The following is a 115343-nucleotide window of genomic DNA, read 5'->3' as shown; positions in this document are numbered from 1 at the left end:
GGTGGTGCTTATATACCACTCGATCCTAAATATCCCCAAGAACGTTTAGCGTTCATGCTAGAAGACAGTCAAGCTCAAATATTGCTGACTCAAACAAATTTGGTTCGAGGTTTTAAAAACTCTAAATTTAATACCATTTATTTGAATAGATATTGGCAGTTTTTAGAACAACAAAATCCAGAAAATCTGCTTACTGAAGTAACATCAAATAACTTAGCTTATATTATTTATACTTCTGGTTCTACAGGTAAACCCAAAGGCGTTACGATTGAACATTGTAGTTGCATTGCTTTGTTACACTGGGCAAGACAAGTATTTAGTAATGATGAACTTGCAGGAGTATTAGCCTCAACTTCTATTTGCTTCGATTTATCGGTATTTGAAATATTTGTGCCTTTAAGTTGGGGTGGAAAGGTAATTTTGGTAGAGAACGCTTTGCATCTACCTAATTCGCCTGCTGCTACAGAAGTAAGCTTAGTAAATACAGTTCCGAGTATCATCAGCGAATTATTGCGAATTAATGGTTTACCTGCTTCAGTACGCACTGTTAATCTAGCTGGTGAACCACTCCAACATCAACTTGTGCAACAGATTTACCAAAATAATGCAATTCAAAGAGTTTTCAACCTTTATGGGCCTTCTGAAGATACAACTTATTCCACATTTAGTTTAGTCAAGAAACAAGATAAGATTGTTACTATCGGTCGCCCGATTAACAATACACAAATTTATCTACTTGATGCCAATTTACAACCAGTGCCAATTGGGGTAAAAGGGGAAATTTATCTTGGTGGTGCTGGGTTAAGTAGAGGCTATTTCAACAGACTAGAAGTCACTAACAAACATTTCATTCCTAACCCTTTTGATAACGGAGTTAATACAGGTTTATATAAGACTGGGGATTTAGCTCGGTATTTACCAGATGGTAATTTAGAATATTTGGGACGCATTGATTATCAAGTTAAAATTCGCGGTTTTCGGATTGAATTAGGCGAAATTGAAAAGGTATTAATCGAACATTCAGCAGTAAGGGAAGTTGTAGTTTTAGCATTAGAAAAGCAACTCGTAGCTTATCTTGTTCCTAAAGATGGGAAGAAACCCAGTACTCATGAACTGCAAAATTATTTAAAAAGCACTTTACCTGATTACATGGTTCCGGGTTTATTCGTGCTACTAGATGCTATGCCATTGTTGCCAAATGGTAAAGTTAATCGTAGTGCTTTGCCAGTTCCTACAGATTTGCGTCCAACAATAGAAGTTAGTTACAAAGCTCCGAGTTCAGAAATCGAAAGAGCGATCGCAATTATTTGGCAAGAAGTATTAAAATTAGAAAAAGTAGGTATAAATGATAATTTCTTTGACCTGGGTGGTCATTCTTTGCTGATGGTTCAGATAAAGCAAAAGCTAGATGCAGCATTGAATAAGGAATTATCTATTATTGAGTTATTTCAGAATCCAACTATTCAATCTTTAGCAAAATATTTAACTCAAGATTCAGAGAAAGATTCGCGTTGGCAAGGGATGCGCGAACGTACTCAAAAACAAAAAAATGCTGTCAAAAGGAAACAAGAGTTTTTGAGTAATTCTATGAAAAATAATAGGAAATAGAAAAGCATGGCTAGTACAGAAACACAAGATTCAATAGAAAAAATCGCCATCATTGGTATGGCTGGGCGATTTCCAGGGGCAAAAAATATAGAAGAATTTTGGCAGAATTTAAAAGATGGTGTCGAGTCAATTTCTGTCTTTTCAGAGGAAGAGTTAATCGCTGCTGGAGTAGAGCCAGCTTTACTAAATGAATCCAATTATGTCAAAGCTGGTGGTGTGTTAGAAAATATTGATTTATTTGATGCTGCGTTTTTTGAACTTAACCCTAAAGAAGCTGAAATTACAAACCCCCAACACCGTTTATTTTTAGAATCTGCTTGGGAAGCTTTAGAAAATGCTGGTTATGACAGCCAAAAGTGTAACAATCGCATTGGAGTTTATGCTGGAGCGAGTCTGAGTAATTATTGTTCTTTTGATTTGAATAGCGATCGCGTAGGTTCAGCAACATCCTATCAAACATTGATTGGTAACGATAAAGATTTTCTGAGTACTCGTGTATCTTACAAATTAAATCTAAAAGGGCCGAGTATTACAGTTCAAACTGCTTGTTCTAGTTCATTAGTTGCAGTTTCTTTAGCTTGTCAAAGTTTGCTGAATTATCAATGTGATATGGCCTTGGCGGGAGGGGTTTCAATTCATACACCCCAAAAAACAGGTTATATAGCTCAAGAAGGCGGAACTTTATCGCCTGATGGACATTGTTATGCGTTTGATGCGAGAGCGAAAGGCACAGTTATTGGTAATGGGGTAGGAGTTGTTGTCCTGAAACGGCTTCAGGATGCGATCGCCGATGGTGATTTCATTTATGCAACTATCTTAGGCTCGGCAATTAATAACGATGGTTCTGGTAAAGTTGGTTACACAGCGCCTAGTGTAGATGGTCAAGCTGAAGCGATCGCTGAAGCAATGATGCTGGCTGATGTGGAGCCGGAAACAATTAGTTATATTGAAACTCACGGTACGGGTACAGCTTTAGGCGATCCGATTGAAATTGCTGCACTGTCGCAAGTTTTTCGTAGCACTACGGATAAAAAAGGTTTTTGTGCGATCGGTTCAGTCAAAACTAACATCGGTCACTTAGATGCAGCAGCAGGAGTGACTGGACTGATTAAAACAGCTTTAGCCCTCAAACATAAGTTAATCCCACCCAGCTTAAATTTTGAGCAACCCAATCCCCAAATTGACTTTACCAATAGTCCGTTTTACGTCAATACTAAGTTGAGTGAATGGCAAACAGGCGCAAATCCTCGCCGTGCTGGTGTCAGTTCCTTGGGTATGGGAGGAACTAATGCTCATGTAATTCTTGAAGAAATAGAGCAGAGGAGCAGTGGTTCGACTTCGCTCACCAACCAGGGAGCAAGGGAGCAGGGGAGAAATTATCAGTTGTTAGTGCTTTCAGCTAAAACTGATTCAGCTTTAGAAACTGCAACCAAAAATCTTGCTCAATATCTCACACAGCATCCTGATTTGAAGTTGGCAGATGTAGCTTATACACTACAAGTAGGGCGTAAAGAATTCAACTATCGTCGCATCCTTGTATGTGAAGATATCGAAGATGCCATCAAAACCTTGAATCAGCAAGATATTCAAAGAGTTCTGACACATTACCAAGAACCATGTCAGCAATCTATCGCCTTCATGTTTCCGGGACAGGGTGCGCAATATCCAAACATGGGCAAAGAGCTTTATGACACTGAAGCAATATTTCGTGAACAAGTTGATCGCTGTTGTGAAATATTAAAATTCCACTTGGGTTTAGATTTAAGAACGCTTATTTATCCCCAAGATTGTGAAGTCGCAGCCGAAAAACTTAAACAGACTCATATTGCTCAACCAGCATTGTTTGTCATTGAATATGCGTTAGCTCAGTTATGGATGTCTTGGGGTGTGCATCCACAAGCTGCGATCGGTCATAGCATTGGGGAATATGTAGCAGCTTGTTTAGCTGGCGTATTCTCTTTAGAAGATGCCTTGACGTTAGTCGCTGCTAGAGGACGGTTGATGCAGCAAATGCCTGCTGGTTCTATGCTGGCTGTTTCCTTACCTCAAGAACAAGTTCAAGCTTTATTAAATGAAGAATTATCTATAGCTGCTAGTAATGCACCATCTACTTGTGTGGTTGCGGGTAGTCATGATGCTATTAATACTTTTCAAGAAAAGCTGTTAGAAAAAGGCATAAATTGCCGTCGTCTCCATGTTTCCCATGCTTTTCATTCTCCGATGATGGAATCTATATTAGAACCATTTCGGCAAGAAGTGACTAAAGTTAAACTCCATCCGCCAAAGATGCCTTTTATTAGCAATGTTACAGGCACTTGGATGACAAATCAACAAGCAATAGATCCTAATTATTGGGTAAAACATTTACGTCAAACTGTTTACTTTTCAACGGGTATTTATGAGTTAATCAAACAAGAAAATCGCATTTTATTGGAGGTTGGCACAGGTCGAACATTATCTACTTTTGCTAAACAGCATTCAACAGCTAATGTAATAGTTTCCTCATTACCTCATCCGCAAGAAAAGCAGTCAGATGTTAACTTTTTACTCAATAGTTTAGGTCGTCTTTGGCTATCAGGAATCTCAATAAATTGGTCGGTATTTTCTGGCAAAGAACGCCATCAGCGTATTCCTTTACCAACTTATCCCTTTGAGCGTCAACGTTATTGGATTGAACGACAAAAGCATCTTAGTGTTACTCCAATCACACAGGGTAAAAAGCCGGATATTGCCGATTGGTTTTATATACCTTTGTGGCAGCAATCTTTACCTCCAAAGAAATTGGTATCTCAAAACTCTTGTACTATAATATTTATTGATGAGTGTGGTTTAGGTGAAGAACTAGTAAAAAGACTTCAGGTTGATAGTCAGTATGTAATCATAGTCAAACTTGGATCAGAGTTTACTAAACTGAATGAGTATACTTATAGTCTGAATCCCAAAAAATGCGATGATTATGATGCCTTATTTAATGAATTGAGCGTCCAAAATAAGACCCCAAAAACAATAGTTCATTTATGGAGCTTGACTTCTGGTGGTTATATTAATTTAGGGCTTGAAGGAGTTGATCAAGCTCAAGAAAAAGGGTTTTATAGTTTGCTATTTATAGCTCGATCAATTGGCAGACAAGGTATTACAGATAAACTGCAAATTACGGTTATTTCTAATCACATACATTCAGTGATTGGAGAAGAAGTACTATGTCCAGAGAAAGCGACTATACTTGCGGCTATCAAAATAATTCCCCAAGAATATCTCAACATTAGCTGTCGTCATATTGATGTTGTGCTTTCCAAGGATGTTAATTGCTCAGAGGAAAAACTGATAGATCAGTTGCAAAACGAACTACAAGCACAATCCTCCGATATAGCGATCGCCTATCGGGGAAATCATCGCTGGGTGCGAACCTTTAAGCCTGTCCGATTAGAAGCAACACCCGGAGGAACATCACGATTAAGACAAGAAGGAGTGTATTTAATCACAGGTGGACTCGGAGGTATTGGGCTGACTCTAGCATCATATTTGGCGATGACGATTCGAGCCAAACTAGTTCTGATAGGACGTTCAGCTTTTCCTGTCAGAGAAGAATGGCAACAGTGGCTAGCTACTCACGATGAGCAAGATGATACAAGCCGCAAGATTCGGAAAATACAGGAACTAGAAGAACTAGGCGCAGAAATTTTGGTTAAGAGTGCTGATGTGGCTGACTTCCAACAGATGCAAGAAGCGATCGCACAGATTCAGCAACGGTTTGGCAACATCAATGGTGTAATCCATTGTGCTGGAGTTCCTGATTATGCTGGTGTGATTTCTCGGAGAACGCGAGAGATGACAGAAAGCATTATGGCTCCTAAAGTCAAAGGTACACTAGTACTGGATAGCCTTTTGCAGGATGTTCAATTAGACTTTTTTATTCTTTGTTCATCTCTTAGTTCTATCCTTTATCGCAAGAAATTTAGTGAAGTTGGCTATTGTGCTGCTAATGAATTTCTTGATGCTTTTGCTGATTACAAAACAAATCAAGCTCGGACATTCACAGCCTCTATTAACTGGAGTGATTGGCAGGATATTGGTATGTCAATGGAGGCAGTGAAACGCTTCCTTAGTGAACAGAATATTTCTGACGCTCAATCCCTATTAATAGATGCATTATCACCTTCAGAAGGGATAGAAGTTTTTCGGCATATTGTTAACAGTTCATTCCCTCAAATTGCGGTATCAACTCAAGATTTAACCACCTTAATAAAACGAGATAGTCATTTTAATGTCCAAGCTTTCTTGGAATCTTTAGACAAAAATAAGCTTTCAACATCGCTACATCCACGCCCTCAACTGAGTAATGCTTATTTTCCTCCTCGTAATCACATAGAACAAGAGATTGCTAATCTCTGGCAAGAAGTACTCGGTGTTGATCGAGTTGGCATTCATGACAATTTTTTTGAGTTAGGTGGAGATTCGTTAAGTGGAGTAACTTTGATTAATAAATTCCCCAAAAAATTTCATAAAAGCATCCCAGTCTCAGCATTATTTGCAGCGCCAACTGTGGCGGAATTAGCTGAATACTGCCAAAAAGAATCCTCAATAATTCTTAATGAAAAAAGCTATTTAGCAACAAGTAATCGCGAACAAGGAGTACTATGAAAACTATCGAGCAGTTTTTATCTGAAATTGAACGTTTGGACGTAAAACTTTGGGTAGAAGGAGAGCAGTTACACTATAACGCCCCCAAAGGTACAATTACATCAACTCTACTAACTCAAATAAAAGAGCGTAAAGCAGAAATTTTACAAGTATTAAATCAAGATGATGTAATTCAAGCTGTACCACGAAATCAGCAGTTACCCTTATCTTTTGCTCAACAAAGACTCTGGCTTGTAGAACAATTACAACCTGATAGTTTTACATATAACGAACCCGTTGCTTTGCACTTACTTGGTTATCTCAATATAGAAGTGCTAGAAAAAAGCATCAATGAAATTGTGCGCCGTCATGAAATTTTACGTACCACATTCACCGCAATAGATGGTCAACCTCTACAGGTAATTACTCCAAGTTTCAACGTTAAAGTATTAGTAGTAGATTTCAGTAATTTACCAGCAATTGAGCGAGAATATAAAGCGCAAAAATTTGCCCAGCAAGAAGCTGAGTTGCCTTTTTATCTAACAAAATTACCATTAATTAGAGTCACAGTTCTACAGCTTGGTAAGCAAGAAAATATATTATTGCTTACAGTACATCATATTGTTTGGGATGGCTGGTCTATAGGAGTATTAATTCGAGAATTAAGTACCCTGTATAGTGCATTTTATAATGGTCAACATTCACCATTACCAGAACTAACAATCCAGTATGCCGACTTTGCTGTTTGGCAGAGAAATTGGTTGCAAGGAAAAGTTTTGGCAGAAAAATTAGCTTATTGGCAAGAAAGAGTTGGCAATAATTTACCAGTGCTGCAATTACCTACAGTGCGTCCACGCACAGAAGTTAAAACTAATCGTGGTGCTAGTCAATCTTTTGTGATTCCCTCTCACTTAGCAGAAGCGATTCAAGCATTAAGTCATCAAGAATGTGTTAGCTTTTTTATGACTTTATTAGCAGCTTTTCAGGTATTATTGTTGCAATATACCAAACAAGAAGATATTGTTATTGGTACAGATATTGCTAATCGTAACCGGGCAGAGACGGAATCATTAATTGGATTTTTTATGAATCTGTTAGTGTTACGTACAGATTTAAGTGGTAACCCTAGTTTTCGAGAATTACTAGCACGAGTACGTCAAATTACTTTAGAAGCTTATGCTCATCCAGATTTACCTTTTGAGGAATTAGTTAAAGCCTTACAACCTGAACGTAGTTTGAGTAATACATCACCATTATTTCAGGTTTTATTTGTTCTGCAAAATACTCCTATGCCCTCTTTAGATTTACCAGGATTGACATTAAAAGAGTGGTTTTGGAGAAACGACACAGCCCGGTTTGAACTTGCAGTATTTTTAACCAAAACTCCTGAAGGAATTACTAGCACTTGGCGGTATAATAGCGAACTTTTTACAGAAAGTGCCGTTGCTCGCATGGCAAGCCATTTTGAGACTTTACTAAACAGTATCGTTAAACAACCTAATGCCCGAATTAATAGTTTAGAAATATTGACTGAATCTGAAAAGAGACAACAAGCTATGCAAAACAGCAAACGCAAGGCTTTTAATCGAGAAAAATTTATTAAAATTGCTCCTACAAGTATCAATTTATCATCTACAAATTTAGTTACAACCACCTATTTGCAAGAGGGTAATACCTTTCCTTTAGTAATTCAACCTTTGGCGGATGATGTTGATTTAGTAGATTGGGCTAAGAGTAACCGTGAATTGATAGAAAATGAATTATTAAAGCATGGTGCTATATTATTTAGAGGATTTCAAACTAATACAGTCACAGAGTTTGAAACTTTTGCTGGCGCAGTTTGTCCAAATTTATTTGGTGACTATGGCGATTTACCCCGCACTGGTGAAGGTAACAAAGTATATGGTTCTACTCCCTACCCAGCCGACAAAGCCATACTTTTTCATAACGAAAGTTCTCACTTGCATTGCTGGCCTCTAAAAATCTGGTTTTTCTGCGTTCAACCTGCACAACAAGGCGGAGAGACACCAATTATCGACTGTCGCAAAGCTTATCAAATTCTCCCTGCCAAATTCCGAGAAAAACTTGCCCAAAAACAATTCATGTACGTTCGTAACTATACGAATAATCTAGATGTGAGTTGGCAAGATTTTTTCCACACTTCCGATAAAAGCGTAGTTGAAGATTACTGTCGCCAAGCTGGAATTAGCTTTGAATGGTATGGAGACGATAGTTTAATCACTCGCCAAGTTCGTCCAGCATTAGCAGTACATCCTAAAACTGGTGAATCGGTATTTTTCAATCAAATTCAATTGCATCACATCGCTTATTTGGATGTAAAAACTAGAGAATCTTTATTATCTTTATTTGATGAGAAACAATTACCACGTAATGTTTATTACGGTGATGGTACGCTTATTGAAGATGATGTGATTGCAGAAATTAATCATGTATATAAACAGTCTCAAACTAGCTTTACGTGGCTAAAAGGAGACATTCTCATGTTAGATAATATGTTATGCGCTCATGGACGCTCTCCTTATATCGGAAAACGCAAAATTGTAGTAGCGATGGGAGAAATGATCCACGGTAATAATGTTGCAAAGCTAAAAGAGGAAGAAGGAAGTATATGCTAACTGAAACTATTAATGGTTTTCGACTTTCTCCCCAGCAAAAGTGGCTTTGGTTATTGCAACAAGAAAGCAGTGCTTATGTTGCTCAAACTGCTATTCTGCTAGCAGGTAATTTAAACAAAGAAGCTTTAAAATCTGCTTTACAGCAAGTTATATCGCGTCATGAAATATTACGCAGCAGTTTTTGTAAAGTAGTAGGCTTGAAACTGCCAATCATGGTGGTAGAAGATAGATGTATTTTTTCCTGGCAAGAAATAGATTTATGTAATTCAGAAGCAAATGCAATTGATTTGGCTTGTCAAGATGAAATTAAAAAGCCTTTTAATCTAGAGCAAGCACCACTTTTAAGAGCATCTTTATTAAAACTGTCGATAACTAAACATATTTTAGTGATTACTTTACCAGCATTATGTGCTGATAGCGAAACACTAAAGAACTTGTTTAGGGAAATTAGCGACTTTTATGGTAATGATTCAGACACAGAAGTTGTGCAGTATGCTCAGTTTTCTGAATGGCAAAATCAATTATTAATCGAACCAGAAGCAGAAAACTTTAAAGATTATTGGCTTCAGCAAAATTTTTCGGCTGTCTCTCAACTACAGCTTCCTTGTCAAAATAAAAGCCAAAATCAAGGAGAATTTTCGCCAGAATTTTGGGAATTTATAATTGATGACAACATTATTAAAACAGACTATTCTCTAGATGAGCTATTGTTTTCATGCTGGCAGATTTTACTGTGGCGACTAATTAAGCAATCAGAAATTATAGTTGGTTGTATTTGTAATGGTAGAGAATATGAAGAATTACAAGACACTTTTGGCTTAATTGCTAAATATCTCCCGATTGCTAATCGCCTTACACCAGATTTAAGCTTTGAGGAAGTTATAAAGCAGGTTAGACAAGCTACCCAAAATGCTAATGAATGGCAAGAATATTTTGTTTTTGAAGAAATAGATAGCTTGTCTGACAGATTACCAATATTATTTGAATTTACAGATTTGCCTGAGAAACGTTACTTAAATGATGTAGAGTTTTCAGTCTATAAACATTACGCCTGTGTTGATAAATTCAATATCAAGCTTTCTGGTTTTGTTAAGGATGACTGTGTAAATCTGAGAATTGATTATAATAATAACTTGTTTACATCTGGAGCGATCGCTCTTTTGTCCGAGCAATTCCAAACTTTAGTCGCCAGTGCGATCGCAAATCCAAATTCACCAATTAATCAGCTAGAAATTATCTCTGAGAATCAGTTACAGCAACTACTAATTGATTTCAATCAAACACAAGCTAATTATCTGCAAGATAAGTGCATTCATCAACTATTTGCAGAACAAACATCTAAGACACCAGACAATATCGCAGTAGTATTTGAAAATGAACAACTGACTTATAATGAACTTAACAATCGAGCCAATAAATTAGCTAATTACATTCAACAGTTAGGAGTTAAACCTGATGTATTGATAGGGATTTGTTTAGAAAAATCACATCTATCAATAATTGCTATTTTGGCAGTTCTCAAAGCTGGTGGTGCATACTTGCCTTTAGAACCAAATATTCCAGGCGAACGCTTGGGTTTAATGTTGCAAGATGCCCAAGTACAAGTTTTGTTGACTCAAGAAACATTACTTTCTAGTTTGCCTGAACATACAGCGCAAGTAGTCTGTTTAGATAGTTGGGAAGCTATTCAAACCAGTTGCGAAAATCCTCTTAGCAGTGTCACCTGTGAAAATTTGGCTTATGTTATCTATACCTCTGGTTCAACAGGAACACCAAAAGGTGTTGCAGTTGAACATCGCCAACTATGCAACTATCTCCACGGCATTTTAGAAAAATTAGATTTACCCGATGCTGCGAGTTTTGCAACTGTCTCTACCTTTGCGGCTGACTTGGGTAATACTGTCATTTTTTCAGCTTTGTGTACAGGTGGATGTCTGCACATTATCTCTCAAGAACGCGCTACTAATACCGTAGCGTTAGCTGAATATTGTCGCCGCCATCCTATCGACTGTCTCAAAATTGTTCCTTCTCATTTGAATGCACTGTTAACTACTGCTAACCCTGAAGAAATATTGCCATCTCAATTACTGATTCTGGGAGGTGAAGCCGCTACCTGGGATTTGGTAACACAAGTTCGGCATTTAAAACCAAATTGTCAGATTTTGAATCACTATGGCCCGACAGAAGCTACTATTGGAGTGCTGACATATAAAGTCGAACAGGAAGCCACTCAATCAAAAACAGTACCTCTCGGTCGTCCCATTGCTAACACCCAAATTTACCTACTTGATGAACATCTGCAACCTGTTCCCATATATGTACCGGGGGAACTGTATATTGGTGGTGCAAACTTAGCGCGGGGATACCTCAACCGTCCTGAGTTGACTAAGGAAAGGTTTATTCCTCATCCTTTTAGTGAGGCTGAAGAAAGTCGCTTGTATAAAACTGGTGATTTAGCCCGCTACTTGCCTGATGGTAACATTGAATTTTTAGGACGTTGCGATCGCCAAGTAAAAATTCATGGTTTCCGCATCGAACTAGAAGAAGTCGAAGCTATCTTGCGCCAAAATCCAGCTATTAGGCAAGCTGTAGCCACTGTGCGCGAGGAACGCTTAGTTGCTTATGTGGTTTCCCAGCCTACCTCTACTAGCGACTTGCGGCAGTTTATGCAGGAAAGGTTACCTGAGTACATGGTTCCTACTGCCTTTGTCATCCTCAATGCCATTCCCCTGAATGCCAACGGCAAAGTAGACTATCAAGCATTACCCGCGCTAGAACTTGCAGTAGAATTAGAAAAAACATATATTGCACCACGCACACCACAAGAAGAACTCTTAGCAAAAATTTGGGCTGAAATTCTCGGTTTACAGCAAGTAGGCATCGACGATAACTTTTTTGAGTTAGGCGGCGATTCTATTCTCAGTATTCAGGTAATATCCAAAGCGAATCAAGCAGGTTTGCAACTGACTCCCAAGCAATTGTTTGAACATCAGACAATCGCAGAGTTAGCAGCAGTCGCTCAAACAACGGATTCTATTAAGACAGAAACAGGCTTAGTTACTGGAGAAGTACCCCTTACCCCGATACAACACTGGTTTTTTGCCCAAAATTTACCTAATCCTCACCACTGGAATCAGTCAGTATTGCTAGAGGTAAGGCAGAATCTAGATTTTGAGATATTAGAACAAGTAATAAAGCGGTTACTACAACATCATGATGCGCTGAGGTTGCGTTTTCAACAAACAGAAAATGGTTGGCAACAAGTTAATGCTGCACCTGACGAGATAGTACCAGTTACCAGACTGGATTTATCAGACAAACCAGACGCAGAACAAGAAAAAGCCATTGTATCTATTGCTACTGAGTTACAAGCCAGCCTCAACCTCTCTAACGGCCCTTTAATACGGGTTGCTTATTTTGACCAAGGTAACGATAAACTAGCTAGGCTGTTAATTATCATTCACCACTTAGTAATTGATGGTGTCTCTTGGCGAATTTTATTAGAAGACTTGCAGACAGCTTACCAGCAACTTAGCCAAGGTGAGGAAATACAGCTACCTGCAAAAACCACAGCCTTCAAGCAATGGGCAGAAAAGTTAAATGAATATGCTCACACTCCAGAGTTACAATCGGAACTCGAATACTGGGAAAATCAAACCCAGAAATCAGCTATTCACCTGCCAACAGATGCTCAAGATGCAAATACAGTAGCATCTGCAAGAACTGTATCAATTTCTCTCAGCAGCACAGAAACACAAGCCCTGTTACAAGAAGTACCAAAGGCTTATCAAACCCAAGTCAATGATGTCTTGCTGACAGCCTTAGTTCAGGCTTGCGCCCAGTGGACAGGAGATAATTCACTGTTACTCACCCTCGAAGGTCACGGACGGGAAGACATTTTCCCCGATGTCAACTTATCGCGCACAGTCGGCTGGTTGACTGCCCAGTTCCCAGTTCTGTTGAGTTTAGGCAATGCTTTCTCGCCAGGAGATGCCTTAAAAACTATTAAAGAGCAGTTACGTAATATTCCGCAAAATGGCATAAGTTATAGTGTTTTGAAATACCTAAGCCAAAATAGTAGCCTCCAAGCTACACCCCAAACTCATTTGAAATTCAACTATTTAGGGCAATTTGACCAAGTATTACCTGATACTTCTATTTTTAAACTTGCAGCCCAAACAACTGGCCCCAACCGTAGCTTGCAAGGAAACCGCAGCCATTTACTAGAAATTGACGGGATGGTGACTGGTGGACAGTTGCGATTGGATTGGACATATAGCCAGAACATTCATCACCCCACCACTATTGAACGCTTGGCTGAAAGTTTTATACAAGAACTGCGCCGCTTAATTGCCCATTGCCAATCACAAGAAGCGGGAGGATATACACCTTCAGATTTCCCAGAAGCAGAACTCAGCCAACCCGAACTTGACAAGCTGCTTGCCAAAATTAGCCAAATGAGTAGGTAGAAATTATGAAAGTAGAGAACATCGAAGATATATATAAACTCTCACCTACACAGCAGGGATTGCTTTTTCATACGCTCTACGCACCTGAATCGGGTGTATATTGCGATCGCTACAACATCACCCTCAAAGGTAATCTCAATACTTTGGCTTTTGAGCAAGCTTGGCAGCAATTAGCAAAAAGGCACGCAGTTTTGCGTTCTTCTTTCCACTGGGAAGATATAGATGAACCGATGCAAGTGGTGCATCGACAAATAGAACTACCTCTTGAACAACAAGACTGGCGGGGGATAAATTCAGTACAACAGCAGCAACAACTACAGTCATTTTTGCAAACAGAACAAAAGCGCGGCTTTGAACTTTCGCACCCGCCTTTAATGCGGTTAGTGTTGATTCAGATGGCTGATGATGTTTACCAATTCGTCTGGAGTAACCATCATATACTCTGGGATGGTTGGTCGCGGGTTGTGCTGTTCACAGAATTTATGGAAATTTATCAAGCATTATGCACTAATCAAAATCCATATTTAAAACCTGCATTTCCCTATCGTAAATATATTACTTGGTTGCGCCAGCAAGATTTCTTTCAAGCAGAAAATTTTTGGCGAAATGCCCTCAAAGGATTTACTGCACCGACACCCTTGGTAGTAGATAATTTTGTCGCCAACACATCAAGCAGTCAGGAATACGATGAGCAAAAAATTGAGTTATCGGTAGCAGCTACAGAAAAACTAAAATCTTTTGCACGCCAATATCAAATTACTCTCAATACTTTAGTACAAGGAGCTTGGGCTTTACTTCTGAGCCGATATTCTGGTGAAGATGATGTTGTTTTTGGGGCTAATACTTCTGGCCGTCCAGTGAGTTTACCAGGAGTAGAGTCAGCAGTTGGGTTATTCGTAAATACCTTACCTGTGCGCGTGCGGGTGAATGGAGATGAATCTATTATTTCTTGGTTGAAAAACCTGCAAGCTGAACAAGCCCAAGCACGGCAATATGAGTATACTCCCTTAGTACAAATTCAGGGATGGAGCGAAATACCTAAAGGCATACCTTTATTTCAGAGTTTCATTGCTTTTGAAAACTATCCTCTAGATTCTTCCTTACTTCAAGGAAAGGAAAACTTAGAGATTGGTGGGTTTAGCGTTGTTAATCGCACTAATTATCCTCTCAGCCTGATTGTCGCGCCTTTAGAGCAATTACAACTTCAGATTAACAGCGATACCTACGGCACGTCTGACGGCGATCGCACTCGTTTCGATGCTGCTACCATTACTAGAATGCTAGGACATTTGCAAACTTTGCTTGAGGGTATAGTTGCAAATCCAGAGCAGCAGTTAAAGGATGTACCGTTGTTAACGCACACTGAGCGACACCAATGCTTAGTAGAGTGGAATAATACCCAAACTGAATATCCCTCAAATCTTTGCATACATCAGCTATTTGAAGCTCATGTAGAGAAAAAACCTAATGCGATCGCACTCACATTTGCTGAACAACACCTAACTTACCATGAGCTAAATTGCCGTGCCAACCAACTGGCGCACTACCTCCGGAAATTCGGAGTCGGGCCAGAGGTACTGGTGGGCATTTGCGTTGAGCGTTCCTTAGAAATGGCGATCGCACTATTAGGTATACTCAAAGCTGGTGGTGCTTATGTGCCGATAGATCCAACTTATCCTCAGTCACGGCAAGCTTTCATGCTGCAAGATGCCCAAATTCGGGTATTAATTAGCCAAGAAGATGTGGTCACAAAATTACCAGAACATCAAGCTCAGGTCATCTGCTTAGACTCCGACTGGATAACTATTTCCCAAGAAAGTACCAAAAATCCTGATAATAGGAATCTAACACCAGAAAACTTAGCATATATCATTTACACCTCTGGCTCTACAGGTCAGCCAAAGGGTGTATTGGTACCTCATGCTAATGTTGTTCGTCTTTTAGAAGCAACTCAATCATGGTTCCATTTCAACGAACATGATGTCTGGACGCTTTTCCACTCTTATGCTTTCGACTTCTCAGTTTGGGAACTCTGGGGCGCGCTCTGTTATGGCGGGCGAGTGGTAGTAGTTTCTTATTTAGTAAGCCGCACACCGCAAACTTTCTGTGACTTGTTGTGTCAAGAGCAGGTAACGATTCTTAACCAAACACCATCAGCTTTCCGCCAATTGATGCAGCAGGAAGAATTATCTGACAAGACCTTTGCTGATAACCTGCGCTTGGTAATCTTTGGTGGAGAAGCACTTGATATCCAAAGTTTAGCACCTTGGTTTGAGCGTCACGGAGATGATTCTCCCCAGTTGGTGAATATGTATGGTATTACCGAAACAACTGTACACGTTACCTATCGTCCTCTAACTGTTGCAGATTTGAAAACAGCAAATGGTAGTGTTATAGGTCGTCCGATACCAGATTTGCAAGTATATATTCTAGATAAGCACAATTCGCTACTGCCGATTGGAGTACCTGGTGAGATGTGTGTTGGTGGTGCTGGTTTAGCTAGAGGTTATCTCAACCGTCTTGAATTAACCAACCAAAAGTTTATTCCCGACCCCTTTAGCAACAAGCCAGGCGCAAGACTTTATAAATCAGGTGATTTAGCTCGCTACTTACCTAATGGAGAACTAGAATACTTAGGACGTATCGACCATCAAGTAAAAATCCGAGGTTTTCGCATTGAGTTAGGAGAAATTGAGGCACTACTGAGACAACACCCAACTGTGCGGGAAACTGTAATTCTAGTCCGAGAGGATCAACCTGATGATAAACAGTTAGTAGCTTACATTGTTGCCAAATCTGAGCAAGTCCCAACCACCAGTGAATTGCGAAACTGGCTCAAAGTGCAACTGCCAGATTATATGCTGCCATCGGCATTTGTTCTGTTAGAGGCACTGCCTTTAACATCTAACGGTAAAGTTGATCGTCAGGCATTACCTACACCCAATACAGCCAGACCGGAATTAGACGAAGCTTATGTAGCCCCTTCCACGCCTGAAGAAAAGGTACTCGTAGACGTTTGGGTACAAGTCCTTGGAGTTGAACAGGTTGGCATTCACGATAACTTCTTTGCTTTAGGAGGAGATTCCATCCGTAGTATCCAGGTATTGAGCAAAGCTAAAGAGCGTGGGTTGAGCCTTTTCCTACAGCAGATATTTCAACATCAAACTATACATGAACTAGCTCAAGAGCTGACAACGGCAAAAGTCAGCAGTGCGATCGCCGAACAAGTCCAACCATTTAGCTTAATATGCCAAGAGGATGTGTGTAAGTTACCCCAGGATTTAGAGGATGCTTACCCCCTGACTATGCTTCAGGCCGGAATGCTGTTTCACAGTCAGTATAGTGCGAACACCAAAGCTTATCACAACGTCTCTAGCATTCATATCAGAGCTTCCCTCGACCTTGATAAACTAAATACCGCCGTACAACATCTGGCAACTCGCCATCCGCTGCTGCGTACTTCCTTTGATTTGAGTAATTTTAGCGAACCGTTGCAGTTAGTCCATAAAACTGTTTCTGTTCCTTGCCAATTAGAGGATCTGTGCCACCTGTCTGCTGCTGAACAAGAAGAAATACTAGCTTGTTGGTTTGAAGCTGAGAAAAACAACAAATTTGACTGCACAATTGCCCCACTTTTGCGCTTTCAAATCCATCGGCGCAGTGAAGAAACATTTCAGTTTAGCTTTACCGAACACCATGCCATTCTCGATGGCTGGAGTGTAGCTTCGATGCTGACTGAGTTGTTTGAACACTACTTCTTCCTGTTGGGTAAAGAAATTTCGCCAATTGCGCCACCACCAGCCAACGCATTCCGTAACTTTGTAGCTTTGCAAAAACAAGCTCTCCATTCTGAGGAATGCCAACGTTATTGGATGCAAAAGCTCCATGACTGCCCTCAGACAACTATACCTCGCCAACCTGTTTCCCAAAGGTCTGCTGACGAAACTTCAGAAGTTCGTGTTGTGCAAGTACCCATTAACTCTGAGGTTTCGGAACGGCTGAAGAAACTAGCTCAGTCTGCTAAAGTTCCACTCAAGAGCGTGCTTTTTGCTGCACACCTGAGAGTGATTAACAAGCTGTGTCGTGAGTCAGAAGTGGTAACGCTAGTTTCATCTAATGGACGACCAGAAACAAGTGATGGTACTCGCTGCCTTGGGCTTTTCCTCAATCCTTTACCATTTCGGATGCAACTTCCTCAAGGTACTTGGATGGATTTGATATCCCAAGTTTTTCAATCAGAGCAGGAATTATTACCCTTCAGATGGTATCCAATGGCTCAGATTCAAAAAGATTTAGGTGGGAAACGTCGTTTTGAAACTTGTTTTAATTTCACTCATTTCCATGTTTATCAGCGTATTGGCACATTAGGTGATTTAGAAGTATTAGATACTCAGGGATTTAACATTACAGACTTTGTTATCTTAGCTGAGTTCAGACTAAATGTAATTTCCTCTCAAGTCGAGCTTTCATTGTGTGGTAACACTTCTGAATTATCTAACCAGCAAATAGAGGAAATTGCCAATGAGTACGCTCATACTCTGACAACACTAGCTCAATTACCAAATGAAGAATACGAAATTTTTGCTGGCGGTAACAATCTAAAATTTAATAATGACAAACAAATCAAAGAGTTTGAAAAGTCAAGTATTCAAAAGTTGAAACTTGCTAAACGCAGAGCATTTTAGAGCTTCTAAGCGGGAAGATTAAACAATGAAACAAGAAAATACTCCAGTCCCTAGCCTGAAAAAATTAGGAAGCATATCACGTAAAACTTTCAAGATATCTCAAGGTACACTCATTGAGACAAAGCAACTATTACCAGAAAGCTGCATTCCTTTAGTTGTGAAACCTACTATAGCTGGCGTAAATTTATTAGAATGGGCTGCCAGCAACAAGGAGTTGATTGAATCATTGTTGTTGAAGCATAGAGCTTTACTTTTCCGCAATTTTAATATAAATACAACAGCTTTGTTCAATGAGTTTGTTAAATTAACCTCCAGTGGCGAGTTGTTAGAATACCGCGATCGCTCTTCACCACGTCATGAAGTTGGTGATAAAATCTACACATCAACAGATTACCCTGCCGAGCAAAGTATTTTCTTACATAATGAGGGTACTTATTGGTTAACTTGGCCATTAAAAATATACTTTGGCTGTTTAATTGCAGCACAGCAAGGCGGGGAAACACCAATTGCAGACTGTCGTAATATTTTTGGGCGCATTCATCCCCAAATTCGGGAAAAGTTTATCGAAAAAAAGGTATTATATGTTCGTAACTATAATGATGGTTTTGGGCTAACTTGGCAGACTGTTTTTCAAACTAGAGATAAAGCTGTAGTAGAAGAATATTGCCGGAGAAACAGTATTGAATTTGAATGGAAAACAGGCGAACGTTTACGGACTCGTCAAATACGTCAAGCTGTAGTACAACATCCAAAAACTGGGGAATTCATTTGGTTTAATCATGCTACTTTCTTCCATATTTCTACTCTTGAACATACATTTATAGATGCTTTATTAGCAGAGTTTAAAGAAGAAGATTTACCCAACAATACATATTATGGTGATGGCTTACCCATTGAACCAGAAGTTTTAGAAGAATTACGCGCAGTCTATCAGCAAGAAACGGTTTTATTTCCTTGGCAAGCAGGAGATTTATTGATGTTAGATAATATGTCAATTGCTCATGGTCGTTCGCCATTCGTCGGTTCACGTAAAGTTGTAGTAGGAATGGCTGATCCATTCACTAATCCAAATATAAAAATCTCCAAATATTCGTAAACATCTCCCTTTCTTTTCTCTGCGTTACGGGCAGTTTGCTCAAGTCGGGAAACCCGCCCACGCAACTGCCCTCCTCTGTGTCTGGTGCGGTTATTTACAAAAAATCCCAACAATTACTTATCAGGAATAAATTCAGAGTTATGCAAATACTCAACAATACATCACCAATAGAAAATGTCGCCGGTTATCGAATGTCACCACAGCAAGAGCATTTATGGAGATTAAAGTCTGTTACTCAAGATAATACTTATATTGCTCAGTGTGCTGTTGCTATCGATGGCGAACTGGATATGGAGATTCTTAAGAAGTCTCTACAGGATGTTGTTAATCAACATGAAATACTCCGCACAAATTTTCAGTGTTTACCAGGAATGACAATGCCATTACAGGTAATAGCTGATAACCAGAATATTTCAATTAATTATCATGATGGTAGTGATTTTGATGCTGAAGACAAAGATAAGCAAATAGACTTATTTTTGAATCAGCATAAATCTCATAATTCCAATTTTACCCAAATAGATTTAATTAAATTTGTAGCTAATCAGCATATATTGCTTGTAAGTTTACCAGCGATGATTGCTGATGCGATTGGTATTCGTAATTTGGTACATGAAGTTAGCCGCTTTTATGCAACCAATATAAATAATCAACAATTATCTGATGAAGTGTTGCAATATGCAGATATTGCTGAATGGCAACATGAATTACTAACAGCAGAAGATGCTAATTTAGGTAAAGCTTACTGGAAACAACAAGAGCTTCCTTTTGATAAAAAAGTTGCTGAAGACGTTGTAATTTTTGAACCAAAAACTTTTAGACTGGAACTTTGTAAAAATTTTTTAGTTGATATTGAGAATATATTGCCAAAACAAACTGATTATTTGGCTGATTTTTTATTAACTTGCTGGCAAATTGTATTATGGCGAAATCTCGATCATTCTGACCTAGTTGTCGGTAAATTATATGATGGACGGAAGTATGAAGAGTTACAATCAGCTATTGGTTTATTTGCTAGATATTTACCGATCGCATCTCATTTACAACCGGATTTATCATTTAAGAAAATATGGCAACAAGTTCAAGAATCGGTTCGTCAAGCTCATCAATGGCAAGATTACTTTTCTTGGCAAGAGTATAGCAAGAATTGGGCTATTGATTTCTTCCCATACTGTTTTGAATTTACAGAGCAAGCACAGCAAGCATCTGCCGATACCGTAACATTTAATCTCTACAAAGAGTATGCTTGTATTGATAGGTTCAAACTTAAACTATCTTGTATTCTTCAAGAAGATGATTTAGTTGTTGATTTGTATTATGATGCTAAGTTATTTCCCTTAGAAGATATTCAACGTTTAGCAGCGCAATTTCAGAAACTATTATCTAGTGTTATTTGTAATCCCGATACGGCGATTAGCGAATTAGAAAATTTAGGCGATCGCGAGCTTCAACAACTACTATTTGAGTTTAACAATACCCAAGTTGATTACAATAGCTCTCAATTAATTAATCAGCTTTTTGAGGCGCAAGCAGAAAGCGTACCAGATAATATTTCTGTGGTATTTAACAATCAGCAATTAACCTACCGTGAATTAAATGAACGTGCTAATCAGCTAGCTCATTACCTACAAAAATTAGGTGTGAAGCCAGAAGTATTAGTAGGAATTTGTGTAGAGCGTTCTTTATCAATGACTATTGGTATTCTTGCTATTCTTAAAGCAGGTGGGGCTTATGTACCGTTAGATCCAAGCTATCCATCAGAACGCTTACAATTTATCCTGCAAGATACCCAAACGCCAGTATTATTAACTCAGCAATCTTTGCTGCAAGATTTACCAGAAACTCAAGCAAGAATTATTTGCTTAGATACTGATTGGGAAATTATTGCATCTGAGAACCAAGATAATCCTGCTGTGGCGATGACATCTGCCAATTTAGCTTATATTATCTATACTTCTGGCTCTACAGGTAAACCTAAAGGTGTACAAATCACTCATCAAAATTTAGTCAACTCCACACAGGCGCGGCTTAATTACTATCAAGAACCTATTGGTAGTTTCTTATTACTTTCCTCCTTTGCTTTTGATAGTTCTGTCGCTGGGATTTTCTGGACACTATGCTCTGGGGGAACTTTGGTATTTCCCCAAGTCTGTGGAGAGCAAAATATATCATATTTGCTCAATTTAATTCGCCAAAATCAGGTAACTCATTTATTAGGTTTACCTTCCTTATATAACGTCCTTTTAGAGCAAGCAAACCAACAAGAATTAGTTTCATTACGTAGTGCGATCGTTGCAGGTGAATCTTGTTCAGCAGAATTAGTGATTCGTCATTTAGAAAAACTTCCCCAAGCAGCTTTATTTAACGAATATGGTCCCACAGAAGCCACAGTTTGGAGTACTGTTTATCATTGCTGTTCGCCAGAAATAGGAAAGTCAGTATCTATTGGTCGCCCAATTGCAAACGCACAAATTTACTTACTTGACCGAAATTTACATCCTGTTCCTTTGGGTGTGGCTGGGGAAGTATATATTGGTGGCGATGGTTTAGCTAGAGGTTATTTGAACCGTCCTGATTTAACAGCCGAAAGTTTTATTAGCAATCCTTTTGAGGAAGTAGAAGGAAGTCGTCTATACAAAACTGGTGATTTAGCCCGCTATTTACCAGACGGAAACATAGAATTTCTTGGTCGTATTGATCAGCAAGTAAAAATTCGTGGTTTCCGGATAGAATTAGGGGAAATTGAAACTGCATTAGCCCAACATCCCAGCATTCGGGCAAATGTAGTTATAGCTAGAGAAGAAAATTCTGGTCAAAAACGGTTAGTGGTTTATATTGTTCCCCAACCGGGACAAATAGCTGCTAGTTTCAATGATTTGCGTCATTTTTTGGCAGAAAAACTACTAGAATATATGGTACCATCTGCTTTTGTACGTATCAGCAATATACCTCGTCTTCCTAATGGTAAGATTGACCTCAAAGCATTACCAAGTCCAGAAATATCTAGAACTTTTGTAGCTCCTCGCACGGCTGTAGAGAAAATATTAGCTGATATTTGGGCGCAAGTTTTACGCCTAGAACAAGTTGGGATTCAAGATAACTTTTTTGAATTAGGCGGCGATTCTATTATCAGTATTCAAATTGTGGCTAAAGCTAATCAAGCAGGTTTAAAATTAACTCCTAAGCAAATTTTTGACCGTCCTACAATTGCCGAGTTAGCAACGGTAGTTAGTGCTAATGAAAGCATCCATACACCACAATATCTAATAACTGGTGAAGTACCACTGACACCGATTCAATATTGGTTTTTCGCACAAAATCAACCAGAGCCACATCATTGGAATCAATCTTTATTGTTAGAAATAAATACAAAAAAAGATTTCTATTTGTGGCAGCAAGTGATACAATGTTTATTTGAAAACCATGATGTATTTCGTCTGCGTTTTCATCATCAAAAATCTGGTTGGGAACAAATTATTTCTGCTGATAAAGAAACAGCGATATTTACACCCATAAATTTATCAGCGTTACCAGAAATTGAGCAAAAAACAGCCATTGAAAAAACAGCCGCAGAACTTCAAGCTAGCCTGAATTTATCAGACGGGCCGTTAGTTAAATTTGCTTTATTTGACTTAGGCGCACAAGCAAATAGCCGCCTATTAATTATCATCCACCACTTAGCTATAGATGGTATTTCTTGGCGAATTTTACTAGAAGATTTGCAAACAGCATATCAGCAGATGAGTCAGGGTGAGACGATAGTTTTACCAAATAAAACTACTTCATTTCAACAGTGGGCTTATCGTTTGCAGGAATATGCTCAATCTCCAACCCTCAAGCAAGAGTTAAATTACTGGTTGACGCAACTAGAAAAACCCATCTCGCCCTTACCTGTAGACTATACGTCAGGGACAAATACGCTGCTAGATGCTCGTACTGTTACAGTTTCCCTTAGTCAGCAAGAAACCCAAGCTTTACTACAGGATGTGCATCAGGCTTATCACACCCAAATTAACGATGTATTGCTGACAGGACTTGTACAAGCATTTGCAGAGTGGACGGGAGAAAATTCGCTGCTGCTGGAACTGGAAGGACACGGACGAGAGGACATTTTCGCAGATGTGAATTTGTCGCGGACTGTGGGTTGGTTTACTACCCATTTTCCGGTGCTGCTGAATTTAGGAACTGTGGAAAATTTGGGTAATGCTTTGAAGGCTGTAAAAGAGCAACTGCGTGCTATCCCTGATCGCGGTCTTGGTTATGGTGTACTGCGTTACCTCAGCGATGAGGGTGAAAAACTCCAAGGCTTACCCCAAGCTGAGGTTCTGTTTAATTATTTAGGGCAAACAGACCAAGTAATGACGCAGTCTTCACTGTTTGCGCCTGCAAAAGAATCTACTGGTTCAGCCCGTAGCCTGCGGGGTAGTCGAGTTTATTTATTAGAAGTTGTAGCAATTGTGACTGACGGACAACTGCAAGTGAATTGGACTTACAGCGAAGCCATACATCAGCAAGCCACAGTAGAAAAATTGGCGAATAGTTTTATTCAAGCATTGCGATCGCTCATTGCTCATTGCCAATCTCCTGAAGCTGTTGGTTTCACCCCTTCAGACTTCCCCCAAGCCAAGTTGAATCAACAAGACTTGGATAAATTCTTGGCAAAATTCAACCAAAAAGCTTAGGAGACAAGTCAATGAATACAGCCAATATCGAAAATATCTACGAACTTTCCCCCATTCAGCAGGGTATTCTCTTTCACAACTTGTATGAATCGGAATCTGGAGCTTATTTTGTGCAGGTAAGCTATGGCTTACGGGGAATGCTCAATATTGAGGCTTTTGAACGGGCTTGGGAAAGAGTCGTGGCGCACCACTCACCTTTGCGTACTAGTTTCCATTGGGAAGGACTTGACAAACCGCTACAAGTTGTAAATAAAAAAGTCCAATTACCTCTAGAAAAACTAGATTGGCGGGGAATGAATCCCGAAGAACAGCAAGAGAAATTTCAGGCTTTTTTGTTGAGCGATCGCCAATTGGGTTTTAATTTATCTGATGAATCTCTATTGCGTCTGACTTTGATTCGTTTGGATAACCAGCATTACCACTTTGTTTGGAGTTCCCACCACATTATTCTTGATGGCTGGTCAGGGGCGTTAGTATTCAAAGATTTTGCGTTACTTTACGAAGCATTTTGTCGGGGTGAAGAAATCACCTTACCATTCGTTGGTCGCTTCGCTGATTATATTGCTTGGTTGCAACAACAAGATTTATCTCAAGCGGAGGCTTTTTGGCGACAAGCATTACAAGGATTTACAGCACCCACTTCTTTAACTAATCTCGAAGTTCACAGTTTATCGGTTCAACCAGAAAAATATCTTGAACAAAGTTTCAAACTCTCCCCTGCAACGACAACATCTCTAAAATCTTGGGCAAAACAGCATCAACTGACTCTAAACACCATAGTTCAGGGGGCTTGGGCTTTGCTTCTTAGCCGCTACAGTGGTGAGAATGAAGTAGTGTATGGTGTAACAGTTTCCGGTCGTCCAGTAGATCTACCAGCAGCTGAGTCAATGGTAGGAATATTCATTAACACCTTACCTTTACGGGTGAAATTGGATGCAGAAATGTCGTTACTTTCTTGGCTAGGAAAGTTACAGCATCAATTATTAGAAATCCGGCAATATGAATATACTCCACTGGTAGAAATTCAAGGTTGGAGTGAAATACCACGAGGTTTATCCTTATTTGAAAGCATCGTGGTGTTTGAAAATTATCCGGTAGATCAAGCGTTATCAGATTGGCGAAAAAATTTAGAAATCGAGACTCTCAGCGCCGTTGACCATACAAATTATCCCCTAACTATTAGCGTTATTCCTGGGTCTGAGTTGGAAATTAGAATTGCTGGGGATAGCACTCGTTTTGATACCGCTACCATTACGCGAATGCTAGGCCATTTCCAGACATTACTGGAAGGAATAGCCGCTAATCCAGAGGTGCGCCTTCACGAACTACCAATTTTAACCGCAGCCGAGAAACATCAATTACTCATAGAGTGGAATCAAACCCAGCTAGAGTTTCCTCAGCAATGCATACATCAATTATTTGAGGCACAGGTAGAGAAAACACCAGATGCAGTAGCTGTAGTATTTTCCCAACAAAGCCTTACCTATGAACAACTAAATCAGCGCGCGAATCAGTTAGCACGATACTTGCAACAATTAGGTGTGGGTGCAGAAGTATTAGTAGGTATTGGTATAGAACGCAGCCTCGAAATAGCGATCGCAGTTTTGGGTGTGCTCAAAGCTGGTGGTGCTTATGTCCCGTTAGATCCAGACCAACCTGCACAGCGTCTAACTTACATGGTGCAAGATGCAGATTGTCAAGTACTAATCACTCAAAAGCATTTGGTAGATGCACTTCCAGCTTACAAAGGTCAGGTAGTTTGTCTAGATGCAGATTGGGCGTTAATTTCTCAAGAATCAGAGTTAAATCTACCTAGCAACACAGTTACACCCGAAAACTTAGCATATCTCATATACACCTCTGGTTCTACTGGTCAGGCAAAGGGTGTGCTGGTTAAGCATAGCAGCCTTGTCAATGCCTATTACGGCTGGGAACAAGCTTATCAACTGCGAACTCTAACTTGTCACCTGCAAATGGCTAATTTCTGCTTCGATGTTTTTGCTGGCGATTTCATCCGGGCTTTATGTTCTGGTGCCAAATTAGTGATTTGTCCGCGTGAATTTCTACTAGAACCTGCGAAATTATATGCTTTGATGTGCCAGCAAAAAGTTGACTGCGCTGAATTTGTGCCAGTGGTTTTAAATAACCTGATACAGTATTTAGAAAAGAGCCAACAGAGCTTAGATTTTATGCAACTTCTCATCTGTGGTTCTGATAGTTGGTATGGCTCAGAATACAAAAAAATTAAATCATTTCTCGGTCAACAAACACGATTAATTAACTCTTTTGGTTTAACTGAAACCACAATTGATAATTCCTACTACGAAAGTTCTCGCCAAGAGTTATCAACAGAGCAGTTAGTACCCATTGGCAGACCTTTTATCAATAATCAACTTTACATTTTAGATTCATATTTACAACCAGTACCTATCGGGGTTAGCGGGGAACTTTATATTGGCGGTGCAAGTTTAGCGAGAGGTTATCACAACCGCCCAGAATTAACTACCGAAAAATTTATCACTAATAAATTTAGTAATCAGCCAGACGCATATCTATACACAACTGGTGATTTAGCCAAATATTTACCTGATGGAAATATTGCCTTTATTGGTCGAGCAGATAATCAAGTTAAAATTCGGGGATTTCGGATTGAACTTGGAGAAATTGAAGCAGTACTGAGCCAAAATTCGGTTGTATCAAAAGCAGTAGTAATTGCTAGGGAAGATGAACCGAGAAACAAAAAATTGGTAGCTTATGTAGTGCAAAAACCATCAATTACTTCTTTAGAAAGTACACAAATACGTGATTTTGTCAAACAAAAACTGCCGCAGTATATGATTCCTTCGGCTTTCGTTATACTGCCACAATTACCACTTTTACCCAATGGTAAAGTAGACAGGAAATCGCTACCCAAACCTGACGCAGCTATAACCACTTTTCAAGATGCCTTTGTACCACCTCGTAACGCTATTGAAGAAGTATTAGCAGGAATCTGGGCTAACATTCTCCGTGTTAAACAAGTTGGCATTCACGACAACTTTTTTGACTTAGGAGGACACTCTTTGTTAGCAACTCAAGTTATCTCTCGCATTCGGGAAACTTTTAAATTAGACTTACCTCTGCGTTGTTTATTTGAGTTCCCCACAATAGCGGAATTATCCCCAAGACTTATTGTCTACGAAGCTAAACCAGGAATGACGGCAAAGATAGCACAAATCGTCAAACAGCTAGAGGGTATGTCTGCTGAAGAAGCAAAACAAGCACTTGAAAACAGGAAAGCAGCTAAACCAGTGAGGGTATGATGGACGCAGAAAAGCTAGAACTACTTGCTTATTTATTGGAAGAGGAAGGAATTGCTTCTCCCGAAATACCAACGATTGCTCCAAGAAAAAGTTCGGAGAATTTGCCTTTATCTTTTGCACAACAACGTTTGTGGTTTCTTAATCAATTAGAACCAGACAACCCTTTTTATAACATTTCTGCTGTCTTACGCTTGCAGGGTTTACTTAATATCACTGCACTGGAACAAAGTTTTAACAAAATCATCCAACGTCACGAGATTTTACGAACCACATTTCATATTGTCAATGGCGAAGCAATTCAGGTAATTAATCCTCAACAAAAGCTGACTATTAAGTTAATTGACCTAACAGCCTTACCATTAAAAAATAGAGAAATCGAGGCACAACAGTTAGCAAATCAGGAAGCTGGGCAACCTTTTGATTTAACAACTGGGCCATTAGTCAGAAGTACCTTGCTACGTCTAGATAAAGCAGAACACATTTTACTGTTTACCATGCATCACATTGTCAGTGATGGTTGGTCAACAGACATATTGGTGCGGGAAGTTGCAACCCTTTACGAAAGTTACTGTAATGGCAATCCTTCTCTACTACCAGAATTGCCCATTCAGTATGCTGACTATGCTGTTTGGCAGCGACAATGGTTGCAAGGTGAAGTGCTGACAACTCATATAGACTACTGGAAACAGCAATTAGGAAACAACCTGCCAGTTTTAGAGTTACCCATCAACCGATCGCGATCGCATATTCAAAGTTATCGAGGCTTAATACAATCTTTTTATTTACCGCAGAATGTGACTGTTGCCCTCAAAACTTTGAGTCAGCAGGAAGGCTGCACCTTGTTTATGACTCTGTTAGCAGCCTTCAAAGTTCTGCTATATCGCTATACGGGTACTGGGGATATTGTAGTTGGTTCACCAATTGCTAACCGCGATCGCTCTCAAATAGAAGGGTTAATTGGCTTTTTTGTCAATACATTAGTATTGCGGACTAACTTATCAGATAATCCCACTTTTCGAGAACTGCTAGGGAAGGTTCGGGAAGTCACATTAGGAGCCTACGACCACCAAGATTTACCGTTCGATTTGTTGGTGGAAGAACTGAAGCCCCAGCGTGACTTAAGCCATACACCACTGTTCCAAGTTATGTTTGTTCTCCAGAATGCGCCCATGTCGGCTGTGGAGTTATCAGGCTTAACCTTACAAGCTTTACAAACTGAATCTACCACCGCCAAGTTTGATTTAACTTTATTGATGGAGGAAACAGAGTCAGGAATCAGAGGTGCATTAGAATACAATACTGATTTATTTGATGCTGCTACTATTGCCCGGATGGCAGAGCATTTACAGACGTTACTTGTAAGTATTGTTGCTAATCCTGAACAACAAATAGCACAACTGCCTTTACTAACAGCAAATGAGCAGCATCAGTTGTTGATTTGGAATCACACTCAGGCAGAATATTCCTTAAATAGGTGTATTCATGAGTTATTCGAGGAACAGGTAGAGAAAACACCTTATGCAGTCGCAGTAGTTTTTGCAGAGCGACAATTAACTTATCAAGAGTTAAATACCAAAGCCAATCAACTCGCCCACTATTTGCAAAAGTTAGGTCTGAGTCCAGATACTTTAGTCGGTATTTTTGTTGAACGTTCTCTAGAAATGCTTGTAGGACTGTTAGGTATTCTCAAAGCGGGTGGGGCTTATGTACCTCTTGACCCCGCTTATCCGTCTGAACGCTTGGCATTTATGCTGGCTGATGCAGGTGTATCAGTGTTACTAACTCAAAAAAACCTACAGGATGGACTACCGCAAACAGACGCGCACATAGTCTGCTTAGACCAAGATTGGGAGACTATAGCCAAAAACAGCAACGACAACCCAAACACCACAGTTCAACCGGAAAACTTAGCGTATGTGATTTACACATCCGGTTCCACAGGACAACCCAAAGGTGTGATGATTCCTCACCGCGCCATCTGCAATCATATGCTGTGGATGCAATCGGAATTTCCCCTCACCGCCTCAGATAGGGTGTTGCAAAAAACACCGTTTAGCTTTGATGCTTCGGTTTGGGAATTCTATGCACCTTTGTTAGCAGGTGGACAGTTGATTGTAGCTCAACCCGGTGGACATCAAGATAATGCTTATCTTCTAGACTTGATTGCACAACAACAAGTCAGCATTGTGCAATTTGTCCCCTCACAGTTGCGATCGCTCTTAGCAGAACAAAAAATATACAATTGTCACAGCTTACGCCGAGTATTTTGTGGTGGGGAAGCATTAGCAAGTGATTTGCAAGCAAGCTTTTTCAGGATTTTGCCCAATGTTGAACTATGTAATTTATACGGCCCAACGGAGGCAACAATTGACACAAGCTATTGGCGATGTCAGCCGGAAGAGGAACAAAGAATAGTACCGATAGGAAAAGCGATCGCAAATGCTCAAATATATTTGTTAGACTTTTACCTTCAACCTGTCCCTATCGGTGTACCTGGTGAAATCTACATCGGTGGTGCAGGTTTAGCGCGGGGTTATCTCAACCGCCCCGATTTGACAGCTGAAAAATTTATTTCAAATCCCTTTCTTTCTGACACAAAGTTATATAAATCAGGTGATTTAGCTCGTTATCGTCCAGATGGGACTCTAGAATTTATTGAACGTATTGATGGACAAGTAAAGTTAAGAGGTTTCCGGATTGAACTAGGAGAAATAGAAACCCAATTAACCCAGCATTTACAAGTCAAACAAGCTGTAGTTTTAGTTCGGGAAGATGTACCCGGAGAAAAACGCTTAGTGACTTATATTGTTCCCAGTCAGGAACAGTCACCTACAGTCAGTGAACTGCGGAGTTTCTTGAAAAACAATCTCCCTGACTATATGGTGCCATCAGTTTTTATCACTTTAAATACCCTCCCATTCTTACCAAATGGCAAGTTAGACCGAAAAGCACTACCAGCACCAGATACCGCTAGACCTGATTTAGAAGCTATTTTTGCTACACCACGCACTCCTGTTGAAGAAACCCTCGTGCAAATTTGGTCTGAAGTTTTGCGGCTAGAAAATGTAGGTATTAACGACAACTTTTTTGAGTTAGGTGGAGATTCTATCCTCAGTTTACAAGCGATCGCTAAAGCTAATCAAGCTGGTTTACAACTCACTCCTAAGCAGATATTTGAATATCAAACCATTGGCGATTTAGCATTAGTAGCAGGTACAAGTAAAAAAAATGCCGATGAGCAAGGGATTGTTACAGGTTCGCTGAATCTCACTCCGATTCAACATTGGTTTTTTGAACAGGAATTACTTGATTCTCATCATTGGAATCAGGCAGTAATGTTGGAATTAGATTCGAGTTGCAATCCTATATTATTAAAGCAGGTTGTACAGCAATTACTTATTCATCACGATGCTTTGCGTTTGCGGTTTGTGCAAACTGAATTCGGTTGGCAACCAAGCATTAATGAACCTGAAGAAAATATACCTTTTGCTATCATTGATTTATCAAATTTACCTGAGCCTGAACAAAGAAAAGCAATAGAGGCAAAAGCTAATGCACTTCAAGCCAGCCTCAAATTATCTCAATTAGTGCAAGTTGCTTTATTTAGACTGGGAGAGAATCAACCTTATAGACTATTGATTATTATTCATCATCTAGCAGTTGATGGAGTTTCTTGGCGAATATTACTAGAAGATTTGCAAACAGTTTACCAACAAATTATTCAAGGTAAAAGACATCAATTTCCAGCTAAAACAACTTCGATAAAACATTGGGCTGAAAAACTTCAAAAATATGCTAATTTGGACAATGTTAATTCAGAAATTAATTATTGGTTGAGCCAGCCTTATCAAAATATTTCTCCTTTACCTGTTGACTTTCCCAATGGAGAAAATACTGTTGCTTCAGCTTGTACAGTTTCCGTCAGTCTCTCCCAAACAGAAACAACATCTTTATTAAATGAAGTACCAACAGTTTATCAAACTCAAATCAATGATATTTTGCTAACGGCTCTTGTGCAAACTTTTAAACAATGGACTGGTAACAGTTCACTTTTGATAAATTTAGAAGGTCACGGACGAGAGGACATTTTAGAAAACGTTGATTTATCCCGTACTGTTGGTTGGTTTACTACTATCTTTCCAGTGATATTGGATATCACAGCAGCTTTTAACCCAGGAGAAGCATTAAAGACAGTTAAAGAACAACTACGTAGTATTCCCCATAAAGGAATCAACTATGGCGTACTACGTTATCTCAGTGAAAAATCAATTGCGGAAAAACTGAAAGCTTTACCCCAACCAGAGGTGACATTTAACTACTTAGGTCAATTTGACCAAGTGATTTCTGAAACCTCAATGTTTCGACCTGCGACGGAATCAACGGGAACAACCCAAAGTCTGAGAGGTAAGCGTCACTGTTTGCTAGAGGTGAATGGGTTGATTGTTGGGGGAAAGTTGCGCCTGGATTGGACTTACAGCAAAGCCTTACATCAACCAGCAACAGTGGAAAAACTGGCTCAAGGATTTATTGAAGCATTGCGATCGCTCATTGTCCACTGTCAGTCTCCCCACGCTGGCGGGTTTACTCCTTCTGATTTTCCGCAGATGCAGTTTAGTCAACAAGAATTAGATGAATTAATGGCTGAAATATAGCTTTTCTCAACGCAGAGTCACGCAAAGGTAACGCGGAGTTACGCAGAGTTTTTTAAGAGAATTTGTGAAGAAGAAGGTAACTGTTCATGAATAAAAAGAATATTGAAAATATTTATCCGCTTTCACCTACGCAGCAGGGTATACTCTTTCATACTCTCCGCGCCCCAGAATCGGGAGTTTATGTTGTTCAGAGTTGTTATACATTTAGCAAAAATATTAATATTGCGGCTTTTAAACAAGCTTGGCAACAAGTTATCAACCAGCATCCTATTTTACGCACTTCTTTCTACTGGAAGCAGTACAAAGAGCCGTTTCAGGTAGTAAATAGAAGTTTGCAGTTACCTTGGAAACAGTACGACTGGCGAGAATTCTCTGTATTGGAACAGCAAGCAAGGCTAGAAGAATTTTTACAAACAGACCGTCAGCAAGAGTTTAATATTTCTCAATCACCTCTGATGCGCTTGACTCTTATACAGGTAGGTAAAGAAACTTATCATTTTATTTGGAGCAGCCACCACCTAATTTTAGATGGTTGGTCTGGGGCTATAGTACTTCAGCAAGTATTCCAAGCTTACGAAGCACTATGTGAGGAGCAAGTTGTATCATTATTACGATGTCGTCCTTATGCAGACTATATTACTTGGCTACAACAGCAAGACTTATCAAAAGCCGAAGCATTTTGGCGCAAAGTTCTGCAAGGTTTTACTGCACCTACACAGTTGCGGGTAAATAGTTTTGCAAGTGGCGCAACCGGATATGATGAGCAGTCAATCAAGCTATCACCAGCTACAACCGTCGCGCTGCAATCTTTAGCACGACAGCACAAGTTAACTTTAAATACTGTAGTACAGGGAGCCTGGGCTATACTCCTCAGCCGTTACAGTGGTGAACAAGATGTAGTTTTTGGAGCTACTTCTGCCGGTCGTCCACCTGCATTAGTTGGTTCAGAATCAATGGTGGGACTGTTTATCAACACTTTACCGGTGCGGGTGCAGGTTGCTGGAGATGAGTTGCTGATTTCTTGGCTGCAAAAACTTCAGGCGCAACAAGTAGAGGCGCAACAGTATGAATATAGTCCCTTGGTACAAGTGCAAGGATGGAGTGAAGTTCCCAGAGATTTGCCTTTGTTCGAGAGTATTTTGGTGTTTGAAAACTACCCTGTAGACGCTTCTTTAAAAGCATGGGCTACAGAAATGCAGATGCATAGTGTGCAGTCTGTAGAATCTACAAACTATCCCATCACAATTAAAGCAGGGGTAGGTAAAGAATTATCTTTAGAGATTGTGAGCGATCGCTCTTGCTTTGATACAGCCATTATCACCCGAATGTTGGGTCATTTGCAAACATTATTGGAGGGTATGGTTGCCAATCCTCAACAATCTCTCTCTTCATTACCTTTATTGACAGCGGCCGAAATCCACCAACAATTAATAGAATGGAATAATACGCAAACAGACTATCCCAAAGATAAGTGCATCCATCAATTATTTGAAGAACAGGTAGAAAAAACACCAGATGCTATTGCGCTAGTGTTTGCAGAACAGCAATTAAGCTATCAAGAACTAAATCAGCGTGCTAATCAGTTAGCGCATTATCTACAAAAACTAAATATTAAGGCAGAAGTTCCAGTTGCTATTTGCTTGGAACGTTCCTTAGAAATGGTAATTGCTATACTAGGCATCCTTAAAGCTGGCGGTGCTTATGTACCAATAGATCCAACATATCCTTCAGAACGTTTAGCTTGGATGCTGGAAGATATACAAACACCAGTCTTATTAACTCAAAACAAACTAGTAACAAAATTACCCCAATTCACACCTAAAGTCGTTTGCTTGGATCAAGAGGAAGAAACTCTTAGCCAAGAGATTAATATTAATCTGGTCACTGAAATTACTCCTCAAAATCTAGCCTATGTAATGTATACTTCCGGTTCAACCGGAACACCTAAAGGTGTGAGCGTCATTCATCAAGGTGTCGTCAGGCTAGTAAAAGAAACAAATTACGCTAACTTGAATGCACAAGAAGTTTTCTTGCAAGCTGCGCCAATTTCCTTCGATGCATCTACTTTTGAAATTTGGGCTTGCTTATTAAATGGTGGAAAGTTAGTGTTATTTCCTGGTGAAACTACAACTTTGTTGACAGAGTTAGGAAAAGTGCTGCAACAATATCAGGTTTCAACATTATGGCTGACTGCTAGTTTGTTTCACCTAATGGTAGATGAACGACTGGAGGATTTGAAGCAAGTAAAACAACTTTTAGCTGGTGGTGATGTTTTATCTGTTACCCATGTCCAGAAGTTTTTACAAGAGTGCCAAGACTGTCAGCTAATTAACGGTTATGGCCCAACAGAAAATACGACATTTACCTGTTGCTATCCTATTACTGCTGATAGCCAGATAAAAAATTCTGTTCCTATTGGTCGTCCTATTGCCAATACCCAAACTTATATATTAGATAGTAATTTGCAACTCGTTCCTGTTGGTGTTCCAGGTGAATTATATATTGCTGGTGATGGTTTAGCACGGAATTACTATAACCGTCCAGATTTAAAATCTAGCAAATTTATACCTAATGCTTACAGTGAAAACACCAGTTCATATATGTATAGAACAGGAGATTTAGTCCGCTATTCGGAAGACGGCAATATTGAATTTTTGGGACGCATTGATCAACAAGTAAAAATTAGAGGCTTTCGTATTGAGCTAGGAGAAATTGAAGCGGTTATTTGTCAACATCCTGCTGTGCGACAAGCAATTGTAAATGTACAACAAGATAATAATGGTAATAAGCTTTTAGTAACCTATTTTGTTCCAGAACCAGAATCAACAATTACAGTCAGTGACTTGCGTTGCTTTTTACAAAATAAGCTACCTGAATATATGTTGCCTACGGGATTTGTGGCATTAAAAACATTACCACTAACTAACAATGGCAAAGTTAACCGTAAGCTCTTACCAGTATTTGAACAGACTTATGCAGAGCGAGAAAAAGTTTATGTAGCACCACGCAATACACAAGAAGAACAACTAACACAAATTTGGGAAGAAGTTCTTGGTTTAGAAAGAATAGGAATATATGATGACTTCTTTGAATTGGGTGGACATTCCTTAATAATTATGCAGTTATTTGCTCGTATCCGCCAACTTTTTCAAATAGATTTACCTATAAAAACTCTATTCACAGCGTCTACTGTGGCAGCTTTGAGCGAAAGATTAAAAAGTGCAAATATTGCTCATCCTACCTTAGATTTAAAAGCCGAGGCTGTGCTTGATTCAGCAATCAATTGTGAGGGTAAACAGATTGAGGAGATAACTAATCCTGCTTGTATATTCTTGACTGGTGCAACAGGTTTTTTAGGTGCTTTTTTACTAGATGAACTTCTCCAACAAACTCAAGCAGATATTTATTGCTTGGTTCGTGCTGCTAACGCCGAGGAAGGAAAGCAAAAACTTCGCCACACTCTTGAATCATATTTAATTTGGCATGAATCTCAAAGTTCAAGAATTATCCCAGTTTTAGGAGATTTATCTCAACCACTTTTAGGACTTTCTGAAGTGCAATTCACCGCGCTAGCCAGGAAACTTGATGTTATCTATCACAATGGCGCATGGGTACATCATGCTTCGCCATATTCCATACTCAAGGCGGCAAATGTACTAGGAACGCAGGAAGTTTTAAGATTAGCTAGCGAAATAAAAATTAAGCCTGTACATTTCATTTCTACTATTAGTGTTTTTTCTGCACCTATGGGTACTGGAGTAAAGTTAGTCAGCGAAGAATCTAACCTAGATGATTATCCAATACCAGAAGGTGGTTATGCTCAAAGTAAATGGGTAGCGGAAAAGTTAGTCACCATTGCACGCGATCGCGGCTTACCAGTCTCCATTTACAGACCAGGAAGGATATCTGGACATAGCAAAACAGCTGCATTTAATCCCAATGATTTTTTCTACAGATTACTGATAGGATGTGTACAACTGGGAAGTGTTCCCGAACGAGATTTTTTTGATAGTTTAGCACCTGTAGATTATGTTAGCAAAGCTATTGTTTATTTATCTAGGCAAAAAGAATCTTTAGGCAAAGCTTTTCATGTGCTAAATCCAGAACGTCTTAACTTAAAAATATTGTTCAATTTAGTTCGCTCTTTTGGTTATCCACTGCAACAAATATTTGAGGAGCAATGGCAATTAGAACTCATAAAAATTGCTGAAAATTTACCCAATCATCCTTTATATCCTTTAATCCCATTATTTACTCTGAAAAAGAGTAGTGAATCTGCATCAATACCTGAAAATTATGACCTTGTAGTACTTGAATTTGATTGTAGCAATACAAAACAAGGACTCCTCGATACTTTTATCGTTTGTCCAACAACAGATGAAAAGCTACTTACCACATATTTCTCTCACCTAATTCGTAATAATTTTATCTCTGCCCCAAAAGCAACTGAAATATATGCAAAAAACAATTTCTAACTTACAGTCATCTGTATCTCAAACTAATAGGGCACCAGAGGAATTGCAGCAAGATTATTTACAGCAATTCATCACCGACTACAATGAACATACCAAAACATCTAAAAAATTTACACAAAACTATCGTTTTACCTTAGCTGATAGCCGAGTTCCCACAGGGTTTAACTTAGCATTAAAAGAAATTTGTTATCCCATTGTTGCTAAAAAATCTTTCGGTTCAAAAATTTGGGATGTTGATGGTAATGAATATGTAGATGTAACAATGGGGTTTGGCATAAATCTGTTTGGTCATAACCCATCTTTTGTAAAAATAGCATTACTGGAACAGCTAGAACAAGGTATTCATCTTGGACCTCAAACAGAATTAGCTGGCGAAGTGGCTGAGTTAATTGCTGAAATGACTGGAATGGAGCGAGTTGCTTTTAGTAATACAGGTACAGAAGCAGTAATGGCAGCTATTCGGATAGCTAGAGCCGCCACAAAACGCAACAAAATAGCTATATTCTCTGGTTCATATCATGGTCATTCTGATAATACTTTAGTTGATGCTAAAGAAATAAATGGCAGTTTACAAATACTCCCAACAGCTTCAGGTGTTCCGCCTAGCATTGCGGAAGATGTATTGGTTTTGGATTATGGCAGTCCTCAATCATTAGAATTAATAGAGGCTTATAAACATGAATTAGCAGCTGTTTTAGTTGAACCTGTACAAACTAGCCGTCTAGATTTACAACCAAAAGAATTTCTTCATAAACTTAGGCAATTAACAACAGAATTAGATATTGCTTTAATTTTTGATGAAATGGTAACAGGTTTCCGTATTCATCCAGGTGGCGCACAAGCATGGTTTGGTGTTGCAGCAGATATAGCCACTTATGGAAAAATTGTTGGTGGTGGTTTGCCTATAGGTGTCATCGCTGGTAAGGCTGCCTATATGGATAAAATTGATGGGGGAATGTGGAACTATGGAGATGATTCCTTTCCTCAAGTAGAAACAACATTGTTTGCCGGGACACATTGTAAACATCCTTTATCTTTAGCTGCTGCAAAAGCTGTGTTGAAGTATCTCAAGAATCAAGGTGCTACGTTGCAATCAAATTTAAATCAACGCACAGCAGAGTTTGTCAACACTTTAAACGCCTACCTTGAAGCTGAAAATATACCTGTGAAAATGATCAATTTTGGCTCAATATTTGGCCCTAATTCTGGAAACTCTACTACTAATTCAGAAAAATCTTTGCCACTAGGTTTTAGTTTGTTAACTTATCATTTAATCAATCGAGGGTTTTTGAGCCGAGGCGGTAGTGGTTTCTTATCAACGGCACATACAGATGAAGATATCACTTACATAATTCAGGCTGTGAAAGATAGCATTAATGACTTGCGCTCAGGATATTTTTTGTAAGGATAATTCTAGCTTCCTTAAGAGCGTAGGTGTAGCCCGCCGTAGGCATCGCACGAAAAAACACTAGCAAAATTCCAATAATATGCAACTTAAACCTATTGAACGCATTGAAAAACCAAGCGTAGAAGAATTCCAGCATGAGTTTGTCATTCAAGAAAAGCCAGTAGTTATTTCTGGTGTTGCCAATAATTGGCCAGCTTGTTCTCTGTGGAAGCCAGACACCTTGAAAAGTATGTTTGGTGATGTACGTGTTCCCGTAAGACAAAGTGACAATGAACTCGATATCTTCTTTGGTGAATCAACAGCAGTCACAGAAATATCTATTGCTGATTATATAGATAGCATTGAATCACTTAATACAGATAGCCAACGTCCATCATATCTTGGTAATCTTTCCTTAACTTCGCCACTAGCTCAAGAATACTTTGACCAGTTAAAGTTACATTTTGATTTTCCTAACTATTTTCCAGAAAATAGCGGATGTGATATTCGCATTTGGATGGGAGCCGCTAATCAAAAATCAACAATTCATAACGACCCATACCATAATTTTAATGCCCAGATATTTGGTGAAAAACTATTTCTTCTATTTCCACCAGAAGAACAAGAAAAGCTTTATGTAAAAAAATGGGATGATGAACTTTGGACAAGTCCTGTTGACCCACAAGAACCAAACTTAGAAATATTTCCTCTGTTTAGTCAAGCTCACGGATTGAAGGCTTCTTTACAACCTGGCGATATACTTTTTATTCCCGCTTTTTGGTGGCATCAAGCATTATCTATTACGACAACCATAAACATTAATATGTGGTTGTATACCGAAACAATATGTAAGATTTGGGAACAACATCCTGCTTTTACTCAGAATTTAAGTAAAGCTTAAACTTGTTAAAAATAGCAAAACTTTATGTCCTACTCGTAGGAGTTAAACTTTGAAATCAGAAGATATTGATCAACCCAACTTCCGCACCTTTATCCTCATCTGGAGTACTCAGGTGCTTTCAATGCTTGGCTCCGAAATGACTGATTTTGCTATTACACTCTGGGCATGGAATATTACAGGTCAAGCAACCTCCTTATCCTTAATTATCCTTTTTAACCAATTGCCCAGATTAATCACTACTCTATTTGCTGGCATAATTGTTGACCGTTGTAATCGCAAAATTTTAATAATTTTAGGAGATGCAGCATCGGGTCTCTCTAGTATTATTATCTTTTTACTTTTTTTAACTAATCACCTAGAAATTTGGCATATATACGCTTCTGCTTTCATCATTGGACCCTTTCGTCATCTGCAATATTTTGCATTTTCAACTTCGATTTCTTTGGTTGTTCCAAAACAGCATTACACTAGAGCTGTTGTCATGAGTGAACACATCGGTCAGTTTAGCTCGAATATCATAGCACCAGGGTTAGCTGCGGTGCTTTATTATGTAATTGGTCTACAAGGTATTTTATCAGTTGATATAGTTACATTTATCATGGCGATTGCCACCATCTGTATCGTACATATACCCCAACCTGTACCAAGTGAAGCGGATTTAAAAGATGTAAAAATTTGGCAAGATTTGACGTTTGGTTGCCGCTACATTATTCAAAACTCTGGTTTACTCTCTCTTTTATTCTTCCTATTCATTTTTCACTCAATTGATTCTATTCTTTTTGGAATACATTCGTCTTTTCTTTTGGCTCGTAGTGGTAGCAATCCCGCAGTGTTTGCCAGCATACAATCTGCTATTGGTTTAGGTGGTCTAGTTGGTGCTTTAGGACTGAGTGTCTGGGGCGGTTTTAAACCCCGTATTCATGGTTTATTACTAGGCATTATATTGCATTACAGCATCATGATGGCCTTTAGCTTGGCAAATTTACCTTCTATTTGGATGATTACCGGTTTTTTGGCATCTGTATTTTGGCCGTGGGTCTCTAGTTCAAATCAAGTAATTTGGGTATCAAAAGTACCACCTAATATGCAAGGTCGAGTCTTCAGTACTCGCTATTTATTTACTCTCATTGCTTCACCTTTAGGTTTGGCGATCGCGGGGCCTTTAGCGGATAATTTCTTTCACCCAGCAATGATGCCTGGAGGTATTCTAGCGCCTATATTTGGCGGCTTATTCGGTACTGGTTCAAGTTCAGGAATGGCGCTGCAATATACTCTGTTTTCCTTCTTGGGCGTACTTCTGGGTTTAACTGGCTATACCTGGCGGAAATTACGAGATGTGGAAACTATTGTGGCTGATTTTGAGGACTAAAGTCCTAACTACGAACTCAAACAAGGTCAAAAAGTTTTGCGTTCCTCCAAATTTGCGAATATCTCTCGACGAGTTCGCCAAATTGGACGCAGTTGTTTGCGAGTAAACAGTTGTAGTTGGTCGGTTATGTGGGGTGAACCGGGTTGAGTAGCGTTACCGTAACTCATCAAAGCCATTGCTTTGACTGGTTGGGAAAACTCTATGGCTGCAACATAACTATCACCGGCGACTGCTTGAAAGCGGTTATCATTAGTGGGAGCAAAATTGAGAACGCGGAATATTCCTTGCTCCCCATCGCCACCGTTAGCAGGTAAATCTAAGTTTCCGCTACGCACTCGGAAAACTTCACCCCAAGCTACATCTAGCTTCCCATAAGCTTTTTCGACTTTTGCTGCTGCTATTTGCAGGGCTTTTGCTGCGCTTTCTGGGTCTTTTAAACCATCAGGTGTGGTGCGTGGGGAGTCCTCACTCCAAGGGATACTAAAGACTTGGTTTTCAGCCATTTCTTGCCACCAAAAGGAAAATAAGACTGCGCCGCGACTATCAGCATCAGCATTGCGATTCCAAGCTGCCAAAATATCAGCAGCACGACGGGCTAATTCATCCCCATATTTTCGGGCGGCGGGAATTAAGTCATCAAGGATGCGTTCTGCAAGTTCCATTTTTGTGGAATGTTTATACTTAATCATTTCCGCAAAAGAAATTTTGGCATCTTCAGCCAACATCTTGGCGGAACTTTGCGCTCGGAAAGACATTTCTCCCCGTGGTGCCATATAAGCAGGATAATCATTTGCTTTGATGACAGCTGGAAAAGTAGTAGTCCAAGGTGGATCGTTGGCATTTTGCAACCAACCGCTAGGTGGGTCGATCGCACGCGGTAAATCCTGGTATGGGTGCATTTTTGTCCACAAAGTTGTGGATGTGTCGCCAGGAATTAAGCCTTGCCAATATTGAAAGTCTCCTTGTTGGCGAATCGGGACTAAACCGTTGAATAGGTGCATGATGTGCCCTTCTCGGTCTGCATACATGACGGTAAACATCGGCAGTTGCAACCGTTGTAATACCTTTTGAAATTGGCTGAGGTTTTGCGATCGCGCCATGTCCCACCATTGTTGCAACACACCGGGACGGTCTGCACCGACAACCCGCAACGCCACCGCTTTACCCTCTTTTTCTTGCACTACTGCACCGTGGACGGAACTTTTGACTAATAATGGTTGTTCCACTAGGGAGCCGTTTTTTTGCTTGACCTTTAGCAAAAACTCTTCTGTGGTAAAAGGACAGACTTTGTTATCTAAAAGATAACCACCATCAGCCAACTTCAAATCATACACATCCCAACCATCATGGGTATTGACGGTATGAGTCCAACCCAAACGATCGTTAAAGGCGATCGCTAAAACCGGAATTCCTACTAAGGTTGCTCCATAAGCATTCATCCCTGGTGCAGTCACTTGTGCTTCGTACCAGAGAAATAAATCTGACCATAGCAAGTGGGGATTTGCTAGCAGCATCGCCTGACCACTAGCAGAATGTTTAGGTGCGATCGCCCAACCGTTAGAACCAGCTTTTGGTTGGGTATGAGTAGTATTTGCTACCTCTGCTGGATTGACGATAAAAGTAAAATACAGCACCCTTTGCAAATGCGCTAACACATCCTCTGGCTTGACTGGTAATACTATTTCTAGTTGAGCATCTATCAAATCAGGGTGTGCTTTCGCATACGTATTTATCCCCGTGACAAAGCCATTTATGTAACTCCGAAAAGCCTGGTTTTGTGCTTGATACCAAGAACTAGCACGATTGGGCACTCCCATCGTCAGTACCCACTTATCAGAGTTTAAATAATCTTCTCCCCAGTATTCGGCTGCTTTTCCCCTAGCTTGACCATAAAGGCGTAACAGCAAGTTAGCATGACTTTGCATCTGTGCCCAACCAAAAGCCTGGAAAGCGCTTTCAGCATCTTTACCGTATATATGCGGTATGCCGTAGGTATCCCATAATATTTCTGTCGTTTTGGGCGCAGTTGCAAAAGTGTTATTTGCCAAAACTACAACCAAAATAGCACTGAGGATGAAAGCTAAAAATCTTGATGATTTTCCTTTCAGTCTTTGCAAGTCAAATTGCCAAATCCTATTATTCAACATGATTGGGAAAGAACGCTGGAGAGACGGGGACAAGGAAGACCAATGACAAATGACAAATGACAAATGACAAATGACAAATGCCCATTTATGGCTTTTGAGTCGCGATCGCTAACCTTGCACCTTTAACTTGACGCACTTGATCCATAATTGTGACAATCTCACCATGTTCAACTTTGCGATCGGCGTTAATCACAACAATTGCTTCTGGGGTTGAACCAATTAAAGTACGTAGCTGTTCAGTTAACGCATCAACTGTTGTCGGCTGTTTATTCAAGCTAATTTTGCCGTTGGATTCGACTGTCACTGTAATTTTGGTGGGGACTTGCGACTGTTGGGAAGTTGCAGCTTGGGGTAAGTTGACGGGTAATCCTTCTTGGCGCGTCAGAAACAAGGTGGACATGATGAAAAACGTCAAAATTGCAAATATTACGTCAATCATCGGCACAATATTGATCTGTGCAGGTATATCTGGTTCATCTTGTAGACGCATAGACTTTTTCTCCTCCTCGTTCATAACGACGGCGATACAACAGTTCTAATTGCCCACCATATTCCTGAATCAATCCAGTTTGACGCTGATACAATCCTCGAAAACCGTTAGCAAAGAAAAGTGTGAAAATTGCCACAATTAAGCCGGAAGCTGTCGAAACCAGCGCTTCACTTATCCCCGATGTCACACCTGCTGTTTTTGTCCCACCGACATCACCAAGATTTAGAGAAGCAAATGACACAATCAATCCCAGTACTGTACCTAATAATCCAAACAGTGGTGAAAGTCCGATGATTGTCTCAAAAATTGTGTTGAAACGCTTGAGAATCGGTAGTTCTGCTTGAGCTTCACTTTCCAAAGCCAAGCGAAACTCTTCTGGAGTCGGTTCTTCCAATTCCAACGCTGCAAGGAAAATCCGGGGAATTGGTAAATTCGCATTTTGACGGGATTTTTCAATTGCTCCCACCACATTATCCATCCGGTAAAGATTGAGAATCTCTCGTACTACCTTGGCTTGGCGGGTATTAACTCGATACCAAAACCGCACACGCTCAACAATCAAAGCTAGCGCCACCACAGAGAACGCAAGCAGAGGCCACATTACTATCCCACCTGCGGCAAATAAGTCTTTTATCCCCATAGATCCTTTGGTTCAATTTTTTAGGTTTCAGTCAAATTGAGATATTCTGTCAATTGCAAATTATAGGATATTGCGAATACTTCTCAACTTTTTCTGAAAATATCATGACACTATATGAATAGATTGTTCGAGTGATTTTAATGTAAGTGCTTATTATTCAAGCTTTTTGGAGATTATTCCGAAAAAAAAACTGTCACCCTGATGTCAAAATATTTATGCTTCTTGATTGACTTTTGCACCAAGAGGCTTTAAGATTTTTAGTGAAAAAATATATCAAATACTTATACATTAGCGTTAGCGAAGCGGAACGCAAGTATCACGAGCAGAATATGTATTTTTTTTTACTACGTCGATGCCAGTTCTTCAGGAATATAGGTGGATGTTTCTGGTAATGACGGACGCAAACACAAATATATGAGTGGTCCAAACAATGGTACAAGCGCAACAGCCCAAAAAATACGTTTATCTTTGATTCCTCGACGTGCCATATCATCATCAAATAAGGAAGTAATTAGAAATATTAAGCACATCAGACAAAAATCAAGACTAATGAGGTGAATAAAAGGTCTGTTTAAGAACTGCTGAATATAATTTTCCCAATTTCCCGCGATTATTGCATAGCTGAACAAAACAATCGTCGCTACTAAAAGACTAACTCCTGTGCTTTGACGATCAAAAATTGACAGCCATTTATCCTTGCGTTCGCGTAGCGTCTCTAAGAGAGGAACGAAGCAATCCCAGCTATTGCGATTGCTACCCTTCGGGAAGGCTCCGCCTACGTCGTTCCTCCTCGCAATGACGGAAGATTGTTAGATTTTGAAAAAGTGGGATGCTCCCTTACTGCTATTGGTACGGTATCTTCAATCGTTAATGGTGCGTTTACTCCGTGAGACAACACAACGCCAGTCGCCTCAACTTTGGGAACCAAAGCACGGCGCTGGCTCCCCTACATTTAAATTCCTACATTTTATGTCAGCGAAATTAGGAATATTTTGCCAAGAGGCTAATTTTTGGCACTAATGAATCGGCTTCAACCGATAAAGCACTTTGTTCAGCAAAAGGTATCCAGTTGTTTTGGGATAAAGGTTCAGATGCAATAATAATTCGGCTGGGGTTATTCACCGCATCACTAGACCAATAAAGTGTGGGCGCTTGTGTATCATAGGCATAGCGAACTGCGGCAATTGCTTGACCATCGCTAACAATTATATTCGCACTAAAGCTGGTATCATATTTTTGCGCTAAAACAGTCAACTTTTCTAAGGTAATACGTAAGGCTGACAAAAGATTACTATCGGGATATGACTGCCACATTTCTACTAGAAAAGCAAAGATGTGTTCTGAGTCAGTCATACCTTTGATTAAATTGTATGTACTATCAGAAAGGCTATCACGTATTGGTCTATAAAGCGTCTGTTGAAAGTTAGATATTTGTCCATTATGAACAAACAAAAGTTTGCCATTACGGAATGGTTGACAGTTACTAATGTCCAGTGATTCGCCTATTCCAGTTAGTCGGGCATAGCCTAAAGTACAATTAGTTTGTACATATTGGCTTAACTCTTTTAAGTTTGGATCGTTCCACAGTGGGATTGTGTTCCGGTAAATAAATGATTTCCCCGCTTCGTCGTACCAGCCTACACCAACACCGTCTGCACACACTACTCCAGACTTTAATTCCAAAGGTTGATAACTTTGTTTTTCCAGAGAATGTTCTTCCTCATACAACAATTCATTCAATTTAATGCTGTTACCAAGATAGCCAATTAATCTACACATAGAACACAGAATTAATCTCAGAATCAGAACAGGCAATCATCAGCTGCAATGGAAATTAAAAAATAATTTTCATTGTTAACTTTTATTACTTTAACAATGAATTTGGATATTATGTATACTTTAACTGTGACTAAAGTCATGGATGTGTTGGTGACTTTAGTCAGAATATATTGATTTCAATAATTTTCGGAAATAATATTAGACAGCAACTATATCAATAGTCTGATGCTCTATGCTTTAATTTCAATACAAATTAGGAATTAATCACGCAAAATTTAATGCCTTAGGCATATTGACAACAAAACTTGAGTAAAGCGCAAAGCGATCGCGCGGTTCGTCAAAATTGATAATTGCCCCAAAAGGTACTATTCGATTGGGGAATCATCGGTGATAGCGTCTAGCGTCTAGCTTAAAGAAGCTAGTTTCATCTGCGGTAATGCGATCGCGCCAGGTTGTTGGTATATGATGGAACTTACAGCTTTGATGCCTGCTCATTCCCATAGCCGATCCATTTTCCTTAGGTAATAATTCTTAATGCTATAGTTCTCTCCAAAGGGTGATGATGTAATTATTGTGGGTTTGCTTCTCTAACAATAAACCTCTGCCAACAAATATTCTGCTTGACTGATGGTACACGAATTTAACTAGCTGGTGTGGGAAAGTAATACTAATTTCTCTTAATTACGTAGACAAGTAGAATATAAAGTATTGTCATGACAGGCACAGGTAAAGGCGGTGCAGAAGGTGTGCGTGCGGTGTCTGAGCAACATGGCATTGTCCTCGCCCAGGATCAAGCCAGTTCTGTAGCTTATGGTATGCCGGAAGCAGCGATCGCCACTGGTTGTGTTAACCGAGTTTTGTCTCGGGAAGCGATCGCACCTTTATTGGTGAGCTTAGTATGTGAGGGAAATCCTTTATCTCAAGCGCAGCCCAAAAAAGTAACACCACTTAACACTCAGCTGCGGCTATCGCCGATGCTGCAAGACGCGCTAGAGAATTTACTCGAGCGAGCGATCGCCATGCACCGCACAGATATGGGCTACATTCATCTGTTCAACCGGGATACCTGCACTCTGCTGCTCGCAGTTCAACGCGGCTTTGACGCAGGCTCCATCGATAACTTGCAGACAGTTAGCCTCGCGGAACATTCGCCCTGTATCAGGGCCTTGCGTTCTGGAGAAACGGTGATTATTGAAGATATCGAGGTCGATCCAAAGTTTGCTCCTCACAGAGCGATCGCGGCGGCTCAAGGATATCGCGCTGTTCAATCCACGCCGCTAACCACTCGTCAAGGTACTTTAGTTGGTGTATTGTCCACACACTTCCGTCAACCTCGCCGATTTTTACCCTGGGAGATGAGGCTGCTTGATATGCACGCCCGTCATGCTGCTGATGTGATTGAATTGTTTGAATCCGAGAAAGTCGGATAATATAAATTCAAAATTGTCTTGAAAGCTTTTAATCGTCTTCTTCAGCGAATAGGGCGGAAATATCTCGATATCCACTGATAATACGGAAAATCTCTACATCTTGTTCGATGGGCATGTAGAGAATCAGGTAGTTATCGATTGTGAGACTACGCAACCCTGGCAGAATTTCGTCACGTCTTCGTCCAAGGTTAGGAAATTGGGCAATTTTAGCAAATTTAGCGTCTAACTTACTCAAAAAACGTTCAGATTGCTCTAAGCCTGTATTTTTTGCAATTTAATCTGCTATTTCCTCAATATCTTTAATCGCAGGCTCGGTAAGACTAAATTGTGGGGTCATTCTTCGGAAGCACCATGAAGCGAACGTATTTTATCTCGAATTTGTGCCATTGCCGTCGAACCATCAACAACTTTACCTTGTAAAGAAGCTTCCCATCCAATTCGCGCTTCTTGTTGCAGTTCTAAAAGTCGCCCTTGATAAATATCTTCTTGCTGTTCTAGGAGTTGGACTCCTGCGAAAATAACTTCGAGAGCAGAGTTGTATTTACCACTGTCAATTCGGCGTTGTACTATAACTTCTAATTCAGGTGGTAATACGATTTCCATAGCGTTTTATAGCAATTTAATCTCACAAGCGTAGCTTATCATTTTTTTATCACTCCTTGCGGGAAGACCCAAGTGTAACGTAGTGGAACTTGGTATGGGAGAGCAAGGCTAGAAAAATTAACTGTTAGCTACCAATCAACGGGAATTTGACAATAAAAGTTGCACCTTGTCCAATCCCTGGGCTTTCGGCGTGGATAGTACCGCTGTGGAGTTCGACTAAGCTACGAGCGATCGCAAGTCCTAACCCTAGTCCTTTCTTTACGCCGTATGCTTGCCGGAAGGTATCAAAGATATACGGTAAAACCTCGCTATCTATGCCGCAGCCAGTATCGCTGACTATAATCTGGGCTTGATTTTCATTAGTTTGTAGATTAATTTCAATTCTGCCGCCTTCTGGTGTAAATTTAACAGCATTAGTCAGTAAATTTAAGATGATTTGTTGTAATCTTTCTGGGTCGCCTTGTACTATCGTTGGTGATGGAGCAAGCTGGCAATCTAGGCGAATGTCTTTAGTTTCACATTGGCGTACTGTAGCGATCGCATTTTCAATCACCCCTTGCAGTTCGACTGGCTCTAAATTCAAGTGAATTTTACCCGCAGTAATCCGCGAGATATCCAGCAAATCTTGCACAAGTTTGGCTTGCAGAGTAGCATTACGTTCTATCGTTAAGAGCGCTTTCGTCAGCATAGCTGGGTTAGGCGGTCTGCTACGCATTAAGCGCGTCCAACCGAGAATAGCAACTAGGGGCGTATTCAGTTCGTGAGAAACTGTTGAGAGTACCTCATCTTTTCTGCGGTTAATTGTTCTTTCTAAGTGGAGAGTTTCAGCGCGCAGATGTGCCAATTGCAGATAGGCGTTAACACGGGTGACAAGTTCGGTAGCTGAAAAGGGTTTGATTAGGTAATCGTCAGCCCCAGCAACAAGTCCTTCAATTACCGATTCTTCCCCAGCCCGGGCAGAAAGCAGAATAATCGGTATTTCTTTTGTGCGCGCATCAGCCCGTAATGCTTGCAATAATTCAAAGCCGTCTAATCCTGGCATCATCACATCACTTAGAACCAAATCTGGCGATCGCTCATTTACCGCCGCCAGCGCCGCCGCCCCATCAGCAACCGCTTCAACTTCAACATGTTCGCTTAATATCCGTGTTAGGTAATCGCGCATATCAGCATTGTCATCGACGATGAGGACACGGGAGGGGGTAAGGGGTAAAGGGGAAGGGGGAGAGAAATCCTTCTAACGTTACTGTTTCTCTTTGAGGTCGTTGCATAGCATTTATCGATTTGGCTATATGGCGATCGTGTTATTTACAATTCTAGGAGGTCACTCGATTTTAGATTTTGGATTTACGATTTTGGATTGACCTCTCCCTATAAGGACTGGGATTGCAGCAACGATTTCTTTTTATTTTTCATCTCCCTAAAGGGAGAGGCTTGTAACCTTTTTTAGATTCTAGATTTTAGGGACTTCCAAATAAAAAAATATTCCAATCATTAACCTACCAAACCCGCAACTCGTAGGGGCGGGGTAACCCATTGGTGTCAACTTAAGCTAAAAGCTATATAGGGCAGGCGTTGTGCAAAACCCTCTCGCCCTCATCCCCTAACCCCTTCTCCCCAGGGAGAAGGGGAATTGGATCTCTAGCTCCCCTCTCCCCTGGGGAGAGGGGCTGGGGGTGAGGGCGAAACCTTGTCACCAAGCGGGTTTCACGTTAAGTTGACACGTATGGGGGTAACCCCGCCCCTACAATTTGGCATAATTTATTTTTTGGAGTTCCCTTAGATTTAATCCAAAATCCAAAATCTAAAATCTAAAATTGCCTCGGTCAACAAACGGGAGCGGTCTGGCAACAAACGGGAGCGGTCTGGCAACAAACGGGAGCGGTCTGACAACAAACGGGAGCGGTCTAACTTGTAGCGTTAACGGTCTAAGCTGACATTATCAAAGGCAATTTAACAGTAAACGTTGCGCCTCGCCCAATTCCTGCACTGGCTGCTTCAATTGTACCGCCGTGTAGTTCTACTAGTTGACGCGCGATCGCCAGCCCCAACCCCAAACCTCCAGGTGAGTGACGGCTTGGAACTTCCTCCTGAGTAAAGCGATCGAAAACATGGGGGAGAAAATCTGCACTCATCCCAATACCATTGTTGCTGATTTGGATGATAGCCCAAGATTCAACAGCATTAACCTGCACTTCAATACTTCTTTTGTCTTGGGATTGGTACGCAATGCACTCAGCAATTGAAAACCGTCCATTTCTGGCATCATCACATCCGTGAGTACTAAATCTGGCGGTTGCAATGAGATAGCATTTAGTGCATCTGCTCCATTAGCAACAGCTTGTACCTGCCAATGTTGCTGTAGTAGACGCTTAAGATAGTCGCGCATATCCGCATTATCATCTACTAACAAAATACGCCCTGCCGAGAACTCGTGGGGGCTTATGGGGGCCGCCACGAAGTGGCAGCTCCAATGCCACAAATTTTCGTGTTTTTGCCGTTGGGTGATTTGCCCCATAAACAGCAATCGCGGCATCGTTGTAAAGCTGAATATAGTCTTCACCCCAGTAAATGCCTTGGGCAAAGCGAGACGAGAGCATCATGCTAACGCAGGTACGCAGAGTTGGCGGCCAGTTCTCGACCGGACCTAAGGGAGTGTTTGACCAGTCATGCGATCGCATCAACTCGCCCATTTCGCCACCGCCTGCAAATACATCCAAAGCGGAAGCGGCTTTCTTGCCTTCGGTTAAGCTGTCCATGTTTCCTGGGAAAAGATATTTACTAAAATCCGTAAATCTTCAGCTAAGAAAATTCTAGACTTTTACTTCCCCAACTCCTCACTTCAAATTGAAGTATAAGGAGATTACAAGCAAGAGAAAAGCGCAAAGATAAAAATGATTAAGAAATAGAATAAAAATGGATATCTTTTCAGAAATCGATTAATTAAGATGTAATAAAATTGGTCATATAAGCACTAGAAACTGAAGGAAGCATAAATGTTCCTTCATGTGTTGGTAAATTCTAATTTTCTCTAAAAATCTTGTCAAATCAAGAAATAAAATAATATTTTTGGCAAAATGATGGTAAACAATTCAAAATAAAATGACGTTCTGAAGTTAAATTAATAATTTGGTTAATGCCATCTAAATGTAAAAAATGAATACCTTGAAAGCTTATCATCATTGATATAATCACTTTCTACATCTTCTCCTAACAATATCTCAATTGCTTTATCATCAAAAAACTGGCTAAATAAATATAAAGGTCTTGAGACAAATCCTAATCCATTGATTAAAATCGCTTTCACTAATATTCCTGCTGCAATTTTTTCACGAGGGTCTATCCCTAATTTTTCATTAATTATTTCGACTATTCCTATTTCATCAATTAATCCTGCAACTATTCCTAAATGATCGATATTTTTAATTTTTGCATTTTCAATTTGAGACATTTTTCTGACGTATTTTTGAGTTTTTTTGATTGTCTCACTTCAACTGAACCAATGTATATTTAGTTTTATAAAAGGCTTGAAATCAGTTTTTTCTCAGCACTTTAGTCTCAGTGGCTTCGCCACACAGGTTTATTTCTAAATGTCAGATTATTGATTATTTTTGTGTATTATTATTTACTTTGCATTTAGAAACAACCATGTAGTTTTTTGTGCTTCATAATGAAGTGCGGAATATGGGATGTAACAGATTGTAAAATCGGCATAACCCTTGCGATTGCTACCCTTCGGGAAGCCGCTTCGCGTCTACATTCCACTTCGTTTCATTCGCAATGACATAGCGTGAATTATTTAAGCCGTTCTACTTACTGTTACCCTACTCATTGGCATGTCAGCAATTCTGGCGCTGATGAGAGTAATGATTCAGCGATTTATCTTATACCGATTCTCTAGGTGATAACTATAATTCTTCGTTAATCAAAATCTGTTGGCTGATCTGGATTGCGGTAATATTCAAACATGCGAGTAATTTGAGATGGCACAACACGACTTAGCGACAAATTGGGAATTTCCTGTTCTCCAAAAAAAGCAACTTCCTCAGTTTCAATACTTGTTTTTGGGCTACCACCGATCAATTCGCACTGAAAAAACAGCTTATAAATATGGAACTCCAGCGGTGGATGTCCATGACGGCTGTGATTTCTATCGTAGACAGCAAGTAGCTTCACAACTCGTGTCTCATATCCAGATTCTTCATAAACTTCTCGCACAATTGCATTACTTGGCGATTCACCTATATCTACCCAACCGCCTGGTAATGTCCAAGAGCCATCTACTTTTTCTTTAACTAAAAGAATTTTATCTGAATTAAACACCGCAGCCCGGACATCGACTTTTGGCGTAGCATAACCTACTTCCCGACTGAACAAATCAAGGATATAGCTAGATTCAACATTAGAGTAGGTAGATATCATTTCCGCAGCAATCTGACGCACTTGCTGATAACGTTCTCTGTCAAACGGGCTTTCATTGTACGTCAGCCCATTTTGCGCGATCGCTTGTAATTTTTGTGCCCATTCCAACCACTTATGGTTCATTTTAGCTTCGTTATATGTTGATTTTCTGCGGAAATAGGGAAATCTGTTCCCTATTCCCTGTTAGGGACTTCCAACTAAAAAAATATTCCATTGCTATTGTTGTAGGGGCGGGTTTAACCGACATATCTGTTTTCGCTGTGAATATCTCACAAAACCCGCCCCTACAAACGGTTGACGATTCACAGTCAACAGTCAACAGTCAACAGTCAACGACTTTAAGCTGTTGTTTATTTTTTTGGAGTTCCCTTTTTACTTACAAATTTTCCACATTAATCAGACCAAAACCCCATTTACTATCAAAAGTTCCTTGAGGTTTACCAGGGATAGAACTATTTTTGCGGAGTAATTCTTTCACCGTCGCTGGATCGAGTTTGGGATCGCGTTGCAGAAGTAATGCTACTAAACCTGTAACGAATGGTGTCGCCATACTCGTACCAGCCATGACGACAAATTTAGAATTGATCATCATTGAGCGATCGCTATTCGCATTACTAGAGAGTGTAGACACAATCATCGCTCCTGGTGCGGCTATATCTGGTTTTTGCCCATCATTCCGCAATGGCCCTTCACTGCTGAACTCAGATATTGTATCTAACTCTAAGCCCATGTCCCGCACTTGACCATCAATATCTGTATATTCCACTTTTGTGGTGTAGGCGGCAACTGTAATCGCACTGCTAGCCGCTCCCGGTGAGCCAATTTTTACACAGTCTTTCACACTCTTACCTGTAAAAAATACTGAGGAGTGATCGTCAAGCGTCCAGACATCCAAACGTGTTTCACTGGTACTAGTATTACGTACCCGCAACTGCCAAATACCCCCCATAACAGGTGAAGGCCCATTCCCACGAATTTGCACAAAGAAATTGTGGTCACCATTGCCTTTATCTGGGGCTGGTGTGACAATTTCTACCTGGGAATCTGGCAATTGATAATTTTGGGTAGGATTGCCATCAGTAATAATTTTTTGGTAGGGGGTAACGAAACCGTTGGGACTGCGTAGCGAAATTTCTAACTGACTGTCAGCATCATACCAACCGTTTAACCAGACAATGCCGACTTGATTCAAGGGCACATTAAAACGGATACCCCGTGATTTTTGCGCGGGTATGGTTGCTTGAGAGTGAATGTTGTCGTTTCCTTCGTTACCTGCTGCACAACAAACAATTTTTCCTGGCCCAGTTTCCGCATCAATAATCCGCGACAGGGAGTCACTACCATCATGGGCATCGGCGTGTCCACCCAAGCTCATATTTAACACAACTGGTCGCCCTAAATCTGTGGCTACACGAAAAACGTAGCGAACAGCATCGGCAATATGGGCATCTTGTAAATCAGACTTGACAATAACTAATTCTGCTTCTGGTGCGACACCTGAGTAAGTTTCATCAGCACCCGCAGCAATTCCCGCCACATGAGTCCCATGACCATCAGTATCTTGAGAAACTGTCATTTGTTCACCAGTAAACTCAGCCCCATAGTCACCTTCTTTAACTCCCGGGCCGGGGAGTGTTTGATCCCAAAGGCGCAAAATCCGTCCAGCAAAGGCGGGGTGCTTGGGGTCAATACCACTATCAATCACGCCAATAATTACACCCTTACCAGTCAATCCCGTTTTGATTTTAAAATCTGGTAATTTCACCTTACCTGGGGCTACATCCATCCGCAGACTGAGTTTGCGCGATGGTTTAATTCGCTGGATCACATCTTCTTCCGATAAAGCATCTAAAGCCTGTAGAGGTAAAAAAGCCGTCCTTACACTTCCAGAGTTTTGATTGACGCGAATTCCATACTGTTCTAAATGACTCAAGTCTGCATCAGGTTCGCAGTAGAGAAAAACAATACTCTTAGTCGGCTTGACAGAACTTTTCGGTGCAATTAGACCAAGCGATCGCCTGTGGGTAGTTAAAGCTTGCTCTCCTTCTTTTTGATAATCTTCATATGCCAACAGCAAACCCGGAGAAAGTTTTTGGTGTTTCATATATCGTACCACGTCTATGTAATTTCCCGTAATTAGATGATTGATTTTCGTAGTCTTAGTTGTTGTAGCACAAATAGTAAAAAAGTCTAAATAAGTGATTTTTTACCATTTATTCGGAATTGCAATGCAATTACACACAGGTATGGTTAATGCTGATTAGCAGCCCCAGGCATTCTCAGCCACACTTTTATCTTGATCCAGTTCCTACCTCAAAGATTACAGACAAAATTCTATAGAGAAAAATAAAGAATTATTAATGGGCATGGGGCATGGGGCATTGGGCACTTGTACTGAGCGAAGTCGAAGTATTGGGCATTCGTTATTTCGCGTCTGCTTCCTTGTCCCCTTGCCCCCGTTATCCGGAAACATTAGTGTGCAATGTTAATGCATCGGCTTGCAATGTTAATGTATCGACTTGCATCGTTAATACATCGGCTGGCATTTTCTCCCCAATGCCCAATGCCCAACGCCCAATGCCCAATGCCCAATGCCCCATGCTGCCCAATGCCCAATGCCCTAATAACTCAACCAAAATGATCTACCACAGGTAGGAACCACAAAGAAGCTATCATTTGCAACTATAACTCCTGTAGGTATAAAGAATAATTCATGCAAATTCAAACACCAGACTGGGTTAAACACGCTGTTTTTTACCAAATTTTTCCCGATCGCTTTGCTAGAAGCAAACAACCTCGTAAACGACTCCTGCATGAGGCGCGTTGGGAAGATTGGGAAACAATGCCCACACTCCAAGGTTACAAAGGTGGCGATCTATGGGGTATCATGGAGGGTTTGGATTACATACAGGATTTAGGGATTAACGCTATCTACTTCACGCCAATTTTTCAATCTGCTAGTAACCATCGCTACCATACCCACGATTATTATCAGGTTGATCCGCTGTTGGGAGGTAATGAAGCTTTCAAGGAATTGTTAGACGCAGCCCATCAACGCAATATCAAAGTTGTGTTGGATGGAGTCTTCAACCACTCCAGCCGTGGCTTTTTCTTTTTTCACGATGTTCTCGAAAATGGCCCCCATTCCCCTTGGGTGAATTGGTTTAAAGTCGAGGGCTGGCCTCTTTCCGCTTACAATGGGGATTTTCCGGCTAACTATGAAGGTTGGGCGGGAAATCGGGCTTTGCCTGTATTTAACCACGACAACCCAGAAGTCAAAGAATATATTATGGAGATTGCCGAATACTGGATTAAATTCGGCATCGATGGTTGGCGGTTAGATGTACCGTTTGAAATTAAAACACCTGGTTTTTGGCAAGAATTCCGTCAGCGAGTCAAAGCGATTAATCCTGAAGCTTATATTGTGGGGGAAGTTTGGGGAGATTCTCGCGAGTGGCTAGATGGGACTCAATTTGACGGAGTGATGAACTATCTCTTTGCTGGTCCGACAATTGCCTTTGCCGCAGGCGATCGCGTAGTCTTAGAACAAGTACAAAGCCGCGACTATAAACCCTATCCACCTTTATTCGCTGCTGAATACGCTGCCCAAATTCAAGAAGTATTACAACTTTACCCTTGGGAAATTCAGCTTACCCAATTAAATTTACTCGCTAGTCACGATACCGCCAGGTTAATGACTATTTCTGGAGGCGATAAACCCAGTGTAGAATTAGCAACTTTACTATTACTCACCTTTCCCGGCGCCCCTAGCGTTTACTATGGTGATGAAGTCGGTTTACCTGGTGCGATAGATCCCGACTCTCGCCGTGGCTTTCCGTTAGAAGCTAGCTGGGATCGAGAAATTCTTGAGACTCATCGCCAACTAATTGCCCTCCGCCATACTTACCCATCATTGCGTATAGGCGATTACCAAGTTATCTATGCTCAGGGGGCACTTTACGTATTTGCCAGAACTTTAGGGACTGAGGAATTGATTATTGCCGTGAATACTGGTACAGCACCGATAAAAGCAGATATTACTATTAGCAGTTTGCGTACTCAACCGCAGAAAGTTTTATATGGTAGTGCCGAAGTGGAATGGCATGATCAAGGAGAAAATCAGCAGCTTTCCTTGTCTCTTAGCCCGCGTGTTGGCTGCATCTTGGGTGTAGGCTGTTGACGTACTCCCCGGCATGAATGCGCGAGGATTCTTAAAGGATGTTCCGAGGCAGGCTAAAGCCGTGCCTCTCCACCTTTTTTCCTGCTTCTTTGACTCTTAACTAGACTGGTAACAGTCCCCGTCAGACCGTCTTTGCAGGCAATTTGCTCCACGCTGCGTCCCAGCGCGTTGACCCCTCTGTTGCGGATCACTTGTGCGGCTGCAACATCTCTATGTGTTGTGTAGCCGCATTCTGGACAAGAATGTATTCTGTCCCCCAATTTTTTCTTCCCAGTGTGGGCATCACATTGAGGGCAAACTTGGGAGGTGTAGTCTTTATCTACTTTGGCAAAATACACACCCCGTTTCCAACATACCCATTGCAAGATAGAAACAAACTGCCCAAATCCTGCATCAAGAGTGTGCTTACAAAACATTCCTCTAGCCCACACACGGAAATCAATATCCTCAACAAAAATCATTCCGGCATCATCACAAAGTTTATGGGCTAACTTAAAGTGCCAATCTTTGCGAGTATCAGAAATACGTTGATGTAATCTTGCAATCTTGCGATTTAATTTGTGACGATTGTTTGACCCTTTGTGCTTTTTCTTCAGCCTACGTTGTAGCAATTTCAGCTTACGGTGTAGTGTCTGAAGAAATCGAGGACGTTCAATCAGTTCACCATCGGAAGTGGCTGCAAATTTATCTAACCCTAAATCAATACCTCTGGGATTACCAGAAGCAACAGGGCTAGGAACATCAACATTACATTCCAGCGTAAACATCAAGAAATATCCAGAAGCTTTGCGAACAACACGAACTTGTTTGACCACAAAACCATCAGGTATTTCGCGTGATTTCGCATACTCCACCCACCCAATTTGAGGCAACTTAATTTGATTGCCTCTTAATATTTGACCTTCCCCAAGTTGAGGGTAAACATAAGAACGCATTCTGTATCGATTCTTGAAACAAGGAAAACCCATTCCCTTGCGTTTCATGTCGATAAATGCAGTTTCCAGTTTTCTCAGCACTTGTTGCAGCACTTGGGCGTTGACAGTTTTTAGCTCTGGATATTGTTTTTTAGCCAGAGTTAAAGCTTTGGCTTGAGTATTGTAGTTGGGGTACGGTATGTCTGCCGGAATGATGTATTCAGAAGTGATTGAACAAGCATTAATCGGTGACTTGCGTGAATTAAGCCAATCTTTGCGTTCACGTAATGCAAAGTTCCACACTTGGCGACAAACATCAAGTGTGTATTCAATTAATTTAATTTGCTCGTTTGTAGGATTGGCTTTGTATTCGTAAGTCAGAGTTAACACTGCTTATCACTTCCTACAAAATTATATCCTGTTTTGTAGGAAACTTGTATTAAGGGGAAACAAAGGGATAAATCCCTTTGAGTCGGGTTTCATCCCCCCGCTGAAGCGTAGGGGTTCTCACCCTCCCACTATGCTTTGATAGGCATACCAGTTTAAACCTCAAAACTTTTTTGGGTTTTGAGGTTTGGAACTCGATCAAGAACTCGTACCACCAGCAACCAATGCAGGTATTAACACCTTATCAATCACATGAATCACGCCATTATCAGCCAGAATGTCAGTTTTAAGGACATTGGCATCATTCACCTTAATTGCACCCTTGGCAGACTCAATTGCTAAAATTGACCCCTCAAATGTTTCTGCCTCATTAATTTGTACCAAATCATCAGACCTGACATCCCCAGAGGCTACATGATACGCCACAATCTTCTTCAGCTTGGGAATATCTTGCAGTAGCGAATCTAAACTTCCCTCTGGCAGCTTAGCAAAGGCATCGTCAGTCGGTGCAAAAATTGTCAAAGAACCAGGACGCTTGAGAACTTCCGTGAGTCCCACAGCTTCAACAGCCTTCAGCAAGATCGTAAAATTTCCTGCATTGATCGCAGTTTCCACAAGATCGGCCATGAGGTTAGGTTAATTTATTAACTTTCTGTTACAAGATACTTATAAAATGAAAAAAAATTCTTAACCTCTATCAATAGAGAGGTCGAGTGAATTACTTACACTGCCCTGACGGTGCAATACAGACTTGTGATCTTATTGACCTTTGCCCCCTACACAGCTGCTATCAGCCATAACGTGGTTCCCTCCGCCATTTGTGTGCAATATCCGTATACTTTCAGAGCTGATATTCAGTGCAGCATTTAAGTCTGATTCTAGAGAATTTATTAATCCATAGGTCTGTTCGCCAAATTTCTCAGAATATGTATATGTAAAAAGCGCAGCTTTTTTGCTGTTCATCTAGTGCTAGCTGCCACCAGCGAAGCTACTTACAGCAGATAGCAGGTATATGAGGTACACACATTAATCATATAGCGCTTGTAGTGCGGGCCGGAAAGCCCGCTACGGACGTACCTTACTCAAATGAAATTCGCTGTAAAACACATTAAAAAATCGAGGGTAAGAATTGATGGCAACTGTAGAATTAGAAAAAAAGGTCATGACTGAAGCAGAAGTGGCGAAGCTGTGGGAAGCGTTCAAAGTATTTGATGCTGACGGTAGCGGTGCCATTTCAGCAACAGAATTGGGGGAAGTGATGCGATCGCTAGGGCAAAGTCCTAACGAAATCGAACTGCGCGACATGATCAAAGAAGTAGACGTTGACTTATCAGGTAGTATTGATTTTGAGGAATTCAAAACCCTGATGGTGTCAGCATCTGGCGATCGCCAAAGCCGTCTCAAGCTGGCATTCAGTGTATTTGATGAAGATGGCAGCGGTCAAATTACCACAAACGAACTGCATAACATTATGAGTTTGTTTGGGCTAACGGACGCAGAACTCGATGAGATGATTAAAGAAGTCGATCACGATGGCGATGCCTCCATAGACTTTCAAGAGTTTATGAAACTAGTTCCCGCCGAGTCAGAAATCAGCACCGGCTATAAAGATTTACCGATTTCTTTTACCAGTTCCCCGACAAGTAATCCAGCCACCATCACCTCAAATATAGCGGCTACTACTGACGCACCCATCTTATCCACCACCGCATCTCCGACACAGGAAACAGCCAGCGATCAAGAAGTAGTAGTACAAATCCAAGAACTGCTGGCGCAACACCCACAACAAGAGCAAAAAGAGCGCGCCACCTCTCGCCTGCAAATGCAGATTGGTTTGTTTCGCCTGATCCAGGGCGCTGCTTACCGCTGCTTCCGCGAGAGTTTTTCCGCCAATCACGAAACCCACCTGCGCGTGCGGAACCTACCCTACAAAATTACAGACTTTGTGCAGTTTGTCCAAAAAGCGATCGCATTGTACAAAGGTTTAGATATCATCGAAAAAGCTTGTTACCCCCTGTTAGATGCAGTTGTTGAATCAATCGAAAAAGAGTATGCTCGACTCCAAGACCGCATCCAGAACTGGAATAACATCGAAAAAACACCCGAGATGTTAGCTGAGGAACAAGCAATGCAGTCCGCACGCCGTAAATCCACCTCTGTCAAAGAGAAGTTTGCAGCGGGTGTGGAGTTCGCCATTACTGTCAAGAAAAAACAGTTCAGCTTTCGCGACATTGCCACAGGCGTACTAGCAATCAACGAACTTAACCGTCTGCGGCAGATGGAACTGAATGCAGAGCTTACCCCCCCTCCCGCTAAATCAGCAGGCGATCCCAAAGATTACCTCAAGCAGTGGAACCGCGTTATCCTCGCCGATGCTTCCGAAGAAATAGACGGTGCAATGATGCCAGTGGTTTATTGGTATGAAGATTTCATGCCGAAGTTGCTAGCTGCTTTCAGTGTCAACACTGCCGCTGATATAGAAAACAACACCGTACCTGACGAAGCAGCTTTGGATCAGTGGTATGAAGATACTAAAACAGTGGGAGAATTTGACCGCTATGGGGCAGATGTGGCAGAGAACTTTTACAAATGCACTCCCAAACAAAAGCTGGCAATTAAGCAAGCATGGCGTTTAACCCATCATTACCTCAATGGCGTACAAAAACGGCGTGAACGCCAAGAGTTTGGGCGCGAGTCAGGGGCACTTTCGCAATACGTGTCATTTATTGATGTCTATTTGGGACGGAGTGACATTAAAGATGCCCAGATGCGCGTTAGCTTTCCTTATTATATTGGGCCTGCTGTGTGGCGTTTCTTCCACACCACGGCGGAAATCGTCTGTACCAAACCATACCCAGTGCAAAAACTGCTGGTGGCAGTTTTCCAAGACTTCTTTAAACTATTTGCTTCGATGTACCCCTGTCCTTACTGCCGTCACCACCTGAATATGTATGTTGTGCAGAACAAAGAAGTCGATATGTACCCGGTAGAGTATCTTGTACTGGGACGCGACCCGCAACTGAACAATTTTCAAGTGTCGATGGAAGCCAAGCTGTCTACAGTTGTCGATGGTTCAGCTTTACGCTTATTTTTCTGGAAACTACATAACACCGTTTCCTCATCCATTGCTCGCTCCGAGGAATGGTATCATAAGGATGAGAAAGCTTTTTACACTACCCGTTACTGGCCTAGCCTCGACTCCGAACTCGCACGCAGCAAAGCCCTCAAACACCTCAGCATCTCCGTCGATCGCTTATACCGCCTTTATGGAATTCTTAAACCGGTATCGCGCTTGGCAGGAGTAAGAGCAACTCTCCAAAAACTGTTAGAGAAAGGCGATGAGGTAGGCATCAAGGAGGCGTGTACCCTAGCCGAAGACTATATCAAAGAATTGGAATCGTCTGTGGACGCTGGGCAATTTCTTCAGGAAGCCTACAGTTTCGACCCGGAAATTGTCGATCAAACGCCCTACTTTTCTCCGGAAGAGGAAGAGTTTGCTCGCAGTGGCGTATTTGTAGAAGTTTTATAAATATCAACAGCTATACAAGTAAGGTAAATATTGTTACTAACCTTACTTGTATAGCGTTTGCCGATTTATTGACATTTCATTATACAGCCGCCGACTTCTTAGTACTGCTAAACTGGGGAATGACACATAAAGGATAAAGGATTAAAGATCAAGAATGAAAAAGTTATTTTCATCCTTCATCCTAGCCTGCGGCAAGCCGCTCCGCGTCTACATCCTTCATCCTTCAGCTCACCCTAAAAACCACTGACTATGCTAAAGCGTTCCAAGTTCGAGACAACCCAGTCTCAGATTATGCACCGTGCTGAGGATCTGATTAGTGCAGCCTCAAATCGCTACCGCATTACAGTTCAAGTGGCAAACCGTGCCAAGCGTCGCCGTTATGAAGACTTTGAAAGTGCAGAAGATGCCATGATGAAACCAGTTCTCCGGGCCATTATCGAAATGTCTGATGAACTGACTCAGCCAGAAATTATTGGCGAACTTTAACAAATAGTCCTGAGTTGAAAGTGGTAATTTATGAGTACATTATGTATTTACATTGCACTTTTAACTCAGTATATATATATGGGCAAAAAATATTTTCTCGTTTTGAAGTTTAACCCCACACTCAAAAATCTCCATTTAGCAATGCCTTTGTTGGTGGTGGGTGTAATTGTTTTGGGTTTGGGTACAAGTCAATCACAATATACACATTTTCTCAGTGTCAAACCGGCAATAGCTCAGCGAATAAGTCCTAGTGATGTTTGGCAGCAAGTATATCAGCAGTTACCTGATTTTCCCAAAGAAAATCAGTATAAGAGCAAAGAAACCGGAAAAGTCGCCGAAAATAATACCTTAGTCGGTCGCCTGATCCAATATCACATTTATGTCAAAGAGCGTTCCCCAGCTTATCGTTTAGATTGGAAGCTGACGCTGGCTGATTACCTGGATGCCAACGAAACTATGTATGACATAACATATCCAGGGAATGATACATTACAACAAAATCCCATAGAAGGCGATCGCGCTGCCATTGCCAAGCTTACCCGAAGTCAGCGAAATACCTTAGTGCAAGTATTGACAAACATCTTTAATTCTAGCTTTCCAGCCCAACCCCAGCCTTAAATAGTTTATGGAACGTTTAGTTAAAAGCGGTTCTGGTTGGCGCATTGGCTGGAACCCTGATGCACCAGAATATAAAGGGCTATTGGGTACAGATGATTGGGCGATCGAATTAACCGAAGCCGAATTAAACGATTTTTGCCGTCTTTTGGCACAGCTAGCAGACGCAATGAAACAAATAGCCACTGAATTGATGGATGAAGAGAAAATTGCTTGCGAAGCCGAAAGCGATTTATTATGGATGGAGGTAGAAGGCTATCCCCATAGCTACAGTCTGCGTTTAATCCTGAATACAGGGCGGTGTGCAGAAGGTTGGTGGGATAGTTCTGCTGTTCCTGGTTTATTGCAAGCAGTCCAGATGCTCAAAGTTTTTTGAATTTACCTCTTGATTATCCTCAAACTTCTTGCTAATATGATAATTCTGACCGGGGCGTAGCGCAGCTTGGTAGCGCGCCACTTTGGGGTAGTGGAGGTCGTGGGTTCGAATCCCGCCGCTCCGATTGTTAAAATCCCTATGCCGCTAATCTTATTGCAAGATTAGCGGGTTTTTTCATGTTGAGCGAAAGAATTGAAACTTGACTATTGACTAGTAAAGCGAAAATCCCCACCTTCAGCAAGTAATACTTCCACGTATTCAGGGAATACTGAGAAAAAGACAAATAGCCAAAGTAGAGTATTTTTAGCTATATGAATTGGTCCTATATTCTCAGTCTTGCTGGACTATTTACTACTGGACATCTTATATTGACTCTACCTGGTTACGCCCAGGCGATCGCCCCAGATGGTAGTCTTCCCACAAAAGTTACTTCTGGAGATGGTCTAAATTTCTCAATTACAGGTGGTAGCCAAGCTGGCGGTAATCTTTTTCACAGCTTTAGTAAATTCTCCGTCCCAACTGGTGGTTCTGCCAATTTTAATCATGCTTCATTTATTCAAAATATTATCAGTCGAGTTACTGGGATTTTTCCTTCCAATATTAATGGCAAAATTCATACTATCGGTAATGCTAATCTGTTCTTAATTAATCCCAATGGAATTATCTTTGGTCCCAATGCCAAATTAGATATTGGCGGCTCATTTGTTGCTACTACCGCTAACAGCTTACAGTTTGCCGATGGTAAAGATTTTCATACATCTTTAGATCAAACTCCCCCTTTATTAAGTGTCAATGTTCCTATAGGATTACAATTCGCTAGTAAATCAGCACCAATCCAAGTACAAAGAGCTAATCTTGCAGTACCAGTTAATCAAACTCTAGCGCTAATCGGTGGTGAAGTTACTATCAATGCTGGTCAATTGAGTACAGATAGAGGCCATATTGAATTAGGTGGAGTCGCAGATTCAGGTACGGTTGGACTTTCATTCATCGGGAGTCAGTTGCAATTCAGTTTTCCTAGTAATATTGCCAAAGCTAATATATTAATAACCGATCGTGCTTTGGTAACAACCAGCGGTGAAGGCGGTGGGAGTATTCAACTCATAGGAAACCAGTTAACAATTCAAAACTCCCGTGTGGAAGCAGAGACACTAGGCGCTATTTCAGCAGCCAATTTGAGATTAAATGCTTCAGATACATTAATAGTATCAAGTAACAGCACAACTGGAACTTTTGAACATGGATTATTTGCCGAAAATAGTGGTAGTGGAGATAGCTTAGGAATCACAATAAATACTAGCAAACTTCAGGTTGAAGGCGCAGCTCGCATATCTACCGCTACTTTACCTGGTTCATCAGGTAAAGGAGGAGATTTAACTATTAATGCTGCGTCAGCGGTGGAATTAAGTGGTGTTGATTCCGAAGATTTTTCTTTATTTACTGGGTTATTGACAGATACATATGGGATTGGTTCTGCGGGAAATTTAACCGTAAATACCGGGCGATTATTTGTGCATCATGGGGCGCAAATATCAGCTGCAACCTTCGCAGATGCAAGAGGTGGAACCTTGACAGTCAATGCTGCTAATAGTGTGGAATTAATCGGTGTCTCACCTTTGGATATTCTAGTAAGTGGTTTGTTTACAGCAGTTCAAGAAGGTAATGGACAAGGTGGCAATTTAATAGTTAACACCGGGAAGTTAATTATTAATGACGGGGCACAAATTTTCTCTGGTACTGCGGCAGCAGGAAATAGTGGCAATGTAATTATTAATGCTATAGATTCTGTCAATGTCACCGGTGTTTCATCTATTTATCAAATTCCTGGGGGGATTTTCAGTAGTACAAATCCAAACATTACAGGTAATGCTGGCGATTTAACAATTAATACTAGGAACTTAACAGTCCGGAATGGAGGTAATATTGCTGTTGAAACTCTTGGTTTTGGTAAGGGTGGATTATTAACAATTAATGCCACTGACTCTATTCAATTATTAGGGCAAGGTTCTATTAGGCAAGACCCGTTAGATCCAAACAGTTTCATTCCCACATTTAGTAGTCTATCTGCAAGTGTTCTGAACCAAAATAATATTCATGATGCTGGTAATTTAGAAATTTATACAGGTAAATTATTAGTGCAGGAAGGTGCTAGGTTACGTGTTGATAATGAAGGCTTGGGTAAAGGTGGAAGCATTAATATTCAAGCTAATTCAATAATTTTGGATAATGGAGGAAATCCGCAACAAGACTCAGGAGGAATTCAAGCTACAACCAAATCAGGTGAAGGAGGTAATATTACCTTAAAAGTCAAAGATATTTTGTTATTACGCAACAACAGTAAAATTACTACTGATGCTACAGGTGGTAATGGTGGTGATATAAATATTAGTTCTGGTTTATTAGCTGCTGCTGACAACAGCGATATTACAGCTAATGCAATTCAAGGTCGAGGTGGAAATGTTCAAATTACCACTCAAGGAATATTTGGGATAGAATTTAGTTCTGAACTGACTTCTAAAAGCGATATTACAGCTAGCTCTCAGTTCGGGTTAAATGGAACGGTAGAAATTAAAACTCTAGCTGTTGATCCCAGCAAGGGAATTGCTGTCTTACCAGTTCAGCCAAATGATGCTTCGACATTAATTACTCAAAGTTGTGGACAAAATCACCCAGCAGCATCCAGCCGCTTAATTGTTACCGGGCGGGGTGGATTACCACAAAATCCAGAGGTAGTTTTAAGTAGTGACACAATTTTGGCAGATATCCAAACAGTTCCGATTCCGACAAGCAGCGATCGCTCTCTTGTGGGTGTTGCTGCTGCCAGTCTACCACTACATACCGCCGATCAGATCGTAGAAGCGCAAGGACTAGTAATTACTCCTCAAGGAGAGGTAGTTTTAACAGCACAAACACCAGTGAGTACGCCTCATAGTTCTGGATTAGCCCCAGCTAGTTGTCATTCAAGTTAGATAACCAAAAAATTAACTTTAGTTAGCAGATGAATTTGAAATAAATTTTTAGAGATTGAATAAAGGTATGAGATTGATATAACCGTATTCTTACTGAGGTAAAAATTAATTAAACTTGCAAAAATAAATTTATTATAAAGAAAAAAATGGTGCAATTTGGCGTTATATCAATATATATTTGGTAATTTTGTTTTTATCTTTGCCAATATATGTTAAGGATTGTTTTCCCAAAAATCAATAAATTAAGTAATTTTTTAAAGAGGAGATAAAGCTAATAAATTATTCTCCACTTACTGTTACCATGCTTTTGATCAAGAAGATTTTACAATAGAGAATTTACATGGAGGCACTTTCCACAAACAATATGATTAAATGACAATCAGACTGGTTTTAACAGAATACATTTTTAACAAAAAAACTATCAGCATGAGTGAATAGCTTGTTGCCGATATAAATGATTAGCAACCACATCTATCCTCAGATTTTTAGCGGAGCGATAAATTTAGTTGTTGTAGCCAATTACTTCACACATTAATGGTTCAATGTATGCCTCTCAATCCTCATAACTTGACAAATACAGAAAGTCTCATTGCAGATCTCAACGATGAAGAAATAGCCGCTTGTGTTGGTGGCTGTGATATTCAGGTTACTGCGGGCAAAAAAAAGCTTGCAGAAATCCCACTCGTGAAATTGCCATTATTGGGAAAAGTCTGTGTCCAAATCCTTAATCTAGCAGTCACTTACGATCCTGAAGGCTCAACTCGCTATTGGAGCGATCGCAATGTCAAAGAAGAAGTGACAGAGGTCGATGTCCACACCATTCTCAAAGGAATTGCCGATTTACCGATTACTAGCTGGAAGTATAAAAACCAAGATGAAACAATTCGCCATATAGGCCCAATGGCGCAAGACTTTGCAGCAACTTTCAATGTCGGCGAAAGCGATCGCACGATCAATGCTGTAGATGCTAATGGTGTAGCTTTAGCTGCAATTCAAGCACTTTACCAACTGATGCAGCAAAAAGATTCCCAAATTCAGGAACTGCAAACACAGTTAATTGAGCTAAAGCAACAAGTAATTGCGAAATAAACTCAAGTTATAGCTATTATGCCAGTACTTATCCAATTTTAAATCCATCGCCAACTTGAATTTTCGCTCAAACACCATAGCTTTTCTTTAAATCTGTGCCAATTTATTCAAGTTAGAGAAAAATACATCTACTTAACAAACAGATTGGTTGAGTTATTGTACAAATCCAATTTTATTAAATTTTGAGAACAATTATGTACACTAATGACCAAAAACTTGTATCCACAGCCAGTCTAATAGAAGAATTATCGGATGATGAGTTAGCAAGTTGTGTTGGCGGTACTGGCTACATTAATCCTGCTGGACAAGAAATTCCCGTAAATGATGGAACACTAAACGCTCCTGGGTTAGAAGATAACTCAACTCTGTATCTAGACCCGAATGGCTCAGGCCGCTATCTGAGCGATCGCCATCTCAAAGAAGCTGTAGCTGAGGTTGATGTCCAGGCCATTCTTCAAGGTATTGCTGATTTACCAATTACCACTTGGAAGTATAAAAACCAGGATGAAACAATTCGTCATATAGGCCCAATGGCGCAAGACTTTGCAGCGACTTTCAATATTGGCGAAAGCGATCGCACAATCAATGCTGTAGATGCCAATGGTGTAGCTTTAGCAGCCATTCAAGCACTTTACCAAAAAATGCAAGCACAAAATCTAGAAATTAATCGCCTTCGTCAGCAAATTAGCAAAATGCAACAGCAACTGATATTAAATCCGCAATAGGTTCTCCACCCTTACGAAACAACCTTTACTGTATCTATATTGCACTGTCAAAATTATGCTCATCAAGCCGAAGTTTCAAGAGCATTTTCATGTTGAATTATCTCCTCCTAAAACTGTATTTCTCTTAAGTGAAAAAGGGCATTTTGTCCTGAATGGGCGTTTATACTGCCTACTAGCACCCCTACTTAATGGACTGTACACTTTAGAAGAAATAACTCAACAATTGCAAGGACAAGCTGCGGCTGATGAAATTCTCTATGCTTTAGAACAGTTGCAACGTAAAGGTTACATTAGCAACGCAGATAATACACCACCTGCTGAATCAGCTTTTTGGGGACTGCTCAATCAAGATGCTAACTTGGTAACTCAACGCCAAAAAGCAGCTAAAGTTGCTCTCACTACCTTTGGTAGCGTCACATCACAGCCATTAACTGCCATTTTAGAATCCCTCAACATTCCCATTGCTGATACTGGGGAATTTGCGGTTGTCCTCACAGATGACTATCTCCAACCTGATTTGGCAACATTTAACCGCGAAGCTTTACAACAGCAGCGTTCTTGGCTGTTAGTTAAACCTGTGGGAAGTGTGATTTGGATTGGCCCCATCTTTACACCAGATAATACAGGATGTTGGGAATGTCTAGCACAACGTTTAAGAATGAATCGTGAGGTTGAGTCTTTTCTGCAAGCGCAAAAACAAACCCTCAACCCGTTTCCTGTTTCTCGTGCTGCTTTAGCTTCAACTGTACAAACTGCGCTAAATTTGACAGCGACGGAAATTGCTAAATGGTTAAGTAAACCAGAACAGCATCCCCTAGAAGGAACCTTATTAACTTTTGATTTAATCAATCTCAACCTACAACGCCATACCTTAGTTCGTCGTCCTCAATGTCATTGTTGCGGTGAATCTGCCTATTTTCGGCAACAGGAACCTCCACCATTGGTGCTGACTAGTCAACCAAAGCTGTTGAGTGATGATGGTGGGTATCGTAGTTGTTTAGCAGAACAAGCTTTTCAAAATTACGAACATCACATTAGCTCAGTGACTGGCGTGATCAGAAGTTTATTTCAACCCTTCGAGAAAAACGAGTTGATTCACGCCTATGTTGTTGAGCATAGTTTGCCGAAAACAGCTAGAAAGTTAGAGGATTTACGCCATAAAAGCTTTGGTAAAGGGAAAACAGCAGCCCAAGCGAAGATGAGCGCCTTAGGAGAAGCAATTGAGCGCTATTGTGGAACCTATACAGGAGAAGAACCAAGGGTGAAAGCTACCTACGCCAGTCTTCAAGAACTGGCAATTCATCCCGATGAATGTATGCACTATAGCGCCAATCAATACCGCGATCGCCAAACTTGGAATCAGCAACACCATATCATTCAATGGATACCCGACCCATTTGATGAAACTCAAGAAATTGAATGGTCGCCCATTTGGTCACTCACCCAGCAACAATTTAAGTATTTGCCAACAGCATATTGTTACTATGGCTATCAGCTTCCAGAAAATCACTGCTTTTGTTATGCAGATACCAATGGCACAGCTGCGGGAACTTGTAAAGAAGAAGCTATTCTCCAAGGCTTTATGGAGTTAGTAGAGCGGGATGCAGTAGCAATATGGTGGTATAACCGTCTATCTAGACCTGGGGTTAATATCAATAGTTTTGATGATCCTTATCTGCATCAATTAAAAACATACTATACATTGATCGGTCGTGATTTTTGGGTATTAGACTTAACTACCGATTTAAATATTCCCACATTTGCTGCAATTTCTCGACGCTTAAATCAAAAAACAGAAGATATTTTATTTGGGTTTGGCACTCACTTCGATGCCAAAGTTGCTCTCTTACGTGCTGTTACAGAAATGAATCAGATGGTATTTCTTGCCAATGGCGGAAATCCTCATTCTCCTGCCAAGTTTACCCGTCAAGATATGCAGCATTGGTGTCAAACTGCGACATTAGAAAATCAATCATACTTAGCTCCTGATGTCAATGCTATCCCTAAGATGTATACAGATTATTCTCCATACCACAGTCATGACTTGCAAACAGATGTGATAGCTTGCGTTGATTTAGCTACTGCACAGAAGTTGGAAATATTGGTTCTTGAGCAAACACGCCCGGATATTGGGATGGCTGTTGTGAAAGTAGTTGTTCCTGGGCTGCGTCACTTTTGGGCACAGTTTGCGCCCGGTCGCCTATATAAAGTACCCGTAAACCTCGGATGGTTAAAAGCAGAACTAAAAGAAGCTCAGCTTAATCCAATTCCTATGTTTCTGTAAAACTTCTATTAAGAATATTTCCCAGATAACTAATATTCAATCTTATAGGTATTAATAAAATAATCGGGATTTATATAATACCATATATTTAAAATATGAAGTTGAGAATAACTAGTTGTGAAGCTGGGATATTTGCATCAGAAAGGCACAAATTAATTGCCACAAATTATCAAGAAAGTTTTGTAAATATTTTTGATTCTTATCCTGATTTGATTTTGGTCACTACTTTAGGAAAAGGCTATTGCGTAGAAATTAATCAAACATTTTTAAATGTCACTGGTTACAGTCGAGAAAATGTGATTGGCTCACCAATTACGGTCTTGGATATGGGGTTGACTGTTGCCAGTTATGCACAAATTCAAAAAAAATTAAAAACCCAAGATTGTCTCCAAAATATAGAAATTGAATTTTGTTTAAAATCTGGGGAAAAACGCATAGGGTTGTTATCTGTAAAGCCTTTAGAATGGTTCGGTAACACTTATTTACTGAATATTGTGCGCGATATTACAGAGCGCAAACAAATTGAGGATAATTTACGCCGAATTGCCATGCATGATCCGCTGACAGGGTTACCCAATCGGGCTTACTTTATGCAGCAATTGGATTATGCGATCGCCTGTCAGCAATATCATCTTGATTCTAGTTCATTTATCCTTTTTCTCGATTTGGATGAATTCAAAGCCATCAATGACAATTTCGGTCATGCTGCTGGAGATAAACTGCTGATTGAAATTAGTCAGAGACTCAGAGCCACACTCAGATGGGGAGATTTTATTGCCCGCCTTGGTGGTGATGAATTTGTCATACTCCTAGAAGATGTGCAAAATTTTCGTTATGCTACTCGCATAGCCAATCAAGTAATTACTGCTCTCAAACAACCGCTGTTACTGAATGGGCAGAAAATTTCTTGTTCAGTAAGTATTGGCATATCAATGATCTCAGATGCAGAACAATCACCTGAAGAATTGTTACGCAAAGCAGATGCAGCAATGTATCAGGCCAAAGCGTTTGGTAAGAGCCGATATCATGTAAGTTAACTTGCACTGGTGAGATATGAAGATAAAGCGTATTTTGTCAACCAGTTAAAATACTCTAAATAGTCTTGATGAAAATGATAATCGTGCGCGGGTAAGAAGCCGTGCTTCGCGCCTGCTTCCCTCTCTATTTGATTATCCGTGCTGCTTGACGTTGGGATGATTTTTTTCTGTCGAATTACCTAAGAGCTTCAGTCTGCAAGAACCGAGCTTGTTCGCTGCGGGCAGATTTTTAGCCGATGATTCGGGTTCTTGCCGAACTCGTTGCCACCAAGAGCGATCGCGACAAAAGGCGATCGCATTTATTACCTAATAGAGCTAGGGCGTGTCATCAATTAAGCCAGATAACGACAGCAGCAAGATAAATTGCACCCAGAAAGTTCCTTGCCCACTGATCGTAATGTGTTGCGTAGGCGTAGCCCAACCTAGGCATCGCTCGACATTGCTTAAGTTGAGCAAAGAAATTCCAGAAAGTTAGCTGTAACTGAGAACTCTGCAATACAGGTATCAGTGATTATTGTCAGGTGGTAGCTTAACTGAACTTTTCCCTGAACAATTCTCTGAGCCAAAACTGGGTTTGGGTTCATATTTACTTTAATTTTGCTTTAATGATAAATCCTTAATTGTAGCTCGGCACAGAGATATCAATTTAAGTTGATTTTCAGCAAAAACCAGTATCAATCACAAGTGAATTTTACATGCTTAAATAGGAGGAAAGATTATATGAGACAAAAAATAGCTGCCACTATCTTAGCTACTGTTGGATTGGTGACTCAGGTCGGTGTTGCCTCTGCTCAAGTTTCTACACCCCTTCAAAATTCGGATTTTAAAGGACCCTGGTCAGTTGTCACCAATACCCAAGGTAAATTATGCGTTGCTGATCGCCATGACCACCCCATCGATTTCAACTCGACATGGTGTTCTGATTTTATTGGTGTCGAAGCCGTCAGGCACTGGCAGGAACAGACTGGGACTCGCCCTGTTACAAAATTTAAGCAGGTTCCTCGAACAGTGTACATCCACGATGAACATAGAGATGAAAATCATCATGGGTCTCATCATGGGTCTCATCATGGGTCTCATCATCACCAGACGCATAGAGTCTATAACACTATCTCTTACACCGACTATGAACCTGTTTATACATCCTTCTCCAAAAGATACAATATCCAAGAAATCCAATTCGGTGATCGGAAATATGTCTACACTGGGGGAGAGGTATCTCCAGAACTAAAAGCTTTTCTATCTAGTCGTCCAGAAGAAAATATTTGGGTTCAGCTCATCACCACAGAAGGTGAGACTTGGAATTACGAAATCGGGAAGAATACTGTAAAAGCGTGGAAACAGATTTACTCTAACTCGAAAGTCTTACCAGAAGTTCATTGATACTTTGGAAGGCTGCAAGGGATAGGGCAATAGGGTTCAGTTAAGAATTTTGTATACGAATTGGAGATTTGTACAGACGTGATTAATCGCGTCTGTACAGATTTTTATCCAAAGTCCAATTCTTGAGGTGCAAGCAGCTACTGAAGTAAATTTTTCAGCTTTGAAACCAAAATTAGCAGTCATTACCACGTCTTTCCATTTTAATTTTGAAGGAGTATGGTTGAAGAACTTTGAGCGCTATAGATAGTGCTGTTTGTGGATCGGCTTGACCGCAGGAAAAGATATCCAAAGCCATGTAATTTTGTTCTGGGTATGTATGAAATGCAGCGTGTGATTCAGAAAGCAAAAACATTCCTGTAACCCCAGAACCGCCGCTCGGAAATTTGTAGCTAAATTGCTTAATGATGTTGAAATTAGCACAAATGAGAGCATCAAAAAGCATTCTCATCAGTTCTAGTTCATTTGTAAGTAATAAAGAATCTACTCCGTAGAGGTCAGCAAACAAATGACTTCCAATGCCTTTAACATCAGTTAATTTGACTTGCTCATGGGTCTGAAAAAGCATTCTCGTACACTCCAACTCATATGTGAGGAACTCAATAATTGACACCGTGAAGATTATCAGGATCTATTCTGGTAAAAACAATAAGTTTAAATTAATGCTTAACCTGCTGATGTTGTTGCAGTACTTGAATCAAAGTATCAGCCAACTGTTCGTAAAAAATATAATCTTGAGCGCCAATGGTTGTAGTGCAAATACCACCAAATTGACGCTTAAAGCGAGAAAATTTAGCATAAGCATGGTTGGGGTTGCGTGTAAAGCCGTAGAAATCATAAAATTTGTGCCCACGCATTTTTGCTTGTTGCATTGCTTGCCAATGCAGTCCGTAGGTTGCCATCACTTGTGGATAGCTGGAACTTCGTCCACCATAAAGGTATGTAGCACGTTCACCCCAATAAACAACTAGAATAGCTGCCAAAATTTGTCCTTGCCAGATGGCAAAGCCAATTTCTGCTATGTTGGCAGCAAACAAGGTCTGACAGAGGTTGATGAAAAAGCTGTAAGGTTCACTAAAAAATTGCTGACGTTGTGCAGTTTGGGAAAAAATTTCGTAAAACAAAGGAATTGCTTGAGAGTCTTTGGTAAATCGAGTTTCAACTCCATAACGCCTACTCAGGCGGACGTTATACCGTCCCTTTGGCTTCATAGCTGCCATGATCTCCGTTAGAGTTGGTTTTAAATCAATCAACAAAGTTTCTGAGGGAACTAAGTCTACAGGAGAGCGGACAAATTCAGAACAGCCTTGAGGCAAGTGTGTCCAAAGTGGTTCAATCCGCAGGGCAATTGCTCCTAACTGTGGTGCTAACGACTGTTCTACCTGGGAGATTAATAACTTTAACCCAGTATGCAGCAAATTCACTGGTAAGATTGGGCCACCTGGAGCCAACAACAGTTTGGCTTCACTGATATGAGGGTAAAAATAAATAATGCAACCACCGACTAATGTCTGTCCAACAAATAAGCCGTAGCGAAAAGTTTGATAACCTTCTAATTCTTTAAAATCAGCCCAGGCATTAGACTGCATAAAACATCCTTGAGCAGAAGCTTGAACTAAGGTATCCCACAAGCTATACTCTGTTGTCTTTAAGATGCGTACAGTTAAAGATTGAGAATTATCTAAATGCATTTGAATAACTATTTCCTCACCTACTAATTATTTACCCAAAAAAATAGTTAATTAAGAGTTTTAATAACCAAATACCTCCAGATGCCATCAAGATTGAACCTACAATCCGAATAATATTTAATCCGCTATTTGATTCTATTTCTTGCCTATTGAAATTATTGTTAATGCTGTTAATATTATCGGTAATGTTATTGATATTATTGTCTGTGTTACCCTTGCCAAATGCAGAGTCTCGTGAAGACAAATTCGCAATTAAAATAATTACTATGATGACAACGAATATAGGCTCAAAACCAAGTTTATTCATGGGTAAACTTTGAGGTTTTTGAGCAGTGAGAGCAAAACTCTGTACATTAGGAAGCAAATTAGGTGGCAATTGTTTTGTTCGCCTTTCTAGTGCTTGTGCTAAACGTGATATGTCAACAGTCCCAACAAGCTTTTGAGTAACGTTCAGCCATTCAAGGTTCATTTGGGAATTATGACTAAGATGTTGTATCGGTAAAAATTGGCTAATCTCAAGATTAGTTGGTGAATTACCTTGGATAATTTGCAGAGATTGAGGCATTTGAGCTAACCATTGTTGGCTGATTGCGGCTATTGAAAAGGGATTAACTAAACCTATTTTTCCTGTACTCGCTTCTTGAATATCTAAAAAATTTACTGTTTCTCCCGAATTCTGCATACTTGCACAAGCATCAGAATTTAATAGGTAGTAAAACAACTGCGGACAGTCAAGAGTGTTAATTGTTAGTTGGTGACGAGTTGCAGCTATTCTTTGCTCAAAGATAAAGGCTTGCCAAAGACGGGATGGGGTGAGAAATTCAAGATTCTCTGGCATTGACATTGCTTGGACTTCTGAGCTACTAATAACCACAGTAGAAGCCAGAAAAAATCCCCAAATCCCATGAATATGTTGCACAAATGAGGGAATAACAGCTTGGAGAGGTTTAGCAGTAAATCCGGATTTTAACAGTGTTTGATATAAACACCAAAAACCTTGAGGAGTGAGTTCCGGTGATACAGCATTGACACTCAAAATGCCTTTTGGATATAGAATACGCTGCACCTGCTGATACCATTCTAGACTGTGAATACTTGTGTCTGAAGCAGTTCTAGGATAAGTAAAATCGCAGATAACCACATGATAGCTACAGTCAGCTAGTTTTGAAACAAAATTTAAAGCTTCTTCTACATAGACTGTTAGGCGATCGCTTTCCATGCTGCTATGATTGAAAGGTTGAAAAACAGTCCGAGCAAGTTGTAGAACCTCCAAGCTTTGGTCTACCAAAGTAATCTCACTAACTTGAGGAAAACGTAGCACTTGTTTTAATGCTAACCCATCTCCACCGCCAAAAATAACGGCACGAAGTTCAGTGTCGGGAAATCGTTCCACTGCTAAAGCAACGGCGGGAATGACTAACAGTTCATGATAAATAGCTTCATCAGTAGTATCAAACTGCAAATCACCATTGATATAAAAAGCTAAACCGTCACTGCAATTTTTAACAAATAGAGAGATTGGCATTTTTATAGGTTTCCTGTTCTCTTTGCTTTGTGTCTCATTACCATTCCCCCACCTATCATAGATGTAGCCAAAATTGCTTTCCCAATGGGAAAAGTTTTACCCTTCTGACTTGATGCCAAAATACTAAATATCTCTGGATTTACTTCTTGAGCAGAATATACGTGCAATTCTTGCTCAGGAAATGCTTCTAATTCTAAATTCCATTTATGGTCTTTGTCCCAATAGTCCCAAGTAATTCGAGGTAAAGTACCATCTTGATCACTGTAAGTACCGCTAGTCTGGAAATCAAACAAGTAAGTGCGATTTAAAGCGTTTAGTTCGTGTTGTGGGGTCTTTTTGTCTTGCATATCCCGCCACACACTGGGAATAAGATTGTTACTGTTTCCTGGCTCTAAGACTTGCGCCTCAACAATTTCCTCACTAAAATACCAATGAATTGGGTCTTTGGGTATTTCTGGGTTGTATTCTTTCTGTAAGTAACGTTTTTGATTATCTGAAGATGAAAGTAACCACTCTTGAGTCTGATAGCCTTGTGGATCTTTGTAAGTACCATAAGCTTGAACTCGCCATTCTACACCCTCATACTTTACATGATCTCCTGGGTGTAATTCCTCAAGCTGAGTTTTGTGAGCAACCGATTGAGTTCCCGCAGCTAAAAAAAGATTAGCTGTAAGGTTAGCATGGATTAAATCATCAATCTCAAAAACTGATTTTCCTGCAACTTTACTAATATTATTTTGAATATTTGCACCATTTGTGAAGAAGCTAGTACTGTCATTAAATATAGAAAACTTTTGCAAGCTGTCAAACGCTTTTTCACTAACTTTGGTTCCTCTAATTATCTTGAAAGGGCTGCGCTGTTGCTTTACAGCTATGGTGTAAGGTGAAGTGCTATAGGAAGTAACTTGAGCGTTGGCAACATCTTGAGATGGGGCGCTAATACTAATTACAATGCCTAATAAAATGTTCCAACAGATGACATCTAAACTAAACATTGCTCCCCTCCACGAGTAGTAAAGCTATGAGGTTGCGTTGACATTTGATTAAATGACTCATTGAGTAATAAATAGGTGGGTATGAATGTTTATCGTTGAATAAAGGCAGAGTTTTTAGGTTAATTTACTTTTCGTTACATACTTAGACTTATGAATTAAGGTTTACCATTAAAACAAATATAAATTCAAACTCAGTTTTGGCTCAGATAATCGTTCAGAAAAAGTTCAGTTAAGTTAAGTACATATCCATACAGAAAGTTACACGCTTGACAAACTTTGCCTAAAAACTCCTCGTCGCAACATAAAAAATTAGTAGACCGAAAACTTCTGCGATCGCGGAGCTTCTCTTCTCCCAAGGGGAGATGCGCAAGGGACGAGACGCTACGCGATCGCTAACGTATAACTTTTCGGTCTAGTGACTTCATTTACATCAGATCCAAGACTTTGAATATTTTCAGATTTTTCCCAGAAATTAGGTAATATTATCTAGGTAAGATAGTGATAAATAAGGTATTACATGGTTCTGGTCATTGGTAGTGCGATCGCAAATCTTACTTACAAAACAATCTTGAGAAACATACCCTTGAAGTACACCCAAGTAGTCGTTGTTAAGATGTATACCTGTATAAGAAAAGTTCGGCTAATCAAAAGTTAATTTGTATCCTCATCTGAAGTTTGATTAGTCAGTAATCTAAGAGTTTGAGATTTACAGAATGATTGGAAAAATACTCCGAAATCACTACAAGATTATCAGACTACTAGGCAGCGGTGGCTTTGGCGACACGTATCTAGCTGAAGATTGGGACTTACCGAGCCATCCAAAGTGTGCTGTCAAACATCTCAAGCCGAAAAATCCTCTTCCCTCAGTTTTGAAAGTTGCAAGACGACTGTTTGATAGTGAAGCACAGATTTTACGGCGTTTAGGCAATAAATATGACCAGATTCCGCGATTTTTAGACTATTTTGAAGAAAATCATGAATTTTATCTGGTTCAGGAATTTGTTGACGGGTTCAGCTTGGCTGACGAAATACCATCAGCTCCCCAAAGTCTTGGTGAGAATGCAGTCATTAAACTGTTGCAAGAAATTTTGGAAGTGTTGGTCTTTGTTCACAACGACGACATCATTCACCGTGATATTAAGCCCCAAAATTTGATACGTCGTAAGAAAGACAGCAAGATTATTCTAATTGACTTTGGAAGTATTAAGAAAATCAGCACTTTAGTAGGAGTGAATCAACAAGGGCAAAGCATCTTCACGGTTGCGGTGGGAACCCCTGGCTATATGCCGAATGAACAAGCTAATGGTGACCCCAGATTATGCAGCGATATCTATGCTGTGGGAATAATTGGTATTCAAGCTCTTACAGGCTTGCTACCGCAACAGTTACGTAAAGACAATACAGGTGAAATTATTTGGCGCAATCATGCACAGGTGAGCGATAAGTTAGCAGACTTTTTAAGCAATATGGTGCGCTGCGACTTTAATCAACGCTACCAGTCAGCATCTGAGGCGTTAGTAGCACTCAATGCTCTAGCCGCACCAACACCAACTTCACCACCTTCTACAGAACCTTTGCCATTATCACGCAAAAGTTTACTTGTACTAGGAATAGGAGTAATTACCACTGTTTTTCTAGTAGGTTTCCGTCATTATTGGGACGATATATCGAACCCCATTACTACTCTCAATGGGGACGACATATCGAACCCCATTACTACTCTCAATGGGCATTCAGGTGAAGTAAATTCTCTTGCCATTAGCCCTATCCGCTCAATCTTTTCTAAGGACATCAAGGAAATATTAGCTAGTAGCAGTGATGACAAAACTATTAAAATCTGGAATTTACAAAATAGAAAAGAAATCTTCACTTTTAAAGGGCATAAAGACAAAGTTTACACTCTTGCTATTAGTCCAGATGCTCAGACTCTTGTTAGTGGTAGTAATGACAAAACTATCAAAGTCTGGAATTTGAACACAGGCCAGGAAATTTACACTTTGAAGGGTCATAAAGATATAGTCAATTCTGTTGCCATCAGCGCCGATAATCAAACTATCGTCAGCGGTAGTTATGACAAAACTATCAAAGTCTGGAATTTGAAGACGGGGCAAGAAATTCGTACCCTTGTAGGACATCAAAAAGCTGTTTTGTCGGTTGCTATTAGCTCGGATAATCAAGAACTGATCAGTGCTAGTGCAGATAGAACTGTCAAGATTTGGAACCTACAAACTGGTGAATTATTACATACTTTAATGGGGCATTCAGGTGATGTTAATGCAGTTGCGATTAACCACAAAGAAGGATTTTTTGTTAGTGTCAGCGATGATAGGAAAGTTGAAATATGGAATTTGAGTGACGGATGGGAGCGACACCCTCCTTTAATGGGACACTCAGCCGATGTGAATGCTGTTGCTATTAGCTCAGATGGTAACGAGATTGCTACTGGTAGCGACGATCGCACTATTAAAATCTGGAACCCGAATACAGGACAAGATATATGCACCCTCAAAGGGCATAAAAAGGAAGTTTGGGCTGTTGCTTTCAGTCCAGATAACAAAACACTTTTTAGTGCTAGTGCCGACAAGACTATTAAAATTTGGCAACTACCAAAATTGTGCCCGAACTACTAAAAAACGATGAGAATTCTGAACGATAACTGGCATCACAGTAGTCGAGTAGCAGGAATATATTGCTTTGTAGACAAGCAATACTGTGTAACAATCTAATTTTTACATATAAATTTGGAATTTATGCCTGAACGCCCCTCTCTTAAAGCCTCTCAACGCGGAAAACAACTCATCAAGGAAGCCTGGAAAAGGCTAACCATGAGACATAAAACAACAGATATAAATGAAATATTTCTCAGAGAAGCAAGTAAGATTTTACAACCAGATAAGAACTGGGATAATGTTTCCGAAGACCATTGTGTTGTAGCACCAGCTACTTTGAAACGCTTTCGCGAAGCAAGGGAGCGTATTACTGCTTCTACTTTTCAAACTTTTTGTCAAGTGCTGGACTTGAATTGGGAAGATGTAGCAGAAAATGAAGCAGATACTAATAGGGATTTGGATGAAGAACCTCCTGTTAATTTTTATGGACGTAAGCAAGAGTTAGCTGAACTTGAGCAATGGCTGATTCAAAAACGTTGTCGGTTAGTTCTTGTTCACGGAATGGGGGGAATTGGCAAAAGTGCCTTAGTTCGTCATTTAGTAGATAGAATTGCTGACAAATATAATCGCTTAATCTGGCTTTCTCTAGAATCATCACCACCATTTCACAAAATCTTAATCAGACTAATGCAATTTTTCTTTAAAGGTGAGGAAGAAGAAGGCGATATTTCCCAAATCATGCAGTATTTGCATCATCAAAAATGTTTAATAGTGCTAGATGCTTGGGAAGAAATTATGGACAGTTCTAGCGAAGATTATATCAAGTATAATGTATTTGTAGAGAGAATTGCTAAAGAACCTCATCAAAGCTGTTTATTGTTACTGAGTAGAAAAAAACCTAACAATATTGCAATATTAGAAGGAAAATTTGTTAGTTCTAAAAAACTGTTACCTCTTGCGAAGGAAGATGTAAATGAGTTTTTAATTGCAGAAGGTTTGTTTGGCACAGATATTGACCTCGATAAATTTAGTGAGCGTTATAACAATCCGTGGATTCTTAAGAGAATTATCCAAAGCATTCATAATGTTTTTCATGGTGATATATCACCCTTTATAAATAATGATGAAGTTACACTTGTTATTGATGAATTAACCACTGTTTTTTTAAATCAGCAATTTGAAACACTTTCACCAGCAGAAATAAATGTAATCTATTGGGTAGCTATCAGACGCAATACAGCCTTGTGGAATCAATTAGTACAAGATAGTAAGAAATTTTTAACTTATCAACAGTTATTTGAGACTGTAAATACTTTAATCTCTAGGCATTCTTTAATAGCTAAAAACATAGAAGAACTACCCATAAAATATATACTAGAGCCAGTTATTTTAAAATATAGTCATGAGCGATTTATTGCCGAGAATTACGCACAGATTATCCAAGTATTTCAGAATAGTACCATTAATGGTTATGAACTGTTTGTTACTCATGCTTTCATTACGGAGTACCCAGAAGATAAAGAACTTAATCAGGAGCAAATAAGGCGGATTGTTAAACCTATTGAAAGAATGCTATCGACTCACTTTCGTAGTCAGCAGGAACTTGAAAATCAACTGAGAAAAGTTTTGTCACTATTGGCGGATAAAGGATTGTCTCACGGGTATGCCTACCAAAATATTTCACATTTGATTTCGGTATCGAGTTAGGTTGAGGGGGAGTATTATCTCCATTGGTGTTAACTTAAGTTCAATCGCTTATCCCACAAGCGTTTTACCCCACCCCTCAATCCCCTCCCCGCAAGCGGGGAGGGGACGTTTTGGCTTTAGACAAAACTGGGGTGGGGTAACGCGGATCTTGATGGGATGCGAGAAAATGCAAAATCATGTTTTGACAAAGGTTTCACGTTAAGTTGACACCAATGTACGATCTCCCGCCCCTCCCAATTATGGTATTAGTATTAAGCAACGATCGCAAAATCAGCAGTAGTCAAACTCGGCAAACTCAGCAAATTAGCCAACTCCGCACCAGTACCGAATCCAGCCGCACTGCCGTTTTGGTTATAGTAAAGACTGCCACTACCGACGCTGTAAACTAGGAATGCGGTACTAGTTGCAGCTAAACCATCGTCATCTACGGTAGCAAAATCAGTGGCTTGACTTAATCCATCACCGATAACACTAGTCAAAGCGGTAAAAGTCTGTTTACTCAACACCAACTTGTCGCTAGCAGATGTAAAGTCAGTCAGGGTATCAACACCAAAATCGCTACTGGTAAAAGCTCGTCCACTACTATACGAAAAGCGATCGCTATCTGCTCCACCAGAAAGAATATCATTTCCCGCCCCGCCAATTAAAGTATCTGCACCACTTCTACCTGTTAACACATCATTGCCACTGCCCCCATTGAGGCTATTATTGAGGGTATTGCCAATCAGGCGATCGCTTCCACTACCACCGATCGCATTTTCAATCACATTATTAGCAGATAGAGTCAACTTCAAGTTACTGTTGACTGTCTGTGTAGTAATCACACCCAAATTCACCCGGACATCAGTAGTAGTACCACTAAAGCTGATAGTATCATTGCCGCCTGTGCTAGTTTCTTGTATAGTATCGCTACCTGATGGGGTGGAAGCATTGAATGCATAGGTATCATTCCCAACACCACCAGCCAGAATATTATTGCCACTATTACCCCTGAAAATATTATTGCCACTATTGCCAGTGCCGTTAATATTGCTCGTTCCCGTGAGAGTTAAATTCTCAATTCCATCAGCTAAGGTTGTGGTGGTACTAGCTTGCAAAGTGTCAGTTATGGTAACAGTTCCAGAAGCTTTTTGTAAATTAGCATTGGTAGGGCTAGAAAGGTTAACTTGAAAAGTTTCGTTGGCTTCGCTGAGATTATCATTGAGGATGGGAACAGTAATTTTGGCAGTGGTAGTATTAGCAGCAAAAGTTAAAGTACCACTGCTGGTGGTATAGTCTGCATTGGCAGTAGCCGTTCCAGGGGCTGTAGTATATTTAACTGTGACTGCTTGACTAGAGGCACTGCTAAGAGTGACAGTTAAGACAGCTTGCGAAGTTTGACCTTCGACAACAGTAATGTCATTAATGGAGAGATTAGGAAGATTTGCATCATCATTGAGTATAGTTCCTAATGCTTGATTATCAGCAATAGTGGCATTAGTGGCATTGCTAAGGTTGACGAAGAAGGTTTCGTTCGGTTCAAATGTTGTATCACCAGCCACAGCAACATTGAGAGTTTTACTGGTATCACCGGGGTTGAAAGTTAATGTACCTGTGGTGGCTGTATAATCACTACCTGCTGTAGCTGTGCCGTTAGCAGTAGCATAGTTAACTGTGACAGCAGAGGTACTGGCGGCAGAAAGAGTCACAGTAAAGGTAGCGTTGGTTGTTCCTGTGTTGCCTTCAGTAACAGAAATATCTTTGATGCTGAGGCTGGGTAAGGTAGCTGCTTGTACCTCAAACGCGCCGATATCCACTTTACTGCCAACAACCCGCGTTAAACCGCGTTGATCGTAGGGAATGGGTTCTGTTGTATTTCCATCGCCATCAAGGTCTTGTGTATCAGCAGGAATTAAGGCACTGTTACCGACGTTAATAGCTGGGCTACCAGGAAGGAGAGCATGGGTAAGGGTGAGTCCACCGTTGTTTTGTAAGGGGCCGAGTCCGGGGTTGGGGTTAACGATATCTGTACCTGTGCCTATAGTGCCACTGGCTCCATCTAGAGAGCCAATTAGGTTATAGTTATTGCCGTTAACTGTCCCTTGAATATCGCTGCTTGTCACCTGGTTATTATAATTACGAAAATTTCCGGCAACAATTGTGTTCTTTAAATTGGCACTGCCGTAAATTCCACCTCCTGCTAAAATTCCCGCCGTATTATTGGTAATTGTGGTATTAAGTACATTTATAACGTTGCCCCCGGCAGAATCTATACCACCGCCAGCGCTTCCTGCAGTGTTTCCACTAATTGTTGTGTTAACTAAAGCAATAGAGCCAGAGCTACTGTTACCTTGAATACCGCCACCACTGCCACTTGCACTATTATTACTAATTGTAGTGTTGATCACCGTCAAGGCATCAAAGTTGTAGATGCCACCTCCACTACCTGAAGTGTTATTACTGATGGTGGAGTTAGTCGCAATCAGAGTGCCAGAGTTAAGGATACCGCCACCGTTGCTACCTTTATTGTTATTGATAGAACTATTTCGCAAGTAGACTGTACCATCGTTATAAATACCGCCACCCCAAGCGCTACTCTCTGCACTATTGCCACTGATGGTAGTGTTGTACAAATCGAGAGCGCCATTATAATCAACCCTAATGCCTCCACCGTCACTAGTACTAAAACCAGATGTCTTGCCGCCCGTAACGACTACATTCTTTAAGCTTAATGCTCCTCCAGCCAGTACATGAAAAACGCGATCGCTATTTAATAAATTTGAGGCATTAATAGTTGCTTGCCCACCAACTGACACAATATAAAGTACATTACTGCGATTTGTAATATCTAAATCTCCTGTGGAGGCTTTATCTTCATTAATTCCATTTGATGTGAGGTTGTAATTTGTCCCTCCTGTTAACTGGATTTCATAATCAGTAGTCGGATTCGCATTAGCAATTAAAATCGCATCCCGCAGAGATAAATTATTACGATCCTTATCATTACCATCATTTTGATCGGCTGTGGTAGTGACGTTCAAAATCTGAGTAGCCATTTTACTTTCCTTCCATTAAAAATAGGTAATTTGAACAATTAATGACAATTAAAGGTTTATCATTAAAGCAAATATGAGTTCAAACCTCAGTTTTGGCTCAGATAATTGTTCAGAGAAAAGTTCAGTTAAGCTACCTTCACACCACCCCTAGTGGTTCATCGCATTAATTTAATGAAACAGACGAATAGAAATCTCCAGAAATTAATTCTGCGTTGCCCAAAACCCTTGTAGAGACCGTAAATTTACGGTCTCTACGCTCATTTTCACCAGATGTCTATTAGAAAAGCCACTATTGAGTTGAGAATAGCCACTATTGAGTTGAGAATAGCCACTATTGGGTTGAGGAAAGCCACTATTGGGTTGAGGAAAGCCACTATTGAGTTGAGGAAAGCCACTATTGAGTTGAGGAAAGCCACTATTGGGTTGAGGAAAGCCACTATTGAGTTGAGGAAAGCCACTATTGAGTTGAGGAAAGCCACTATTGGGTTGAGAATAGCCACTATTGAGTTGAGGATAGCCGCTATTGAGTTGAGGAAAGCCACTATTGAGTTGAGGAAAGCCGCTATTGAGTTAAGGATAGCGGCTTCTGTTGTTTGTTGGCGAGGAAAGCGATCGCAGTTAAATCAGATACAAGCGCTGGGTGATTGTCACGGGGTACATGTAAGTTACCAAACTAAACCCAAAGAACCTCACCCCAACAAAGCTGTGCTTTGTATCCCCTCCCCGCTTGCGGGGAGGGGGTTAGGGGGTGGGGTGCAATGAATATCGGCATCATAACTAATTACCCGGACATGATATTACAAGGGCATTATTTAAAAGCTGAAACATAGTTACGCGGTCGAAGCTGCCCTAAAATTGTTTTTAAAATGTCAACTAAAATTGTAGATTTGTCTATATTTTGGCAAACTCTAAACAAAGCTGACGGAAGCGATCGCCCCTAACTTCAAAGTTGGGATACTGGTCGAAACTGGCACAAGCTGGCGAGAGTAATACTACTGAGGCTTGGTACTTTTTGGCTAATTCTGCGGATTTGGGGATGGCATTCTCCATCGTTTCGACGATTTCATAATTAGAATACCCCACCTCTTGCAACCGTTGCGCAAATGCAGGGGCGGCGTTACCAATTAGTAAGACGGCGGCGGTTTTGGCTTGAATTTTGGCTAACCAGCCTGTGTCATCACCGGCTTTGGCTTCGCCACCAGCAATCAAAATTGCGGGACTGTTCACAGATGCTAAACCAACTTCTGCTGCATCGTAGTTGGTAGCTTTGCTGTCGTTGATAAAATCAATACCTTCCCAAGTGCAGATATGTTCTAAACGATGAGGTACGCCGGGAAATTCGCGAATTGCACGGGAAATAGCATCGCGATCGATTTCTGCTAACCGCGCTGCTGCAACTGACATCAGGAGATTTTGTTGGTTATGTTCTCCTACCATCCGCAAAGCTGATACTTCTACAATGGGTTGTGGTGTGGAGGTTGCAGTCAATTTTTCCACAACCCAGCCATCTTCAATGTAAAAACCTTTGTCGCCTATCAGGTAATCTTTACCTTTGACGCTTGTCCAATAGGCATCAGGCCATTCACTCAAGCCTACTTTGCTTAAATAGGCATCATCGCCATTGAACACTTGCAATTGCGATTGATGCAACAGTTGGGCTTTGATGTTGTAGTAATTATCTAAAGTTTTGTGGCGGCTGAGGTGATCTGGGGTGAAAGTTGTCCACACACCAATCCGTGGGGCTAGGGTAGCAGAAGATTCTATTTGATAGCTGCTGATTTCACCAATTACCCAATCTGGCAGTTTTTGGGCTAAGGCAACTTCGCAGGCTGCGTAGCCAATGTTACCGCAGGCGGGAGCGTCTAAGCCAGCAGCTTGAAAAATCGCGGCAATTAAAGCTGTGGTGGTAGTTTTACCATTGGTGCCGGTAATTCCAACCCAGGGACGAGTTTGCAAATAGCGCCAAGCCAACTCCATTTCGCCAATAGTTTCAATACCCAATTCTCGTGCTTTGACTAATACAGGAATATCCCAAGGCACTCCCGGACTGACAACTATTAATTGTGGTAAATCGGCATCATTGAATTCTAGGGAATACCCCAGTTTCACTGTTATTTTTTCTGTAGCAAGTTCTTGTTGTTGTTTAAGGAGGGTTTCGGAGGTATTGCGATCGCATAGCAAGACCTCCCAGCCTTCCCTTTGCAACAATCTCGCCGCAGCAATACCGGACTTTCCTAATCCAATGATAGAAGCTCTAGGCATAGATTGTAAGTAGCACCGTTCCCTGGTTAAGCATTACTGATCGTAGCGTTTCTTGGCAAAAATTACACGTAGTTTGTGTGGATTTGGACTACAAATTTTTGACGATCGCACCAAAGTCAGCTAAAACACGGGCATGATTGCGAAGTAATCCTAATAAATTTAACCGATTGCGCTTAATTTCTGGATCTGAATCCATCACTAAAACACTATCGGCTCCATCAAAAAAGCTACTAACAGTAGGGGCAATTTTCCCTAATTCGGTGACTAAGAGTTGATAATTGCGCGATCGCCCAGCGGCTTGTGTTTGAGGCACTAACTCGACTATGGCATTGTAAAAAGCTGCTTCTGAGGACTTTTGGAAGAGTTCCTGACGAACTAAGGTTGTCGGGTCTAACTGCTGTGTATCTAAATCTCCTTGAGCAGCTAAACGTGTGGAACGGTTAACAGTTTCATAGATGGTATCTAAAGTGCCATCGCGGCGAATTTGTTGCAGGTATAAGGCGCGATCGCGGACATCTAATAAATCCTTCAGCGCCCGTTCGGTATATTCGGGGTCATTTTCTCCTAAAACTGCATTTACTAGGTCATAATCAATCTGTTTTTCTTCTTGCAGTAGTGTCCGGATACGTTGTAAGAAAAATTCCCGCAAGTTGGTAATTAATTGCGTTTTATCTTTATCGTATTTAGCTACAAAATCTGTGGTAATTTGCTCTAGTAAATCAGCCAAATTAATTGATAAATTAGCTGCCCATGTAATGTTAATTACCGCATTTGCTGCCCGACGCAAGGCAAAGGGATCGGAGGAACCGCTAGGTATTAAACCCAGTCCAAAAATACTAACTAAGGTATCTAATCTGTCTGCTAAACCGACAATTTGACCTGTCAGGGTTGCGGGTAAAATATCATCGGCTCCTCTCGGTAAATAATGCTCAAAAATTGCTTTAGCAACCTCTGCTGTCTCGCCACTGGCTAAAGCATACTGCTCACCCATGACTCCTTGTAATTCAGGGAATTCATAGACCATTTGGGTAACAAGGTCAGCTTTACACAGCAATGCACCTCTTTGGATATCTTGGCGCTGATTTTCTGGTAGTTGCAGTTGGTTGGCGATTTGTGCAGCAATGTTGACGATGCGATCTACCTTGAGGCGCAGAGAACCCAAGTCTTCTTGAAAAGTGACTTTTTCTAATTGTGGTAAAAAGCTTTCTAAGGGCTTGGCTAAATCGGTTTTGTAGAAAAACTGCCCATCGGCTAATCTGGCTCTGATTACCCTTTCATTACCGACAGCAATAATATCGGCTTTGCTGGGATCGCCGTTAGAAATTGTGATGAAATTGGGTAATAATGCTTGGTGATTTGCGTCCTTGAATACGGGAAAATAACGCTGGTGACTTACCATCACAGTGGTAATCACCTCAGTAGGTAAGTTCAAAAATTCGGCTTCAAAGTTACCAACAACAGTAGAGGGATACTCGACTAAGTTTGTAACTTCTGCTAATAAATCAGGGTAAATTTCCGTAGTACCACTTAATTTTGTGGCTGATGCATTGACTTGCTCTTTGATAGTTGTGGCGCGTTCGGAGGCATTAACCACAACAGAAGCCAAGCGGAGAGTGGTAACATAATCTGTAGCTTGGGGAATTATGACCGATTCTGGATGTAAGACCCGATGACCGCGAGTAATGCGATCGCTCTTGACAATCTTAGAAGCATTCACCAATTCAATTGGCAATACCGCTGCATCTAACAAAGCCACCAACCAGCGAATCGGGCGAGAAAATCGCACATCGCCATCACCCCAGCGCATTAACCGTTTACCTTCTAAAGCATAAATCCACTGGGGAACCAGTTCCGTTAAAATATCCGCCACCGGACGACCGGCAATGCTTTTGTTGACAAACACAAAATCGCCTTTGTCAGTGGGGCGAATTTGTAGCGCCTCGATTTCCACACCTTGCTTCTTCGCAAACCCCAAGGCGGCTGGTGTTGGGTTACCATCTTTAAAAGCTGCTTGTGCGGGTGGCCCTTTGATTTCCTCTTCCCTGTCTGGTTGCTGGGAAGGTAAACCTTTAATTAGTACCGCCAAGCGCCGGGGAGTACCGTAAACTTCCACAGCATCGCTGTTAAGACTATTTGTGGAAAGACTTTGGGGAATGAGCGATCGCCACTGTTCTAAAGCACCACCGAGAAAGCCTGCGGGTAGTTCTTCTGTACCAACTTCTAATAAAAAATTCGCCATAGGACATTATTTGTAAAACAGCCAGTTTCAACAGTTTACCTTGCCTATTATGCCGAAGGGTTGAGATAGGAAAGAAGCAGGGGGGATACTTTTCCGTTTTTTGTGAGTCTTCTCATGAAGTCTATGTTCACGACAAATCGATTCACTTGGCTAAGATGAAACCGCAAACTGTTATCTGGAAAGCGATCGCAGCAGCAACTTTAACATTATCTGCTGTTTTCAGTGCGATTAATTTAACTCCCGTCACCGCTAACCCTAGCCCCAAAACCCAGCAACTAAATCAAGTCATCCTTACTCTATCAGGACATACAGCACCAGTTCGCGCGATCGCCCTGAGTCCTGATGGACAAATCTTAGCCAGTGGTGGGGACGATGAAACAATCAAGCTGTGGAATCCAAAAACTGGAGCTTTAATCGCCACTGTGAATGAAAATTCAGATAGAGTGCAGTCGCTTGCTATTAGCCCAGATGGACAGATTTTAGCCAGTGCTAGTTATGATAAAACAATTAAGCTGTGGAACCCGAAAACTGGAAAGTTACTTCGGACTCTGAGTGGACATACAAATCAGGTAAGATCGGTTTTCATCAGCCCTGATGGCAAAACTTTAGCCTCAACCAGTTATGACAAAACAATTAAGCTATGGAACCTAAAGACTGGGAAATTAATTCGTAGCTTAAAGCCGGGAAAAGTTGCCACTGCTTTGGTGATTAGTCCGGATAGCAAAACCTTGTTTAATGGTAATGAAGACGCGACAATTCAGTCATGGAATATTAGCACAGGAAAACTGCTACGCACCTTAACCCCACCTCGACCAGTTAATCCTTTTTACGATCAACAAAGGGCATCTGGTGTGATTTCTCTTGCCATTAGTCCTGATGGTCAAACCTTAATTAATGGCGGGTACGATGACACTCATCAATCACTACAACAAACTGATGGTAAAAACGTTAAGGTGTGGAATGTAAAAACAGGGAAATTAATTCACAACTTCTCTGTTGGTATTGGTAGTGTTGATGCTATTGTTATTAGTCCGGATAGCAAAACTTTTGCCACTGGCGGGTTATCTCATATCATTCAGTTATGGAACGTGAAGACAGGGAAATTAGTTAATGAGCTAAAAGGCCATGCAGGCGGAGTCTATGCTTTAGCTTTGAGCAGAGATGGAAAAACTTTGATTAGTGGTAGTGGGGACAAGTCAATTAAGGTTTGGCAAGTTTCACCTTAGCCCGATCAGCCAGAAGCGAGTAGGGAACAATGCCCCATGCCCTATATTCCATGATGCCAGCTTAAAGCCAATTACCAATGAGTACATAGGCAGACCAAAAACGGGGTGCTTTGTATTTGGGATCTTTGAGCAATTTTAGCTGGGCAAGGCGCAGAGCTTCAGCTTTGCTGATATTGCCGTCTTTGAGTTCTCGATAGAAAAGACCGACAAACTCAGATGTGGCTTCATCATCAATGTCCCACAGGGATGCTATTGTACTACGTGCCCCTGCCCGTACCGCAACACCAGCTAGACCCAGTACTGCGCGGTTGTCTCCGGCGGCTGTTTGGCAGGCACTCAAAAATAATAGTTCTATGATGTTAGATTTGCTTTGATCCAGACTGCGAAGGATTCTGTCGAACTGGGTGACGTTTATCGGCCCATCGGCAGCCAAAATAAAGGTATCCTCAGCAAGGGAACTAAACTCACCGTGGGTTGCGATATGCACTACGTTAAAGTTAGCAGAATTAATTTTGCGCTCTAGTGCTTTACTGGTGAACTGCTTTTCCAGAAGGCTGGTTGTTGCGATTCCGGTTTTGGCGATTAACTCAAATTCTTCCTCAATTGCAGGTAAGGGCGGATATTGGGAGAATCCAGGTGGAGAATTTATGAGTCCGGCGGTAATTACTCTAAGCTGCTGTTTTCCCAGAGGTTTGGGATCGAGGAGTTGCAGACCGAGATTGAGGGCAACTGCGTATTTCTCGACTAAGTATTGTTTGCCGTCGTACAAAGATGCCATTGGTATATTGCGTAAAACCCCATCTAGTAGAAACACCAGGGTTTTGACTCCACTTGTTTGTAATTCCGATTCAATAGGTTTAATCAGCCAATTGTAAACCTGTTGTAACTGGTTGCTCGTGGCTTTGCTGAGATACTTTCTAGTCAGATTTGATCGCAGTCGATTGGCGATTTTTTCCACCTCTACTTTAGATATGCTGGTGCCATAATATCGCAGGGGTTGTTTGGGAATTTTGACAATTACCTGGAGTGATTCTGGAAGAATAATTGGGTAAAGGATCGCAGATGTGGGATTATCTTCGTCTATGAATTTATCCAGCACTACTTTCTGACCTTGCAAACAAGCTTCCCGGAAAAAGTTGTCTAATTCGGCTAATTGCAATGCTTCAATGCGCTGGCGTGCTTTCTCTAGGGTTTTTTCATTAGCTTTCCCTGCTTGCGATTGCAGCAGTAGTTCTACTGATTCCCGATAGACTGGTTCGACACTGTCACGGAAGGACAATTGCACATCCTTGTTCACAGCTACCAAGTCACTACGCAGAGATTCCAGAGTTGCCAAAGCCGCATCATAGGCAATAATTGCATCTGGAATATTTCCTTGTGCTTTTAGTATCCTGCCTAATTGCCATTGCCAGCGATAAGCAATCTCTGGTGCATTGTAAGTTTGGGTTAACATTAAAGCCTGCTGGGTGAGTTTTTGCGCCTCAGCCCACTGCTGTGTCTGTTCGTACAAACTGCCTAGAGTACCCAAAGCATAAGCTTCGGCGCGTTTGTCACCCAAATTCCGGGCTTGTTGGATCGCAGTAGCGAGGAATTGCAAATTCTTAACTGCTAAATTCTCACCCCCTAATTTGAGAAGATTTTGCACAAAGTTAATCCGGGCATAGATGGCGGCATGACTGGGAGGAAGTTGTTCTATTTGCGATTGAATTACAGGTAATAAGGTTTGAATATCGGCTGATTTACCATCCTCAATCATCAGTTTCAGTTGGTTAAGCTGTGCTTGGACTTTTGTCAGGGGTGAGTCAGATACTGTGACAGCTTGTTGATAAAAGGCGATCGCTTCTGGTATTTTTCTTTGGGCACGAGCATTATTCCCTAAGCTTAACAAACTAGCAGCTATATTCTTAGGAGATTGCAGACGTTGGGCAATTTCCCAGCTTTGCTCCAGGATTTTCCGGGAGTCTGGGAAATTCCCTGCTAACTGGAGACTATTACCAAGCGATCGCAAACCGATGACTTTTGCTAGAGAGTCTGGTTGCGATTGTAATGTCTGCTTTAATTCATTCAGTAATTTTATTGATTTTTGATAAAAACCTTGGCTGCGTAAAGCTTGGGCTTGATTGATCTGCGATCGCACTACACCACTATTATCTTTGATTTTAGTATAAATCTCTGCTGACTGTTGCCAACTACTCAAAGCTAAATCTGTTTGTCCCATAGCCAATTGTAGACTTGCTTGCACATCCAGAGATTGAGCCAGAACTCCTAAAGTTGAGATTTTCTCTTGATTATCTGCTAATAACTTTAAACTTTCTGTAATTGCCTGTTTTGCTTGATTCCAATCACCAAGTTCTTGATAAGCCAGAGACAGATTACTCAGAGTTGCAGCAAGTCTTAAGGTATCACCCTGCTTTCGGTATTCCTGGACTGCTTGCTGCAAAAATTGTACAGCTTCTGCAAATCTGCCTGCATCATATAGTAGTTTTCCTTGTTGCAAGTTAGATGTGGGCACAGAAATTAATGTCTGCGCAGTTGTCGGGTTGTTGGCAGAAAAGCCCATAGCTGGTAAAACATTGATGCAGATTACAATAGTTGCTAGTACCAGCGCCAAGAAACGATATATTTTAGCTTTGAATTTCATTGAGGTATTTTTAATGCAAAAATAATGGGGCATCAAAAGCTAATAGTAGTAGTAAAGTGTGTTATTGCTCTTGGTACGGCATCTTTAATTGTTGATGCTGCCTCGGTGCGGCGCTTGGCGACAACACACCCTATGGACTCAATTTAGAATTGGTTTAGAAGCTGAACAAGCAACAGCTGTTAATGTCGGGCTATGGGGTGTAATATTGGGCACTTCTGCAACCAGTAACATATCTCCATTCGCATCCTTTATCAATCCCTGTGCTTCTACAATTGCCTCTGGAGGATGATTGCTTACTCTGTTGATATTACTTCTATTATTAGTTATATTTTTATCATCATCTACAGTCACCCACTGTTGAACAATAGAATCAGCTTCTAAAGATTCATAGGGATTCTCAGGCAATCCACCGCGTCCTGTGATGATAAATGAACTGGCTTTTTGCTTATCAGCTGTACAAGAGTTATCAATTTGCTTGGAAGCATCCGCCTCCGCCAGATTTGCAGGTAACTGGACTATACCTTTACGACGGAGGTCTACCTCTGATGGGCTGATAGTTACATTACCACTCACTCCCAATTCCGAGCTAGCAGTGATATCACTTTGTTGTGTAGGTTGTGCTTGGAATCTAATGCCGAATATTCCTTGAGTAGAGATGTTAATGTTACCACCCTTGCCACTGTAAGCATTGGCTGTGATATCGCTATTTTCTTGCTCAACGGCGACGATGAAGGGACTATTAATGGTAATGTTACCACCATCACCACCCGCAAAATCTGTACCTGCTGAGGCAGTAATATTGCTGTGACGACGCATTAATAAAGAATCTTTAATATCTAGTCTAATTTCCCCTCCAGTGCTACTAACAGTGGCGGCATTAATAAAAGCTTGATTATCTAAAGTCAGAGTACCAGCTTGCAGAGAAATATTGCCACCTTCACCGCTGCCTTGGCTATTTACTCTGATGCCTGCACCGTTTTTAATAATAAAAATTTCTGGGTCAATGGTAATATTACCACTATCACCTGTTGAACCTTTTACTGTATTAGTAAATAATCCGGTATTTGTGCCATCTAAGGTGATGCGATCGCGGACTTTTACGTTGATATTTCCGGCTTGGGCTTTACCAGATGTAGTGGTGAGGAATTGTGCGCCGTTATTGGCGGTTAAAGTTTGAGCATTGATGTTAATATTACCGCCTTTACCATTAATAGTAGAAGCGGAAATTTTTACGCCATCATCAATATTTAAATTTTGGGTAATAATTTGAATATTGCCAGCTTCACCTGTACCTGTACTTTCAACTGCTAATTTTCCCGAGCCTGCAATGTTAATATTTTCGGGTGCTGTGAGAATTAAGTTACCACCTTTACCACTGGCAGAAGTAGAAGCAGAAATAGTGGAATTTGGGAACAGAGTAATATCTAAATTGGGCTGGTTTTGGTAAGGATTGAGTTGTAATGTGCCTGCGGGTGCTTGTCCTTGTGTTTCGGCAAAAATCCCAACAATGCCTGCTAGGTCTAGTTTGGAGGCGTTTAAGGTGATGCTACCACCTTCTTCGGTCTTGGTGGCGGTTGCGGTAGCGGTAGCAGTGATGCGGGCGGTGTCGGATACAGTGAGGCTAGGAGTATTCACAATGATATCACCGGCTTTACCTGCACCACTGGTTTCTACCGATAAAACCGGAGCAAAATTTTGGACACCGATGCCGAGATCCACTTGTTTGCCTGCATTCACCGTAATTGTACCGCCCCGACCACTGCCTGAGGTGAAGGCTAAAATTTCTCCACCACTGGCAACAGTTAAGCTATTAGTGTTGATTAAAATATCTCCGGCTTTTCCAATGCTTGAGGTACTGGCAGAAATTTGGGCACCATTGAGTACCTGAAGGGAGCCTGTGGTAATCGATACATCCCCTGCATTGCCTTCTGCTCGAGAATTTACTTGGCTGAATGCCCCACCGCCATCAAATTTGACAGAATCAGTGGTATTAATGGTGACACTGCCTGCATTTCCTTCTCCATTAGTACTAGCAATGATGCTGGCACCGTCAGTCATCAACAATGACCGAGCCTGCTGGATATTAATATTGCCACCATTCCCAATTGCATCAGTATTTACTCGGTTATTAATGTGAACTCCTTCATCGCCTGTAATATCTTCTGTAGCATTCAGGGTGATGTCTCCAGCTTGACTGCCCACAGAACCTTTAGTATTCGATGCTAATCCACCACAAGCTGTATCTCCACCAATTCCAGCGCAAATGTCATTACCAATGGTAAGGTTGATGTTGCGAGCATGAATACCAATACTCCCTCCCCCACCACCAGTAACATCCACTTCACCCCGATTCAAGGATACATCTGCTCGCACCACATTCTCAGGAAAACTCAAACTGCCATCATCATTGATTCGGACTGTTCCCGCAGATGCTAATCCTCCTAATTCAATTCTTCCCCCTGGCGCTCTGAGTCTTTCGCCATTGAGGTTAATCTCACCACCTACCAGCGTTAAGGTCTTTCCTGGTTTAACCTCAACAAGAGTGGGTGATTGGGGCGTGAGATAGTATTGCGGATTCTTCTTCCCAATAGTAATGCTTCCGGGATTGTTGCCAAATTGTAAACCAATGGGGACATTTATTTTTAAGAGTGGCGGTGCTTGCGGGTTAGTGGCGCTAAATTCCAATCCATTGCCAAACACAAAACTCTGCGCCGTACTCCCCAAAAACGAACCATTGACATCTAAACGAGCATTTTGTCCAAAAATAATGCCATTGGGATTCATCAAAAAAAGATTGGCATTACCCAAAACTCCCAAAGTTCCGAGAATTTGAGAAACATTACTTCCCGTCACTCTGGTCAAAATATTCTCAATGCCACTGGGATTGGTAAAATAAGCTCCTCGTTTTGAGCCAATATTAAATTCTTGAAAGCTGTGGAAGAGATTACTGCCGCGAATAGCACCCCCATCAATTCTGTCACTCTTAATTCCGTTAATTGTTTCAGGGCTGACAACTGAGCTTTCAGTGCCAAGGGTATTATCTGGCGTGATTTGCGCTGTTGCTGAGTTAAAGGTAGTCATAGTCAAGCAGGTAAGGCCGCTGACCAGGAACAAAGGAAAAATCTGAGTAAATTGCATCACAACTACCTTTCCTTAGACATCTCAAAAATAGTAACATTCTGTGGTAAAAGAACATCAGAGAGCTTTTTTCACGCAAAAAAATGAGCGACATACTGAAGCACATTGAAGAGAAGAAGAAAGAATCAAAGCGGTTAATTGGTCTAGAGTATGAACAGTTACAAAATTTCCTCCAAAATGCCGAACGATTACATCAGGAAAAACCAGAGTTATTAGAATCCAAAAAAGTGAGAATTATTGCTAGTGGTGGAGTTCGTAAACAAAAACTATCCATCAAAGAAGAAATAATTTTAACTTTGGTCTATCTGAGGCATCTAACAACTTTTCAACTTTTGGGTATCCAGTTTGGAGTAAGTGAGTCCACAGCAAATTATACATTTAATTATTGGTTGCCAATCCTGAGATAATTGTTACCATCCAGTTTAATTGAACAGGTAAAAAAAAGAATCTGACTATGAAGTAGTTAAAGAGATACTGACAGAGTATTAATTAATTGTAGATAGCTATGAACAACTGAGGGAAAGACCAACAGACAATAAAGAGCAAGAAGAATATTATTCGGGAAAGGCAAGTAAACATACATTTAAAAGTCAGATAATTATCTTGCCAGATGCCAGCGATATCGTTGATGTTATAGCTGGCGAACCTGGTCCGAAAAGCGATATAACTTTGTTTAGAGAAAACCGTGATAACTTTGACACAAAACAGAAATTTCAGGGAGATTTAGGATATTTAGGAGAAGATTTAATTGACACCCCAATTAAAACACCGAGAAATAGAAAGTTAACAAGTGATCCCAAACAAGAAAATCAGCAGTTTTCATCCAAACGAGTATTTGTTGAACACCGAATCCGTTCAGTCAAAATATTTCGAGTTGTTCAAGAAAGATTTAGATTAAATCCTCAAAAGTATGCTGAGGTTATTTTGACAATTTGTGGTGAGTCAGCGCTGCGGGAGGGTTTCCCTCTGCAGGCGACTGCGAACCCGAAGGGACTAGTCAGATTGCGAATTGGAGCGTTAATATTGCCAACAAAAATAGCTCCTTTGCCATCTGGCTAAAATCAACGCATATAACTACATATTTTTGCCTACTTATCATCAAGAAATATCTCAAAGCCCTATTTTATCGTAATGACTAAATAGTTAGCGATGCTTGCTCTTGCATCTTATAAACTAGTCACAGCAAAGCTTTGATAGTTTTTGGAGATGTCTAAATAATTATTACCGCGCAATAGAGATGCCCAGCCGAAGCTCTTAAAACTGTTGGTACGGCGGAAGCTGTGGCAACAAAAGTAAGAAATTAAGGGCGATCGCTTTCTGACTTTTGTGCTTTTGGGAGCATTGTTACTATCTACTGCTTTGAGGCGATGGCTGCGCCAACGTCTCCGACGAACGCACCTCCAGAGCTGCATGGGTGTTTGGGTATTCGCCTGAAGAACTTCTGACTTATTGCCTGCGATCGCTAGCTTGTTGAAGTTTTCCCTAGTTACAACCCAGAAGCAGCACAAAGAGTATAAAACACTATTGACAAATGCTCGATGCATCATTTTCAACTTAGGTTTGTGATCATTTGCGATCGCATCCGAATTTTTTCGCTGAGGAGTTGGATTCTATATGTAATGTTATTGAGCGGAGTACTAAGATGGCTACTGATTACGTTCTGTTTGTTCACGGGGTCAAAGTTCATCAGCAAAAGGAATTTGAGAGATTATCCACGATCTTGCTCAATCGCATTCAGGACTCGATTACCGATAAGTCTAGAGATATCAAGCCAATTTTCTTTTTTTGGGGAGATCTGGGTTTACCAGCACAACAGGAATTAGTCAAAGGATTAGAGAAGTCTCCAAAGTGGAATGACTTTTGGTTTAGAGGCTTTCGCACAGAACAGATACTCGAATTTGTCGGTGATGCAGCGCTTTACTTAAGTCGGCACGTTGGCACACAGGTGGTGCAAAGATTTCAGGACAAGGCTTTAAGTGTGCTACAAGGTGGTAAAAAGAGCGATCGCTTACATATCATTACCCATAGTTGGGGTACTGTTATCTTATTTGACATTCTCTTCGCTCGTCGCTGGGAAGACAACGACCTTGATGCTGAGGTACGTAACAGTGTCCAAGCACTCCGTAATGTCCTGTTTGGTATAGATCCCGATCCTCAATCGGGAATTCCGATCGCTAGTATTCATACTATGGGTTCACCATTAGCATTGTTCAGCCTGCTGAATATCAGTGGTAATGTCAACGGTGTCAGTACCCACGATCTCACCCCCAAACTCAGCACTTTTTTAGAAAATTTATATTCATTGCGACAAAAGCCTCTTCCTTGGCGTAATTTTGCTCATCCCGGCGATCCAATTGCTTACCCCTTAGAAGGACTGAAGCCGATGCTTTTAGATAGCAGTACGAACTACGTAGATATACAAGATATCATTACCGATAAAGGTAATATATTTAATATGCCTTTTCAGCAACAATTAGTGCCATTATTGTGGGGTGGCGATGCACATGGAAGCTATTGGGATAATCAATTGGTTGGTAAAACAATTAGCGAAGTAATTCGTAGCACAGTTGAGTAGAAAAGACTCTTGATTAGGGATTGGAGGTAATGGGTTTTCACTCGGAAAAAAACCCATTTAAGCTCGACTTTATCCAAAATTAAGAACTCGGCTTTCCTTATCCGGCAAAAATCCTGGTTTTTTGGCAAATACTTTTTCCATGTCACTAATTTGCACTCAAGTCAAAAAACTAAAACTACTGTCCCGCAATGGTTTCAGCGTCGGGTTTTGGATTTTGTAAAAATGGATAAAGTCGAGTTAAGAGGATGTTTTAAAAGTCCTGTCGTCGGTAGCAAAAAATTCTAGATCCCCCTAAATCCCCCTTTCCAAGGGGAGGCAGTGCGTTGGGCGGGTTTCCCGACTTGTTCGCGCAGCGTCTCCCCTTGGGAGAAGCAACTGCCGTGGACTTTGATTCTAGTTCCCCCCTTTTTAAGGGGGGCTAGGGGGGATCAATTAGTGCTTAACATCACAGCCAACCACTTTTCAAACACCCTCTAATACTTCAAGAGACATCCTCTAAATCATTCGTCTTCAAAAAGATCCCCGACTTCTTCAAGAAGTCGGGGATCTGAGAACTTAGTGATTTTCACTGACTGCCCATTTGTAGCATTAATAATTAAAAGTCTGAGCCGGCTGAGATAAAAATCTAAAACCAATCTTAATAAAATTATTCCTAAGTTAATAGGTAACGTCGATTACAGTCATTATCTAACCAAATATTTTATTAGTAAATTAAGCAGGATCTCAAGCTCTTAGGAAAATGCTTTGATTAAGAACTTCATAGCTTTTATAGCTAGTCTAATTTTTAGTATTGTAGCAGCAATTCTCCTCGAAGCTTTAGTCAAAAAATTTAATGTACCTACATTTTTAACTTTAAGTATAGCTATTTTTAGTAGTTATATCTTGATGATGCTGAGTATAGGATATAATCTTCTCTCGAAATCTAGGAGAGAAAAATAAAGCTGCTAATAAGTTTGCTAATCAACTATGTTTTTTAGGACTTACGCAAGTGTCATATTTTTTCAGCCAAAACCGTCCAGCATCAAGAGTCAAATGTCCAGAAAATCTTGACTATTGACTTTTGACCAGAATATATGTGCTAGTTGCGTAAGTCCTGTTTTTACAATACGTCCTCATAAAAATGCCACTCCAAGGAGTTTTTTGGAGTGACTTCAAGCCCTAAGATGATGTACTTTACACACGTAATTATTATGTGGCAATTCCTAGGACGTTTTCTCTATCGCCAGATAGTTAGTTGTAAAAATTTTATCTATCGCAAGTAATATGGCAATCTTATCTGAGTTGTGAAATTAGTCATGGAGGTAGGCAATAGGCACTCTGGCAATAGATATTTTCCCCTAATTATTTAGGATTGCTATAAAATGTTATTTTTTATTGATTTGCATTAATAATTGCTGAATTAGTTTTTTATTGGACTCTGATTTACTGTCCAGTCTGTTTTACCAAGGCAGAAAAATTAGGAGAAATCGCTCTTCTTGCGAACCTCAACCACCAACCTGCGATTCTAAAATAAATGTACACACTGATAACTGGTTAGCCAAAATCCCCAATGTCTGAGATTACTGTAATCTATGAAAATGGCATTCTGCGTCCCCTAACCCCTCTGGAGTTCAGCGAGGGACAACAGGTACGGCTGAGGATTTTGCCAGAGTCATCGCTCTGTACGGAACAGATTGATCGAGTACTGGAACCACTTATAAAAGCTGGATTAGTCACGCTTCCACCAGAACATGGAGATGTGCCAACAATCTCAGAAGCGCAACTTCGAGAACTCACTAAAAGCCTACAAACAGCTTCCGGTAAGCCTCTTTCAGAGATCATTATCGAAGACAGAGGCGATTTGTAACGCATTCCCCACGCATAAATGCGGGGGCTTTTAGTAGCCCTGAGAAATAGCGGCTTGGTTCCTGTTCAGGTTCCGAAACACTATCCCCCGAACCTCTAGGCGCGGTTACGATTAAACAGAGGACGTACTCATCCCCACGCCCCAAAAACACATTGTTATGCCATTAGCAAGCAGTGTGTTTCTACCCACTACTAGACTACGCGACAGTCTCTTGTCTCTGATGACTTTTTTTATCCAAATAACTGCGATCGCTTAGAGTATAGCCAATAAACATCAACAAAATCCTGAAATTTTGCTGAAGAGGCTTTTTGTTAAATTTTAGTCTATTAGTAAACTAACCAGTTAATCAGTGCTATCTTGTTGCTCTATTCCCAAACATACCATTATCGATAAGATTTCATATGATAATAATTTTGACAGTTCAAATAAAACATCTTGGGTACTTTTAGAATTAAAAATTGCATACCATAAAGAGCTTATTTCTACATTCTCAAAACTATTAAATCGTTCCCGTGGTTTTAATGATTCTGATTCTTTTGGACGCTTATAATTTCTGATAACTAAGTTTAATTTATTAAATAAACTATTAATATTTTGATTAATTTTGTTTGATATGCGCTCATACAGTTTGACTGGAGTACTGGAGTTTTGTAAAAAATAGTATTCTAAGTACGTTAATAAAAGCAATATTACCTGATAGTTATGACGCTGATCAACGTTGCTTTTAAATAAAACTTTTTTAATTTTTTCTCTATATTGTGGCTTTTCTTGAAGAAGTCTTGTTTGATTTAAAACATTACTATCAAGAATGTAAAAGATGCTTTCTAAGACCTTTCTTGACAACTCATCTCTAATTTCTAATTTAGTTTCATAGCATAAAAATAAATCCAAAAAAGCTTGAATTGAAAAATCATCTTTATTGTTCAAAATAATAAAGTTATAATATTTAGATTCATGAAAACTATTTGTTAGATCTGATATATTAAGCTGACTAAAATCGTATCCACAAGGAACAATATCTACGTAGCGACATAGAGAAAAAATATTATTAGTATTAAGAATATCACTAGGAAAAGATATACCTAGTGTAACCCTTTCTATTGATTTGGTACTCTTCAACAATCTAATATCGTCATCAAAACTCTGAAGTAGAGATAAATCAAAGTTTTTGATTAACAATGATGGTAATGGTTTTTGCGGATAGTCTTTTAAAGAACGCTCTATGTTTGTGTCTGGGTTTTTTTTACGAAAAACATTAGTAATAATCCTTTTGCTATCCTCAGATAAATTCAAACTTTCTGCAAAATCAATCTTTAAAAATTGCTCGCGAAAAGTTCTATGTATACTAATTAAATAATCTTCATTAGATGCTAATGCAGAAGTATTAACTCCCACAAAGCTATTAATTATTGATAAATCACTTGTTCCTAAAATTAATGCTTTATAAATACCTTTTCTTTGAATCTCGTCATAGTTAGTTGGTATTTCTAAAAGAAAAATGTCTAGCAGGTTCTGAAAAAAGCTTTTTTGAAGTTGGTCTTCGATTTTACCAATTTGCTCACCAAGCTTGAACCTCAGTTCAAATAAATGTTCTATAGATATAGAGGGCTGAGTTTCATTCATTATCAAACCTGCTCAGATTCAATTATTTCTCTCTGCTTTTGCAGAAATTTATTAATTTCTGTAACTTTGCTCTGAAAATCTTTCACTCCCTTAGAAATACTATTTATATCCTTAGCGTATTCGTTGGTAAAGTCTTTCAGATCCAGTTGTACATCAGTTACAATTGTGTCAACAGTTTCTACAAATTTTTGACAAGAATCATTCAGAACTTCCTGCTTGTATTTATCAAAATCAGATATTAATTTATCAATAATTTTGTTCTTTGCTTCATTAAAACGTTTGGTTCTATCTGAAGATAAAGCTTTCCACACAAATGCTACAACAAGAATAATCATTACTAAATTTACCAAAGAAGTTAAACTTTCTCCTAATCCTTTTCCAATCCCAAGAGGAAGAGACTCGATTAATAGGATTATTGGCGTTGCCAGTACTGGTAAAATCAATGGCAAAATCACTTGGGGATTCGTCAAATTGTCCGTTATAAAGTCAATCATTGTCTTTGCCAACTCTTGTAGCATGTCTGTTACAGTTGACGGTGCTTTGTAATCTTTATCTAGATTATCTACTGATGGATGATAGCTAATTATATCCAAAGCAGGTTGTCTTAACTCTTGCCGTTTTGATTCATCTATATCAAGTTTATTGATATAGCTAGTAACTGCATCAGATAAATTGGCTTTAAAATCTTTGACTAAATCATTTATTTCATTCTTCAACTCTGCGTATTTTTTTGAGTTTACTTCTTGCTCAATACTACTTATACGCTCTTTTATTTCATTATGTTTATTCAGATGTCTGATATCTTGAACCATATCTCTAAAGTCAGAAAAAGTATCTCTGACACTTTGAGTAATTTTTCTTTTTGAATCTGATACAAACTTATCTTTTTGTTTCTTAAATGATTCTTCAAAAGACTCAAAGCGTTTTTGCGTCTGAGGCATTAAACCTTTTATTTCTCTTTGTAACCTGTCTAAAGAATTCTCCGTATCTATAGTAAGTTGGTTTAACTCCTTAGAAACTTCATTAAATTTGCGTTTAGTTATCTCAGGAACTTCAGTTTTAGCTTTAGTAATACCAATGTTTTGTTCTGCTACAAAATTTAGTACACATTCTCTTAACTTGACTATATTGAATTTTGTTTTAGATGAAACTGCTACAGTACGAATCAAATATTTAGATAAAGATGGAATTTTCTCTTCAATTAATTTCTTAGCTTCGATAACAACTTCTTCTTCATTAGTACAGGTAGTGAATGTATCACTTTCTTGCCACTTATCAAAAAAAGTTAGCACTGGAATTACTGGAATAGATAAATTACCACGAATGTACCCCTCAATACCTTGGCGTGCTTTTTCAATTTCTGTGATTTTGATTACAACAATTAACAGATCTATGTGTTCTATGAATTTTAGGGCTTTTTCTGCGTCCGTAAAGTATGGACTTCCCAACCCAGGCAAGTCAATTAAACAAATTTTTTTATCTTCAAATAGTTTAGAAAATGGCTCTTTTGTAGGTAGCTTTATTGAATAATAATTAGTTACCTCGGTATTTTCATCAACCACTTTTCCACCAACAGATGCTTTTAATGTTTCTATACTTACTTTATTTTCAGTTTTATTTTTATCTCTAAGAACTTGTGAACAACGAGGATAATCTATTTGTGAATCAAAAGCAATTAAAGTTACTTTTGATGTAACTACTCCTTCTCCTTCGGGTAGAGAATGCTCTTCTCTTATGGAAAAGAATTCATTAATCAATGCTGTTTTTCCATGAGAGTATCTACCAAGTAATCCTACATATACAGGAGCTTTAATTACTTCTATTGCTTGTTCAACTTTCTTAGATACTCTGCTAATTTCAATTTCCTTAAAGTGTCGAATTTTCTCTTGTATCTCTGAAGTATCTAGCTTATTTACAAGTGTATCAAACGTTTTTTCTACACTTGTTTTAAATTCTTCAAGCTCACTAATTATTTCCTGCAATCTGCTTTCTGTATTCATTTATAAACAGTGTTTTACGACGTAGGATATATAACTTAAAGTAAGTAATAATATACATTCTTTCTCTAGATTATCAATAATACTACACAACTTCTCTGCTTATCAGCCCAATTTTTCATAAAAATATAGAAAGTTTTTGCATAATATCCCCTACTTCATCGGTGAGGGGGTGAGAGTTTAAGATAATCTCACTTTTGTCAATTAGAAAATATGCTGAAAATTTAGAGAAAGCAGAGGTATTAAGTTAACTCTTGTACTGAACTTATGGGGCAAGAATGAATGATGCGTATAAAAATTATGCGTAGGCGCGGAGCGGCTTTTCTTTGGCATCGCCTGCTCAAAGATTGTGTTTTCCGCCCCGATTTTCAGCAACCTTTTAAGTACTATTGCTTATTGAAAAATAGTATCTGACCTTAACCTGTCACGAATGTCAGGAACGAGTTGAGAGTAATATTACAGCAGTTTTCATGTATTTAGACCACAATTATGAGACTTAATCACCGTAGCTCCTCTTAGGAGCGGGCTAGGGAGAGGTATATTTGTAGTTCATTTACCTGAAAATCGCTGTAATAAGCCACCCTTCCTCAAACAAGGCGTATAGGCTGCTTGTGTTGACACAAATCAACATTTGTTCGCACAATCACTCCGCAGACATCGCTGTTTGATTTGTCGCCGGACGCGATTTCTTGCGGTTTGATCTGCGGGTTCCACCAGCCATCCCATACTCATTACTAGTTTTGCCATAGTGAGATGCAACACTCAGCAGCATTTTCTCAGAAAGAGTATTCAACTCACTTTCTGCTTCTGCTAATGCATTCTGTGTTGTCTCCATCATTGTTCGTGCTTGATTGTAGGCGGTTAGCTTATTTCGGATCTCCAGAATTTTATTGTTGTAGTTAGCTATTGATAAACCATTACCAAAGTCTAACTGAGGATGAATCATCTGCATTCCTTCAATCCGTCGTTCAGCTTTGGTGAGTGCGGTAGAATTGCGTTTGCGTTGCACCATAAAGTTTTCCTGTTTGGATTTTGATATGAAGAACCCTGATAGTATTTTGTACGGAGTTCTTTAGATACCATTAGAATATGCAATAAGCGACTGCACCAGCCACAGTGAAGTTACAGAACTTTGCCAGCCTTAGGTTTAGTAAACTGGATGAGTAAGAGTATATTTCCCGAAATTAACCGCAAATGCTAGTTTGTAAGTCGCAAATGCTAGTTTGTAAGTCGCAAATGCTAGTTTGTAAGTCGCAAATGCTAGTTTGTGAGTCGCAAATGCTAGTTTACGAGTCGCAAATGCTAGTTTGTGAGTCGCAAATGCTAGTTTGTGAGTCGCAAATGCTAGTTTGTGAGTCGCAAATGCTAGTTTACGAGTCGCAAATGCTAGTTTGTGAGTCGCAAAAGTTGATTGACGAAGCGATCGCACTGTTGAAATAAATAGTCAGGCGATGATTCCATCAGGGATAAATTTGTTGTATCCTATACTAGATTAAGTAATTTTCCAGAGCAAACTTTACAACAACTTTGTGCGGATTTCTCTATTAACTTGGGAAAGACTAGATTGTGCTGTTCCTCATTCTCGCTCAGAGTCTGATTTTTTTGTCAAATCATACAATTGAAACCTCAATGGATATCCAACTCATCAGAAGAATTGAAAAGCCCATTCTCACAAAGTTAGAAACACAAGAAGATTTATCACAGCCGACTTTAAGAGCAGATACTGTTGAGATTCAAGAGCCAATAATTGAAAGCAATCCAGTACTTGATATTCAGTATGAAGAGACTAACTATATTCCAGTGCGTAACAATCCCCTAGTCCAATCTGTTGGCAATTCAGGCTGGCAAGTTTCAGAAATTTGGCGGGATATCAGAATAGATAACTTCTATGACTCATGAAGTGTTCTTAGAGCTTGTTTTAAAAGTGATTGGCTGTGATTATAAGTACTTTCAGATCCCCCCTAGCCCCCCTTAAAAAGGGGGGAACTGGACTCAAAGTCCACGGCAGTTGCTTCTCCCAAGGGGAGACGCTGCGCGAACAAGTCGGGAAACCCGCCCAACGCACTGCCTCCCCTTTTTAAGGGGGATTTAGGGGGATCTAGAATTTTTTGCTACCGACGACAGAACTTTTCAAACATCCTCTTAGGAAAGGGGAATTTTGGGCAATTTTGCCGATCCAGAGTCAAACTACTTTCATCGGCGTTTTACTAATTGGGGATCAGACGTAGACACATACAACAATTTAAGTGCCTAATACCAATTTTTTATGAAGCTGCATAGAATTCGATCCCCCCTAACCCCCCTTATTAAGCAGGGCTGTTTCGTTCCCTAAAATGGTTAAAATAGCAAGGGTTCAAGAGACTAAAATTGAGGGTTAGCACACAATTTTGGTCGAAAATTTTTGCGCCTTGGTCTTTAAATACGTTGTTTTTCTTTGCGCCTTTGCGCCTTTGCGTGAAAATATTTCCTTGACAAATATCACACAGCAGCGAATGAAACAGCCCTGCCCTTATTAAGGGGGGAACCGGAAAAAATCTCTCAAAGTCCCCCTTTTTAAGGGGGATAATGGGGGATCTAGATATGTGCAACTTCACATTAAATTGGTATAACGTACCATTTAGGGAACTGCAAAAAATAAATTATTCCAATTTCTGAACTTAACACGACTGTTCCTCTCCCCTGCTCCCCTGCTCCCCTGCCCCCCTGCCTTCATGCAATGGAATATTTTTTTAGTTGTACGTCCCTTACCTGTGAGACAGGAAGCCCCATCCCTTTGTGGGGTGGGGTACTTCACACACAGCGATCGCCTTTAATTATGAATTTTACCGTCGGGCATGATCGCTCCTTGGAGGTCAACGTCAGTGAGAATTGCTCCAGTTAAGTCTGCTCCTTGCAAATTCGCGTTTCGCAAAATTGCACCATCGAGATTTGCATAGCTGAGGTCTGCTCCTTGCAAACTGGCTCCACTAAGATCTGTAGCTAAATCCCCCCACTGAAGTCTCCGGCTGAGGTTTGCCCGACACAACTTAGCTTTATCTAAGTTGGCGTGATGCATGGTAGCCGCTCTCAGGTCAGCGTAGCTTAAGTCTGCCTCAGTTAAAATCGCATATCCTAAGTCTGTGCGGTGGTCGGAACTTGGACGCAAATCTGCTTGAAATAGCAGAGAACGGGAAAGTGTGGCACCATTTAAATTAGCACCGCATAAACTAGCTTTAATTAAGTTAGCTTCTGTCAAATTGCTCTTCATTAGTTTTGCACTCGTCAAATCTGCTTCTCGCAGCAGCGCCCGATATAAGTCTGCTTCACTTAAATCTGTACCCCAGAGGATAGCTTCACTTAAATCTGCCTGTCGCAGACAAGCTTGGCTAAAGTTAGTTTTTCCTAGGCGTGTCTGACGTAAATCTGCATAGCTAAAATCTGAAAGAGTTAAAATTGCATTTGTTAGTTCTGCTTCTTGTAAATTGACTTGCGGAAAACTGCGTTCTCCAGCAGCGTAACGTTTAAGAATTTCATCTACATCCATAAATTACTCGACTTTTGATTGACAACGAGAGCGCGATCGCATTCCCTGTTTGCCATTTGTAGCAACCTTAAACTGGAATAGTACAAGGCTGGGTGAATTCTGCCATCAGTTCTGCAATTGACATGATTCGCTCAGTGTACCTAACATTCGCACCAGAAAAAATTAAACCATTTTCAACATCTCCATGTGCAGCCTTAGCAAGTGCTTGGAGAATACAATAAGTTTTGCCAGTATCTCGATATAAACACTTCTCTAAACAGTTAGCAATGCATCCCTGTTCTTGGCTTAAGGAACCGTCAATTACTTCTTGGGCAAAGGAATTACGTAAAGCACGAGTCATTTTGCCCACTGGACTAGGGACGGTCACAATATCTTCTACACGGGCGTTAAGATGATATTCTTTATAACGGCGATCGGCGTCACATTCTTCTGTGGTTATGAAGCGAGTACCGATTTGTACCCCATCTGCGCCCATAGCCAACATCCGCTCAATATCGGTGCGATCGCTAATTCCGCCTGTGATAATTAAGGGAATATTCACCCCTAACTGCTGTTGGCAATAATGCCGTAGTTGGGAAATTACAGAACCAATAGAAAATCCTGGCAGGTTAACGCGATCGCATTCTGTAAAATGACCCCCAACAAACTGGCAATTTTCCACAATCAACGCATCAGGTAGGCGGTTATATTGACGTTGCCAGGTTTGGCAGATTAACTGGGCTGAGTGCAGGTTAGATACACTGGGTACAAGTGCCACATCTGGATAGTTTGCGGTGTACTCTGGTAAAGATAAAGGTAATCCGGCTCCAGTAACGATGAGATTTGCTCCTTGGGCTGCCGCAGTCTGAGCCAACATCTGATAATCTCTAGTAGCAACCAAAATGTTGACACCAATGATGCCATCTGGGCTGATTTGGCGAACTTTAGCCAGTTCATCAATCAAAGCCAGCCGATTAGCCCTAAAAAAGCTGCCACGTTTGCGTTGGTCAAAATAGGGAGAAGATAGCCCCAATCCCAGTGAGGCAATTACACCGATTCCTCCCGCATTGGCGACAGATCCAGCTAGGTTTGCACCAGACACCCGCACCGCCATTGCACCTTGAACAATGGGATAGCGGGCAATATATTTGCCAATCCGCAGAGGAGAGAGGACACCGGTCATAACAGACTTATCCATTAATTAACTAAATAGCTGTAGAGTAATTTTAGCATCAGCATGTAACTCAGATTGCGGCTCGATTTGTATAACTTAAGATCGCAAAGTTTTCCAGAACCCTTGCCAACCTTTCATTTGAGTTTAGGAACACAAATTGCCGCAATCCTGTTAGACTGTGCTTTTCAAGGAATGGGCGTTGTTGGTAGGTTAAGAGTGCAGTGCAAGCGGGAGCAATCATCAGCCCAAAAACCTCGCCTGAAACCCTGATTATTTCGTCAACTTACAAAAGTTTTCGAGCTACTGAATTTCAAAGTCCCTAAAACAAGCTTGGGACAGGGATTTAGGGTGAGGGCTTTTGATTCATGTAAGAAGTTTAACAGTCCACAGTCCACAGTCTAAAGACCAATTACCATTGACCGCGCCAATTTTAGATTTTAGATTTTAGATTTTAGATTATTTCGGTTCATGCACAGCCGTGGGTGGAACAAATCCAAAATCGTCAATTTAAAATCCTCAAGTAGGGGCGGGTTCACAAATATCCTCATTCATTCACAAAGATCCAAGTAAACCCGCCCCTACCTTTATGGGTGCAGTCAATCCAAAATCGTAAATCCAAAATCCTTGCATTGATTGACTATTGACTATTGACTATTGACTATTGACCATTGACCATTGACCATTGAGCATAATCTAAAATCTAAAATCTAAAATTGGTATGGGTCGCAAGCAGGATAATCTCAGCAATGAATTTGCTTTCATTCTTCCTAGAAGGTTGATTGATAGCCAAAACCGAGTTCATCGTCATGGAATGATGGGTTTAGCTACCGCCAAAGATGAAATTTTGGTACAACAAGAACGCAAAGTTCACGAGAATCCCGCTTACAGTGTTTTGGTAATGCTAGCACGGGTTATTACCCTCTTAGGTAGTTTCTTCTCTATGAAGACCGATTTATTAGAAGGACTGCTTCTTTACCTTCAGGTCGGAGAAATGTCACAATCGTATTAATCAACAAGGAAATGTAAAGATACCCACACAATGTCCCCATTGCAATACTCAATATTCAGTGGAGCGAAAACTAGCGGGGGAGTAGTCAGCTACCCCTCTGATACCGTATATGAGGAGGTAGCCTTTATTGCCGATCGCTTTCACTGGGCACAAAATGATATTTTTAATTTAGAACCTAAAACCCGTCAGCGCTGGGTTACAGAAATTAATAAAATTAACGAAAAATTAATATGAAAGTAAAAGTTAACTACTCACCAACACTAAATGAAGTTAACGAACTTGATTTAGCGTTAGCAACTACACCAACAGGAGAATGCATTATCGGTCGTTCTCCTGATTCCGATTTAGTGTTGGATAGTCCTGATGTGAGCAGAATACATGGCAAATTTTTTATTCAAAGTGGTAATTACTACTTCTGCGACCTTGGGAGTAGAAACGGCTCAATAGTTAATGGCAAAATAGCTGAAAAAAATAGACCATTCTTGTTGAAGGATAAAGACATTATCCGGATTGGCGATTACGTGATCGCAGTGGAAGATTTGATTCCTTTATCTGAACAGCCAGAGACAGTATTTAGAACTATAGATCCAGCACTATTTTCTGGTTTGCGAGGTAATGATAATCTCAACAATATTAATGTTGCCAATCAAGCAAGAGAAGTATTACAGCAGCCGAGTTCAAAAACTAGCGAAGTCGAAACATCAGAACTAGAAGAAGCAATAAACGCACTGGAAAGTACCCTTGAAACTCCTGAAGAAATCAGCGAACAAGAGGTTGATGCAGATACACCAGTTGCAGAAGAAGTCACATCTATACAACCCGAAGATTTTATTAGCCCAGCACCAGAGGCGGTAAGTGAAGTTTCTGCCGTGGTTAGTGATGAAATTGTTAGTACCCCAGTTGCAGAAGAAGTCACATCTATACAATCCGAAGATTTTATTAGCCCAACACCAGAAGCGGTAAGTGAAGTTCCCGCAGTGGTTAGTGATGAAGTTGTTAGTAACCCAGTTGCAGAAGAAGTTACATCTATACAACCCCAAGATTTAATTAGCCCAGCACCAGAAGTGGTGAATCAAGTTCCAGTAGAAATTAACTATCAAGATATTGATTGGGATGCAGAAATTCCGCAAGAATTCACTATAGTGCAACTGCGAGATTTACATATCCCACCATCACAGATAGAAAGTGAAGTTCCCCCAGATATCAACGAGCAAAATATTGATGTGGAAGCGGAAATTATCCAAGAATTTACCAATGTTCAACCACGAGATATCTTTAGCCCACCACCTGAGTTAGTGGATGAAGTTCCCCCAGATGTGGCGGAAATTTTACGAGACTTCACTATAATCCAACCGCGTAATGTAGAGAATGAACCATTAGATGTAGAAAGTGAAATCAGCGAAGCTATCACTAATCAAGATGGCGCAGATGATTTCCGAGTGGATATTGCACCAGTTGAAGCTCCAGAATTTGTCAATAGCTTTACTCCAGAGTTTAGTCATGAAGATGACGAAGATGAATACATAGAAGATAGCATTATTGTGTCTGGTTATCTCGTTAGCGCTCCATCGGATATAGTGGGTGAAGTTCCGGTGGATGTTAACAATCAAGAAGTTAATTTGAGTGCAACAAATGCGGTAGAATTTAGTGCAGAAACTGCAAAAGCTTTTGACTTTGAATCATCAACAGTAAACGAAATATCAGATGTAACTAAAATCGATTTTGGGGAGAAAACAGAAGAATTAGAAGATGAAGCAATGCCAGAATTAATTAGTAATAAAACATCTGAATCAATTAGTCAAACACTGAATGAAATTTTTGGCACAGAAAAAACACTATCTGATGAAATTGCCCAACAAGTACCTGCAAGTGAGCCTCAACAAATCATCAATCAAAAAAACATAGTTCTTATAGCTCACGAAAGTAAAAAATCAGAATTAGCTGATTTTGTGAATCAGCACAAAGAGTTTTTCTTACAGAGTCTCACTGTTGCTTGCCCATCTATTAGTGAAGTCTTACATCAACAGACAGGTATAACTGTTAATCAGCAAATACCAGCAGCCACATCTGGAGGATATCAAACAATTAATTCATTAGTAAACTCAGGAGAGGTTTTAGCGGTAATTTTCCTGAGAGATTTTCTGGTACCTCAGCCCAGTCAAGCAAATGAAGAAGCTTTTTTGAGAAGCTGCAACATTAACGAAGTTCTCCTAGCAACTAATTTACCCACAGCAGAGGCGATCGTGCATTATCTTAAACATGTATGGGATCATCAGTGAAGCAGGAGGGATGAGGGGGATGTGGTACCCTGCGGGTTCTGCTTCTCTACGAGACGCTGCGCGAACGCAGTACGACTTCGCTCACCAACCGGGGGATGAGGGGGACAAATGACTATTGACAAAAAATGCGCAAATCAATCATTAACATGGGATGCTGGTTGATTGATTAGTGAAATTTGCAGATGTCTGTTGTTTCTAGTGTCACTGTTACTGTTCCCGCCACCACTGCTAATTTGGGGCCTGGTTTTGACTGCATTGGTGCAGCTTTAACGCTGTACAACGTGTTTAAATTCACTCGTCTGGATGAAGGCGGGTTAATTATTCATGTCACTGGTGAGGAAGCTGAAGGGGTACAAACTGATGAAAGTAATCTTCTTTATCAAGGGTTTGTGAAGTTATATCAATATATAGAGCAGATACCGCCGAGTGTGAAAATTGAGATTCAGCTAGGTGTACCGTTGGCGCGGGGTTTGGGTAGTTCGGCGACTGCAATAGTTGGTGGGTTGGTTGGGGCTAATCAACTGGCTGGGGAACCTCTTTCCCAGTTGCAAGTGATGGAATTAGCGATCGCAATGGAAGGACATCCTGATAATGTGGTTCCCGCTTTATTGGGGGGATGTCGTCTAGCTGCTAGTAGTGGCGCAGCTTGGGAAATTTGTGATGTACCTTGGCTGGAAAATGTTGTCCCAGTCGTGGCGATTCCTGATTTTGAACTTTCAACTTCGGAAGCACGGCGAGTTTTGCCAACACAAGTCAGCCGTGCTGATGCAATTTTCAATACGGCTCATTTGGGCTTATTGTTGCGCGGTTTGGCAACTGGTAAGGGAGAATGGTTAAAGACAGCTTTACAAGATAAATTACATCAGCCCTATCGCAAAGCTTTGATTCCTGGTTACGATGCTGTAAATATGGCTGCTGTGGCTGCTGGTGCTTATGGCATGGTGATTAGTGGTGCGGGACCGACATTGTTGGCTTTAGCTGATGCAGAACATGCCCAATCTGTAGAAGCGGCGATGAGAACTGCTTGGAAAGCAGAAGGAATTACAGCTGTTGTGCGATCGCTTTCTGTTGATAACCAAGGCGCAATCAGCAGCAAACAAGGATAAACAGGTATTATGCAGCAGATTGTCTCAGAAATAGCAGCACTTCGCCAAGAAATTCAGGCTCTCCAGCAGGAACGTGCTGCTCTATCTATTAATAATATAGTGTCGAGGGAGAATGATTCACCCAGTGCGATCGCTGAAGCTTACCGCCGCTTTGCCAGGGAAAATGCCCATTTAGCTGTGGAAATCAAAGGAATTGATGATGCGATCGCCGCTTTAGAACTTCAGCTAGAACAAAAACAAGCCCAATTAGCACATTGGGAAATTAACTCCAAACAACTTACCCTCCAGCAGCAGCTAGAAGAAGTTAGAAGCGTAGCGCAGGTTCATGCTCAACGCATTAATCTACTAGCGGGAGAACTAGCAACCGAAATCCGCCTGCTGAAATCTTGCGCCAATGAGCTAAGTCCCCTGTATTGGCAGGTTTATTACAAACCATTCATTACCGGATTCAAAACAATCTCAGTTCCGCATATCCGTTCCGATGGGGATGTGTGGACAATTGTCAACCGCATAGTCTGAAGTATTAGACACATGCATCCGTAGGGGCGGGGTCTCCCCCATTGGTGTCAACTTAAGTCAAAACGCTTATTCCACAGGCATTTTACCCCACCCCTCAATCCCCTCCCCGTTTACGGGGAGGGGACGTTTTGGCTTTTAGACAAAACTGGGGTGGGGTAGCGCGGATCTTGGTGGTACGTGATTTTGTATCAAATCATATCCAGGTAAGGGTTTCACATTAAGTTGACACGTATGGGTTTCCCCGCCCTTTGCTTTGTGACATATGTTTGTAGCGAAGTACCCACGCACTCTCGGAACTTCGCCAGACTCCCCTTAATAATGCTGCGAGTAATCACTCACCACAGCAAATGCCCAATGCCCAATGCCCTTAGCCACAAGCCCAATCTTTTTTATCAAGTGGCATAAGCCGCTTTTTTATTGACTTCCAGCCCCTAACCGAGACTTTTATCTCAGGTTAAAAGAAATATTCACCACACATTGACGTTGCAAAACTTTACAATTAGAATTGTGAACGGCAAAGTGGATGAGTATTTATCTCTATTAAAATTTGAAGATTTGCCATCATAGGGATAAATTACGTTTACAAATCTACAAACTCGTTCATATACTGTAATTAAAAGAAAAATCGTAAATCGATTGTCAAAAGTGATGAGTCTTATTCAAGTTCCTTGGCTAACCGCCATAATTCTCTTACCCCTGATGGCATCCCTAGCCATCCCGTTGATTCCCGACAAAGAAGGTAAAACCGTCCGCTGGTATGGTTTGGGAGTAGCACTAGCAGACTTTGCACTCATGATTTATGCCTTTTGGCATCACTACGACTTCCACAATTCAAGCTTTCAACTAGTAGAAAAATATTCTTGGGTACCACAGTTAGGTTTGAATTGGTCTGTAGCAGTTGACGGTTTGTCAATGCCTTTAGTGTTACTGACCGGCTTAATTAACACTCTCGCAATATTCGCGGCTTGGAAAGTAACCAACAAGCCGCGTTTATTTTATGCATTAATGCTGGTGATGTACAGCGCCCAGCTTGGCGTGTTTGTTGCCCAAGATTTACTATTGTTTTTCTTAATGTGGGAAATCGAGTTAGTACCTGTGTACTTGCTGATTTCAATTTGGGGTGGACAAAACCGCCGCTACGCTGCAACTAAATTTATTCTCTACACCGCCGCCGCATCAATATTTATTCTGGTAGCTGGTTTTGCAATGGCATTCTCTGGAGATACCGTCAGCTTTGATATGGCGACTCTGGGAATGAAGAATTATCCTCAAGCATTGGAACTATTAGTTTACGCAGGTTTCTTAATTGCCTTCGGCGTGAAACTACCAATTTTCCCTTTACATACTTGGCTACCTGATGCGCACGGTGAAGCATCTGCACCTGGTTCCATGATTTTGGCTGGTGTGTTGCTGAAGATGGGTGGCTATGCACTAATCCGCTTCAACATTGAAATGTTACCTAATGCCCATGTTACCTTTGCGCCAGTGTTGGCAATCTTGGGTGTTGTAAATATTGTCTACGGTGCTTGCTGCGCCTTTGCTCAAACAAACCTCAAACGTCGGTTGGCTTACTCTTCAATTGCCCACATGGGGTTTGTGTTGATTGGGATTGCTTCTTATACAGAAATTGGGATCAGCGGCGCTGTTCTCCAGATGGTTTCTCACGGTTTAATTGCTGCTAGCTTGTTCTTCTTGTCTGGTGTGACTTACGAACGTACCCACACCTTGATGATGGATAAAATGGGCGGTATGGGTAAAGTAATGCCCCGCACATTTGCTTTATTTACAGCCGGTTCAATGGCTTCTCTAGCTTTACCAGGAATGAGTGGCTTTGTTGGTGAATTGATGGTGTTCTTGGGTATCGCCACCAGTGATGTTTACAGTTCTAGCTTCAAGATTGTAGTTGTACTACTCTCAGCAGTGGGCGTAATTTTAACTCCGATTTACTTACTGTCGATGTTGCGTCAAGTGTTCTACGGTAAGCAAAACGAAGAGTTACATCTTGATAAATTCATCCCTGATGTTAAACCCCGCGAACTGTTTATTACCGCTTGTCTTTTGGTTCCCATCATCGGTATTGGTTTCTATCCCAAGTTAATTACCCAAACCTATGATGTCAAAACAGTAGAATTAGCTGCTCACGCTCGCCAAGTTCTACCAGTTGTGGCGCGCCAGCAACCATCAAGTTTGTACTCTCGTTTGTTTAAAGCTCCAACATTGGCTACTTCTGAAGTTGAAAGTTTGGTTAATATTACTGAGTAATTATATTTTTCACTAAGGGTGCTGCAAGTAAATTCTAAATATGAGGGGAATATTAGGTGGTTGCAAAACCACCTATAATTTTTATTGAAATAGAATAAAAAACTCTACCCACAAGGGGATGGAGTTTTTGGTATGGGGAATTGGGCCCTGATGGCAAAGAATACCAATGACCAATGCCCAATGCCCCAAGTCGGCGGGGCGCGCACCCTACGCACCCACTCTTGAGATGGAGTTTCCCGCCGACTTCCAAACAAAGTTAAAATTTATTACCTAAAGATGAAAACTGCCGATATTTTCAGCGGTTTGTTCCTGCTACATAAAACCTGGACAATACCAGACATTACTTGACGTTTCAAGGGGAGCATGGGAGCGGTTATCCCTCAACATCCAGACACGGTAAAGCCTGCCGCGCATATTTTTCGAGATTTTGGGATGCATTTAAATCTCTGTCAGCAGTGTGCTGACATTTTTGACACACATAAACCCGCTCTGATAGACTAATTTCCTGAATCGCTCCACAATTGGAACAAGTTTTACTAGATGGGTAAAATCTATCTACAAATACGACAGTTCCACCATATCTAACTACTTTATATTCTACTTGTCTCCGAAATTCATAGAAATTAGCATCGCTCAGGGAAAGAGCTAACTTATGATTTTTCAACATTCCCGAAGTATTCAAATCTTCTAAAGCAACTACTGCGTGGTTTTTGCAGATAAATGTAGTTGCCTTATGAGTGGCATCTTTACGTATATTCGTAATCCGTCGATGCAGTTTAGATATTCTCAGTTTTTGTTTTTTATAACGATTACTACCTCTTACCTTCCTTGCTAATTGACGCTGTAATCTAGTTAACTTTTTTGTCGCTTTTTTTAAAGCTTTTGGATTAACAAAAATCACTCCTGTTGATAAGGTGGCTAAAGTTTTTATTCCTAAATCTACCCCTACATAATCATGTTCTTTTTTGGTGATTTCTGGTTCTATTTCATAAGCTATTGAAATGTACCAATCTCCTGCT

69 protein-coding genes, 1 tRNA gene and 4 pseudogenes (2 of these 74 only partly in view) are annotated in these 115343 nt (G+C 40.5%); 42 read left to right on the top strand and 32 right to left on the bottom strand.

Translation table 11 applies throughout. The annotated features are described in order from the left end of the window. From AACU32_RS15790 to AACU32_RS15730, 13 genes are all read left to right on the top strand, one after another. Positions 1 to 1608, top strand: partial view of a non-ribosomal peptide synthetase gene (locus AACU32_RS15790; protein WP_096600989.1) — the 3' end only. It extends 3756 nt beyond the left edge of the window; the window shows 1608 of its 5364 coding nt (coding positions 3757-5364); its start codon lies beyond the left edge, outside the window; its stop codon occupies positions 1606 to 1608. Between the two features lie 6 nt (positions 1609 to 1614). Further along, entirely contained in the window at positions 1615 to 6249 is a 4635-nt protein-coding gene (locus AACU32_RS15785; protein WP_096600987.1) for a type I polyketide synthase, read from the top strand. Further along, the gene (locus AACU32_RS15780; protein ID WP_096600985.1) at positions 6246 to 8864 is read left to right on the top strand and encodes a condensation domain-containing protein; all 2619 of its coding nucleotides are present in this window, start codon (positions 6246 to 6248) and stop codon (positions 8862 to 8864) included. The genes AACU32_RS15785 and AACU32_RS15780 overlap by 4 nt, the downstream gene beginning before the upstream one ends. Then, positions 8858 to 13333 carry a non-ribosomal peptide synthetase gene (locus AACU32_RS15775; RefSeq protein WP_096600983.1) on the top strand — a complete coding sequence of 1492 codons (4476 nt, stop codon included), beginning with the start codon at positions 8858 to 8860 and terminating at the stop codon, positions 13331 to 13333. The genes AACU32_RS15780 and AACU32_RS15775 overlap by 7 nt, the downstream gene beginning before the upstream one ends. A 5-nt stretch (positions 13334 to 13338) precedes the next feature. After that, positions 13339 to 18018 carry a non-ribosomal peptide synthetase gene (locus tag AACU32_RS15770; RefSeq protein WP_096600981.1) on the top strand — a complete coding sequence of 1560 codons (4680 nt, stop codon included), beginning with the start codon at positions 13339 to 13341 and terminating at the stop codon, positions 18016 to 18018. Between the two features lie 25 nt (positions 18019 to 18043). Next, positions 18044 to 19114, top strand: coding sequence for a TauD/TfdA family dioxygenase (locus tag AACU32_RS15765; protein WP_096600980.1), 1071 nt, complete (start codon positions 18044 to 18046; stop codon positions 19112 to 19114). 140 nt (positions 19115 to 19254) lie between these two features. Then, a complete protein-coding gene (locus AACU32_RS15760) occupies positions 19255 to 23796 on the top strand; it encodes a non-ribosomal peptide synthetase (RefSeq protein WP_096600978.1) in 4542 nt (1513 codons plus the stop codon). A gap of 11 nt (positions 23797 to 23807) precedes the next feature. Further along, positions 23808 to 27098, top strand: a complete 3291-nt coding sequence (locus AACU32_RS15755) for a non-ribosomal peptide synthetase (protein ID WP_096600976.1) — start codon at positions 23808 to 23810, stop codon at positions 27096 to 27098. Next, positions 27095 to 31750: a non-ribosomal peptide synthetase gene (locus AACU32_RS15750; protein ID WP_096600974.1), complete on the top strand. Its 4656-nt coding sequence runs from the start codon at positions 27095 to 27097 to the stop codon at positions 31748 to 31750. The genes AACU32_RS15755 and AACU32_RS15750 overlap by 4 nt, the downstream gene beginning before the upstream one ends. 86 nt (positions 31751 to 31836) lie before the next feature. Further along, a complete protein-coding gene (locus AACU32_RS15745) occupies positions 31837 to 36225 on the top strand; it encodes a non-ribosomal peptide synthetase family protein (protein ID WP_096600972.1) in 4389 nt (1462 codons plus the stop codon). Next, on the top strand, positions 36206 to 37630 hold the full coding sequence (locus AACU32_RS15740) for an aspartate aminotransferase family protein (RefSeq protein ID WP_096600970.1): 1425 nt from the start codon (positions 36206 to 36208) through the stop codon (positions 37628 to 37630). The genes AACU32_RS15745 and AACU32_RS15740 overlap by 20 nt, the downstream gene beginning before the upstream one ends. An 82-nt stretch (positions 37631 to 37712) precedes the next feature. Then, positions 37713 to 38513 (top strand): cupin-like domain-containing protein, encoded by an 801-nt coding sequence (locus AACU32_RS15735; RefSeq protein WP_096600968.1) that lies wholly within the window; start codon positions 37713 to 37715, stop codon positions 38511 to 38513. 49 nt (positions 38514 to 38562) lie between these two features. After that, entirely contained in the window at positions 38563 to 39882 is a 1320-nt protein-coding gene (locus tag AACU32_RS15730; protein ID WP_096600966.1) for an MFS transporter, read from the top strand. A 26-nt stretch (positions 39883 to 39908) separates the two neighbouring features. Here AACU32_RS15730 and AACU32_RS15725 read toward each other — a convergent pair whose 3' ends face one another. The 4 genes from AACU32_RS15725 to egtC form a co-directional block, all read right to left on the bottom strand. Further along, complete coding sequence (locus AACU32_RS15725) at positions 39909 to 42029, bottom strand: acylase (RefSeq protein WP_096600964.1); 2121 nt, start codon at positions 42027 to 42029, stop codon at positions 39909 to 39911. 85 nt (positions 42030 to 42114) lie between these two features. Continuing rightward, a complete protein-coding gene (locus tag AACU32_RS15720; protein ID WP_096600962.1) occupies positions 42115 to 42519 on the bottom strand; it encodes an ExbD/TolR family protein in 405 nt (134 codons plus the stop codon). After that, positions 42503 to 43159: a MotA/TolQ/ExbB proton channel family protein gene (locus tag AACU32_RS15715; protein ID WP_096600960.1), complete on the bottom strand. Its 657-nt coding sequence runs from the start codon at positions 43157 to 43159 to the stop codon at positions 42503 to 42505. The genes AACU32_RS15720 and AACU32_RS15715 overlap by 17 nt, the downstream gene beginning before the upstream one ends. A gap of 981 nt (positions 43160 to 44140) precedes the next feature. Continuing rightward, the gene (gene egtC / locus AACU32_RS15710; RefSeq protein WP_096600958.1) at positions 44141 to 44938 is read right to left on the bottom strand and encodes an ergothioneine biosynthesis protein EgtC; all 798 of its coding nucleotides are present in this window, start codon (positions 44936 to 44938) and stop codon (positions 44141 to 44143) included. A 713-nt stretch (positions 44939 to 45651) separates the two neighbouring features. On the opposite strand from egtC, the gene AACU32_RS15705 reads away from it, so the two are divergent. Beyond that, entirely contained in the window at positions 45652 to 46368 is a 717-nt protein-coding gene (locus AACU32_RS15705) for a GAF domain-containing protein (RefSeq protein WP_096600956.1), read from the top strand. A gap of 28 nt (positions 46369 to 46396) precedes the next feature. Here the strand turns inward: AACU32_RS15705 and AACU32_RS15700 are convergent, their stop codons facing one another. The 9 genes and pseudogenes from AACU32_RS15700 to AACU32_RS15655 form a co-directional block, all read right to left on the bottom strand. Then, positions 46397 to 46642 carry a type II toxin-antitoxin system RelE/ParE family toxin gene (locus AACU32_RS15700; RefSeq protein ID WP_339378689.1) on the bottom strand — a complete coding sequence of 82 codons (246 nt, stop codon included), beginning with the start codon at positions 46640 to 46642 and terminating at the stop codon, positions 46397 to 46399. A 59-nt stretch (positions 46643 to 46701) separates the two neighbouring features. After that, positions 46702 to 46971, bottom strand: coding sequence for a ribbon-helix-helix domain-containing protein (locus AACU32_RS15695; RefSeq protein ID WP_096600954.1), 270 nt, complete (start codon positions 46969 to 46971; stop codon positions 46702 to 46704). A gap of 124 nt (positions 46972 to 47095) precedes the next feature. Next, positions 47096 to 48169: pseudogene (locus AACU32_RS15690) on the bottom strand (hybrid sensor histidine kinase/response regulator); the annotation flags it as partial. Between the two features lie 736 nt (positions 48170 to 48905). Then, positions 48906 to 49390 (bottom strand): annotated as a pseudogene (locus tag AACU32_RS40740) (hybrid sensor histidine kinase/response regulator); the annotation flags it as partial. After that, entirely contained in the window at positions 49371 to 49730 is a 360-nt protein-coding gene (locus AACU32_RS15675; protein ID WP_339377946.1) for a hypothetical protein, read from the bottom strand. The pseudogene AACU32_RS40740 and the gene AACU32_RS15675, both read right to left, overlap by 20 nt. A gap of 404 nt (positions 49731 to 50134) precedes the next feature. After that, positions 50135 to 50422: pseudogene (locus AACU32_RS15670) on the bottom strand (DUF4277 domain-containing protein); the annotation flags it as partial. Between the two features lie 470 nt (positions 50423 to 50892). Beyond that, the gene (locus tag AACU32_RS15665; protein ID WP_096600950.1) at positions 50893 to 51516 is read right to left on the bottom strand and encodes an NUDIX hydrolase; all 624 of its coding nucleotides are present in this window, start codon (positions 51514 to 51516) and stop codon (positions 50893 to 50895) included. Positions 51517 to 51769: 253 nt separating this feature from the next. Next, positions 51770 to 53497 (bottom strand): S8 family peptidase, encoded by a 1728-nt coding sequence (locus tag AACU32_RS15660; RefSeq protein ID WP_096600949.1) that lies wholly within the window; start codon positions 53495 to 53497, stop codon positions 51770 to 51772. 355 nt (positions 53498 to 53852) lie between these two features. Beyond that, positions 53853 to 54029, bottom strand: a complete 177-nt coding sequence (locus AACU32_RS15655; protein ID WP_339377944.1) for a hypothetical protein — start codon at positions 54027 to 54029, stop codon at positions 53853 to 53855. 77 nt (positions 54030 to 54106) lie between these two features. Between AACU32_RS15655 and AACU32_RS15650 the strand changes: the two genes are divergently transcribed. Continuing rightward, a complete protein-coding gene (locus AACU32_RS15650; RefSeq protein ID WP_096600947.1) occupies positions 54107 to 55573 on the top strand; it encodes a glycoside hydrolase family 13 protein in 1467 nt (488 codons plus the stop codon). Positions 55574 to 55626: 53 nt separating this feature from the next. Here AACU32_RS15650 and AACU32_RS15645 read toward each other — a convergent pair whose 3' ends face one another. After that, positions 55627 to 56877 (bottom strand): RNA-guided endonuclease InsQ/TnpB family protein, encoded by a 1251-nt coding sequence (locus AACU32_RS15645; protein WP_096600946.1) that lies wholly within the window; start codon positions 56875 to 56877, stop codon positions 55627 to 55629. Between the two features lie 195 nt (positions 56878 to 57072). Beyond that, entirely contained in the window at positions 57073 to 57501 is a 429-nt protein-coding gene (locus AACU32_RS15640; protein WP_096600945.1) for a fasciclin domain-containing protein, read from the bottom strand. A 505-nt stretch (positions 57502 to 58006) separates the two neighbouring features. Here AACU32_RS15640 and AACU32_RS15635 point away from each other — a divergent pair. The 12 genes from AACU32_RS15635 to AACU32_RS15580 all read left to right on the top strand — a co-directional run bounded on the left by AACU32_RS15635 (position 58007) and on the right by AACU32_RS15580 (position 71367). Further along, positions 58007 to 60403 (top strand): EF-hand domain-containing protein, encoded by a 2397-nt coding sequence (locus AACU32_RS15635; protein ID WP_096600943.1) that lies wholly within the window; start codon positions 58007 to 58009, stop codon positions 60401 to 60403. A gap of 249 nt (positions 60404 to 60652) precedes the next feature. Next, positions 60653 to 60889 carry a DNA-directed RNA polymerase subunit omega gene (locus AACU32_RS15630; RefSeq protein WP_086689544.1) on the top strand — a complete coding sequence of 79 codons (237 nt, stop codon included), beginning with the start codon at positions 60653 to 60655 and terminating at the stop codon, positions 60887 to 60889. A gap of 78 nt (positions 60890 to 60967) precedes the next feature. Beyond that, positions 60968 to 61507: a hypothetical protein gene (locus AACU32_RS15625; RefSeq protein WP_096600941.1), complete on the top strand. Its 540-nt coding sequence runs from the start codon at positions 60968 to 60970 to the stop codon at positions 61505 to 61507. 7 nt (positions 61508 to 61514) lie between these two features. Further along, on the top strand, positions 61515 to 61880 hold the full coding sequence (locus AACU32_RS15620) for a DUF1818 family protein (RefSeq protein WP_096600939.1): 366 nt from the start codon (positions 61515 to 61517) through the stop codon (positions 61878 to 61880). Positions 61881 to 61930: 50 nt separating this feature from the next. Beyond that, positions 61931 to 62004 (top strand) — tRNA-Pro (locus tag AACU32_RS15615). Between the two features lie 187 nt (positions 62005 to 62191). Further along, the gene (locus AACU32_RS15610) at positions 62192 to 64849 is read left to right on the top strand and encodes a two-partner secretion domain-containing protein (protein WP_096600937.1); all 2658 of its coding nucleotides are present in this window, start codon (positions 62192 to 62194) and stop codon (positions 64847 to 64849) included. A gap of 546 nt (positions 64850 to 65395) precedes the next feature. Then, entirely contained in the window at positions 65396 to 65938 is a 543-nt protein-coding gene (locus tag AACU32_RS15605; RefSeq protein WP_339377942.1) for a tail fiber domain-containing protein, read from the top strand. A 194-nt stretch (positions 65939 to 66132) separates the two neighbouring features. Then, positions 66133 to 66663 carry a tail fiber domain-containing protein gene (locus AACU32_RS15600; protein ID WP_096600933.1) on the top strand — a complete coding sequence of 177 codons (531 nt, stop codon included), beginning with the start codon at positions 66133 to 66135 and terminating at the stop codon, positions 66661 to 66663. Between the two features lie 55 nt (positions 66664 to 66718). Next, positions 66719 to 68947 carry a TOMM precursor leader peptide-binding protein gene (locus tag AACU32_RS15595; RefSeq protein ID WP_096600931.1) on the top strand — a complete coding sequence of 743 codons (2229 nt, stop codon included), beginning with the start codon at positions 66719 to 66721 and terminating at the stop codon, positions 68945 to 68947. 95 nt (positions 68948 to 69042) lie between these two features. Then, positions 69043 to 69984 (top strand): sensor domain-containing diguanylate cyclase, encoded by a 942-nt coding sequence (locus AACU32_RS15590; protein WP_096600929.1) that lies wholly within the window; start codon positions 69043 to 69045, stop codon positions 69982 to 69984. A gap of 236 nt (positions 69985 to 70220) precedes the next feature. Beyond that, complete coding sequence (locus AACU32_RS15585) at positions 70221 to 70346, top strand: hypothetical protein (RefSeq protein WP_339377941.1); 126 nt, start codon at positions 70221 to 70223, stop codon at positions 70344 to 70346. 400 nt (positions 70347 to 70746) lie between these two features. After that, a complete protein-coding gene (locus AACU32_RS15580; RefSeq protein ID WP_339377940.1) occupies positions 70747 to 71367 on the top strand; it encodes a hypothetical protein in 621 nt (206 codons plus the stop codon). Positions 71368 to 71539: 172 nt separating this feature from the next. Here the strand turns inward: AACU32_RS15580 and speD are convergent, their stop codons facing one another. From speD to AACU32_RS15560, 4 genes are all read right to left on the bottom strand, one after another. After that, the gene (gene speD, locus AACU32_RS15575; protein WP_096600925.1) at positions 71540 to 71932 is read right to left on the bottom strand and encodes an adenosylmethionine decarboxylase; all 393 of its coding nucleotides are present in this window, start codon (positions 71930 to 71932) and stop codon (positions 71540 to 71542) included. Between the two features lie 91 nt (positions 71933 to 72023). Continuing rightward, positions 72024 to 73055 carry a lipid II:glycine glycyltransferase FemX gene (locus AACU32_RS15570; RefSeq protein ID WP_096600923.1) on the bottom strand — a complete coding sequence of 344 codons (1032 nt, stop codon included), beginning with the start codon at positions 73053 to 73055 and terminating at the stop codon, positions 72024 to 72026. A gap of 31 nt (positions 73056 to 73086) precedes the next feature. After that, a complete protein-coding gene (locus AACU32_RS15565) occupies positions 73087 to 74580 on the bottom strand; it encodes a spermine synthase (RefSeq protein WP_096600921.1) in 1494 nt (497 codons plus the stop codon). A gap of 2 nt (positions 74581 to 74582) precedes the next feature. Then, a complete protein-coding gene (locus AACU32_RS15560) occupies positions 74583 to 75575 on the bottom strand; it encodes a DUF4178 domain-containing protein (RefSeq protein ID WP_096600919.1) in 993 nt (330 codons plus the stop codon). A gap of 713 nt (positions 75576 to 76288) precedes the next feature. Here AACU32_RS15560 and AACU32_RS15555 point away from each other — a divergent pair. Together AACU32_RS15555 and AACU32_RS15550 are read left to right on the top strand one after the other, a co-directional pair. Then, complete coding sequence (locus AACU32_RS15555) at positions 76289 to 78205, top strand: serine/threonine-protein kinase (protein ID WP_096600917.1); 1917 nt, start codon at positions 76289 to 76291, stop codon at positions 78203 to 78205. A gap of 120 nt (positions 78206 to 78325) precedes the next feature. Then, positions 78326 to 79891, top strand: coding sequence for an NB-ARC domain-containing protein (locus AACU32_RS15550; protein WP_096600915.1), 1566 nt, complete (start codon positions 78326 to 78328; stop codon positions 79889 to 79891). A 251-nt stretch (positions 79892 to 80142) separates the two neighbouring features. Here the strand turns inward: AACU32_RS15550 and AACU32_RS15545 are convergent, their stop codons facing one another. From AACU32_RS15545 to glyS, 4 genes and pseudogenes are all read right to left on the bottom strand, one after another. After that, entirely contained in the window at positions 80143 to 82926 is a 2784-nt protein-coding gene (locus tag AACU32_RS15545) for a beta strand repeat-containing protein (protein ID WP_096600913.1), read from the bottom strand. 201 nt (positions 82927 to 83127) lie between these two features. Then, positions 83128 to 83454 (bottom strand): annotated as a pseudogene (locus AACU32_RS40735) (hypothetical protein); the annotation flags it as partial. 363 nt (positions 83455 to 83817) lie between these two features. Further along, positions 83818 to 85188 carry a UDP-N-acetylmuramoyl-L-alanine--D-glutamate ligase gene (gene murD, locus AACU32_RS15535; RefSeq protein ID WP_096600909.1) on the bottom strand — a complete coding sequence of 457 codons (1371 nt, stop codon included), beginning with the start codon at positions 85186 to 85188 and terminating at the stop codon, positions 83818 to 83820. An 88-nt stretch (positions 85189 to 85276) separates the two neighbouring features. Continuing rightward, on the bottom strand, positions 85277 to 87427 hold the full coding sequence (gene glyS / locus AACU32_RS15530; RefSeq protein WP_096600907.1) for a glycine--tRNA ligase subunit beta: 2151 nt from the start codon (positions 87425 to 87427) through the stop codon (positions 85277 to 85279). A 155-nt stretch (positions 87428 to 87582) separates the two neighbouring features. Between glyS and AACU32_RS15525 the strand changes: the two genes are divergently transcribed. Continuing rightward, on the top strand, positions 87583 to 88653 hold the full coding sequence (locus AACU32_RS15525; protein WP_096600905.1) for a WD40 repeat domain-containing protein: 1071 nt from the start codon (positions 87583 to 87585) through the stop codon (positions 88651 to 88653). Positions 88654 to 88714: 61 nt separating this feature from the next. On the opposite strand, the gene AACU32_RS15520 is transcribed toward AACU32_RS15525, so the two are convergent. Both AACU32_RS15520 and AACU32_RS15515 read right to left on the bottom strand, forming a co-directional pair. Beyond that, the gene (locus tag AACU32_RS15520) at positions 88715 to 91294 is read right to left on the bottom strand and encodes a CHAT domain-containing protein (protein ID WP_096600903.1); all 2580 of its coding nucleotides are present in this window, start codon (positions 91292 to 91294) and stop codon (positions 88715 to 88717) included. Between the two features lie 138 nt (positions 91295 to 91432). Then, positions 91433 to 94375: a two-partner secretion domain-containing protein gene (locus AACU32_RS15515; protein WP_339377939.1), complete on the bottom strand. Its 2943-nt coding sequence runs from the start codon at positions 94373 to 94375 to the stop codon at positions 91433 to 91435. A 140-nt stretch (positions 94376 to 94515) separates the two neighbouring features. Here AACU32_RS15515 and AACU32_RS15510 point away from each other — a divergent pair, with 140 nt between their 5' ends. Both AACU32_RS15510 and AACU32_RS15505 read left to right on the top strand, forming a co-directional pair. Next, on the top strand, positions 94516 to 94839 hold the full coding sequence (locus AACU32_RS15510; RefSeq protein ID WP_339377938.1) for a helix-turn-helix domain-containing protein: 324 nt from the start codon (positions 94516 to 94518) through the stop codon (positions 94837 to 94839). Between the two features lie 85 nt (positions 94840 to 94924). Continuing rightward, on the top strand, positions 94925 to 95491 hold the full coding sequence (locus AACU32_RS15505; RefSeq protein ID WP_096600899.1) for a transposase family protein: 567 nt from the start codon (positions 94925 to 94927) through the stop codon (positions 95489 to 95491). Positions 95492 to 95598: 107 nt separating this feature from the next. Here AACU32_RS15505 and AACU32_RS15500 read toward each other — a convergent pair whose 3' ends face one another. Beyond that, the gene (locus AACU32_RS15500; protein ID WP_339377937.1) at positions 95599 to 95979 is read right to left on the bottom strand and encodes a hypothetical protein; all 381 of its coding nucleotides are present in this window, start codon (positions 95977 to 95979) and stop codon (positions 95599 to 95601) included. A gap of 95 nt (positions 95980 to 96074) precedes the next feature. Here AACU32_RS15500 and AACU32_RS15495 point away from each other — a divergent pair, with 95 nt between their 5' ends. Continuing rightward, on the top strand, positions 96075 to 97007 hold the full coding sequence (locus AACU32_RS15495) for a hypothetical protein (protein WP_096600895.1): 933 nt from the start codon (positions 96075 to 96077) through the stop codon (positions 97005 to 97007). Between the two features lie 1549 nt (positions 97008 to 98556). Beyond that, complete coding sequence (locus tag AACU32_RS15490; RefSeq protein ID WP_096600893.1) at positions 98557 to 98853, top strand: antitoxin family protein; 297 nt, start codon at positions 98557 to 98559, stop codon at positions 98851 to 98853. 342 nt (positions 98854 to 99195) lie between these two features. On the opposite strand, the gene AACU32_RS15485 is transcribed toward AACU32_RS15490, so the two are convergent. From AACU32_RS15485 to AACU32_RS15475, 3 genes are all read right to left on the bottom strand, one after another. Beyond that, positions 99196 to 100476, bottom strand: coding sequence for a hypothetical protein (locus tag AACU32_RS15485; RefSeq protein WP_096600891.1), 1281 nt, complete (start codon positions 100474 to 100476; stop codon positions 99196 to 99198). A gap of 2 nt (positions 100477 to 100478) precedes the next feature. After that, positions 100479 to 102476: a dynamin family protein gene (locus tag AACU32_RS15480; protein WP_096600889.1), complete on the bottom strand. Its 1998-nt coding sequence runs from the start codon at positions 102474 to 102476 to the stop codon at positions 100479 to 100481. Positions 102477 to 103116: 640 nt separating this feature from the next. After that, complete coding sequence (locus AACU32_RS15475) at positions 103117 to 103485, bottom strand: hypothetical protein (RefSeq protein WP_096600887.1); 369 nt, start codon at positions 103483 to 103485, stop codon at positions 103117 to 103119. Between the two features lie 266 nt (positions 103486 to 103751). Here AACU32_RS15475 and AACU32_RS15470 point away from each other — a divergent pair, with 266 nt between their 5' ends. Both AACU32_RS15470 and AACU32_RS15465 read left to right on the top strand, forming a co-directional pair. Next, a complete protein-coding gene (locus AACU32_RS15470) occupies positions 103752 to 103913 on the top strand; it encodes a hypothetical protein (RefSeq protein WP_339377936.1) in 162 nt (53 codons plus the stop codon). 189 nt (positions 103914 to 104102) lie between these two features. Then, the gene (locus AACU32_RS15465) at positions 104103 to 104372 is read left to right on the top strand and encodes a hypothetical protein (RefSeq protein ID WP_096600883.1); all 270 of its coding nucleotides are present in this window, start codon (positions 104103 to 104105) and stop codon (positions 104370 to 104372) included. Positions 104373 to 105282: 910 nt separating this feature from the next. Here AACU32_RS15465 and hetL read toward each other — a convergent pair. Next, the gene (hetL, locus tag AACU32_RS15460) at positions 105283 to 105996 is read right to left on the bottom strand and encodes a heterocyst differentiation pentapeptide repeat protein HetL (protein WP_096600881.1); all 714 of its coding nucleotides are present in this window, start codon (positions 105994 to 105996) and stop codon (positions 105283 to 105285) included. A gap of 67 nt (positions 105997 to 106063) precedes the next feature. Next, positions 106064 to 107173, bottom strand: a complete 1110-nt coding sequence (locus AACU32_RS15455) for a nitronate monooxygenase (RefSeq protein ID WP_096600879.1) — start codon at positions 107171 to 107173, stop codon at positions 106064 to 106066. Between the two features lie 694 nt (positions 107174 to 107867). Here AACU32_RS15455 and AACU32_RS15450 point away from each other — a divergent pair. From AACU32_RS15450 to AACU32_RS15425, 6 genes are all read left to right on the top strand, one after another. Next, the gene (locus tag AACU32_RS15450) at positions 107868 to 108158 is read left to right on the top strand and encodes a hypothetical protein (RefSeq protein ID WP_339377935.1); all 291 of its coding nucleotides are present in this window, start codon (positions 107868 to 107870) and stop codon (positions 108156 to 108158) included. A 30-nt stretch (positions 108159 to 108188) separates the two neighbouring features. Beyond that, positions 108189 to 108392 carry a DUF6760 family protein gene (locus AACU32_RS15445; protein WP_096600875.1) on the top strand — a complete coding sequence of 68 codons (204 nt, stop codon included), beginning with the start codon at positions 108189 to 108191 and terminating at the stop codon, positions 108390 to 108392. Further along, complete coding sequence (locus AACU32_RS15440) at positions 108389 to 110437, top strand: FHA domain-containing protein (protein WP_096600873.1); 2049 nt, start codon at positions 108389 to 108391, stop codon at positions 110435 to 110437. The genes AACU32_RS15445 and AACU32_RS15440 overlap by 4 nt, the downstream gene beginning before the upstream one ends. A gap of 182 nt (positions 110438 to 110619) precedes the next feature. After that, entirely contained in the window at positions 110620 to 111543 is a 924-nt protein-coding gene (thrB, locus tag AACU32_RS15435) for a homoserine kinase (RefSeq protein WP_096600871.1), read from the top strand. 9 nt (positions 111544 to 111552) lie between these two features. Further along, entirely contained in the window at positions 111553 to 112062 is a 510-nt protein-coding gene (locus AACU32_RS15430; protein WP_096600869.1) for a hypothetical protein, read from the top strand. A gap of 648 nt (positions 112063 to 112710) precedes the next feature. Next, entirely contained in the window at positions 112711 to 114324 is a 1614-nt protein-coding gene (locus AACU32_RS15425) for an NAD(P)H-quinone oxidoreductase subunit 4 (RefSeq protein WP_096600867.1), read from the top strand. A gap of 373 nt (positions 114325 to 114697) precedes the next feature. Here AACU32_RS15425 and AACU32_RS15420 read toward each other — a convergent pair whose 3' ends face one another. Beyond that, on the bottom strand, positions 114698 to 115343 hold the 3' portion of the coding sequence (locus tag AACU32_RS15420; protein WP_339377934.1) for an RNA-guided endonuclease InsQ/TnpB family protein. 488 nt of this gene lie beyond the right edge of the window; only the last 646 of its 1134 coding nucleotides appear in the window; the start codon falls outside the window, past its right edge; the stop codon is at positions 114698 to 114700.

Source organism: Calothrix sp. NIES-2100, assembly GCF_963875285.1.
In the GTDB taxonomy this organism is placed as follows: domain Bacteria; phylum Cyanobacteriota; class Cyanobacteriia; order Cyanobacteriales; family Nostocaceae; genus Aulosira.
Note: the sequence above shows the minus strand (reverse complement) of the source record. Positions and strands in the feature narration are given on the sequence as shown.

What these genes read in the sequence shown, in the direction of transcription:
- glyS (WP_096600907.1), bottom strand. Translation starts at nt 87,427, where the DNA reads ATGGCGAATTTTTTATTAGAAGTTGGTACAGAAGAACTACCCGCAGGC.
- AACU32_RS15440 (WP_096600873.1), top strand. Translation starts at nt 108,389, where the DNA reads ATGAAAGTAAAAGTTAACTACTCACCAACACTAAATGAAGTTAACGAA.
- AACU32_RS15525 (WP_096600905.1), top strand. Translation starts at nt 87,583, where the DNA reads ATGAAACCGCAAACTGTTATCTGGAAAGCGATCGCAGCAGCAACTTTA.
- AACU32_RS15500 (WP_339377937.1), bottom strand. Translation starts at nt 95,979, where the DNA reads ATGATGCATCGAGCATTTGTCAATAGTGTTTTATACTCTTTGTGCTGC.
- AACU32_RS15650 (WP_096600947.1), top strand. Translation starts at nt 54,107, where the DNA reads ATGCAAATTCAAACACCAGACTGGGTTAAACACGCTGTTTTTTACCAA.
- AACU32_RS15425 (WP_096600867.1), top strand. Translation starts at nt 112,711, where the DNA reads ATGAGTCTTATTCAAGTTCCTTGGCTAACCGCCATAATTCTCTTACCC.
- AACU32_RS15485 (WP_096600891.1), bottom strand. Translation starts at nt 100,476, where the DNA reads ATGAATGAAACTCAGCCCTCTATATCTATAGAACATTTATTTGAACTG.
- AACU32_RS15445 (WP_096600875.1), top strand. Translation starts at nt 108,189, where the DNA reads ATGTCCCCATTGCAATACTCAATATTCAGTGGAGCGAAAACTAGCGGG.
- AACU32_RS15665 (WP_096600950.1), bottom strand. Translation starts at nt 51,516, where the DNA reads ATGAACCATAAGTGGTTGGAATGGGCACAAAAATTACAAGCGATCGCG.
- AACU32_RS15490 (WP_096600893.1), top strand. Translation starts at nt 98,557, where the DNA reads ATGTCTGAGATTACTGTAATCTATGAAAATGGCATTCTGCGTCCCCTA.
- AACU32_RS15780 (WP_096600985.1), top strand. Translation starts at nt 6,246, where the DNA reads ATGAAAACTATCGAGCAGTTTTTATCTGAAATTGAACGTTTGGACGTA.
- AACU32_RS15765 (WP_096600980.1), top strand. Translation starts at nt 18,044, where the DNA reads ATGAAACAAGAAAATACTCCAGTCCCTAGCCTGAAAAAATTAGGAAGC.
- AACU32_RS15600 (WP_096600933.1), top strand. Translation starts at nt 66,133, where the DNA reads ATGTACACTAATGACCAAAAACTTGTATCCACAGCCAGTCTAATAGAA.
- AACU32_RS15450 (WP_339377935.1), top strand. Translation starts at nt 107,868, where the DNA reads ATGGGTCGCAAGCAGGATAATCTCAGCAATGAATTTGCTTTCATTCTT.
- AACU32_RS15745 (WP_096600972.1), top strand. Translation starts at nt 31,837, where the DNA reads ATGAATAAAAAGAATATTGAAAATATTTATCCGCTTTCACCTACGCAG.
- AACU32_RS15565 (WP_096600921.1), bottom strand. Translation starts at nt 74,580, where the DNA reads ATGCCAATCTCTCTATTTGTTAAAAATTGCAGTGACGGTTTAGCTTTT.
- AACU32_RS15755 (WP_096600976.1), top strand. Translation starts at nt 23,808, where the DNA reads ATGAATACAGCCAATATCGAAAATATCTACGAACTTTCCCCCATTCAG.
- AACU32_RS15705 (WP_096600956.1), top strand. Translation starts at nt 45,652, where the DNA reads ATGACAGGCACAGGTAAAGGCGGTGCAGAAGGTGTGCGTGCGGTGTCT.
- AACU32_RS15715 (WP_096600960.1), bottom strand. Translation starts at nt 43,159, where the DNA reads ATGGGGATAAAAGACTTATTTGCCGCAGGTGGGATAGTAATGTGGCCT.
- AACU32_RS15750 (WP_096600974.1), top strand. Translation starts at nt 27,095, where the DNA reads ATGATGGACGCAGAAAAGCTAGAACTACTTGCTTATTTATTGGAAGAG.
- AACU32_RS15760 (WP_096600978.1), top strand. Translation starts at nt 19,255, where the DNA reads ATGCAAATACTCAACAATACATCACCAATAGAAAATGTCGCCGGTTAT.
- AACU32_RS15465 (WP_096600883.1), top strand. Translation starts at nt 104,103, where the DNA reads ATGGATATCCAACTCATCAGAAGAATTGAAAAGCCCATTCTCACAAAG.
- AACU32_RS15695 (WP_096600954.1), bottom strand. Translation starts at nt 46,971, where the DNA reads ATGGAAATCGTATTACCACCTGAATTAGAAGTTATAGTACAACGCCGA.
- AACU32_RS15660 (WP_096600949.1), bottom strand. Translation starts at nt 53,497, where the DNA reads ATGAAACACCAAAAACTTTCTCCGGGTTTGCTGTTGGCATATGAAGAT.
- AACU32_RS15775 (WP_096600983.1), top strand. Translation starts at nt 8,858, where the DNA reads ATGCTAACTGAAACTATTAATGGTTTTCGACTTTCTCCCCAGCAAAAG.
- AACU32_RS15785 (WP_096600987.1), top strand. Translation starts at nt 1,615, where the DNA reads ATGGCTAGTACAGAAACACAAGATTCAATAGAAAAAATCGCCATCATT.
- AACU32_RS15595 (WP_096600931.1), top strand. Translation starts at nt 66,719, where the DNA reads ATGCTCATCAAGCCGAAGTTTCAAGAGCATTTTCATGTTGAATTATCT.
- AACU32_RS15550 (WP_096600915.1), top strand. Translation starts at nt 78,326, where the DNA reads ATGCCTGAACGCCCCTCTCTTAAAGCCTCTCAACGCGGAAAACAACTC.
- egtC (WP_096600958.1), bottom strand. Translation starts at nt 44,938, where the DNA reads ATGTGTAGATTAATTGGCTATCTTGGTAACAGCATTAAATTGAATGAA.
- AACU32_RS15430 (WP_096600869.1), top strand. Translation starts at nt 111,553, where the DNA reads ATGCAGCAGATTGTCTCAGAAATAGCAGCACTTCGCCAAGAAATTCAG.
- AACU32_RS15675 (WP_339377946.1), bottom strand. Translation starts at nt 49,730, where the DNA reads ATGGACAGCTTAACCGAAGGCAAGAAAGCCGCTTCCGCTTTGGATGTA.
- AACU32_RS15495 (WP_096600895.1), top strand. Translation starts at nt 96,075, where the DNA reads ATGGCTACTGATTACGTTCTGTTTGTTCACGGGGTCAAAGTTCATCAG.
- AACU32_RS15545 (WP_096600913.1), bottom strand. Translation starts at nt 82,926, where the DNA reads ATGGCTACTCAGATTTTGAACGTCACTACCACAGCCGATCAAAATGAT.
- AACU32_RS15740 (WP_096600970.1), top strand. Translation starts at nt 36,206, where the DNA reads ATGCAAAAAACAATTTCTAACTTACAGTCATCTGTATCTCAAACTAAT.
- AACU32_RS15455 (WP_096600879.1), bottom strand. Translation starts at nt 107,173, where the DNA reads ATGGATAAGTCTGTTATGACCGGTGTCCTCTCTCCTCTGCGGATTGGC.
- AACU32_RS15610 (WP_096600937.1), top strand. Translation starts at nt 62,192, where the DNA reads ATGAATTGGTCCTATATTCTCAGTCTTGCTGGACTATTTACTACTGGA.
- AACU32_RS15555 (WP_096600917.1), top strand. Translation starts at nt 76,289, where the DNA reads ATGATTGGAAAAATACTCCGAAATCACTACAAGATTATCAGACTACTA.
- murD (WP_096600909.1), bottom strand. Translation starts at nt 85,188, where the DNA reads ATGCCTAGAGCTTCTATCATTGGATTAGGAAAGTCCGGTATTGCTGCG.
- hetL (WP_096600881.1), bottom strand. Translation starts at nt 105,996, where the DNA reads ATGGATGTAGATGAAATTCTTAAACGTTACGCTGCTGGAGAACGCAGT.
- AACU32_RS15570 (WP_096600923.1), bottom strand. Translation starts at nt 73,055, where the DNA reads ATGCATTTAGATAATTCTCAATCTTTAACTGTACGCATCTTAAAGACA.
- AACU32_RS15470 (WP_339377936.1), top strand. Translation starts at nt 103,752, where the DNA reads ATGCTAGTTTACGAGTCGCAAATGCTAGTTTGTGAGTCGCAAATGCTA.
- AACU32_RS15625 (WP_096600941.1), top strand. Translation starts at nt 60,968, where the DNA reads ATGGGCAAAAAATATTTTCTCGTTTTGAAGTTTAACCCCACACTCAAA.
- AACU32_RS15510 (WP_339377938.1), top strand. Translation starts at nt 94,516, where the DNA reads ATGAGCGACATACTGAAGCACATTGAAGAGAAGAAGAAAGAATCAAAG.
- AACU32_RS15590 (WP_096600929.1), top strand. Translation starts at nt 69,043, where the DNA reads ATGAAGTTGAGAATAACTAGTTGTGAAGCTGGGATATTTGCATCAGAA.
- AACU32_RS15515 (WP_339377939.1), bottom strand. Translation starts at nt 94,375, where the DNA reads ATGACTACCTTTAACTCAGCAACAGCGCAAATCACGCCAGATAATACC.
- AACU32_RS15630 (WP_086689544.1), top strand. Translation starts at nt 60,653, where the DNA reads ATGCTAAAGCGTTCCAAGTTCGAGACAACCCAGTCTCAGATTATGCAC.
- AACU32_RS15620 (WP_096600939.1), top strand. Translation starts at nt 61,515, where the DNA reads ATGGAACGTTTAGTTAAAAGCGGTTCTGGTTGGCGCATTGGCTGGAAC.
- AACU32_RS15475 (WP_096600887.1), bottom strand. Translation starts at nt 103,485, where the DNA reads ATGGTGCAACGCAAACGCAATTCTACCGCACTCACCAAAGCTGAACGA.
- speD (WP_096600925.1), bottom strand. Translation starts at nt 71,932, where the DNA reads ATGCTTTTTCAGACCCATGAGCAAGTCAAATTAACTGATGTTAAAGGC.
- AACU32_RS15560 (WP_096600919.1), bottom strand. Translation starts at nt 75,575, where the DNA reads ATGTTTAGTTTAGATGTCATCTGTTGGAACATTTTATTAGGCATTGTA.
- AACU32_RS15520 (WP_096600903.1), bottom strand. Translation starts at nt 91,294, where the DNA reads ATGAAATTCAAAGCTAAAATATATCGTTTCTTGGCGCTGGTACTAGCA.
- AACU32_RS15635 (WP_096600943.1), top strand. Translation starts at nt 58,007, where the DNA reads ATGGCAACTGTAGAATTAGAAAAAAAGGTCATGACTGAAGCAGAAGTG.
- AACU32_RS15480 (WP_096600889.1), bottom strand. Translation starts at nt 102,476, where the DNA reads ATGAATACAGAAAGCAGATTGCAGGAAATAATTAGTGAGCTTGAAGAA.
- AACU32_RS15770 (WP_096600981.1), top strand. Translation starts at nt 13,339, where the DNA reads ATGAAAGTAGAGAACATCGAAGATATATATAAACTCTCACCTACACAG.
- AACU32_RS15725 (WP_096600964.1), bottom strand. Translation starts at nt 42,029, where the DNA reads ATGTTGAATAATAGGATTTGGCAATTTGACTTGCAAAGACTGAAAGGA.
- AACU32_RS15720 (WP_096600962.1), bottom strand. Translation starts at nt 42,519, where the DNA reads ATGCGTCTACAAGATGAACCAGATATACCTGCACAGATCAATATTGTG.
- AACU32_RS15735 (WP_096600968.1), top strand. Translation starts at nt 37,713, where the DNA reads ATGCAACTTAAACCTATTGAACGCATTGAAAAACCAAGCGTAGAAGAA.
- thrB (WP_096600871.1), top strand. Translation starts at nt 110,620, where the DNA reads ATGTCTGTTGTTTCTAGTGTCACTGTTACTGTTCCCGCCACCACTGCT.
- AACU32_RS15640 (WP_096600945.1), bottom strand. Translation starts at nt 57,501, where the DNA reads ATGGCCGATCTTGTGGAAACTGCGATCAATGCAGGAAATTTTACGATC.
- AACU32_RS15585 (WP_339377941.1), top strand. Translation starts at nt 70,221, where the DNA reads ATGATTCGGGTTCTTGCCGAACTCGTTGCCACCAAGAGCGATCGCGAC.
- AACU32_RS15605 (WP_339377942.1), top strand. Translation starts at nt 65,396, where the DNA reads ATGCCTCTCAATCCTCATAACTTGACAAATACAGAAAGTCTCATTGCA.